76 protein-coding genes, 4 tRNA genes and 1 pseudogene are annotated in these 80,751 nt (G+C 65.8%); 74 read left to right on the forward strand and 7 right to left on the reverse strand.

Translation table 11 applies throughout. The features are described from left to right. Positions 1 to 84: 84 nt before the first annotated feature. From ACIRA7_RS00375 to ACIRA7_RS00385, 3 genes are all read right to left on the reverse strand, one after another. Positions 85 to 158 (reverse strand) — tRNA-Val (locus tag ACIRA7_RS00375). A 122-nt stretch (positions 159 to 280) separates the two neighbouring features. Further along, positions 281 to 354: transfer RNA gene (locus ACIRA7_RS00380), tRNA-Ile, on the reverse strand. 41 nt (positions 355 to 395) lie between these two features. After that, a complete protein-coding gene (locus tag ACIRA7_RS00385; RefSeq protein ID WP_396218807.1) occupies positions 396 to 1,391 on the reverse strand; it encodes a bifunctional heptose 7-phosphate kinase/heptose 1-phosphate adenyltransferase in 996 nt (331 codons plus the stop codon). 52 nt (positions 1,392 to 1,443) lie between these two features. Here ACIRA7_RS00385 and ACIRA7_RS00390 point away from each other — a divergent pair, with 52 nt between their 5' ends. From ACIRA7_RS00390 to rsmA, 24 genes are all read left to right on the forward strand, one after another. Continuing rightward, complete coding sequence (locus tag ACIRA7_RS00390; RefSeq protein WP_396218808.1) at positions 1,444 to 2,442, forward strand: DMT family transporter; 999 nt, start codon at positions 1,444 to 1,446, stop codon at positions 2,440 to 2,442. 59 nt (positions 2,443 to 2,501) lie between these two features. After that, positions 2,502 to 3,638, forward strand: coding sequence for an asparaginase (locus tag ACIRA7_RS00395; RefSeq protein WP_396218809.1), 1,137 nt, complete (start codon positions 2,502 to 2,504; stop codon positions 3,636 to 3,638). Continuing rightward, positions 3,638 to 4,345: a carboxymuconolactone decarboxylase family protein gene (locus ACIRA7_RS00400; protein ID WP_396218810.1), complete on the forward strand. Its 708-nt coding sequence runs from the start codon at positions 3,638 to 3,640 to the stop codon at positions 4,343 to 4,345. The genes ACIRA7_RS00395 and ACIRA7_RS00400 overlap by 1 nt, the downstream gene beginning before the upstream one ends. Positions 4,346 to 4,450: 105 nt before the next feature. Next, positions 4,451 to 5,473 carry a GTPase ObgE gene (gene obgE, locus ACIRA7_RS00405; protein WP_396218811.1) on the forward strand — a complete coding sequence of 341 codons (1,023 nt, stop codon included), beginning with the start codon at positions 4,451 to 4,453 and terminating at the stop codon, positions 5,471 to 5,473. 55 nt (positions 5,474 to 5,528) lie between these two features. After that, complete coding sequence (dprA, locus tag ACIRA7_RS00410; RefSeq protein WP_396218812.1) at positions 5,529 to 6,557, forward strand: DNA-processing protein DprA; 1,029 nt, start codon at positions 5,529 to 5,531, stop codon at positions 6,555 to 6,557. Next, positions 6,554 to 7,708: a radical SAM family heme chaperone HemW gene (gene hemW / locus ACIRA7_RS00415; RefSeq protein WP_396218813.1), complete on the forward strand. Its 1,155-nt coding sequence runs from the start codon at positions 6,554 to 6,556 to the stop codon at positions 7,706 to 7,708. The genes dprA and hemW overlap by 4 nt, the downstream gene beginning before the upstream one ends. A 10-nt stretch (positions 7,709 to 7,718) precedes the next feature. Next, positions 7,719 to 8,762 carry a heat-inducible transcriptional repressor HrcA gene (gene hrcA / locus ACIRA7_RS00420; protein ID WP_396218814.1) on the forward strand — a complete coding sequence of 348 codons (1,044 nt, stop codon included), beginning with the start codon at positions 7,719 to 7,721 and terminating at the stop codon, positions 8,760 to 8,762. Between the two features lie 150 nt (positions 8,763 to 8,912). Continuing rightward, the gene (dnaJ, locus tag ACIRA7_RS00425) at positions 8,913 to 10,043 is read left to right on the forward strand and encodes a molecular chaperone DnaJ (protein WP_396218815.1); all 1,131 of its coding nucleotides are present in this window, start codon (positions 8,913 to 8,915) and stop codon (positions 10,041 to 10,043) included. Continuing rightward, positions 10,036 to 10,881 carry a 50S ribosomal protein L11 methyltransferase gene (locus ACIRA7_RS00430; protein WP_396218816.1) on the forward strand — a complete coding sequence of 282 codons (846 nt, stop codon included), beginning with the start codon at positions 10,036 to 10,038 and terminating at the stop codon, positions 10,879 to 10,881. The genes dnaJ and ACIRA7_RS00430 overlap by 8 nt, the downstream gene beginning before the upstream one ends. After that, positions 10,854 to 11,636, forward strand: coding sequence for an RsmE family RNA methyltransferase (locus ACIRA7_RS00435; protein WP_396218817.1), 783 nt, complete (start codon positions 10,854 to 10,856; stop codon positions 11,634 to 11,636). Before ACIRA7_RS00430 ends, ACIRA7_RS00435 begins: the two co-directional genes overlap by 28 nt. Beyond that, positions 11,636 to 11,977: an HIT domain-containing protein gene (locus tag ACIRA7_RS00440; RefSeq protein ID WP_396218818.1), complete on the forward strand. Its 342-nt coding sequence runs from the start codon at positions 11,636 to 11,638 to the stop codon at positions 11,975 to 11,977. The genes ACIRA7_RS00435 and ACIRA7_RS00440 overlap by 1 nt, the downstream gene beginning before the upstream one ends. A 123-nt stretch (positions 11,978 to 12,100) precedes the next feature. Next, positions 12,101 to 12,289 (forward strand): 30S ribosomal protein S21, encoded by a 189-nt coding sequence (gene rpsU, locus ACIRA7_RS00445; protein WP_396218819.1) that lies wholly within the window; start codon positions 12,101 to 12,103, stop codon positions 12,287 to 12,289. Continuing rightward, positions 12,286 to 12,747, forward strand: a complete 462-nt coding sequence (locus ACIRA7_RS00450; RefSeq protein WP_396218820.1) for a GatB/YqeY domain-containing protein — start codon at positions 12,286 to 12,288, stop codon at positions 12,745 to 12,747. Before rpsU ends, ACIRA7_RS00450 begins: the two co-directional genes overlap by 4 nt. Positions 12,748 to 12,864: 117 nt before the next feature. Further along, complete coding sequence (locus tag ACIRA7_RS00455) at positions 12,865 to 15,324, forward strand: endonuclease MutS2 (RefSeq protein ID WP_396218821.1); 2,460 nt, start codon at positions 12,865 to 12,867, stop codon at positions 15,322 to 15,324. Then, a complete protein-coding gene (gene dnaG / locus ACIRA7_RS00460; protein WP_396218822.1) occupies positions 15,321 to 17,246 on the forward strand; it encodes a DNA primase in 1,926 nt (641 codons plus the stop codon). The genes ACIRA7_RS00455 and dnaG overlap by 4 nt, the downstream gene beginning before the upstream one ends. 38 nt (positions 17,247 to 17,284) lie before the next feature. Further along, positions 17,285 to 18,016: a zinc ribbon domain-containing protein gene (locus tag ACIRA7_RS00465; RefSeq protein ID WP_396218823.1), complete on the forward strand. Its 732-nt coding sequence runs from the start codon at positions 17,285 to 17,287 to the stop codon at positions 18,014 to 18,016. Between the two features lie 223 nt (positions 18,017 to 18,239). Then, entirely contained in the window at positions 18,240 to 19,889 is a 1,650-nt protein-coding gene (gene recJ, locus ACIRA7_RS00470; RefSeq protein ID WP_396218824.1) for a single-stranded-DNA-specific exonuclease RecJ, read from the forward strand. 3 nt (positions 19,890 to 19,892) lie between these two features. Beyond that, a complete protein-coding gene (rsmD, locus tag ACIRA7_RS00475) occupies positions 19,893 to 20,414 on the forward strand; it encodes a 16S rRNA (guanine(966)-N(2))-methyltransferase RsmD (RefSeq protein WP_396218825.1) in 522 nt (173 codons plus the stop codon). Beyond that, positions 20,411 to 20,923, forward strand: a complete 513-nt coding sequence (gene coaD, locus ACIRA7_RS00480) for a pantetheine-phosphate adenylyltransferase (protein ID WP_396218826.1) — start codon at positions 20,411 to 20,413, stop codon at positions 20,921 to 20,923. The genes rsmD and coaD overlap by 4 nt, the downstream gene beginning before the upstream one ends. After that, the gene (locus tag ACIRA7_RS00485; protein ID WP_396218827.1) at positions 20,920 to 21,957 is read left to right on the forward strand and encodes a phosphate acyltransferase; all 1,038 of its coding nucleotides are present in this window, start codon (positions 20,920 to 20,922) and stop codon (positions 21,955 to 21,957) included. Before coaD ends, ACIRA7_RS00485 begins: the two co-directional genes overlap by 4 nt. A 7-nt stretch (positions 21,958 to 21,964) precedes the next feature. Continuing rightward, a complete protein-coding gene (locus ACIRA7_RS00490; RefSeq protein WP_396218828.1) occupies positions 21,965 to 22,297 on the forward strand; it encodes an STAS domain-containing protein in 333 nt (110 codons plus the stop codon). A gap of 52 nt (positions 22,298 to 22,349) precedes the next feature. Further along, positions 22,350 to 22,814: an ATP-binding protein gene (locus tag ACIRA7_RS00495; protein WP_396218829.1), complete on the forward strand. Its 465-nt coding sequence runs from the start codon at positions 22,350 to 22,352 to the stop codon at positions 22,812 to 22,814. Next, positions 22,811 to 24,466 (forward strand): PP2C family protein-serine/threonine phosphatase, encoded by a 1,656-nt coding sequence (locus ACIRA7_RS00500; protein ID WP_396218830.1) that lies wholly within the window; start codon positions 22,811 to 22,813, stop codon positions 24,464 to 24,466. Before ACIRA7_RS00495 ends, ACIRA7_RS00500 begins: the two co-directional genes overlap by 4 nt. Next, entirely contained in the window at positions 24,463 to 25,332 is an 870-nt protein-coding gene (rsmA, locus tag ACIRA7_RS00505; protein ID WP_396218831.1) for a 16S rRNA (adenine(1518)-N(6)/adenine(1519)-N(6))-dimethyltransferase RsmA, read from the forward strand. Before ACIRA7_RS00500 ends, rsmA begins: the two co-directional genes overlap by 4 nt. Here rsmA and ACIRA7_RS00510 read toward each other — a convergent pair. Further along, the gene (locus ACIRA7_RS00510; protein WP_396218832.1) at positions 25,298 to 25,939 is read right to left on the reverse strand and encodes a redox-sensing transcriptional repressor Rex; all 642 of its coding nucleotides are present in this window, start codon (positions 25,937 to 25,939) and stop codon (positions 25,298 to 25,300) included. The genes rsmA and ACIRA7_RS00510 overlap by 35 nt on opposite strands. A gap of 94 nt (positions 25,940 to 26,033) precedes the next feature. On the opposite strand from ACIRA7_RS00510, the gene ACIRA7_RS00515 reads away from it, so the two are divergent. From ACIRA7_RS00515 to recN, 17 genes are all read left to right on the forward strand, one after another. Next, entirely contained in the window at positions 26,034 to 26,954 is a 921-nt protein-coding gene (locus ACIRA7_RS00515; RefSeq protein ID WP_396218833.1) for a PolC-type DNA polymerase III, read from the forward strand. After that, positions 26,951 to 27,826, forward strand: a complete 876-nt coding sequence (locus ACIRA7_RS00520; protein ID WP_396218834.1) for an MBL fold metallo-hydrolase — start codon at positions 26,951 to 26,953, stop codon at positions 27,824 to 27,826. The genes ACIRA7_RS00515 and ACIRA7_RS00520 overlap by 4 nt, the downstream gene beginning before the upstream one ends. A 327-nt stretch (positions 27,827 to 28,153) precedes the next feature. Next, positions 28,154 to 28,672: a translation initiation factor IF-3 gene (gene infC / locus ACIRA7_RS00525; protein ID WP_396218876.1), complete on the forward strand. Its 519-nt coding sequence runs from the start codon at positions 28,154 to 28,156 to the stop codon at positions 28,670 to 28,672. Between the two features lie 66 nt (positions 28,673 to 28,738). Further along, positions 28,739 to 28,936: a 50S ribosomal protein L35 gene (gene rpmI, locus ACIRA7_RS00530; RefSeq protein ID WP_396218835.1), complete on the forward strand. Its 198-nt coding sequence runs from the start codon at positions 28,739 to 28,741 to the stop codon at positions 28,934 to 28,936. A gap of 9 nt (positions 28,937 to 28,945) precedes the next feature. Continuing rightward, positions 28,946 to 29,320: a 50S ribosomal protein L20 gene (rplT, locus tag ACIRA7_RS00535; RefSeq protein WP_396218836.1), complete on the forward strand. Its 375-nt coding sequence runs from the start codon at positions 28,946 to 28,948 to the stop codon at positions 29,318 to 29,320. Positions 29,321 to 29,464: 144 nt separating this feature from the next. After that, positions 29,465 to 30,475, forward strand: coding sequence for a phenylalanine--tRNA ligase subunit alpha (pheS, locus tag ACIRA7_RS00540; RefSeq protein ID WP_396218837.1), 1,011 nt, complete (start codon positions 29,465 to 29,467; stop codon positions 30,473 to 30,475). After that, positions 30,472 to 32,913: a phenylalanine--tRNA ligase subunit beta gene (gene pheT / locus ACIRA7_RS00545; protein WP_396218838.1), complete on the forward strand. Its 2,442-nt coding sequence runs from the start codon at positions 30,472 to 30,474 to the stop codon at positions 32,911 to 32,913. The genes pheS and pheT overlap by 4 nt, the downstream gene beginning before the upstream one ends. Continuing rightward, positions 32,903 to 33,343 carry a hypothetical protein gene (locus ACIRA7_RS00550; protein ID WP_396218839.1) on the forward strand — a complete coding sequence of 147 codons (441 nt, stop codon included), beginning with the start codon at positions 32,903 to 32,905 and terminating at the stop codon, positions 33,341 to 33,343. Before pheT ends, ACIRA7_RS00550 begins: the two co-directional genes overlap by 11 nt. Beyond that, entirely contained in the window at positions 33,340 to 33,651 is a 312-nt protein-coding gene (locus tag ACIRA7_RS00555) for a cell division protein ZapA (RefSeq protein ID WP_396218840.1), read from the forward strand. The genes ACIRA7_RS00550 and ACIRA7_RS00555 overlap by 4 nt, the downstream gene beginning before the upstream one ends. A 248-nt stretch (positions 33,652 to 33,899) precedes the next feature. Then, positions 33,900 to 35,486 carry a ribonuclease Y gene (rny, locus tag ACIRA7_RS00560; RefSeq protein ID WP_396218841.1) on the forward strand — a complete coding sequence of 529 codons (1,587 nt, stop codon included), beginning with the start codon at positions 33,900 to 33,902 and terminating at the stop codon, positions 35,484 to 35,486. Next, complete coding sequence (locus ACIRA7_RS00565) at positions 35,476 to 36,360, forward strand: bifunctional 5,10-methylenetetrahydrofolate dehydrogenase/5,10-methenyltetrahydrofolate cyclohydrolase (protein WP_396218842.1); 885 nt, start codon at positions 35,476 to 35,478, stop codon at positions 36,358 to 36,360. The genes rny and ACIRA7_RS00565 overlap by 11 nt, the downstream gene beginning before the upstream one ends. Before the next feature lie 5 nt (positions 36,361 to 36,365). Next, positions 36,366 to 37,607, forward strand: coding sequence for an exodeoxyribonuclease VII large subunit (xseA, locus tag ACIRA7_RS00570; protein ID WP_396218843.1), 1,242 nt, complete (start codon positions 36,366 to 36,368; stop codon positions 37,605 to 37,607). Next, positions 37,604 to 37,816 (forward strand): exodeoxyribonuclease VII small subunit, encoded by a 213-nt coding sequence (gene xseB / locus ACIRA7_RS00575; RefSeq protein ID WP_396218844.1) that lies wholly within the window; start codon positions 37,604 to 37,606, stop codon positions 37,814 to 37,816. The genes xseA and xseB overlap by 4 nt, the downstream gene beginning before the upstream one ends. Further along, on the forward strand, positions 37,782 to 38,735 hold the full coding sequence (locus tag ACIRA7_RS00580) for a polyprenyl synthetase family protein (RefSeq protein WP_396218845.1): 954 nt from the start codon (positions 37,782 to 37,784) through the stop codon (positions 38,733 to 38,735). Before xseB ends, ACIRA7_RS00580 begins: the two co-directional genes overlap by 35 nt. Before the next feature lie 112 nt (positions 38,736 to 38,847). Next, on the forward strand, positions 38,848 to 40,740 hold the full coding sequence (dxs, locus tag ACIRA7_RS00585; RefSeq protein ID WP_396218846.1) for a 1-deoxy-D-xylulose-5-phosphate synthase: 1,893 nt from the start codon (positions 38,848 to 38,850) through the stop codon (positions 40,738 to 40,740). An 11-nt stretch (positions 40,741 to 40,751) separates the two neighbouring features. Continuing rightward, entirely contained in the window at positions 40,752 to 41,609 is an 858-nt protein-coding gene (locus tag ACIRA7_RS00590) for an NAD(+)/NADH kinase (protein WP_396218847.1), read from the forward strand. An 11-nt stretch (positions 41,610 to 41,620) separates the two neighbouring features. Beyond that, positions 41,621 to 43,345 carry a DNA repair protein RecN gene (gene recN, locus ACIRA7_RS00595; protein ID WP_396218848.1) on the forward strand — a complete coding sequence of 575 codons (1,725 nt, stop codon included), beginning with the start codon at positions 41,621 to 41,623 and terminating at the stop codon, positions 43,343 to 43,345. Here recN and ACIRA7_RS00600 read toward each other — a convergent pair. After that, positions 43,321 to 45,039 carry a hypothetical protein gene (locus tag ACIRA7_RS00600; RefSeq protein WP_396218849.1) on the reverse strand — a complete coding sequence of 573 codons (1,719 nt, stop codon included), beginning with the start codon at positions 45,037 to 45,039 and terminating at the stop codon, positions 43,321 to 43,323. The two genes, recN and ACIRA7_RS00600, sit on opposite strands and share 25 nt — an antisense overlap. A gap of 345 nt (positions 45,040 to 45,384) precedes the next feature. On the opposite strand from ACIRA7_RS00600, the gene ACIRA7_RS00605 reads away from it, so the two are divergent. From ACIRA7_RS00605 to ACIRA7_RS00660, 12 genes are all read left to right on the forward strand, one after another. Next, entirely contained in the window at positions 45,385 to 46,986 is a 1,602-nt protein-coding gene (locus ACIRA7_RS00605) for a hypothetical protein (RefSeq protein WP_396218850.1), read from the forward strand. 52 nt (positions 46,987 to 47,038) lie between these two features. Beyond that, positions 47,039 to 47,111 (forward strand) — tRNA-Gly (locus ACIRA7_RS00610). 137 nt (positions 47,112 to 47,248) lie between these two features. After that, positions 47,249 to 47,332 (forward strand) — tRNA-Leu (locus tag ACIRA7_RS00615). An 89-nt stretch (positions 47,333 to 47,421) separates the two neighbouring features. Continuing rightward, entirely contained in the window at positions 47,422 to 47,643 is a 222-nt protein-coding gene (locus ACIRA7_RS00620) for a hypothetical protein (protein WP_396218851.1), read from the forward strand. A gap of 32 nt (positions 47,644 to 47,675) precedes the next feature. Beyond that, entirely contained in the window at positions 47,676 to 48,668 is a 993-nt protein-coding gene (locus ACIRA7_RS00625) for a M20/M25/M40 family metallo-hydrolase (protein WP_396218852.1), read from the forward strand. Further along, entirely contained in the window at positions 48,665 to 49,741 is a 1,077-nt protein-coding gene (gene asd, locus ACIRA7_RS00630; protein ID WP_396218853.1) for an aspartate-semialdehyde dehydrogenase, read from the forward strand. Before ACIRA7_RS00625 ends, asd begins: the two co-directional genes overlap by 4 nt. After that, on the forward strand, positions 49,738 to 51,093 hold the full coding sequence (gene lysC, locus ACIRA7_RS00635) for a lysine-sensitive aspartokinase 3 (RefSeq protein WP_396218854.1): 1,356 nt from the start codon (positions 49,738 to 49,740) through the stop codon (positions 51,091 to 51,093). The genes asd and lysC overlap by 4 nt, the downstream gene beginning before the upstream one ends. Further along, the gene (locus ACIRA7_RS00640; protein ID WP_396218855.1) at positions 51,090 to 51,821 is read left to right on the forward strand and encodes a 4-hydroxy-tetrahydrodipicolinate reductase; all 732 of its coding nucleotides are present in this window, start codon (positions 51,090 to 51,092) and stop codon (positions 51,819 to 51,821) included. The genes lysC and ACIRA7_RS00640 overlap by 4 nt, the downstream gene beginning before the upstream one ends. 17 nt (positions 51,822 to 51,838) lie before the next feature. Beyond that, entirely contained in the window at positions 51,839 to 52,732 is an 894-nt protein-coding gene (gene dapA, locus ACIRA7_RS00645; RefSeq protein ID WP_396218856.1) for a 4-hydroxy-tetrahydrodipicolinate synthase, read from the forward strand. A gap of 42 nt (positions 52,733 to 52,774) precedes the next feature. After that, positions 52,775 to 53,626, forward strand: coding sequence for a 2,3,4,5-tetrahydropyridine-2,6-dicarboxylate N-succinyltransferase (locus tag ACIRA7_RS00650; protein ID WP_396218857.1), 852 nt, complete (start codon positions 52,775 to 52,777; stop codon positions 53,624 to 53,626). Then, entirely contained in the window at positions 53,623 to 55,632 is a 2,010-nt protein-coding gene (gene aroA / locus ACIRA7_RS00655) for a 3-phosphoshikimate 1-carboxyvinyltransferase (protein WP_396218858.1), read from the forward strand. The genes ACIRA7_RS00650 and aroA overlap by 4 nt, the downstream gene beginning before the upstream one ends. A gap of 146 nt (positions 55,633 to 55,778) precedes the next feature. Beyond that, entirely contained in the window at positions 55,779 to 57,599 is a 1,821-nt protein-coding gene (locus ACIRA7_RS00660) for a 30S ribosomal protein S1 (RefSeq protein WP_396218859.1), read from the forward strand. A gap of 108 nt (positions 57,600 to 57,707) precedes the next feature. Here the strand turns inward: ACIRA7_RS00660 and ACIRA7_RS00665 are convergent, their stop codons facing one another. Continuing rightward, positions 57,708 to 58,235: a hypothetical protein gene (locus ACIRA7_RS00665; RefSeq protein ID WP_396218860.1), complete on the reverse strand. Its 528-nt coding sequence runs from the start codon at positions 58,233 to 58,235 to the stop codon at positions 57,708 to 57,710. Positions 58,236 to 58,563: 328 nt separating this feature from the next. Here ACIRA7_RS00665 and ACIRA7_RS00670 point away from each other — a divergent pair, with 328 nt between their 5' ends. From ACIRA7_RS00670 to ACIRA7_RS00685, 4 genes are read left to right on the forward strand one after another with little or no spacing between them, the layout of a single operon-like run. After that, positions 58,564 to 60,102, forward strand: coding sequence for an acyl-CoA carboxylase subunit beta (locus ACIRA7_RS00670; protein ID WP_396218877.1), 1,539 nt, complete (start codon positions 58,564 to 58,566; stop codon positions 60,100 to 60,102). 8 nt (positions 60,103 to 60,110) lie between these two features. Further along, positions 60,111 to 61,661 (forward strand): acetyl-CoA carboxylase biotin carboxylase subunit, encoded by a 1,551-nt coding sequence (accC, locus tag ACIRA7_RS00675; protein ID WP_396218861.1) that lies wholly within the window; start codon positions 60,111 to 60,113, stop codon positions 61,659 to 61,661. Positions 61,662 to 61,687: 26 nt separating this feature from the next. Further along, positions 61,688 to 63,109, forward strand: a complete 1,422-nt coding sequence (locus ACIRA7_RS00680) for a class I SAM-dependent RNA methyltransferase (RefSeq protein WP_396218862.1) — start codon at positions 61,688 to 61,690, stop codon at positions 63,107 to 63,109. Further along, positions 63,106 to 63,621: a biotin/lipoyl-containing protein gene (locus ACIRA7_RS00685; protein WP_396218863.1), complete on the forward strand. Its 516-nt coding sequence runs from the start codon at positions 63,106 to 63,108 to the stop codon at positions 63,619 to 63,621. Before ACIRA7_RS00680 ends, ACIRA7_RS00685 begins: the two co-directional genes overlap by 4 nt. A gap of 34 nt (positions 63,622 to 63,655) precedes the next feature. Here the strand turns inward: ACIRA7_RS00685 and mscL are convergent. Next, positions 63,656 to 63,997, reverse strand: a pseudogene (mscL, locus tag ACIRA7_RS00690) (large conductance mechanosensitive channel protein MscL); the annotation flags it as partial. 294 nt (positions 63,998 to 64,291) lie between these two features. On the opposite strand from mscL, the gene rplM reads away from it, so the two are divergent. From rplM to mreD, 17 genes are all read left to right on the forward strand, one after another. Then, positions 64,292 to 64,741 (forward strand): 50S ribosomal protein L13, encoded by a 450-nt coding sequence (rplM, locus tag ACIRA7_RS00695; protein ID WP_396218864.1) that lies wholly within the window; start codon positions 64,292 to 64,294, stop codon positions 64,739 to 64,741. Next, entirely contained in the window at positions 64,741 to 65,130 is a 390-nt protein-coding gene (gene rpsI / locus ACIRA7_RS00700; protein ID WP_309673199.1) for a 30S ribosomal protein S9, read from the forward strand. The genes rplM and rpsI overlap by 1 nt, the downstream gene beginning before the upstream one ends. A 138-nt stretch (positions 65,131 to 65,268) precedes the next feature. Further along, positions 65,269 to 66,276 (forward strand): 30S ribosomal protein S2, encoded by a 1,008-nt coding sequence (gene rpsB, locus ACIRA7_RS00705; protein WP_396218865.1) that lies wholly within the window; start codon positions 65,269 to 65,271, stop codon positions 66,274 to 66,276. A 156-nt stretch (positions 66,277 to 66,432) separates the two neighbouring features. After that, the gene (tsf, locus tag ACIRA7_RS00710; RefSeq protein ID WP_396218866.1) at positions 66,433 to 67,320 is read left to right on the forward strand and encodes a translation elongation factor Ts; all 888 of its coding nucleotides are present in this window, start codon (positions 66,433 to 66,435) and stop codon (positions 67,318 to 67,320) included. A 5-nt stretch (positions 67,321 to 67,325) separates the two neighbouring features. Next, positions 67,326 to 68,045 carry a UMP kinase gene (gene pyrH / locus ACIRA7_RS00715; RefSeq protein ID WP_396218867.1) on the forward strand — a complete coding sequence of 240 codons (720 nt, stop codon included), beginning with the start codon at positions 67,326 to 67,328 and terminating at the stop codon, positions 68,043 to 68,045. Further along, positions 68,042 to 68,596, forward strand: a complete 555-nt coding sequence (gene frr / locus ACIRA7_RS00720) for a ribosome recycling factor (protein WP_396218868.1) — start codon at positions 68,042 to 68,044, stop codon at positions 68,594 to 68,596. The genes pyrH and frr overlap by 4 nt, the downstream gene beginning before the upstream one ends. A gap of 48 nt (positions 68,597 to 68,644) precedes the next feature. Then, complete coding sequence (locus ACIRA7_RS00725; RefSeq protein WP_396218869.1) at positions 68,645 to 69,394, forward strand: isoprenyl transferase; 750 nt, start codon at positions 68,645 to 68,647, stop codon at positions 69,392 to 69,394. A gap of 46 nt (positions 69,395 to 69,440) precedes the next feature. Continuing rightward, on the forward strand, positions 69,441 to 70,322 hold the full coding sequence (locus ACIRA7_RS00730) for a phosphatidate cytidylyltransferase (RefSeq protein WP_396218870.1): 882 nt from the start codon (positions 69,441 to 69,443) through the stop codon (positions 70,320 to 70,322). A gap of 23 nt (positions 70,323 to 70,345) precedes the next feature. Next, the gene (gene dxr / locus ACIRA7_RS00735) at positions 70,346 to 71,491 is read left to right on the forward strand and encodes a 1-deoxy-D-xylulose-5-phosphate reductoisomerase (RefSeq protein WP_396218871.1); all 1,146 of its coding nucleotides are present in this window, start codon (positions 70,346 to 70,348) and stop codon (positions 71,489 to 71,491) included. Then, the gene (gene rseP / locus ACIRA7_RS00740; RefSeq protein ID WP_396218872.1) at positions 71,491 to 72,675 is read left to right on the forward strand and encodes an RIP metalloprotease RseP; all 1,185 of its coding nucleotides are present in this window, start codon (positions 71,491 to 71,493) and stop codon (positions 72,673 to 72,675) included. The genes dxr and rseP overlap by 1 nt, the downstream gene beginning before the upstream one ends. A 249-nt stretch (positions 72,676 to 72,924) precedes the next feature. Beyond that, complete coding sequence (gene rpsO / locus ACIRA7_RS00745) at positions 72,925 to 73,185, forward strand: 30S ribosomal protein S15 (protein ID WP_171224380.1); 261 nt, start codon at positions 72,925 to 72,927, stop codon at positions 73,183 to 73,185. A gap of 81 nt (positions 73,186 to 73,266) precedes the next feature. Then, positions 73,267 to 75,456 carry a polyribonucleotide nucleotidyltransferase gene (locus ACIRA7_RS00750; RefSeq protein WP_396218878.1) on the forward strand — a complete coding sequence of 730 codons (2,190 nt, stop codon included), beginning with the start codon at positions 73,267 to 73,269 and terminating at the stop codon, positions 75,454 to 75,456. Further along, positions 75,395 to 76,720 (forward strand): M16 family metallopeptidase, encoded by a 1,326-nt coding sequence (locus tag ACIRA7_RS00755; RefSeq protein ID WP_396218879.1) that lies wholly within the window; start codon positions 75,395 to 75,397, stop codon positions 76,718 to 76,720. The genes ACIRA7_RS00750 and ACIRA7_RS00755 overlap by 62 nt, the downstream gene beginning before the upstream one ends. A gap of 28 nt (positions 76,721 to 76,748) precedes the next feature. Next, on the forward strand, positions 76,749 to 77,864 hold the full coding sequence (gene ald, locus ACIRA7_RS00760; protein WP_396218873.1) for an alanine dehydrogenase: 1,116 nt from the start codon (positions 76,749 to 76,751) through the stop codon (positions 77,862 to 77,864). A 198-nt stretch (positions 77,865 to 78,062) separates the two neighbouring features. Next, on the forward strand, positions 78,063 to 79,100 hold the full coding sequence (locus tag ACIRA7_RS00765; RefSeq protein WP_396218880.1) for a rod shape-determining protein: 1,038 nt from the start codon (positions 78,063 to 78,065) through the stop codon (positions 79,098 to 79,100). Between the two features lie 139 nt (positions 79,101 to 79,239). Continuing rightward, positions 79,240 to 80,247 (forward strand): rod shape-determining protein MreC, encoded by a 1,008-nt coding sequence (gene mreC / locus ACIRA7_RS00770; protein WP_396218874.1) that lies wholly within the window; start codon positions 79,240 to 79,242, stop codon positions 80,245 to 80,247. Between the two features lie 25 nt (positions 80,248 to 80,272). Further along, a partial coding sequence (gene mreD / locus ACIRA7_RS00775; protein ID WP_396218875.1) for a rod shape-determining protein MreD occupies positions 80,273 to 80,751 on the forward strand: 479 nt, incomplete at its 3' end.

The following is an 80,751-nucleotide window of genomic DNA, read 5'->3' on the forward strand; positions in this document are numbered from 1 at the left end:
CGCATTCTGATCACCCTCGGCGGGCACTGCAAACAAGAACGGCCGGTCATCAGCGATGATGACCGGCCGCTTGTGCTATGACAGTGGGCGTGCAGGGACTCGAACCCCGGACCTCTGCTGTGTGAAAGCAGCGCTCTAACCAGCTGAGCTACACGCCCAAAAACAACGCGTACCGAACGCTCGGTAGCGCGGATTCAGAACGTAACGGACGGCAGCCACGGTGGGAAGCCCCTCGACTCCTGCGAAAGACGTACGCCTCGGTGCATGGCACCGAGGCGTATGGTCCGGGTGGGACTTGAACCCACGATCCTTCGATTATGAGTCGAGCGCTTTAACCGACTAAGCTACCGGACCGAACGAGGCACATTCACGCCGCCGCCCGATGAAAATGTAAGTTAACCGTCGGCAACGTGCGCGTCGAACGCGTCGAGGACTTCCTCCGGGGTGACCGTGGCGGCGCCCAGCTTGCTCACCTCGACCCCGGCCGCGTAGTTCGCCACGATGGCGGCTTCGAGTGCGGTCGCCCCCGCCGCCAGCATCGTCGCCAGGTAGGCGGTGACGGTGTCGCCGGCGCCAACCACGTCGTACACCTCCCGGGCGGTGGTCGGGACACGATGGACCACGCCATCGGTCGAAACCAGCGCCATGCCGCGTTCCCCGAGCGTGAGCAGGAGGTGCTCGACGCCGAGCCGCGCGAAGGTTTCCGGCAACGCCGCCGGATGATCGAGGTCGACCGCTGCGCCAAGCGCGCTTTCGAGTTCGCGACGGTTCGGCTTGAACACGGTGGCACCGCGGTAGGCAAAGAAGTTGCGGAACTTCGGATCGACGACAATCGGCAGTCGTCGCGCCCTTGCGAGCGCAATGGCGCCCTCGATCACGGCCGGGACGAGCACGCCTTTGTTGTAGTCCTCGAACACGAGTGCCGTGGCGTGGGGCATCGCCGCTTCGATCGCCTCAAGGACGCGGGCCACCTCCGCGGTATCGAGGTCCGCGTCGTCTTCCTCGTCAAAGCGCACCAGTTGCTGGGAGCGCGCCATCACGCGGGTTTTGGTCGTGGTGGGCCGAGCAACCGTGACTAACGATCGCGACTCCATCTGGCCCGCCTCGAGTCTCTCGCAGAGGGTGCGGCCCGCCGCGTCCGCACCGACGACGGCCACGAGATCGCATCCCGCGCCAACGGCCGCGACGTTTTGTGCCACATTGGCCGCGCCCCCCAGCGCGAGCTTCCGGTCGCGTACGCGCACCACGGGAACGGGCGCCTCCGGAGAGATGCGATCGACGTCGCCGCGGAGGTACACATCCAGCATGGCATCGCCGACGATGACCACGTGCTGCGCTGCGGCGTCGGCCAGCAACGCCTGGAGCCGGGCGCGGGAGATGGTGGGCGTCATGGCGGGGAAGCTAGTCGCGCTGATTAACTTCGTCACCAGTCGAGCCGTCTCCATGCCCTCTCCCGCCGCGATGCCCGCCCCGTCATCCCCACGCCCGTCCGCCGTCTCACGCCGCTCGCCGGTGCTGGTCCTGGTCGCGTCGCTGATCGGCATCTCGTTCGCGGCGCCGCTGATCAGGCTCTCCACAAGTTCGGCCATCGTGATCGCGACCTGGCGTCTGGGCCTGTCAATGCTGTTGGTGATCGCGGCGTTGCTCGTTACCGGGTCATGGCGCGAGTGGCGCGACCTGTCGCGCCGGGAGTTGCTGTTGGCGGCTAGCGCCGGAATGCTGTTGGCGCTCCACTTCTGGAGCTGGAACGCCTCGCTTCGCTTTACCAGCGTGGCGGCATCGGTGGCGCTGGTGAATCTGCAGCCGGTGCTCATCGCCAGCGTGTCGGCGCTCTGGCTGCACGAGTCACCCTCCGGTCGCCAGTGGGTCGGCGTGGTGCTCGCGGTGGTCGGTGCGTTGGTGGTCGGATTGGCTGACGTGCCCGGCGGGCTTCGGGGGATCGTGTCCGCGATCGCCGGCGATTCTGGGACAGCCGGCGGTGGCCGGGCACTGTTTGGCGATCTGTTGGCGCTGGTCGGCGCGATGACGGCTGCTCTGTACTACCTGATCGGGCGTCGGTTGCGCCAGCGCATCGGCGTGTGGCCATACGTTGCGCTCGTCTATGGCGCCGCGTTCGTCACGTGTCTGGCGATCGCGCTGACTACCGGCGAGGCCCTCGTGCCGCAGCCACGCCGAGAGCTGGCCATTTTCGCGGGACTGGCGATTGGCCCCATGTTGCTCGGCCATACCGGCATGAATTGGGCGCTGGGCCATCTTCCGGCCTTCGTGGTCAATCTCACCACGCTCGGAGAGCCGATTGGCGCCACCATTTTGGCGGCGCTTCTCCCGGGCATCGCCGAGATCCCCGGTGTCGGGACGCTCGTGGGCGGGGCCATCGTCCTGGCTGGCGTCCTGCTGGCCTCGCGCCGACCTTCAGAAGCCGTCAACCCGTCGGAGCCGTGACCTCGGCAGAAAGCTGGTCCTGACCGACTCGCCTCCCTCGTGTCGGTTATCTTTCGGCTGTGAGCGAGACTCGATCGATTTTTTTTGGCGCCGGGGCGCCCCAGACCGACCACAATCGGGCGTCAGCGCTAGGGCCGTACGCATCGACGGCGCCGGTGGTGTTCGCGCCGCCACTTCGTGAACGCCGGTTTGATGTGGTGGTGACGCGCGGTAGCACGGTGGAATCCCGGCACCGTGTCCACGCCGCCGTGGTAGACGCCGAGGCGACGCTACTTGAGGCGGCGCGCGATCCACACACGGAGACGTGGTGGCGTTCATGTGCCAAGCCGTTTCAGGTCATGCCGTTGGTGCGCACGGGGGGATTGGAGCGTCTTGGCTGGGGGCCCAGCCAGCTCGCACTAGCCTGTGCATCTCACGGCGGAGAGCCGGAGCACGTCGCGCTCGCCGAATCCATGCTCGCGGGCATTGGTCTCGAAGCAGGCGATCTGGCCTGCGGGGCCCACGAGCCGCTGTCGTCGCGCGGTGCGCGGCTCCTGCGTGATTCCGGTGAACGGCCAACGCGACTTCACAACAACTGCTCAGGGAAGCACGCCGCGATGTTAGCTCGCGCCGTGTTGCTCGGGGAACCGCCCAGCGGCTACGAACAGCCCTCGCATGCGGTGCAGCGGGCGGCCCACGAGGCCGTCGCAATCTGGTCGGGAACCTCGCCGGACCGGATCGGCCTGGCGGTGGACGGCTGCGGCGTTCCGGTCTTTTCGTTGCCCTTGTCAAACATGGCGCTCTCGTATGCGCGTCTGGCGCATGCCAGCACGCACGGCGACGAGCCGAGTCGGCGCATCCTGCAGGCGATGACGTCGCATCCGGTTCTTGTAGGCGGGAGTGACCGATTCGATACGCGGATCATGGAAGCCGTTGGCGGTAACGTGGTGTGCAAAGTTGGCGCCGAGGGAGTGCATACCTTTGCGATCATCGATCGGGGTATCGGTTTTGCGCTCAAGGTGGAGGATGGCTCGCAGCGTGCGCAGTTCGTCGCGGTTCTGGCGATGCTGGCCGAGTACGACGCCTTGCCCTCACCGTTGCCGGAGCGCTTGCGTGAGGCGGCGGTGCGGGTGGTCCGGAATACGCGGGGCGAGCAGGTCGGCGAAGTGTTCGTGAGTGCGGCGCCGCTCGGCGCGTCCGCCCGCGCGGACGCCTGATGACTCCTGAGGCGCCGGTGACGGCAGCGCAGGGGCGTGTCGGCGAGACAGCCGGCGGCGTTTCGATGACAGCGCGCGGTCACCTCCCCGTTAGACTCGAAACACTCGATGCCGAGACGACGTTGCTCGTGGACCTGGCGGCGGTGCTGGCGGGTCGGGGCGAGGAGGAGGTTCGCGCGGCGCTTTCTGCGGTGAACGGGGTCGTCAATCCGGTGTGGGTCGAAGAGGTCATTCTGCAGACCTACCTGTTCGCCGGTTTCCCGCGGGCGCTCAATGCGGCGCGGGAGTGGCGTCGGATCTCGGGCCGGCGGGCACCAACACCGGCGGAGGACGATGACACTTTGGTGTCGGATTTTGCTCAACGTGGCGAGTCGACGTGTGCCACGGTGTATGGTGAGTTCTACGATCGGTTGCGCGTGAACATTCGTGGACTCCATCCGGCGCTTGATCGGTGGATGATCACGGAGGGGTACGGAAAGGTGCTCGGACGGCCGTTGCTGGATTTGGCGCGCCGCGAGCTCTGCGTGATCGCCGCGTGCGCCATCGCCGGTCAGGATCGGCAGCTGCATTCGCACCTCCATGGGGCGTTGAACGCAGGAGCGTCGGCCGCCGTGATCACGGCGGTGTTGCAGGTCCTGTCTCGGCTGATCGGCGACGACGACATGCGTCGTTATCGCGGTCTCTGGGCTCGCGTGCAGGGGAAGTAGGTCGGCCGGTCCGCGGTCCGTTGGGACTTTCGGGGAACAGTGCATTCGGAGTTTTTTTGGCGGCGCCGCGGTGGCTGGTCGCCTCTCTCGTTTCGGAAGTGATTCATGTTCGTAGATCGCGTACTCGTGAAGGTCGAAGCAGGAACCGGTGGATCGGGACAGACGTCATTCCGTCGCGAGAAGTTCGCGCCGATGGGTGGCCCTGATGGTGGCGACGGCGGACGCGGCGGGGACGTGATCGTTCGCGGGGACCGCAATCTGACCACGCTCCTCGACTACACATACCGAGACGCGTGGAAGGCCGAACGCGGACAGCATGGCGAAGGCTCGAATCGCACCGGCCGCTCCGGTGAGGACATCGTGCTGCCGGTGCCGCCCGGCACAGTCGTGCGCGACGCCGACAGTCAGGAGTTCCTCGGTGAGGTCATGGATGATGGACACACCATCCTCGTGGCGAAGGGCGGCCGTGGTGGAAAGGGGAATTCTTTTTTCGTGACGCCCACGCACCAGTCGCCGCGTGAGTGGCAGCCGGGCGAAGAGGGGCAGGCCCGGACGCTCGAGCTCGAGCTCAAGTTGATCGCCGACATCGGGCTCGTGGGACAGCCGAACGCGGGAAAGAGCACGCTGCTGTCGGTCATTTCCGCAGCGCGTCCGAAGATCGCCGATTACCCCTTCACAACGTTGTCGCCGAACCTCGGTGTGGTCCCGCTCAGTGACCACCGTTCATTCGTCGTAGCGGATATTCCTGGCATCATCGAAGGGGCGTCGGAGGGCAAGGGACTCGGACTTCGCTTCCTCCGCCACATCGAACGCACGCGCATGCTTGCGTTCATGATCCCCATCGATGCGGAAGACTGGCAGGCGGAGTTGGATCAGCTGCGCCACGAGGTCTCGTCGTATTCTGCCGAACTGGCCGCCAAGCCGTACTGCGTTGTGTTCACCAAGCTTGATCTGCTCGGGGAGCATTACGTCCCGGAGATCGAGGCTCCGGGTGCCTCCGGCCGGTATGCCATCAGCGCGGCCGGACGGATGGGGCTCGATGTGGTGCTCGACGCCTGGTGGCGTGAGCTGCTCGCCATGCGCGTGGAAGCCGAGAAGCCGGCACGCGATGCGCAGTTTCTTCCCTGAATCCTTGGCGGCCCCGTTGACCTCGACGTCGACACAGGCTGCGCCGCATTCCCCGGTGCCGCGTGATGTGATTGCGCTGCGTCAGGTCGCTGGACTCGGTGACGTGGGTGTGGCGCGCCTGCTGTCGCTGCACGGCGACGCTACGCGAGCGCTGGCGTCTCTGGCGGTCGAGCGACGTGAGGACGCGCTGCTCGAAGCCGACCGTATTGTGGCGGATCTGCAGCGCCTCGGCGGTGTCGCACTCGTGGCCGGCTCCGACCGATACCCGGTGCGCGTGCTCGAACTGTCTGATGCGCCGCCGGTCTTGTATGCACAGGGAGTATTGGCCAGTGCTCATCCTCCCGCCGTCGCGATCGTGGGTACACGTGCGGCATCCGCCTACGGCCTGCGCGTGGCGCGCGCCATTGCGACCGCCTGCGCACGCGCCGGCGTTACGATTGTGAGCGGCCTGGCGCGCGGCATTGATGGCGCGGCGCACGAGGCGGCGCTGGCGGCTGGAGGGCGAACCGTTGCCGTGCTTGGGACGGGCCTCGATGTGCACTACCCCCGTTCGCATCGAACGCTGCAGGAGCGCATCGCGCGCGACGGCTTGCTGCTCACCGAACAGAAGCCTGGTGACACGGGCCATGGCGGTACGTTTCCGCGTCGGAACCGTATCATCGCCGCGCTAGCCGATATCACCGTCGTCGTCGAAGCCGGGAAAGGCAGCGGTGCCCTGATCACCGCCGACCACGCGCTCGAATTGAACCGCACGGTGGCGTGTGTGCCGAACGCCATAGATCAGGTATCGTCGCTGGGCAGCAACGCGCTGCTCAAGATGCACGCCGAGCCGATTCTTGCCGTCGACGACGTGCTGGCGCTGCTGCGAATCGATCGGTCCGTCTCCACGCATGTGTCTCTCGATGGCGATGCCGCGCGGTGCTGGGATGCTCTACAACAGGGGGCCCGTGACATCGATCAGGTGGCCGCCGCCGCGCGCTTGCGGCCGCGGGAAGCGGCGGCCGTCTTGAGCGCGCTCGAAATCGACGGGCTCGTGTACTTCGGCCCATCGGGGCAGGTGCATCCGTCGGTCAGCGTGTCGTGAGCGCTCTGGCGGCGACACCCGTGGGCTATCGGCACTTGTATCTGCACGTGCCGTTCTGTGCGCGTCGCTGCAGCTATTGTGATTTTGCGATCGCCGTCCGCAAGCAGGTGCCGTGGCGTGCGTTTGCCCAATCGGTGGACACCGAGCTTCGCAAGCGCGATGCGGCGCAATCCTGTGGCGTACTGACCAGCTTGTATCTCGGTGGCGGTACGCCGTCGCGGTTGGGTGGTGAGGGGATCGAGCGACTGTTTGAGACGTTGCATCAACACATTCGGCTGGAGTCACGGGCCGAGGTGACGCTCGAGGTGAACCCGGAAGATGTCTCCCCCGAGGCGGTCGCGGCGTGGCACCGCTCGGGCGTGAATCGGGTCAGTCTTGGCGTGCAGAGCTTCAACGACCGCGTGCTGTCGTGGATGCATCGTGTACACGACGCCGATGCCGCCGTGCGAGCGGTCGATATGCTGCGGGCGGGCGGCATCGATGCGATGTCGCTCGACCTCATCTTCGCCGCGCCGGACCACTTGGAGCGCGATTGGAGCGACGACGTTACGCGCCTGCTCGCGCTCGATCCCGACCACATCTCGCTGTACGGACTCACCATCGAGCCACACACGCCGCTGGGGCGGTGGCAGGCGCGCGGCGAGGTCGAGGAGGCGTCGGAAGACGTCTATGAGCGCCAGTTCCTCGAGTCGCACGAACGGTTGCGGGCGGCCGGTTTCGAGCACTACGAGGTCTCGAATTTCGCTCGGTCCGGCCGGCGCGCGCGGCACAATAGCGCGTACTGGCAGAGCGTGCCGTACTTGGGAATCGGCCCGTCGGCACACGGTTTCGACGGAGCGGAGCGGCGCTGGAACCACGCCGCGCTCGCGGCGTGGGAATTCGCGTTGTCCGCCGGACTTGACCCGTTGGAAGGTGCGGAAACGCTGACCGAGCAGAACCGCGAGGCTGAGATGGTGTACCTTGGGTTGCGCACGATCGACGGGTTGGAGCTTCGGGAAGGTGAAGAAGCCCACGTCGCCACGTGGCGTCGGCAGGGGTGGATTGAGTCTGTTCACGAGACCGCCGGGGTACGCATTCGGTGCACCGCCTCCGGGTGGCTTCGGCTCGATGCCTTGGCCGCTGACTTGACAGCACTCCGAAGTCGTTCATAGCGTTACACTTATGGGAATTGGCGGAGATCTCTCCGAGCGGGAGCGACAGGTACTGGAAGCGGTGATCCACAGCTACGTGGCAACGGCCGAGCCTGCGGGCTCGCGTACGTTGGCGCGCCGCTTTGGCTTGGGGATCTCCCCGGCGACGATACGGAACACGATGAGCGACTTGGAAGAGAAGGGTTTTCTCTTTCATCCGCACACGTCGGCCGGTCGCGTGCCGACCGACAAGGCCTATCGCGTGTACGTCGACTCGCTCATGCGGGTGGAGACGATCACCGGTGATGCGCAGCGGCGGTTGCAAGCCGATATCTCGGCTGGCGGTTCGGCGATCGAGGCGATCCTTCGTCGCGCCGCGCAATCGCTGGGGGTGCTGACGCAGGAACTTGGTGTAGCCCTCGGCCCTCGGTTTGAACGGGCCACGCTGCGTCAGGTCGAGCTGGTGCGCATGTCGTCCGAGCGACTGCTGATGGTGCTGACTCTGCACGGTGGCGCTGTGCGCACGGTGTTCGTCGAAGTCCCGGGCGTGATCGCCGACGAGGCACTGATCGAGGTCACGATCGTGCTTAACGAGCGGTTGTCGGGGCTCACGCTCGAGCAGGTGCGGACGTCGCTCGGGTCGCGCTTACGTGACGTGCACTTGAAGCCTCAAACCGCTGAGCTGCTGCACATCTTCGTGCAGGAAGGGGAACAGGTGTTCGGGCGGGTGGCGGACCCGTTGGAGACGGTCGTACTGGGACAGCCGTCATTGCTGGCAGATCAGCCGGAGTTCGCCAGTGGCGAACGCCTGCGGCAGCTGATCGAGTTGACGGAAACGCGGCAGCAAGTCGCCTCGCTGCTCGAAGCGAAGCCCGGGGCGAACGGCATCTCGATCACGATTGGGAATGAGCACGGCGACCCGCGGCTTGAGCCCTTTACCGTCGTCACCGCCGAGTATCAGGCGGGATCGCTGAGTGGCGTCATCGGCGTGATCGGTCCGACCCGGATGCCCTACGACAAAGTCATCGCACTGGTCGGTCACACCTCCCGACTCGTGTCCGATTTGCTCTGCTGACGGTCCTCCCCTCGCTTCGGGCGGGCGGGCCAGTCGATATTTCCCGAGGGATTTTCCGCACCACTTCGCGTTCACCGACGGGCGTCCGGCTTCCGGCACCCGCCGCTCGACAGCGCCGCCAACCGGCGGCGCGTTTCTCCGGGTTTCGACATGGCTGATTTTTACGCGGTACTGGGTGTGCCGCGCGATGCATCCGACGACGACATCAAGAAGGCGTATCGGCGCCTCGCAATGCAGTGGCACCCCGACCGCAATGCAGGCGCGAAGGAGGCCGAGGAGAAGTTCAAGACGATCACTGAAGCCTACGACGTGCTTCGCGACCCGCAGAAGCGCGCCGCGTTCGATCGGTATGGCGAGGCCGGGCTTCGTGGTGGCCAACAGCAGCAGTACGAACACGTTGACCTGTCGGAAGCGCTGAACATTTTCATGCGCGACTTCGGTGGCTTCGGCGATTTGTTTGGTGGTCAGGGCGGCGGGCGCCGTAACGGGCCGCGCACCGGGGCAGATGTGAAGGTGCCGCTGCCACTTACGCTCACGGAAGTGGCGACGGGCGTCGAGAAGAGCGTCGTGCTCAAGGTGCTCGAGGCCTGCGACAAGTGTGAGGGCTCCGGGGCCGAGCCCGGCACGAAGCCGCAATCGTGCAACACCTGCGGCGGTGCCGGCGAGGTGCGACGCGCGCAGCGCTCGTTCTTTGGTCAGTTCGTGTCGGTCGCGCCCTGTCCGACCTGCGCCGGGGAGGGCGTGGTGATCGCGTCGCCGTGCAAAAAGTGCCGTGGCGAGGGTCGTGCGCGGGCGGAGCGTACCCTCAAGATTCAGGTGCCGGCCGGCGTCGCAACGGGGCAGTATATGACGCTGCGTGGCGCGGGTAACGTGGGACCGCGAGGCGGCACGAAGGGCGATGTGCTGGTGGTTTTCGACGTGGTGGACGACGAGCGCTTCGATCGCGACGGCGAGGATCTGTTCTGTGAAGCGTTGGTGACCTACTCACAGCTCGTCTTCGGGGCTGACATCCGGGTTCCCGGCCTTACCGGTGATCTGTCGCTGCGCGTACCGACGGGCACGCAGAGCGGTACGGTATTCCATCTTCGGGGGCGCGGACTGCCGCGTGTGAACGCATCCGGCACTGGCGATCTGCACGTGAAGGTGCAGTTGTGGACGCCGCAAGATGTCGAGGGCGAGGAAAAGGCCGTGATCGAGCGGCTGGGGACGCTGCAAGGGCGTGCGCCGTCGCAACGCGAGAAGGGGTTCTGGTCGAAGATGAAGGAGGCGCTCGGTGCATGACGCCGCATCGCGCTGGGTCAGCGTCCGGGTGAGTCCCGGCGCTGACGTCGGCTGTCGAGATGCCTGCATGGCGGCGCTGTTCGCGGTCGGGGCGCAAGGGGTGCATGAAGCCGACGAGTGGCTCGTCACGCATTTCCCGCCGTCGACCGATCTCGCGGCGGTCCACCTCGCGCTGACCGAAGCCGACGAGAGCGTGACCATCGAAACGGCACCGGTGCCGGACATTGACTGGAGCGAAGCGTGGAAGTCGCGCATTCATGCGCACGACCTGGGCTCCCTCACCGTGACCCCGCCGTGGCTGGCCGAGGGGAGCGATCCCGCGCGCACCATCGTGATCGAGCCGGGGATGGCGTTCGGAACCGGCGAGCACGCTACGACGCGTGGGGTGGTGCGCCTACTGCCCACGGTCATGCGTTCCGGTGATGTCGTCGCCGACCTCGGTGCCGGCAGCGCCGTGTTGGCCATCGCGGCGGCCAAGCTGGGGGCGTCGCGCGTGTACGCCGTCGAGCTCGACGGCGAGGCCATTCCCGACGCCGAGCAGAACGTGTTGCGGAACGGCGTGGCGGATCGCGTGCATGTATTCGAGGCGGACGCCGGTGCGTTGCTGCCCCTCCTCGCACCGGTCCGCGTCGTGTTGGCGAACATCATCTCGTCCGTGCTGGTCGAGTTGCTGCCGATCATTGCGGCGTCGCTCACGGCCGATGGGGGGGCCATCCTGAGCGGGATCCTGCAGGACGAACGCGACGAGATGCTCACCGTGCTCGCGGCGACGGGGTGGCGTGTGCTCGACGAGGATGCGGAGGACATTTGGTGGTCGGTCTCGATCGCGCGGGTGTAGCCGCCGGTCGGCCCAATTTCGTCACGACCGAGCCGTTCGCGGTCGGGGCGACGTGTGTGCTTGACGAGCAGGCGGCGCGGCATATGCGCGTCCTGCGGCTCGATACGGGTGCCGTCGTGGGTGTCCGCGACGGTCAGGGCCTCGTGGGCGCGGGGCAGCTGGTGCGGCTCACGAAAACACAGGCCCATCTCGAGATCAGCGAAGTCGAGGTCATCGCCCCGCTGCCCGAGGTGCACCTGCTCGTGCCGGTGGCCGACCGCGACCGGATGCTGTGGCTGGCGGAGAAAGCCTGCGAGCTGGGCTGTACGAGCTGGCGACCGGTCCTGTGGCGTCGGTCGCGAAGCGTCTCACCGCGCGGCGAAGGCGTGGCGTTCCAGCAGAAGGTGATGGCTCGTATGACAAGCGCGTTGGCGCAGTCGGAAGGTGCGTGGCTGCCGCAGCCTTTCCCCGAGGCGATTCTGGAGCGAGCGCTGCTGGCGGCGCCGCCGGGGGTCCGGCTCGTGCTCGACCCAGCAGGAACGCCAATGGTGGGGTCGTCCGCGGTGCCCCTCCAGCAACCGGTCGTGCTCGCGATCGGCCCCGAAGGCGGGATCGAGGCGGATGAACTCGAGGCGCTTGCGGGGGCTGGCTTCCATCCGGTTCGGCTGGGGCCGACCATTCTCCGCTTCGAGACCGCCGCCGTGGCCGCGTTGGCGATCGCCCGGACGTCGCTCAGTGCGGCGTCCACTCGACGTTCCCCCCTTCAGGAGCCCTGATGTCCGACGGCTGCGTCTTCTGTCGCATCATCGCCGGAGGCATTCCGGCCACCCTGGTGGCGAGTAACGCGCATGGCGTCGCGTTTCGCGACCTGCACCCGCAGGCGCCCTCGCACGTGCTTGTAATTCCGAGACGCCACGTGGCGTCCTTGGCCGAGGCGACAGATGCCGCTGAGCTCGGCGCCTTGTTGCTGCTGGCCGGCGAGGTGGCTCGAACGGAGGGGCTGGTGGAAACTGGGTATCGGGTAGTCGCCAACACGGGCCATGACGGGGGACAAACCGTCCATCATCTGCACTTGCATGTTTTGGGGGGGCGGGCCATGCACTGGCCGCCAGGATGATCAACGGCCTTCCTCGGGAATTCTCGCAAGATGCGACTTGACCTCCCCCCTTGGTATGGGTAGGATTTAAGGCTGTCGTTCGATCGCAACGTGTCTGTCACGCCATCATTTACGAGGTTTCGTTTGTCCGAAGTCATCATCCACGAGGACGAGAATTTCGAGCGTGCGCTCAAGCGCTTCAAGAAGAAGTGCGAGAAGGCCGGTATTCTGTCCGACCTGCGCAAGCATCGTCATTATGAGAAGCCCTCGGAGCGCCGCAAGCGCAAGATGAACGCGGCTGTCCGCAAGAATCGGCGTACCCGTAGCGGGTGAGCGGTTCCGTGGAGGCCGGCGGTTCGCTGTTGGCGCGTTTGCAGCGTGAGCAGGCCGATGCGCGGCGGGAGCAACTGAAGGAGCGCGTGCTCCTCCTTGGAATGATCATTTCCGAGGTGAAGAACCGCGAGATTGAACTCCGTCGTGATGCCACCGATGACGACGTCGTCGACGTCATCCGCAAGGGTATCAAGAAGCGTCGCGAGTCCGTCGAGCTGTACGGGAAAGCTGGGCGAGTCGATCTGCTCGAGAACGAACAGCGCGAAGTCACGGCGCTCGAAGTGTATTTGCCCGCCGACGTCGATCCTGAGGAACTGCGCGCGGCTGTGCGCACGGCGATGCAGGGCGGTGCGGCAACCATCGGCGCGGTCATGGCTCAGGTGATGCCGCAGTTCAAGGGGCGGGTGGAAGGCGGTACGATCAACGCGATTGTGCGCGAGGAACTCGCGCGCGGGTGATACAGACAACGCACGACACGTCGTGGCGAGCCGAATGACAGCACCCAGCAGGCTTCGAACCCGGACTAGCGCCCTCGGCGGTCCGGGTTCGTGCCGTTTGAGCCGCACCGCTACCGCGTGCTCGCGCGCGCAATGATGAACGCGCACGCCCTCGGCATTCTCGAGTTCCCGCGTATGCTCGCGCACGTCGCGGGGCGCGCCAACTCCGGACCCGGCGCAGCCGCCGTTCGCACCCTGACCCCCCGACGAGATCGCGATTGGATCGAGGCTGAGCATGCGCGGGTGGGCGCGATGCGCTCCCTCGTGACCTCGGACCTCACCTGGCCGACCGAGCCTATTCCCGACCTTGGCGAGCCGCTACGGCGATTGCGCATCGAAGGGCTCACGTGGACCGCGCTCGAACTTCTCCAGGGCGCGATCCTGATTCGTTCGTCCCGGCGCGTACGTGATGCGCTGCGCGATCCGCGGCGTCCGCGCATCGTGGTCGCCTATCTGCAGATGTATCTCGAGCAGCTCATCGATCTCCGCCCGCTCGAGGAGGCGATCGCGCGCGCGATCTCTGACGATGGCACCGTGCGCGACGATGCCTCGCCGGCCCTCCGGCGTGTACGCAGGGAACTGCGACAGGCCGAGGGAGAACTGGTCCGGCTGCTCGAGCGCGAAATGGCGAAGCTCGAATCGCATCACCAGGTCAGTGACCTGTCCGTCACGATGCGAAACGGTCGCTGGGTCATGCCGATGCGGCGTGAAGCGCGTGGCTACGTGGGAGGGATCGTTCACGACAGTTCGGGAACGGGCGCCACGATCTTCGTGGAGCCGCCCGCTGCCGTGGAGTTCGGCAATCGCGTTCGCGAACTCGAGCTCGAGGAGCTGCGTGAAGTCGAGCGTGTCTTGCGCGACCTCACGGAACAACTGCACCCGTATCACGACCAGTTGATGACCGCGTTCCATGCGCTCGTCGCACTCGATGCGTTGTACGCCCGCGCGCGGTACGCCATCGAGGCGAGCTGTGCGCCGGTCGCGTTCTGCACGCCGGCCGAAGGGCTGGCGATCGTCGATGGCCGCCATCCGCTCCTGCTGTCGCGCGGCACACCGGTCGTTCCGTTCGATCTCACGCTCTTCGAGGCGGAGCGCACGTTGCTGGTCTCCGGTCCGAACACCGGCGGCAAGACGGTCCTTTTGAAGGCCATTGGCCTGCTCAGCGCGCTGGCGCAGGCTGGTGTGCCCGTACCCGTTGGGGCCACCAGTCGTCTGCCCGTATTTGATGACGTCTTCGCTGACGTCGGTGATGAGCAGAGCATTGAGGCCAGTCTGTCGACGTTCAGCGCCCATCTCAAGAACCTCGGCGAGATCCTGCACTCGGCAACCCCCGATTCGCTGGTACTGATCGACGAACTCGGCTCGGGCACCGATCCCTCCGAAGGCGCCGCGCTTGGCGGTTCGATTCTCGAAACGTTGACGCGCCGATCGGCCACGACGATCGCCACGACGCACCTCGGACAGCTCAAGCTGCTGGCCACGGAAGTGGACGGCGTCGTGAACGCGTCGCTGCAGTTCGATGCGGTGAAACTGGCGCCGACCTACCGCCTGCTGAAAGGCATTCCGGGGCGCAGTTACGGCTTGAGTATCGCGCGCCGCCTGCAATTGCCCGAGGACGTGATCGCCCGCGCGGAAGAGCGGCTGCCCCACGGCGAGCGTGATCTGGCGGTGCTGCTGTCTGACGTGGAAGCGCGGGAAGCGGTGCTCGGTGTCCGAGAACAGGGGATGGAGCGAGAGCAGGAGAAGCTGCGCGCGCGCCTGGCCACCGTCACCGATCGCGAAATCAAGCTGCGCGAGCGTGAGCGCGAGGCGGAGAAGTCGGCCCGCCAGGAAGCGCGCAAGTATCTGTTGGAGGCGCGCGGACAGGTCGAGCGGGCGATCGCCGAGATCCGCGCGACGGCTGGTGCGCAGGCCGATGCGCTCGAGGCGTCGGCGCGAGCGGCACGCCGTGCGGTCGAAGAGGCAGCGGCTGCGCAGGGACTCGCCGCTGAGGCCGTGCAGCAACGCGCGGCGCGTGAGAAGGTGCGGAACCAACTGCGTGCCGCCGTGGATGTGGCGCTGCCGAAATCCAACACGTCCAAGGAGGCGCACGCGCCGTTGGCCGAGGGAGATCGGGTGCTGGTCGGTACGCTGGACAACAAGAGCGGGCTGGTTGTCGCCGTACGTGGAAAAGAAGCTCGCGTGGTGGTCGGATCGTTGACGGTAACGGTGCCCGTATCGACGCTCACGCGATCGTCGGCACCGCCGCCACCGGCGGTGAAAGTCACGTACGCCGGCAGCATGCCAGAGGCCGATCCGCTGCGCGAGGTCGATGTACGCGGACTGCGCGTGGATGAAGTGGACGACCAGGTGTTGCAGGCGCTCGATGCCGCCGTGCGATCGGACATGCGCGAGTTGCGCATCATTCACGGCAAGGGCACCGGGGCGCTGCGATCTCGGGTCGGTGAAATGCTGAAGAAGGACACGCGCGTGGTCGGCTTCCGGCTTGGTGCGTGGAACGAGGGCGGGGCCGGCGTCACTGTGGCCGAGCTGTCGTGATTTCCGACGAGATCATCGAGCGTGTGCGCACCGCTGCGGATATCGTGCAGATTCTCAGCGAGTTCGTGCCGCTCAAACGCGCTGGCGGCGACTATCGCGGGCCATGTCCGTTCCATGGTGGCACCAATCCAAACTTCTCGGTCTCGCCAAAGCGTGGGAGCTACCACTGCTTCGTCTGCCACGAAAGCGGGGATGTCTTCTCGTTCGTCCGGAAGCGTCTTGGGCTCGACTGGCCATCCGCCGTCAAGATGATCGGCGAGCGCGTCGGTATCGAGGTGGTCGATGTGCCGATGCGTGCGCAGGCGCCCGATCCGAATGCCCCGAACTTCGAGATGCTGGCTGCCGCCGCCGAGTGGTTCCAGCGGCAGCTCACCGAGGACGCAGGTGGACGCGAGGCGCGGGCCTACCTCCAGCAGCGTCAGCTCGACGAGTCCGCGTGGGAGCGTTTCGGTCTGGGTTTCGCTCCACGAGACCTGCTTGCCCTTCGTCGGTACTTGCATTCCCTGGGCGCGGACGACGCGCGTCTGATCGAAGCCGGACTGTTTGTCGTGCGTGAGGGTGAGAACGAGCCACGACCGCGTTTTCGCGGGCGGCTGATGTTTCCCATTCTCGACGAACTCGGTCGCCACGTCGGTTTCGGCGGACGCGCGCTCGGGGACGATACACCGAAGTATCTCAACAGTCCGGAGTCGGCGGTCTTTCAGAAGCGAAAGACCTTGTACAACATGCACACCGCGAAGCAGGCGATGCGGCGTGCCGGTCGGGCGATCGTCGTGGAAGGCTATCTCGACGCCATTCGCTTGGTGCTGGCCGGTATTGAAGAAGTGGTCGCTCCCCTGGGTACCGCGTTGACCGACGAGCAGGCGCAACTCCTCGTGCGTTATGCGCCTGAGGTGTTCCTGCTGTACGACAGCGACGACGCCGGGCAGAAGGCGACCTTCCGCTCGGGCTTGGAGTTGCTCGGGCACAAGGCCACGGTGCGGGTGGTCACGCTGCCGGAGAACGAAGATCCGGATACGTTCGTTCGCGACCACGGTCGGTCTGCGATGGACGCGCACCTTGGGCTGGCGATCGATCTCTTCGATCGGCAGGTGCAGATGCTCGAGCGGCTTGGATGGTTTTCCGATCTGCGTCGTCGCCGCCTCGCGATCGACAAGTTGCTGCCGACGATCCGGGCGGCCCGTGATCCGCTCACGCGCGACCTGTATCTCGCGCGCTTAGCCGACGTCTCGCACCTCGATAAGATCACGTTGGCGACCGAGGCGGATGCGGTGACAGAGCAGGGACGTCGTCGCGCGCCCGGCGGCCCGCCAGAGCGCCGATCTGACGAACCGATGCCGGAGTACGATGGGCCGGCGGTCGAGTCCGAGCCGTCCCCGCTGCCGCCGCCAATGGGAGACAAACCCGTTTGGAAGGGGCGGAAGAACAGCAAGTACGGTGGTGGGCCGGAGTGGAAAACCACCAACGTTCCCCCTCGGCCCCGCCGCGATGAACCGGTCGAGCGTTCCCTCGTTCGCGCCATGCTGGCCGATCGCGGGATCGCCGAGCGGGTCGCTGAGCGGCATCCACCCAGTTCGTTTAAACACGCGCAGTATGGTGCGTTGTTCGCCGCCTTTCTTGACACGCCCATGAGTGAGGATCTCGATCAGATCGCCGAGCGGCTCGCTCCGGACGTGCTCGCCGTCCTGCGGGAGCTCACCGACGGGGCGGTGGCGATCAACGCGGAAGCGTCGGACATCGGGTTGAGCCTGGCCAAGCTCGATGCCCGGACGTTGGAGTACCGGGTCGATGAGATCCGTGAGGCGATGCGAACGGCAACGCGCGAAGCGCAGGACGCGTTGATGAAGGAGCGCCTTGAACTCGAGGCCGAAATCCGTCGGCTCTTGCCTATCCGCAGTCCGCGGGCTAAACCGAAGGGGTGACGGTTGACTACCGACCTGATCTCCCTCCTGGAGGTGTAGTGAATACCGAGCTACAAGCACTGTTGATCGTCCAGCAGGACGATGAAGTGATACGCGCCATCGAAGCGCGGCGTGATGCGCTGGCGCCTCGTCTCGCCACGCTCGACAAGGCGCGAAAGCGCGCAGCCGACGAGGTGTCCCGCACCGAAGGAGCCCTCGAACGCGAGCTCGAAAAGCACCGGGCGATCGAAGCGCGCCTCGTCGAACACAAGATCCGGCACGATAAGAACGTCGAGGTTCTGAATTCTGCCCAGAAGCTCAAGGAAGTCACAGCGGCAGCGGCCCAAGTCGAAGCGGCGCGCAAGGTGTTGGCAGAGGAGGAGAGCGAGTCGCTGGCGATTTCGCGTCGCCTGGTCGACCTGCGGAACGCGCTCGCCGTGCACCGTGAGGTGCTCGACCGCACGTCAGCCGATCAGGAAGCCGCCCGCTCGACGCTGGCCGCGGAACTTGCGGTGATCGACAAGGAGCTTGGTGGAGCGAGGGCCAAGCGGAACATGTCTTCGGAAGGCGTTGGGAAGTCGCTGCTCAGCAAGTACGATCGCGTGCAGGCCCGCCGCCGGACGACGGTGGTGTTCCAGCTGCACGACGATTTTTCGTGCGGGAGCTGTGACACCTCGATCCCGCTGCAGCGTCGCCTGCCGATGTCGACCGGCGCCATTATCGAACCCTGTGAAGGTTGTGGCTGCCTGCTGTACTACATCCCGGCGCCTCCAGCGGCGGTACAGGGCTGATTCCGGCGTGATCCGCGGCGGCGGGGGACGGGTTGCACTGTTTCGGGTGCACCCCCCGCCGCTTCGCCGGTACATTGCGGATGTGACTACGTCCACCCGATCTACATTGGACCGCCGCCTTGAAGGCGGGCCCATCTCCACCGCTTCCCAGCCGGCGCGACTTCGGCCGGAAGCGCGTTGGGTCGCCACCGTTCCCGCGGCCGGTGCGGGGGTGCGAGGTCTCATGCAGACGCTCCTGCTCCCCGAGTCGGTGTGCCGCCTGCTGGTGGCGCGCGGCTACGGAGACGCGGAGGCGGCCAAGCGTTTCCTGCGGCCACGCCTCGAGCATCTCGCGTCGCCCGGCACACTGCATGACCTGCCGCGCGCCGTCGAGCGCATCGCCGATGCGGTGCGGGCGCAGGAAACGATTTTTGTGCACGGCGACTACGACGTCGACGGGATGAGTTCCACGGCACTCATGGTACGGGTCCTTCGAGGGCTCGGGGCCGAACGCGTGATCCCGTTCGTGCCGAATCGACTCACCGACGGCTATGATCTCGGGAGTGCGGGCGTGGACGCCGCCCAGCGCGCCGGGGCCACGCTGGTCGTGACGTGCGATTGCGGTACGAGCGCCCGGGAGGCGGTGGCCGAGCTCAACGCCTCCGGAATCGACGTGATCATTACCGATCATCATCTGCCGAGCCATGCGTTGCCGGCGTCGTACGCGATCTGCAATCCGCGACATCCCGCATGCACGTCCGTCGACAAGGATCTGGCGGCGGTGGGGGTCGCGTACAAGATCGCGCTCGCACTGTGCGAGGCGTTCAATGTGTCGTCGGCGCTCGCGCACCGTCAGCTCGATCTGGTCGCATTGGCCACGATCGCCGACGTCGCGCCGTTGCGCGGCGAGAATCGCGTCCTTGTGCGGTACGGGCTCAAGCTGCTGGCCGAGACGACGCATCCCGGCCTCCGCGCACTCATTCGTTCTTCCGGCCTCGAGGGGAAGCCGCTCACCGCCGGGCGCGTCGGTTTCGTACTCGCACCGCGCCTCAACGCGGCGGGGCGTATTGCCGATGCGAAGCTCGGTCTCCGGCTGCTGCTCGCCGAGCGCGACGACGAGGCGAACGTGATCGCCCGCGAGCTCGAGGAGCTCAATCGCGCCCGTCAGGAGCTCGATCGGGCGGTGCTCGATGACGCGATGCGACAGGTGGAGGCGCCGGGGATGGGTGATCGCTACGCCTACGTGCTGTCGCGCGAGGGGTGGCACGCGGGTGTGATCGGCATCGTTGCATCGCGCATCGTCGAGCAGACGGCACGCCCGGCGGTCCTGGTGGCGGTGCAGGACGGTGTCGGGAAGGGATCGGGTCGCTCGATCAGTGCGTTCGACCTGCATGGTGCGCTGGGGGAGTGTGCGGTGCATTTTCAGCGCTTCGGTGGGCACCGTGCGGCGGCCGGCCTCACCATGGACCCGGCGCACCTGCCGGCGTTCGCAGAACGGTTTGACGAGGTCGCGCGGGCACGGCTCACCCCCGACGATCTCGTGCCCGAGTTGCGCGTGGATCTCGACGTGCCGATCGAGAGCGTCGGCGAATCACTCGAAGCGCTCGTGCGGCACTTCGAGCCCTTCGGCATCGGCAACCCCTCACCGCTGTTTCGCACGAGGGGCGTTCAGCTCGCGGCCGCACCGCGGAAGGTCGGCGGTGACGGTCTCAAGCTGGCCATCGACGGGTCGCAGGGTACCCTCGATGCGATCGGCTGGGGAATGGCGGCGCTTGCGCCGACGCTCGACGTGTCGCGCCCCATCGACCTCGCCTATCGGCTCGACCGCGACGAGTTTCGCGGCGTGTCGCGCCTTCAACTGCGGGTCGCTGGCGTGCGGCCCAGTGTGGAGTAGCCCGTGCGGATCATCTCAGGAAAGTGGCGAGGCCGGCGCATCACTGCGCCAGCGGGGGGCGCGGTGCGCCCTACCGGCGATCGCGTGCGCGAATCGTGGATGAGCATCGTGCACCAGAGTCTTCCCGACGCGCGGGTGCTCGATCTGTGCGCGGGAAGCGGTGCCCTTGGGCTGGAGGCGCTCTCCCGGGGGGCGGCCGGCTGTGACTTTGTCGAGCAGTCGCCCGAGGTGCTCGCCGGTATCCGCACCAACCTCGAGCAGCTCGGAGGACATCCGGGGGCGCATCTGTATCGCGAAGACGCTGTCCGGTTCGTGACGGGACTCTCTGCCGGCGCCTACGACGTAGCTTTCGCGGATCCGCCGTATTCCACGGATACCGTACGGCAGCTCGTCGAGTGCTGGATGGCGGTCCCGTTCGCCAACGTGTTTGGCATCGAACACGCGTCGTCGGTACTCCTCCCCGCCGTGGGCGAGACCCGCCGGTACGGTACCGCGTCTCTGACCTTCTTCCGCGCCCCTTCGTGACGCCGTCCCCAGTCGCCTCCACCGAGCGTGTCGCCCTGTACGCCGGTTCCTTCGATCCCGTCACGCATGGTCATGAGGATCTGATCCGGCGTACCCTGACGTTCGCCGATCGCGTCATCGTCGCCGTGGCGAACAACGTGAGCAAGCAGCCGCTCTTCTCAGTCGACGAACGTCTGCGCCTGATCTCGGAGATCATGGGACATGACCGCCGGATCGAAGTGCGCGCCTTCCGCGGACTGCTGGTCGATTTCGCGCGGGAGGTAGGGGCCCACGTCAACGTGCGTGGGCTCCGCGCCGTCAGCGACTTCGAGTACGAGTTCCAGATGGCACTCATGAACCGGCACTTATTGCCAGAGATGGAAACGGTCTTCATGACGCCATCGCTCGATACGACGTATATCAGCTCGAGCATGGTGCGCGAGGTCGCGCGCTTCGGCGGGGATGTGAGCGGACTGGTGCACCCGCTGGTGGCCACGGCACTGGTGGCCCGATTTGCCGAGCTGCCATGAGTACCGAGCCGATAATCGACGAGACCGCCGGGACGTTTCTTCGATCCGTGCATGCGCGCGCGGCGGCCGCACCCCGCACGATCCTCTTCCCCGAAGCGACCGACACTCGCACGGTGGACGCCGTGATCGCACTCGCCAAGCTTGGCTCGGTCATACCCGTGTTGGTGCGTCGCCACGATGCATCCACGGGCGTCGTCCCGTCCGGGGGCGTGGCGATGATCGACACGCTCGGCGATCCACGCACGGCCCGCGTCGTCGAGCACTTGCTCGCCCGTCGTGGAGCGAAGGGACTGAGCCGGGAGGATGCCGAACGGCTGGCGCGCGATCCGCTGTACTTCGCCGACTCGCTGGTCGCGTTGGGCGAAGCAGATGGATGCGTAGCCGGAGCGACGCACACGACCGCCGATGTGCTGCGGGCGGCCATCTGGACCATTGGGCCTGCCGCCGGGGTGCGGACCGTTTCGTCCTCGTTCTACCTGATCGTGCCGCCATTCCGTGGCACCGCGGCCGAGGTGCTGACATTCACCGACTGCGCCGTGATCCCGGATCCCACCGCGCGACAGTTGGCGGATATTGCGCTCGCGGCCGCCGCCGATCGCCGCCGGATCGTCGGCGACGAGCCGCGAGTGGCGTTCCTCTCGTACAGCAGCAGCGGCAGTGCCGACGGGCCGAGCGTCAGCAAGGTGCGCGAAGCCGTCGCGATCGTTCGGGCCGAGGCGCCCGACGTGCGCGTGTCGGGGGAACTGCAGGCTGATGCCGCCCTTATGCCGGACATCGCCCGGCGAAAATCACCCTGCGAAGCAGCGGCGGGGACCGCCAATGTCCTCGTGTTCCCGTCGCTCGATGCGGGGAACATCGCGTACAAGCTGGTGCAGCGCTTGGCCCATGCCACCGCGATCGGACCAATCCTGCAGGGGCTGGCGCGCCCCTGTAGCGACTTGTCGCGGGGGGCTACGTCGCACGACATTGTGCATGTCGCAGCGATCACTGCCCTGCAGTCAGGCACCCACGTCCGTTCCTCCCCCATTTCCTGAGCGACTTATGAGCTTCGTACTGGACCGCCGCGACGACGTGCTGATGGTCGATGTCGAGGGGCAACTCGTCGTGACGAATCGCCAGGATTTCAAGCAGGCGATCCTCGATGAGGTCGAACTGGGCGCGAGGACGGTCGTTATCGATTTCACCCAGTCGGGCTACATCGATAGCTCCGGGTTGGGAGCGCTGGTGTCGTTAAGCAAACGCGTGCGCGATGCCGGGGGCGACGTGCGTCTTACCGGGCTCAACGAGGATCTCCGGCGGCTTTTCGAACTCACGCGGCTTGATCAGCTCTTCCCGCTCTATGCGACCAGGGCCGACGCCCTCTCGGCCCGCTGACCGCGTGGCTACTCGCTTCAAGCCGAGTCCCGTCAGGAGCGTGGCGGATCCCATGATCGCCCCGTCGGCCCCGCGCCCTGTCGCGGATAACCTCACGACGGTGACTCGTCGGTGGATCGTCGCGACCGATCTGACGCTGATCGAGCCGGTTGTCGAGACGATTGTCGCGCTCTGCGTGACAGCGGGTTTTTCGGCGCGCCACTGCAAGTTCAATGTGCCCCTTGCGGTGACCGAGGCGATGGCGAACGCGATGTTGCGAGGCAACGCCAGTGAGCGCTCGCGCACGGTGCAGGTGCGCGTCGAGCTTGATGCACAGCGTCTGTGCATCGAAGTGACCGACGAGGGAGATGGGTTTGACCTGGCGTCATTGCAGCAGAGCCCCGACGAGGCGGACTGGTTCGAGCGGGAGGACGGGCGAGGAGTGTTCCTCATGCGAACATTGATGGACCGTGTTGAAAGTGAGGGTCCGGATGCCGAATCGGGACACCGCATCCGTTTGATCCTCCACCGCACATGATCGAGGTCGCGGCGCTCCTCGCTGCGTTTCGCGAAGCCACCGGCCGGGCGGCGGCTCTCTGGGAACGACGCGATGGAGCGTCGCCGCTCCTGCTTGGGACGACGTCGGCGGCGTTTGCGGCTCGCACCGAGGCTGGTGTCGAGGCGGGCGATGCCATGCTCTGGGCTCACGCGCAGGGTCTGTCGGCGCAGCTGATCGCCGCCGGGGAACCTGCTGGCTGGCTCTTCGTGGAGCCGGGCGCGTCTTCCGATGCCGATCGGCTCTTGGCGCACCTCGTGCCGCAGGTTCGTCGACTCACGCGCGAGCGCGACGGCGCCACGGGCGAGCTCGTCGAGCGCTACGAAGAGATCAGCCTGCTCTACGCGATCGGTGAGCTGCTCGGTGGAACGACCTCGGTGGAGAGTGTAGCCGATACCTTGCTGCGGGAACTGGCCGTCACGGTCGGTGCTCCGCGCGCGGTCTTCCTGCAGGTCGATCGCGGTGCTGGACTGCTGCGCCCCATCGCCACCCTCGGACTCGGTGACGTGGAGTATCCGCCGGTCTCTCTCGACGACGTTGGTCACATCGCGGTGGCCGCTTATCGCAGCGCCGGCGCGATTGCCGAGGCCGGCGTGGCTGCGAACGCCGCTGATCCCGTGCTCGGGACACAGCGGAGCGCGTTGATGGCGGTCGCCATTACGCGGCCGAGCACCGGCGTTGGCGTCACCGGCACGCATCCGATCCCGATGCAGCGTGGAAACGCGGTGGAGCCACCCGCGCCAGTTCCGCTTGGTGTGCTCGTGCTTGGCGGACGTATCAACGGGCCGCCGTTTACGGCGGGCGATCGTAAGCTGGCCGTCGCGGTTGGCACCCAGATTGGCACGGCGATGCACAACGCCTCGCTCGTGCGCTCGGCCGTCGAGCGGCAGCAGCTCGTGCGGGAATTGCGGCTGGCGCACGACCTGCAGCTCAAGCTGCTGCCCAACCCTTCGGTCGTCGGGCCCGAGGCGCGCGCCGCGGCCCGATTGGTGCCTGCCGAAAGCGTCGGCGGCGATTTCTTCCTGCTGGCTCGCCTCGACCGTGACCGCACAGGTGTACTCATCGGCGACGTCTCGGGACACGGCTATCAGTCCGCCTTGGTGATGGCGCTGGCGCTGAGTGCGGCCGCGATTCACGTGCAGGCCGCGTTCGATCCCTCGATCGCGCTCGACGCCGTCCGCCGGTCGTTGGTCGACGAGCTCTCGTCGACGGAGATGTCGATCACGATGTGCTACGCGGTGATCGATACACGGGCCGGCGAGGTGCGGTTCGCCAATGCGGGACATCCGCACGCGTTTCGGGTGGGCGCTGACGGTGCCTGTGTGCGGCTCGCGGCCGTCGTTCCACCCATCGGGTTCAGCGACGCGCCCATCGAGGAGTGCGTCATGTCGTGGCGTCGTGGCGACCGGCTCGTGCTCTTCACCGACGGCGTCACCGACGCGCGGGACGCCCGCGATCAGCGGCTCGGCGAGCGTGCGGTACTCGACATGCTTGCCACGATGACGCACGGCGAAACGCCTGACGCTCTGCTCGACGCGATGTTTGCGCAGGTCGCGTCGCATACGCGCCAGACGGCATTGCGCGACGATCTCGCCGTTGTCGTCGTGGATCGTCCATTTCAGGAACGTACGTGAGCCAGAAACATGGATTTGGGACGCGGGGCGCTCGGCCGCCGCGCCCGGAGGGCGCACTGCCCGCCGCGCGCAAACGTTTCGGTCAGCACTTTCTCAAGGACGCTCGCGTGCTCGACGGCATCGTCGAGGCGCTCGGCCCGATAGACGGTCGCACGGTCGTGGAAATCGGACCGGGCCGGGGCGCGTTAACCGATCGCCTCGTGGAGCGGGCGGGGCGGGTGGTCGCGATCGAACTCGATCGCGATCTCGTACAGCACTTGCGCGCTCGATACGCCGATCGCCCGCATGTGGAGATCGTCGAGGCCGATGTACTGACCGTCTCGCTGCCGACGCTTGCCGGCGGCCCGTATGTGCTGGTGGGTAATGTGCCGTACTACATCACGACGCCAATCATCTTTCATGCCCTCGAACTGCCGCGCCCCGATGTGGCGGTCTACCTGGTGCAGAAGGAAGTGGCCGAACGGATGGCGGCCCCACCGGGCGACAAGACGTACGGCGCGCTCAGCGTCAATCTGCAGGCGGTCGTCGACGTCGCGCTGGTGCGACGGGTGCCGCCGTCCGCATTCAATCCACCCCCGACGGTCGATTCGGCCGTGGTGCGCGTGACGCCGCGTGCCGTCCCGTCGGTGGAGCCCGCCATCGAAGAAGCGTTTCGCAGCTTCGTGCTGTCGGCGTTCGGTTTACGACGCAAGCAACTCATTCGCGTCGTACGCACCGTGGCGTCACTCGATGCCGAGCGGGCCGCAGCCGTGCTTCAGCAAGCAGGCCTGCCCAACGAGGTGCGTCCCGAAACGCTCACCCCCGCAGAGTTCGCACGGCTTGTGCGGGTGCTTACGGCGCGCCCGAGCCCGATAGCGAGTTCGTAAGGGCGAAGGACAAGCCCTCGAGTTCCATCGCCATGTTCACGGACTTGAGCGATACATGCGGCGGCACGGTGATCTGGGCTGGCGCAAAATTCAGGATTGCCCGAATGCCGGCGCCAACGAGGCGATCCACGACATCCTGCGCGTCCTCCGACGGAATGGCGAGTACCGCGATCGGCGCTTCTTCCCGTCGGATGTCCTGAACAAGGTCGGCCATGTCATGCACGATGGCCTCGCCCCACGGCTGGCCGATCTTTTTCGGATCGTTGTCATATACGCCGGCGATCCGGAAGCCTCGCTGCCGGAAACCGCGGTAATTGGCGAGTGCGGCGCCGATCTTGCCGGCGCCGATGATGACGACTTTCCACTCCCGCTCGAGGCCGAGAATCTCCCGCAGGTGCGCCGTGAGTTCATGGACAGGGTATCCCAGCCCACGCTTACCGAAGGATCCGAAGAACGAGAGATCCTTGCGGACCTGCGCCGGCGTCGTCCCGCAGAGGTGCGCGAGCTCGTCACTGGAGGCCGTTTCCTGGCCCTGAGTGTCGAGATCCTCGAGGTATCGCAGATACATCGAGAGGCGGCGAACGGTCGAATCGGCGATGCGTTTCACGGCGGAGTCGGTGGCTTGTGAAATACTTCACAAAGTTACGCGGCCTGCGCCCGATTTGCCAGCGGACGCGCCGCCGATCGCTATCTTCCATTGTATGTCCCGCCCTACGACGCTCTCGGCGCGCGCAGCTCAGCGACTGGCGTCCGGTCCATTGGACCCCGTCACCCTTATGCGTGACGTCTGCAAGGTGGACCGGCTGCAGGCTGACGCGGCCGAACGCATGGCGCTGGCGCTGCTCTCGAGTCATCCCGAGTTCGTTAGGCTCCCCAGCGGGCATTGGGCGCTGGCGGCTGGACTCGCGCCGCCGTCAGGTGCCTCGGCCAGCGGGGGACCGGGGGGCGCTAGAGCGGCGGGATCCGAGTCCAGCTCGCTGTTCGACGTGAACTTTGCGGTGGTCGACGTCGAAACGACCGGTACGAGTCCCGCGTCGGGCGACCGGATCACCGAGATCGCGATTGCACACGTGCGCGGCGGCGAGCTGGTCGACGTGTATGCCCAGCTGGTCAACCCGCAGCGTCCCATTCCGCCATACATCACCCAACTCACCCAGATTTCCTGGGAGATGGTCCGCGATCAGCCGGTGTTCAGTGACATCGCCTCCACGGTCGTGGATCGACTTGCGGGGCAGGTGTTCACGGCCCACAACGCAGCCTTCGACTGGCGTTTCGTTGCCGATGCCGTCGATCGCGGGATAGGGCACGAGCTGTCTGGCCCAAAGCTGTGCACGGTTCGGTTGGCGCGTTTGCTACTCCCGGCCTTGCCGCGTAAGTCGCTCGACCATGTGACGCGATACTTCGGTATCGACATCGCGGCACGCCACCGTGCCGAGGGTGACGCCGTCGCCACTGCGCAGGCGCTTGTCCGCATGCTGCGGATTGCGGAAGAGCAGGGTGTGTGCTCTTGGCCGGTGCTCGAGCGGCGACTTGCCGCGCCAACGACGAACCGTCGGTCAACGGCGAGCGACCGCCGCCGCCGCGCGTTCCCGCTTCCTGCTTCTGAGGACTTTATCGCATGAGTGTTCCACAGCCGTTGCTCGAGACCCGCACTCTTGGTCGCTGGCGCATCCATGCGATTCAGGCCGGTGGCCAGCAGCTGGATGGGGGCGCCATGTTCGGTGTCGTCCCCAAGACCCTGTGGGAACGTCGCCTCGCCGCGGATGCGAAGAACCGCATTCCGCTCGGGATGCGCTGCCTGCTCGTCGAGCACGATGACGGCTTGGTGCTCATCGACACGGGCCTCGGCAACAAGGAGAACCCCAAGTTTCACGAGATCTACGGTGTGGAGAACAACGGTACCGAAGGGCGAACGGCCCTCGAGGACGGCATCCGTGAGGCCGGTTTCACGCCGGAGGACGTACGGCTCGTCATCAACACGCATCTCCATTTTGATCACGCGGGCGGCAACACCTGGCGGAATCCCGCGGGGGAAGTGCAGGCGACGTTCCCGCGGGCGCGGTACGTGGTGCAGGCCGGCGAGCGCGCGTACGCCGAGCATCCGAATGAGCGGACCTCCGCCAGCTATTTTCCGGCGAACTGGGCGCCGATCTTGGCGGAGGACCGATTTGATCTGATCATGGGCGACCGCGAGATCGTGCCCGGCATCTCCGTTCGGCTGACGCCGGGACACACGCCGTATCACCAAAGCGTCCTCCTGCAGTCGGGTGGGGAGACGGCGTGTTTCCTGGGGGATGTCGTTCCCACGTCACACCACCTGCCGTTACCGTGGATCATGGGGTACGATGTCGAGCCGCTGGTCACCCTCGAATCGAAGCGGGCCTTGCTGGCCGACGCCCTGCGCCACGACTGGCTGCTGATCTTCGAGCATGACGCCACGGTGGGGTTTGGTCGGGCGATGCACGATGGAAAGAGCTACCGGTTGGCGGAGTGAATCTCTCGCGGAAACGCTGGTGCCCCTTGACGTTGCGCTCACGGCGCCTAGGTTTCACCTGTTAGTACTGCTGTGGCACTGATGCGGCAGGATCGCGGGAGGTCGTATTTCCTCCTCAACAATTGAGAAGCGGGTCGGCAGCGACGCCGGTCCCACCCTTCGGCCCTCTCGCCAGATGCAGTCCGGCGGAGGTGTGCTGCTGGAGTCGATCGACACCGTGTCTCTCGCTCGCGCCCATGGTGGGTGTCGGTCGTCGGGAGCGTCGGTTTGCGACGCGGACTCCTTCAGGGGTTCGCGTTTTCTGTTTCTTCTACTGGAGCACGGCCTATTCAGGATTCGACGAAGCGTCCGCCACGGGTGAACCGGCAGATCCGGATCAGCCCCGTTCGCGTGATCGGCGCCGACGGAAGTCAGCTCGGTATCATGGAAGTCGACGTGGCGCTCGCCCAAGCAGTCGAGCAGGGGCTGGATCTCGTCGAAGTGGCGGCTGCCGCAAGGCCGCCCGTGGTCCGCATCATGGACTTCGGGAAGTTCAAGTTCGAACAGGCCAAGCAGGCACGAATCGCGAAGAAGAAGCAGCATGTGATTCATCTGAAAGAGGTCAAGTACCGACCGGGCATCGATGATCACGACTTCGAGACGAAAACCCGCCACGCGCGGCGCTTCCTCGAGGAGGGCAACAAGGTGAAGGTGACGTTGATGTTTCGGGGTCGACAGATCGCCCATCCTGAGCTTGGACGGCAAGTGGTCGATCGGGTGGCTCAGGAACTCACCGATCTGTCCAAGATCGAGAGCGCACCGTCCATGGAAGGAAAATCGATGACGATGATTCTCGCGCCGAAGTAAGCAGCGCGTGATCGCATGCAGGGCCGCTTCCGCATTGGAGCGGTTGACCGTAGCCGTGAGCAGAATATGCCGAAGATGAAAACCCACAGCGGCGCCAAGAAGCGCTTCACCGTAACGGGATCGGGGAAGGTGCGGCGTCTGAAGGCCTACAAGAGCCACATCCTGACCAAGAAGACGTCGAAGCGTAAGCGCAACCTCCGCCGTCCGACCACCGTCGCGACCAACGGCGAAGTGAAGCGTATCAAGCGTCTTATCCTGGCCTGAGGACTTACCATGCCCCGCGTAAAATCCAACGTCGTCCGCCTCAAGCGGAAGAAGCAGATCCTCAAGCACGCCAAGGGTGCCTTTGGTGGCCGGTCCAAGCTCTGGAAGGCTGCCAAGGAAACCGTCGAGCGTGGCTGGCGCTATGCGTACCGCGATCGCAAGAACAAGAAGCGCGACTTCCGTCGCCTCTGGATCGTGCGCATCAACGCCGCGGCCCGCCTGCACGATATGTCGTACAGCGTGTTCATCAACGGCCTCCATGCCGCTGGCATCGAGATCGACCGTAAGGTCCTCGCCGACCTCGCGGTGCGCGAGCCGGAAGCGTTCGCGGTGATCGCCGATCAGGTTCGTAAGGCCATCGAAGCCAAGTCGGCCGCCGCGTAATGAGGACGTGCCGCCGAGCGTGAGCGGCGGCACCGTTCAGGGTTACGTTGTAGGGCCGGCATCGACGAGATGCCGGCCCTTCGTGCATCCGCGGCGGGCAAGCTCCGCCATCCGTCGTGCTCCCCCGATTTCCGATTTCGTCTCGTGCAACTTTCCGAGTATCTCGCCCAGGCGAACACCCTCGCGCAGGACGCGCGCTCGTTGCTCGACGGGCTCGACCCCGCCACGCGCCTCGACGTCGCCAAGGGCCTGCTGAATGCCCTCAAGGACGATCAGCTCGCCGCCCTGCAGGGTGCGCTCCGGGCGTTGCCCGCCGACGATCGCCGCGCCGCCGGTGCGGCATTCAACACGCTGAAAGAGGGCATCCAGCAGACGCTGGATCGCTTCGCCGCGCGGCAGGCCTCGGCCGCGGGTCTCTCAACGTTCGATGCCACGATGCCGGCGCGGAGCACGTGGCGCGGGTCGTTGCACCCGGTCACGCTCGTGATCGATGAGATCTGCGAGATCTTCCGCGAACTCGGCTTCACCATCGCGCTTGGCCCGGAGGCGGAGACGGAGTGGTACAACTTCGGCGCGCTCAACTTCCCGCCCGATCATCCGGCGATGGAGCTGCACGACACGCTGTATCTGGGTCAGGACACCTTGCTGCGCACACACACCTCACCCGTGCAGGTGCGCACGCTTCAACAGTACAAGCCGCCGGTGCGGGTGCTCGCGCCGGGCCAGGTGTATCGTCGCGACTTCTTCGATGCCACGCACGCACCCGCCTTCATGCAGCTGGAGGGACTGGCGGTGGACGAGGGGATTTCCTTCGTCGATCTGAAGGCGACGCTGGCCGAGTTCGCCCGTCGCTTCTACGGTGCCTCGCGTCGCGTGCGCTTCGGTCCGTCGTATTTCCCGTTCGTCGAGCCCGGTGCCCAAATGGATGTCGAAGTCGACCTGAATGACGGCAAGGGGCTGCGTTGGGTCGAGATTCTCGGCTGCGGTATGGTCCATCCGCATGTGCTTGATGATGCGGGGCTCGATAGCGAGAAGTTCACGGGCTGGGCATTCGGCATGGGGCCGGCGCGTATTGCGATGTCGCGCTATGACATCAGTGACATCCGCGTGTTGTACGATTCCGACGTCCGTTTCCTGGAGCAGTTCGCGCGATGATCGTCTCTCATGAATGGCTCAAGCAGTTCGTGCCGCACGCACGGTCGGCGCAGGACATCGGCGATGCGCTGAGTCGCCACTGCGTGACACTCGACAACATCGAGCGGCTCGGTGCCGAGCTCGCGTCGTTCGTCGTGGCCCTGGTTGTGGACGCCGCGCGGCATCCGAATTCCGATCATCTCTGGGTCACCAAGGTCGACGACGGAAGCGGCACGTTGCTCGAGGTCGTCTGTGGCGCGCCGAATGTCGTGGCGGGTACCAAATACCCCTTTGCGCGCACAGGGACCGTCATGCCCGGCGGGCTCAAGATCGAAAAGCGCAAGATTCGTGGCGAGACGAGCAATGGCATGCTCTGTTCCTCGCGTGAGCTTGGCCTCGGGCAGGAACACGACGGCATCCTCGCGCTCGACACCGACGCGGCACCTGGTACGCCGCTCCTGGACGTGCTTCCAATCGCCGACGCGCGGTTGGATCTCGACGTGCTGCCGAATCGTCCGGATCTTCTCTCGCACGTGGGCGTTGCACGCGAGATTGCGGCGATCCTCGGCCTGCCGATGTCCACGCGTCCGTCGGAGATCGCGCCGCCAGCCGTCGGCGTGCCAGTGCATAGCGCGCCTGTGAGCGCCTCCGGCACACAGGCAACGGTACGCATCGATGATGCCGACAGTTGCACGCGCTATGTCGCTGCCGTGATTTCCGGGGTGCAGGTGGGCCCAAGTCCCGACTGGTTGCGTCAACGGCTCGAAAGCATCGGGCAGCGCACGATCAGCAATGTGGTCGACGCCACGAACTACGTGCTGCACGGCCTTGGACAGCCCGTGCATGCATTTGACCTCGCCAAGCTGTCAGGGCAGCGCATCGTCGTGCGGCCTACCGTCGAGGGAGAAGCGCTCGTGACGCTCGATGGGACGTCGCGCCCACTGGCCGCCGGCACGACCGTGATCTGTGATGGCGAGCGTCCCGTTGCTCTCGCCGGCGTGATGGGGGGACTCGACAGCGAAGTCACCGAGTCGACCACTGACGTGCTGTTGGAGGTCGCGGTGTTCGCGCCACGCTTCGTCCGCCGCGTGCGTCGCGCGGTGAACCTGTCCACGGATGCTTCCTATCGCTTCGAGCGCGGGGTCGACGCCGGCTCTACGCTCGAGGTGGCGCGTACGGCGGCATCACTCATCGCGCAGGTCGCGGGTGGGCAGGTCGTTGAGTTGATTGACGTAGGCGGGCCGACGCCGGCTCCTCGCGCCGTGACCGTCCGACCGTCGCGAGTCGCGCGCGTCCTCGGCATTGCCGTCGCCCCGTCTGTGATTCGCCATCACCTCGAGGCGCTTGGCTGCACGATTGTCGACGACGCGCACGGATTGGTCGTGACGCCGCCAACGTGGCGACATGACCTGCTCATCGAAGTCGACCTCATCGAAGAAGTCGCGCGCTTGGTGGGATTCGACACGCTTCCCGACGAGCTGCGTCCGTTCCGGCCCGGCAACGCGCCGGATCATCCGCTGCACCTCGCGGGTCGTCGGGTGCGCGACCTGTTGGTCGGGCTGGGTCTCGCAGAAACGCGGCCGATGCCGTTCACCAGTACGGGTGACGAGTTCACACCACGCGTGCGCAATCCCCTGGCGGATGACGAACCCTTTTTGCGTGCATCAATCCTCGACACCCTCGCCCGTCGCGCCGAGTACAATCTCACGCGGATGCAGGGGAACCTTCGGCTGTTCGAAGTGGGCAACGTCTTTCTTTCCAGCGCGGACCGGCTGCCGCGTGAAGAGGTCCGGGTCGGTGCGCTGATCATGGGCGGTCGTCGTCCGGCGCATTTCACGGAGCCACAGCCGCCGGCGTTCGACCGATGGGACGCGAAGACCATCGCCGAGCGTATCCTGGCGGCGGCGTTCCCCGGACTGGGCGCCACGTTGGCGGCGGGCGCAATGCCGTCCATTTGGACGTTGGTGGTGGACGGTATCGGCGAGGTCGGACGGGTCGAGGCGGTCGCGCTCGATCGTCCGGTGTGGGCCAGCGAGGCGTTCGGCATTGAAGTCACGTTGGGCGTCATGCCTTCGGCCGACGTGGCGGCGCCTCGCGCCCATGACCACGGCGGTGCTCCTGTTGGGCAGGCCGTGTCGGCGTCGTCCGCGTTCCGATTCAAGGTACTCCCAACCACCCCATCGGCTGAGATCGATCTGTCCCTGTTGGTGCCGGAGAGCGTTGCGGCCGCGACCGTCGAGCAGGCGCTTCGCGCGGCCGGGGGGGAGCTGCTGGAACAGGTGAGTCTGTTCGACGAGTTCCGCGGTGCCGGCGTACCGGAGGGCCATCGTAGTCTCGGTTGGCGGTTGACGTTCCGGCATCCGGAGCGCACCCTGCGGGACAAGGAGATTGAGGGGCGTCGTGCCCGCCTGTTGGATCTTCTCGACCGGGAACTCGGTATCCGTCCACGTGCGTCCTGAAACCGTCGCGTTTCGCGAACTCGATACCCTTGTTCGCAACCTCACCGACCAGCTCGCGGGCTACCGCCGGCGGGCGCTGTCGGCGGAGTCGCGTATCCGCGAGCTCGAGCAGCTCGTGGCGGAGCGCGACGGCACGCTGATCGAGGTGCGGGCCGACGGGCTGCGTTCGGCGCAGGCGCGGGCGCTGCTCGAGGCCAAGGTGCGGGAGCTGGAGGCCAAGGCCGAGATGGCGAAGGCCGAGGTCGTGCGCGTCCAGGCGGCGTTTGCCGCCGCGGCGGAGGCGGCGACCCCGCAGGCGGTCGATAGTGAGCTGTCCCGAGAGAACGAGCGGCTGCGGGCCCGTCTGGCGGAGGCCCGGGACAAAACCGCACAGCTCGGGGAGCGCATGCGCTTTCTCCGCCAGCAGACTGGGCAGGGGGCCGAGCGGTGATCGACAACAAGTTGGTCGTCAAGGTCCGGATCGTCGGTGAGGAGTACACCCTCCGCACGGAAGCCTCGCCGGAGCATACCAAGGCGGTGGCCGATCATGTCGACCGCACGATCCGCGCCATTATGGGCGGCGGCTCCACGGTGGAGACGCAGCGGGCAGCGATCCTCGCCGCGCTGCAGATCACCGACGACCTGTTCCGGGAACGCGCCGCCGTGGAGACGATCACGAACGACATCCGGCACCTTGCCTCCGACATTCGTCCGTTGCTTCCTCCGGCCAAGCGTGGCGAGGATGGCTATCCGGTCTGAGCGATGGGGTGTCCACGGAAACGCCCGGATGGGATGGCAGCGACCTGTGGATCCCCGTTGCGGGCCTCCTGATACGTCCGTACGTTCTGAAAGTTGACGGTGTGCGCGCGCCCCTGTGCCGCGGCAGCGGAGGTCGCTCCCTCTTCGCCAGCCGCGGCGCATCGTGACAGTCGCCCGTGCCGTGCGCACGATAGATCCGTTGGAAAACGATCAAGAACCCGCGCTTGGCCGCGGTGGAGCATAGATCCATGGGCGAGATTCCCGCAGCGGCGCTGGTTGGCGCCCTTGGGCTCATCGCGGCTGTCGTCGCGTACGTGGTGGGTCGACAGTCGTGGCGTAAGGTGGAGACCGGCGAACAGCAACGGGCCCTCGTCGTCGCCGAGGAAGGCGCAGTGCGCATCGTCGATGAGGCGAAGCGTGAGGCAGAGACGCTGCGACGCGCTGCGATCGTTGCGGGCAAGGAGGAAGTCCTCCAGCTCCGGGAGTCGCACGAACAGGAGGTGCGTCAGCGTCGGGTCGAGCTCGAACGCGAGGAGAAGCGCGTGCTCGAGCGGGAGTCGCAGCTTGATCGCGCCCGCGAGTCGTTGGAAAGCCGGGAGCAGGAGGTCCAACGACGAGGATCCGAGCTCGGCCGGCGCGAGTCGGTGGCGACGGCGAAGGAGCAGGAGCTCGAGAAGCTCATCACCGATGAACGCCGCAAACTCGAGCAGCTGGCTGGACTCAGCGCGGATCAGGCGAAGGCTGAGCTGATTCGCCGTCTGGAAGACGAGGCGCTGGCCGACGCCGCGAGTCGCCTTCGGGAGATTCGCGAGTCGGCAAAGCGTAACGCCGATCGAGAAGCGAAGAAGATCGTGGCGCTCGCGGTCCAGCGCGTGGCTGCCGAAACAACGGCGGAGACCACCGTCTCGGCTGTGTCGCTGCCGAATGACGAGATGAAGGGACGCATCATTGGCCGCGAGGGGCGGAACATCCGGGCTTTCGAATTGGCAACCGGTGTGGATGTGATCATCGATGACACGCCGGATACGGTGGTCGTCTCGTGTTTCGATCCGGTCCGCCGGGAAACGGCGCGACTCGCACTGGAGAAGCTCGTCACCGACGGCCGCATCCATCCCGGGCGCATCGAGGAAGTGGTCGCCAAGGCCCGGAAGGAAGTCGAGGTCGCGATCATCGAAACCGGTGAGCAGGCGGCCTACGATGTCGGCGTGGCCGGGCTTCACCCTGAGCTCATCAAGCTGATTGGCCGGATGAAGTGGCGGACGAGTTACGGCCAGAACATTCTCGCGCATTCCAAGGAAGTCGCATGGTTGGCCGGGATGATGGCGGCCGAGCTGGGGCTGGATGTGGCGCTCGCCAAACGCGGCGCGTTGTTGCATGACATCGGCAAGGTGCTCACGCACGAGCACGAAGGCACGCACGTGCAGCTCGGCGTCGAAGTGGCCACCAAGTACGGCGAGAATCCGCTGGTGGTGAACTGTATTGCGGCCCACCATGACGACGTGCCGCACGAGAGCGAAGTGTCGGTGCTCGTGCAGGCCGGCGACAGCATCTCGGGGTCGCGTCCCGGGGCCCGTCGCGAGGCGTTCGAGACGTATGTGAAGCGGCTCGAGGGACTCGAGAAGATCGCGTCCAGCTATCGGGGTGTGGAGCGCGTGTTCGCTATCCAAGCGGGTCGGGAGATCCGCGTCGTGGTCACGCCGGAACAGGTAGATGACATGCGCATGACGGCGTTGTCGGAAGAGATCGCACGTCGCATCGAGTCCGAGTTGCAGTATCCGGGGCAGATCAAGGTGGTCGTCATTCGCGAGAGCCGGGCGGTGGACTTTGCGCGCTGAACTGATCGACGGGAAGGCGATCGCGGCCGACGTGCGCGCGGAGGTCGCGCGCGACGTGGCGGTGCTGCGAGCGCATGGCGTCGTGCCGGGGCTCACCGTGGTACTCGTTGGCGACGACGTCGCCAGCGCGACTTATGTCGGAGCCAAGGAGAAGGCATCCCGCGAGGCGGGTATGGCCGGCGGAACGATTCGTTTACCAGCCGACACGACGCAGGCGTCGTTGCTAGCGCTGGTCGAGCAACTGAACGGCGATCCGGCGGTGCACGGGATCCTCGTCCAGATGCCGCTGCCCGCGCACATTGATCCCGACACCGTCATAAGGCACATCCGCCCCGACAAGGACGTCGACGGCTTTCATCCGGAGAACGTCGGTAAGCTCCTGATCGGGCATACCGATGGGTTTGTCTCGTGCACGCCGGCCGGCGTGATCGAATTGCTCTTACGCAGCGGTGTGGAGACACGGGGCGCGGAGGTCGTGGTCGTGGGGCGCAGCAACATTGTCGGCAAGCCGATGGCGGCACTGCTCGTCCAGGGGAGGTCCGGCGGCGACGCCACGGTGACGATCTGCCACAGCCGTACCAGAGATCTGGCCTCGCACACGCGTCGGGCCGACATCCTGATCGTCGCCGCAGGCCGGGCGGAGATGATCACGGGCGACATGATCAAGCCCGGGGCGGTGGTGATCGACGTCGGCATGAACAGTGTGCCCGATGCCACACGCGCCAGTGGTCGCCGCCTGTGCGGCGATGTCCATTTTGCGAGCGCGGTGGACGTCGCGTCGCGGATCACGCCAGTTCCCGGCGGGGTCGGACCGATGACCATTGCGATGCTGCTGCGCAATACGGTGCGTGCGGCTCAGCGCACGGTGAGCTGACTCACGTGGCCGGACGCCGCGAGGGTGGAGCTGCCAGTTACGGACCGCCGGCTTCCGCCGATGAGGCGCCGGGAAGCGCGCCCGAATCGGCGATTGCGGTTCACACACTGACGAGTGCGGCCAAGGATCTGATCGAAGGCGCGTTTCCGCCGCTGTGGGTGCGTGGGGAAGTCAGCGATTTCAAGGCGCACCGGAACGGTCACTGGTATTTCGCCCTTCGGGATGCCCAGGCGCAGGTGAAGTGCGTGATCTGGAGTTCGGCGGCCAAGCGCATTCCCGCCCCGCCAGACGACGGCATGCAGGTGCTGGCGTATGGCCAGATGACTGTCTGGCCGGTACGTGGCGACCTCCAGTTCTCCGTGCGCGCGCTGGAGGCGGAGGGGGATGGCCTATGGCGGAAGGCGCTCGAACGCACGCGCCTCAGTCTGGAAAAGGATGGTTTGCTTGAGCCGGCGCGCAAGCGCGCGCTGCCAGCCTTTCCGCGCCGGATCGCCGTCATCACGAGTCTCGACGGCGCGGCCATGCACGACATTATCACCGTGGCGCGCGCCCGTAGTGCCGACGTGGAGATCGTCATGGTCGCGGCAAAGGTGCAGGGGGACGGTGCGCCGGAGTCGCTCGTCGCGGCGATTGAGCAGGTGAGTCGCTGGCGGGATGCCGATGCGCTCATTATCGGCCGCGGCGGCGGTGCGCGCGAAGATCTCTGGGCCTTCAACGACGAGCGTGTCGCCCGCGCCCTCGCTGCCTGCCCGATCCCCACGATTTCGGCCGTCGGGCACGAGGTGGATGTCACCATCTGCGATCTCGTCGCCGACGTACGCGCGGCGACGCCCTCGGCGGCGGCCGAATTGGCGGTTCCGTCCCGTCGTGACGTCATCGCCCGGGTGGAGTCGCTTGGCAGCCGCCTGGTTACGGCGGCGCGGCGACGTGAGGAGCGTGCCCTTGCCTCACTGTCTCAGGTGCAAAAGCGCCTAGGCTTGGCGGCCACTCGCATCGTGGAGCGTCGCCGCTCCCGGGTGGAGTCTCTGGCCGGGCAGCTTCACGCGCTCTCGCCGCTGCGCACGCTGGCGCGTGGCTTTGCGGTGGCGCGAACGCCCGATGGCGCTACTTTGAGCGGGCGGGATCGGTTCGCACCCGGGGCTCCGTTCGATCTCTGGCTCCGGGACGGCATCGTGTCCGCGACCGCTGGTGCGGGGCGTCCACTCCCCGACTCGATTCCCATTTTTCAACCCGAGGAGGGTGTATGAGCTTCGAACAGTCACTGACCCGCCTGGAGGAGATCGTGCGCGAGCTCGAGCGCAACGACGTTGATCTCGAACAGGCCCTCCGCCTGTTTGAGGATGGGATCACTCATCTGCGCTCGGCTGGTGCGGCGTTGAAGACGATCGATGCGCGTGTGCAGCAGCTGGTCGAGGCGGCCGATGGGTCGTTCTCCGTCGTTGAGCTGGGTGGCTGAGTCGATGACACCGCTCGGCGAGAGCACGGCATCGTCCGCCCCATCGTTCGTGGCCGAACGGTCTGCGGTGCATCAGGCCCTCGACGCGTTCTGCGCCCGCTGGCTCAGCGACATCGCGCCGTTGACGGCCGAAGCGATCCGTTATTCGCTGCTTGGGGAAGGGAAGCGCCTGCGGGCGATTCTGCTCATGGAAGCGTATCGGGCCTGTGGCGGCACCGGCGACGCTCGCGACCTCGCCGCCTCGGTCGAGGTCGTACACGCGTATTCACTGGTGCACGACGACCTGCCGTGCATGGATGATGATGATGTGCGTCGCGGTCGGCCCACCGTGCATCGTGTCTACGGGGTGCCGGTCGCCACCGCCGCGGGGCTGGCAATGGTACCGATGGCGGCGCGCAGCGCGTGGCACGCCGCCAAGGCGATGGGGCTTTCCGACTCGGTTGCCGGGGACATCGTACGTGATTTGATGGACGCGTCAGGTGCCGGCGGGATGATCGGTGGGCAACTTCTCGACCTCGAGGCGGAAGGGGTGCACCTCACCCTCGAGGCGCTGGAGCGGGTGCATCGCCTGAAAACGGGGGCGCTGATCATGGCCTCGGTAACGCTGGGGGCTCGTGCCGCGCTGGCACCGGAATCCCGGCGGCTTGCTCTCGCCCGGTATGGCGCCTCCATCGGACTCGCCTTCCAGATCGCCGACGATGTGCTGGACATTACGGCGACGACGGATCAATTGGGAAAGACGGCCGGTCGTGACATCGCGCTGCATAAGAGCACCTATCCTGCCCTGCTGGGTATCGATGGAGCGATTGAGCGCGCGGTGGCGTTAGTCGACGACGGATGCCGCGCCCTCGCCGATGAGGGGCTACTGACGCCCACACTCGACCAGCTTGCTCGGTTTATCGTTGAACGGCGTTCCTAGGCGGGCGCTCATGCCCCCGAAGTCCGTCGTGCTGCAGTTCATTTCTCGTGCCAACTGATCGTCGTACCTGACCGTTGCGGAGGTCTCCCGCAGCGCACCTTCCGACTCCGTCATGTCTCTTCTCGAAGGCATCAATTCCCCCGCGGATCTCCGTGGTCTGTCGCGCGATCAGCTCCGCACGCTGGCTCAGGACATGCGCGAACGCTTGATCGACGTTTGCTCGCGCACGGGCGGCCACATCGGCGCCGGGCTCGGTGTCGTCGAGTTGACGATCGCATTGCACACGGTCTTCGAAACCCCCAAGGATCAGTTGGTGTGGGACGTTGGCCATCAGGCCTACCCGCACAAGTTGCTCACGGGACGGAACTCGGAGATGGAGTCATTGCGGCAGGAGGCCGGACTGTCCGGCTTTCTCAAGCGAACCGAAAGCGAGTACGACACGTTCGGCGCCGGTCATGCCGCGACGGCGATCTCCGCGGCGCTCGGCATGGCCGCCGGGCGGGATGTGCTCGGTGAGCAGTTCAAAGTGGCCGCGATCATCGGCGATGGGTCGATGGGCTCGGGGCTGGCGTACGAGGGGCTCAACAACGCCGGGCATTCGGATCGTGACATCATCGTAGTCCTCAACGACAACGAAATGTCCATCGCGCCGAACGTCGGCGCGATGCACAAGTACCTCACGAGCATTCAGCGCAATCCCCTGTACAACCGGTTGCGCTCGCGCATTGGCGATCTGGTGGACAACGCCCCGGCTCCCTTCACCGGCGTGAGCACGCTTGTGCGAAAGTGGGAAGAGAGTGTGAAGTCGCTGCTCACGCCCGGCGTGCTGTTCGAAGAGCTCGGCTTCCGCTACTTCGGCCCAATCGACGGACACGATCTCGATGCCTTGCTTGAGACGTTCACGGCGGTGCGCGCGATGAACACGCCGCGACTGGTCCACGTGATCACCAAGAAGGGCAAGGGATTTCCCGCGGGCGATCATGGCGAGAAATGGCACGCGCTGCCGCCCGGCCACGATCCGGCCACCGGCAAGCAGCTGGCGGTCTCCACGGCGAATCCGGCGTATACCGCCGTATATGGCAAGGGACTGGCCGAACTCGGGGGTGAGCGAAAGGACCTCGCGGTGATCACGGCTGCCATGCCGTCTGGCACCGGTACCGCACTGTTTGCCAAGGCCTTCCCCGATCGGTTCTTCGATGTCGGCATTGCCGAGGGCCACGGTGTGACATTCGCCGCAGGTCTGGCCACGCGCGGCGTGCGCCCGATCGTGACGATTTACTCCACGTTCCTGCAGCGCGGCTACGACAACATCATTCACGATGCGGCGCTGCAGAAGCTCCCCGTCGTGTTTGCGATGGACCGCGCTGGATTGGTTGGCGAAGACGGCGAAACGCACATGGGATTGTACGATATCGCGTATATGCTCAGCGTACCGGGCATGACCGTCGCCGCGCCGAAGAACGGCGCGGAGATGCTCGGCCTGCTGCGCGCCGCCGTCGAACACACCGATGGGCCGTTCAGCTTCCGCTATCCTCGCGATGCATCGCCGGACATTCCCGAGGCGATGTCGCAGATTGCCGCCACCCCGTACGCCACGTGGGAGGTCCTGCGGCAAGGCCGGGACGTCGCGATTCTCGCCGTCGGTACCATGGTAAATCAATCGCTGGCCGCCGCTGAGCTGCTGGCCGCCGACGGCCTGGACGTCAGCGTCGTGAATTGCCGCTATCTGAAGCCGTACGATGAAGTCACGCTGAACGCGATCCTGGCGAGCCACACGCACGTGCTCACGGTCGAGGAAGGGACGGTCGTGAACGGGTTCGGCGCGTTCATCAGTTCGATCGTGCATCAGCTGGCGCCCACGGTGCGCACGGCCGTTCACGGTGTGCCCGACCGTATCATCTACTCGGCACCACGCAAGAAGCAGCTCGCGTCACTCGGACTCGATCCGGCGGGGATTGCGGAGCGCGTACGCGCATTCCACGAGTCCGAGGCGCTCGCCGGTTGATGCGCGTTGGCGTGATCGGCCACAAAGGCTATCCGGGGCTTCCGGCGATCCTTGGCACACTGCTGAGTATCGCTCCCGAAGTGGGGCTCACTCTGCTGTTCGAGCCGGACCTCTGGGAGATCGCCGGGAAGGGCGACCGACTGGAGTCGCCCGACCAGGTCGATGCGCTGTTCACCCTTGGCGGCGACGGCACCTTGCTTCGCGGGGCTCGGTTTCTGGATGGGCGCACGGTGCCGATTCTCGGCATCAATCTCGGACGTCTGGGATTTCTTACGGCCTGCGGCGGTGAGGAGTTCGAGGACGGGGTGCGGCGCTTTGCTGCCGGTGATTTCGTCTCGGAGTCGCGCATGGCGCTCGAGTCCTGTGCGCTCGATCGCGAGGGCGTTGAACGGTGCCGCTGGCTGTCGCTGAACGACGTCGTGCTTCACAAGGGTGGGTTCGCGCGCGTCGTCAAGTTCACGGTCTTCGTCGATGACGAAGCGATCGGGACGTACTCGGCCGACGGGTTGGTGGTCTCGACGCCAACCGGTTCCACGGGCTATTCGTTGTCGGCCGGAGGGCCGATCGTCGTGCCGACAGTGGAGAGCATCGTGCTGACCCCAGTGTCTCCCCACACGCTCGCCATGCGGCCGCTGGTGCTGCCGCCGCACGTGGAGGTCAAGGTGCGTGCGGATGATGGACCCGAAGAGCTTTTGGTAACGATTGATGGGCAGGTCGGGACTACCTTCACCGGCGGCGAAACGTTGGTGGTCCGCCGCGCGCCCCACGCGGTCCAGATCGTTCGTTTTCCGGGGACGACGTTCTTTACGCGATTGCGCCGAAAGCTCGGATGGGGTGGCCTCTCCGAGCGCGACGGCGAGACGATTTGAGGAGATAGCGCATGCTCGTCGAGCTCCGCATTCGCAATGTGGCTGTCATTGATACGGTCGCGTTGCCCCTCGCGGCGGGGCTCAACGTGCTGACCGGCGAAACCGGCGCCGGCAAATCGCTGATCGTCGGTGCGCTGGGCATGCTGCTCGGGGAGCGCGCCGCGGCCGATCGCGTGCGCAGTGGGGCTGAGAAGGCCACGGTTGAAGGCGTGTTTGAACCCGGCGCCATGCCGGGGCTGCGGGCGATGCTCGATGAGCGTGGAATCGACGCCGATGACGAAACGCTGGTGCTCAAGCGCGAAATCGGCAGCAACGGCCGCTCGCGGGCGTGGATCAATGGTGCTCCGGTCACGGCGGCCGTGCTGGCCGAGGTCGGATCGCGGTTGGTGAGCGTGCTCGGGCAGCACGATTCGCGACAGCTGGTCGACGGTGAACATCAGCGCGATGTCCTCGACGCGTTCACTGGGGCGATGGAGCTCCGTGCCCGCGTAGCCGACGCGTTCGCGCAATTGAGCGCCCTTCGCGCGCGTGAGCGCGAACTCGAGGCGCGCCGCCAGGATGCGGCGAAACGTGCGGACTACCTGCGCTTCGTCGCGAGCGAGATCGCCGACGCGAATCCGGTTGCTGGGGAAGACGAAGCGCTCGATGGCGAGATCCGCCGTCTGTCGCATGCTGAGGAGTTGCAGACGCTCGCGGCGCAGGCGGCGACGGCGATCTCGGGTGATGAGCGCGCCGCACTGACGCGACTCGCGGGTGTGCGTCGTGCGCTCGTCTCACTCGAGCGGATCGATCCTGACACCGGTCGTTGGCAGGTCGGCTTCGATGCGGCGGTATACGCCCTCGATGAGCTCGTCCGTGAGCTAGAGAGCTACGCGGAAGCGATCGAGGCGGATCCGTCGCGGCTGCGCACGCTGGAGCGGCGTCGTGATCAGCTGCTGTCGCTCATGCGAAAGCATGGGCCCACCCTCCAGGACGTCATCGACACCGGCTCGCAGGCCCAGGCGGAACTCGAGCTCGTTGATGGCGGCGCGCTCGATCTGGCTGCCATTGCTGACGCGCGCGCGGTCGCCGATGGTGCCCTCGCCGAAGCGGCGGCCGAGCTTTCGCGCCGCCGGCAATCGGGCGCTCAACAGCTTGCCCGCGCGGTCACGCAGCTCCTGCCCGAGCTGGGGATGCCGGAGGGGCGTCTTCACGTCGTGCTCACGCCGCTCGACCACGTCAGTGCGTTCGGGGCGGAGCAGGTCAGCTTTGTGGCGGCGCTGAACGCCGGCAGCGAGCCACGTCCGCTCGGGCGTCTGGCATCGGGGGGAGAACTGGCGCGCGTGATGCTGGCGCTGAGCACGGTGCTGGCGCGACTGCAGCAAGTACCAACACTCGTGTTCGACGAAGTCGATGCCGGCATCGGTGGAGCCGTGGCATGGCAAGTTGGTGCACTGATGCGCCGGGTGGCCACGCACCATCAGGTCCTCGCCATCTCACATCTCGCGCAGATCGCCGCCCGCGCCCATCATCACGTGGTCGTGCGGAAGAGCGCGATCGGTACCGTCACGACAGCGGATACGACCATCGTGCACGATGAGGTGCGAGTGATCGAGATTGCGCGCATGCTCGGTGGCGACGCCGACCGCGAAGTCAGCCGGGCACACGCGCGGGAACTGCTGGAACGTGGAGACAGCGAGGATCGCGAACCACTGGGTGCGGCCCCAGTGCGTCAGCGCCGCGGAAAACCGGTATAAACGCGCAGTTCGAGCCGGTCGCTGGTTGCCGACGGAACGGTCGCGCCGGATCCGGTCACCGGCATGGTGTGCGAGTAGATGACTTCAGCCGGGAAGCGGGATCGACCGCGCACATAGCTCGCGAGCGTTGAGAAGCTCGCACCGAACGCCGCCGCGTGCATGGTACGCGACGCAGTACCGCCATCCGTTTGCTGCCCCGCACTCGCGGCAGCATCGACGACCGCGTATCGATCAGCTCCCCAATGGCGAACGAGATACGCGGCGGAGACACCGAAGAACTGTCCGAACGACAGGCGTGGTGCGAGCTCGAGTTCGACCCGATTGCCGAGCGATCGCACCGCCTTACCCGCGGTCACAGCCTCAAACGCGTTCACCGCGTTCCGGTACGGCAGCGCGACGACGACCTCATCGGAGATCGGCTTCACCGCACGAATCGTGGCGCTCATCCACACCGATCGGGTCAACACGAGGTCGGTCGTGCTGCGCACCAGCAGGGCATTGGCGCCGTCGCCGATTGGCACATCGAACGGGTCATCGGCGCGATCGGCTCCGGCCGTACCGAAGCGCCAGCCGGCGGTCAGCATGCTGCGCACACCGCGCGCCGGCGTGAGCAGTCGTCGCACTTGGTCGGCCTGAAAGCTGTCGAAAAGCAGATAGGACGCGGTCAGATCGATATCGCCGATGCCCGCCCGCCGCGTGTTGCCGAGGCGATCGTAGCCGAGCTTCCAGGCCGTGTCGCTGACGATTCGCGACATGCCACCGGGACCATACACGGTGGTCGCCCCCGCTGGTGCGGCGCCTTGCGCGATCGCAGTGACCCCGAAGGCCGCGAAGTCGGAGCGAAGGGTCGCAATGGTCGCACGCACCGCCGTCTGAGCGCTCCCGTTCTCGATCGGGACGACCGGCGCGCCGCCGTTCGTCGCCGTGCCGTAAACCGCGGCAATGGCGGTGCGGGTGGTCGCGGCGCGCAGTACGAGGGCTTGGGCGCCGGCGGGATTACCACGGATCGCTTCGCAGCCGATGGCGGTCGCCGAGGCACACCTCGTGATCTCGGCGGCCAACTGCGTACGCGCGAGGTCGAGCTGCGCGAGGATTATTCCGTTCGTGGATCGTGCCGCGACGCCGGTACCGGCGACGTATGCCGGATTCATACCGACATTGGCCGTCGAGCCGACTCGATTCAGCAGCAATTGCGTCACATCACGGGACTCGACGTACGGCACCAGCAGCCGAAGCGAGAGGCGGCGCGTCAGGCCCAAGCTCACACCGAGCGGGGCGATACTCTGGCGCACCTCGCCCGCCGCGTCGAGCGCGCCCAGCGACAGTGAAAAGGTGGACCGACCCGTCAGCGTCCGGACGCCGGCCTCGGCAGACTCAAGTTGTGGAAAAATCGCGACCCCGGCTTGCGACGTGGCCAGCGCGGCAAGGAGCGGCCGGCGATTCGAACCACCGTTCGCGGAAGGGGTGTACACGGCATCCCAGTCGTTCCACAACCCGGCGATCAGGAACCTCTTGGCACCTTTGGGCAGGGGAATGGCGTCGTCACCCAAGCCCGCCACGGTCTGCGCCTGTGCCGCGTCCGGCGGAGCGGCCACCCCCGCCAGCAGCGCACAGCCGAAGGCGAACACGGTACGGAGCGAACCGGTACGACGCTGCACGGACGGCAATCGTTGAAAGGCCAAGGCGGTTGTCATGTGCAAGGTGAAGCAGGCCGTTCCTGACCGATACCGGCGTCAGGCTTCGGAGGAGAGCGTCGTGCGCCGAACCGGCTAGATTAGCCCCCATCAGAGAGGGCGTCAACGAATCCCCCTCGTCCCGTCACTCAAGAGCGTGCTGTGCATCTTCCGTCCACCCCGTGGCAACTCACCGGCAACCACTGGCTGACCCTGCCGTGCATCAACCCGACGGACGGTGCGATTCACGCGCTCGGGGTACTGCATCGAGGGGCCCGCGCCGCGATCGAGTTCGCCGGTTCGCCGGACTTCATGTCGGGGCAGGGTACCCCCCTGATGGGACCGGTGTTTCGTGTGGATGGAAACGTGCGCGTCCTGGCGGCCGAGGGCATCGCGTGGGAGCGGGCCGTGGGGTGGTTGCCCACTTTCACCTGCACGATCGGTTCACTGGTGGTGCGCGGCACCATTTTCGCGCCCTACGGGCGTGATGCCGATATGGCGGGCGCGGTCTATACCTTTGCGGTCGAGAATCGCGGGGCGACCGATATCAGTCTAGAGATTGCTCTCGAGGGCGCGCTGGGGCATCGCCAGCAGCGCGTGCGGACTCCGCGCCCTTTCGACGACGACCACTTGGTGAGCGTCGGTCCCGATGACGTGCTGCTACTTGAAGGCACTGCCATTCCGGGGCTCGCGGCGGTCGCAATCGGGAGCGACGGCCCGGCCACGCTGGAAGTTCCCGACGGGGGGGCGCGCGACGCGAGGTCCTTCGCCATCCGTCGCGCGGTCGTCGTCCCGGCGAATGGCGCCGTCCAGATCGCATTCTATCTCGCGGTCGGACCGGAACGCGATGGCGCGCAAGCGACGGTCGCTGTATTGCGCCGCCGCGGCTGGCGCGCGCTGCTGACGGCAACCCGCGAGGCCCTGTCGGCGCTCGAGCAGACTACCGGAAGCGACGTAATGGATCGCATCGTGAACCGGAATCTGTTGTTCGCCTATTTTTACGGCGTGGGACGTGCACTGGACGATGCCCACTATTACCTCGTGCGGTCACGAGCCCCCTGGCATTCGATGGGGTGCACGGTGCGCGATTGGGAAGCGTTGATGTGGACACTGCCCGCGGTACAGTTGGCGGACACCAGCCTCGCGCGCGAACTTCTCGTACGTGCGTGCGAGCTGCACGGCTACGCGCCCGGACAGGGGGTGCACTACATCGATGGCACGCTGTTCCAGCCCGGCTTCACCATCGAGGGGCCGGCGGCGTTTGCCATCGCGACCGACCGCTACATCCGCGATTCGGAGGACGATCAGATCGTCGAGGATCCCGTCGTCGCGGACACGTTGTATCTCGCGTCGGAAGATATTGCGGCCCGTCGGGATGAGCGGGTTCCATTGTATTCGACCGAGGTGATGCCGTCGGGTGCGCCGGCCCAGTACCCCTTCACGCTGCACGGCAACGCCGTCGTCGCGCTCGCCCTCGATGTGTTCCGTCGCACGCTTGATGAAGAGGCAGCGGGCAGCGTTGAAGATCCGGCCGCTGTTCGAGCGGCGATCCGCCGCCATTTCGCGGTCGATCGCGGGGAGAAGGCGCGGTTGGCGGTCGCAGTCGACCTGGCCGGCAATGCGTCGCTGGACGACGATGCCGTCGGGTCGCTCCTGTGGCTGCCGCTGTACGAGGCGCTCGACCGGGATGATTCGCTGTACCGGCGCTCAGTGCGCGCGCTGCGTGCCGAGGGGGCTGCGCCGGACGCGTCCATGTCGGCGCTGATGCCGCAGATCGCCCGCCTGCTGGGCCCGGAGGCGCAGGACGTGCTCGCCTGGCTTCGGCGTGCTCCTCTGGATAACGGGATCGCGGCTGAGTTTGTGGATGCCGAGGGTAGGGCGACCGGCAACGGCGGTGACGCCGCATTGGCTGGGTTGCTCGCTCACACGGTCTGGTACGCCGCACACGCTCTCGGACTTCGCGCGTGATTCTCTCGGGCGGCTTGTCCGGCTCACCCGATCCTGCTAAAGTCCGCTGTGCGCGGGAATAGCTCAGTTGGTAGAGCACAACCTTGCCAAGGTTGGGGTCGCGGGTTCGAGTCCCGTTTCCCGCTCTAATGCCGAGAAGAGGCGGTGCGGTGGTTTCGCAAACGGGAGCGCGTCGGCGCTCCCGTTTTGCGTTGGAGGCCGGGGCGCGCTAAGCTCTGCTGCGTACGGGCGCACTGCGATACTGAGCCGACGACGACGCGATACCCGGATGGCGAAACCGGTAGACGCGTGAGACTTAAAATCTCCTGCTCGCAAGGGCGTGCGGGTTCGAGTCCCGCTCCGGGTATGTTGTCGTCGTCATTCACTCGCAGGGCGCGTTGCTGCTCGCGCGCGCACCGCGCGAACACCGAGTCCTCCCAGTGGCCTGGAGCCCAGATGCGAACAGTGCGCGACCCGCGCGGTACTACATGGATCTGCCTGGAGTTGCCGGAAGTACCGGCCGAACAACGTGGCGCGGCCGCGGCGCTTCCGGCCGATTCCGTGGCGATCGAGTGCAACTCGGGTGCGGAACGCGTGATCGCGCTGGTCGCTCCGGGCTGGGACGACGTCATGGATGACGCAACGCTCTCGAACACGATCGCGGCGTTTATGCAGTAGGAGGCTGGGGGCGGCGCTTGTATGTTTCACCCATGTCCGACGTCGTCGCGCTCGCAACCGAACTCCTCTCTGTCGAATCCACTACCGGCCGCGAACGGGACGCGGTCGACTTCGCCGCGCGCTGGCTTGTCGAGCGCGGCTGGAACGTGTCGCTTCAGGAGGTCGAGCCAGGTCGGTCGAACGTGTGGGCGACCCGCCGGGGAGGCGGGGTGACACTGTCCACACACCTCGATACGGTCCCGCCCTACGTGCCGCCGCGTCTCGAAGGGAATCGGCTGTACGGGCGCGGGTCGTCCGACGCGAAGGGGATCGCCGCGGCGATGATGATTGCCGCGCAACGATTAGCCGACGTCGGCGAGGAGCGCGTCGATCTGCTCTTCGTGGTGGGCGAGGAGAAGGGCTCGCCGGGTGCGCGCGCGGCCAACCGCCTGCCGGCAACCAGCAGGTTCCTGGTGAACGGAGAGCCGACCGAGAGCAAGCTGGCATCCGGTTGCAAGGGCGCGCAGCGCGTGATTGTGCGGGTGCGCGGTCGCGAGGCGCATTCGGCGTATGCACATCTCGGCAGCAGCGCGCTCGATCCGCTGCTGGAGCTGCTTCCGCAACTGCGCGATCTCGTACTCCCAGCCGATCCCGTTCTTGGCGAGACCACGTACAACATCGGCGTGCTTCGGGCCGGTACCGAGGCGAATATCGTCCCGGGACTCGCGGAGGCCGAGATCATGATTCGACTCGTCGGCGATGTCGCGCCGGTGAAGCAGGCCTTCAGCGAGTGGGCGGGCTCGCGCGCCGAGTTGATCTGGGGCTCGCACATCCCCGCCCAGTATTTCCACGTGCTCAACGGCTTCGAGGTGGTCCCCGTTGCGTACACCAGCGACATCCCGCTGCTCGATCGCTGGGGGACGCCGCTGCTCTTCGGCCCTGGCTCGATTCACGTCGCTCATACACCCATCGAATACGTCGATGTGGTGGAACTCGAGGCGTCGGTCGGCGCCTACGAACGCATCGTTCGCACCCTGCTCGCATGACCAGACCCGTGACACGCTGGCCGGTCGCCGTCCTCGGCGCGACCGGTGCCGTTGGCCAGGCCTTCATCCGCCTGCTCGAAGGCCATCCGTGGTTCGACCTCGTCGAAGTGGCCGCCTCTGAGCGCAGCGCGGGCAAACGGTACGCGTCCGCGACGCGGTGGCTCGAAGGGACGCTGCCGTCGGCGGTGGCCGAACTCGAGGTGTTGGCGTGCACGCCGGACAAGGTGAAGGCCCCGATCGTTTTTTCCGCGCTTGACTCGTCGGTGGCTGGGGAGGTCGAGGCCGCTTTCGCGGGCGCTGGACGGCTGGTGCTCAGCAACGCGAAGAACTACCGGATGGAATCCGATGTGCCGCTCGTGATTCCCGAGGTGAACGGGGATCACCTCGCCTTGCTCACACAACAGCGGGCGAACCGAGGATGGCCTGGGGGTATCGTCACGAACGCGAACTGCGCCGTGACCGTCGCTGCGATGGCACTCGCCCCGCTTCACCACGCCTTCGGTGTCCGCAAGGTATTCATCACGACGCTGCAGGCAGTATCAGGGGCCGGTTATCCCGGTGTCCCGTCGCTTGACATCCTCGGCAACGTGATCCCGTACATCGGTGACGAAGAGCCCAAGATCGAGACCGAACTCGCGAAGTTGCTGGGCACCTACGATGGCGAGATGATCGTTCCCGCGCCGATCGTGACGAGCGCACACGCCAATCGCGTCGCGGTCGAACACGGCCACACCGTCTGCCTGTCGGTGGCGTTCGAGCGCGCACCGACGCCGGAGGAGGCGCTCGCGACGCTGCAGACGTGGACGGGATTCGCTGCCGTGCAAGGGTTGCCGTCGGCGCCGGTGCCGCCCCTGATCGTGCGTGACGAGCAGGATCGGCCGCAAGCGCGTCGCGATGTGAACGCCGGGAACGGCATGGCGGTAACCATCGGTCGCGTTCGCGCGGATAATCTCTTCGATCTGCGTCTGGTTGCCCTGTCGCACAACGTCGTGCGTGGGGCCGCCGGTGGTTCTATCCTTAACGCCGAACTGCTGGTGGCCACTGGTCAGCTCGACGGGTTGACTGCGTCGTGATCGTTGCCAAGTTCGGCGGTACCTCGGTAGCCGACGCCGCCGCGATCAGTCGTCTGGTCGACGTCATCATCAGCAAGCAGGCCAGCGATCCGGTGGTGGTCGTCTCGGCACTCGGCGGCGCGACGAACGTGTTGCTCGACCTCGCGCAAAAGGCGGCGGGCGGCGAGCTGCTCGCGGCGCTGCAGTTGGTCGAGCAACTGCGCGATCGGCACCTACGGGAAGTGAAGGCCCTCCTCGACGGGTCGTCGGAAGCTGAGGAACTCGCGCTGGAGATCAGTGCGAGCTTTGACGAGTTGGCCCATCTCGCCGAAGCGTTCCGGACGCTCGGGTACCTTACGCCGCGCTCACTCGACACCGTCGCTGCGCTGGGCGAGCTTCTCTCCTCGCAGATCGTTGCCGCGGCGTTCCGGCATCGTGGCTATCCCGCCGTTTGGGTGGATGCGCGCGATGTCATGAAGACGAACGATTTCTTCACGCGCGCCGAACCCGACGTCGAAGCGATTGCGCTCGCCTCGCAAGAGCACCTCTTGCCCCTGCTGCAACAGGGAAAGATTCCCGTGATGGGGGGCTTTGTCGGCTCGGCGCCCGGGCGGGTGACGACCACGCTTGGCCGGGGCGGATCGGATTACACGGCTTCACTCATCGGAGCGGCCATCGAGGCCTCCGCCATTGAAATCTGGACGGACGTCGACGGCATGCTCACCGCCGATCCGCGCGTGATACCGGGTGCGCTGCTGATCGAGCGGATCAGCTTCGACGAAGCGGCGGAACTGGCGGCATTTGGCGCGAAGGTCCTGCATCCAGCCACGATCGCACCGGCGGTGCAGCGGGGCATCCCGGTTTTCATTTTCAATTCGCGCAAGCCGGACGGAAAGGGGACGATGATCGCGTTCGATGCGCCGCGTCTCCCCGTGCGCGCGATCGCCGGTAAGCGCCACACCACGCTCGTGAAGCTGCGCTCGTCGCGCATGCTCCTCGCGCCGGGTTTTTTGCGGCGCGTGTTCGAGGTCTTCGAGACGCATCGTACCTCGGTCGACGTCGTCACGACGTCCGAGGTCTCGGTGTCGGTCACGCTTGACGACGCCACCAACCTCGCGGCGATCCTGCAGGACCTGGCCGCATTCGGTGACGTCGCTGTCGAGCGGCGAAGCGGTGTCGTGGCCATTGTGGGCGCGGGCATCGCCGACGGCAGTCGGGCCATCGCCGAGGCGCTGATCGCCCTTGGTCCCATTCCCGTGTACATGGCTTCACTCAGCGCGACCGGCATCAACTTCACGCTGGTCATCGACGACGAGCAGGTTGTGCCAGCCATGCAGCGGCTGCATGCCGCCTTCTTCGAGCACGCCTCATGACCCACGCGGCCGCTGGCGATAGACCCGTTCGGGTAGCGTTGATCGGCATGGGGCGTATGGGGCGGACTATCGATGCGCTGGCGCCGGAGCGTGGATGCGAGGTGGTCGCACGGCTCGACGCCGCCGAGATGGTGGGCGGCCTCACGGCGGCCGCGCTTCACGGTGCGCAGGTGGCCATTGAGTTCACCACGCCCGAATCATCGGTAGCCAACGCGATCGCCTTGTTGCAGGTCGGCTGTCCGGTGGTGATTGGGACGACTGGCTGGGCGGCGCAGCTTTCGTCCGTCGAGGCGGCCGCGCGGACGGCGCAATGCGCCGCGCTCTGGTCACCCAACTTCAGTCTCGGCGTGCAGCTCTTTCTCGCGATGGCCGAGGATGCCGCTCGCCGCGCGCGGGCAGTGTCCGGCTTCGATGCGCACGTGGTCGAGACGCATCATATCGCGAAGCTCGATGCGCCTTCCGGCACCGGCATTGCGATCGCCGATCGATTGCGGGAGGGGCTCGGACGCGAGGTGCCGATCACGAGCGTGCGAACAGGGTCGGTGCCGGGCACCCATGAGATCATCTTCGACGCGCCCTTCGAGCAAATCCGGTTCGTGCACGAGGCGCGGGATCGACGGGTGTTCGCCGATGGCGCGCTCACCGCAGCCCGTTGGCTGGCGGGCGGGCGCGCGCCGGGTGTGTACACGATGCGTGATGTCCTGGCATCGAGCCAGGCGAGTTCCTGACCTTTCAGCGCGGAACCATGATGGCGCAGCGACTCTTCGGGTGCGGCACCGCACTCTGCACGCCGTTCACGGCCGACGGTTCCGTCGACGAGGTCGCCCTCCGTGCGCTCGTCGAATGGCAGGTCGGCGCGGGGGTGCACATGGTTGTGCCCTGCGGCTCAACGGGCGAAGCGGTCACGCTGACCCCGGTGGAGCATCGCCGGGTCGTCGAGATCACCGTCGAGCAGGTCAATGGGCGTGTGCCGGTCATTGCCGGTGCCGGTTCGAACGATACGCAGCGCGCGATCGCCACCTCGATCGAGATGAAGGCCATCGGCGCGACGCACCTGCTTCATGTGACGCCGATGTACAACAAGCCCCCGCAACGCGCGATGCTCGCGCACTTTCGCGCCATCGCCGACGGGTGCGACCTGCCGATCGTGATTTACAACGTGCCCGGGCGTACGGCGATCAATCTCGAGGCGCGCAGTTGCCTCGAGCTGGCCGTCGACCCGCGCTTCGTGGCGGTGAAGGAAGCGTCGGGGAACCTTGCGCAGATCACGGAAATCATTCGCGAGCGTCCCGACCACTTCGCGGTACTCTCGGGCGACGATAGCCTCACGCTCAGTGTCATGGCCCATGGTGGGGACGGCGTCATCTCGGTGGTCTCCAACGCGGTGCCGGCCCTGATGACGGCACTCTGCGACGCGATGGGGCGCGGCGATCTCCTTGAGGCGCGGCGTCTCGACGCGCGTCTCGCGCCGGTCATCCATGCCGCCTTCGTCGAGTCGAATCCCATCCCCATCAAGGCGATGCTCGCCATGATGGGGCACCTGCGCGATCAACTCCGGCTCCCGCTGGTATCGCTGCTCGAGACGCACCATCCGCTGGTGCGCGCCGCACTCGTGCAGGCCGGCGCGCTCGCGTCGTAGCGTCCCGTTGGCCCATCACCACTTTCACACGATGTTGCTCTCATGGCCTTTTCGCTGACCGACCTCGAAGCGCGCTTCAACGATCCGCTCCTGCTCGACGGCGGCGCGGCACTGCCGTCCGATGCGCAGCATCTGTTTGAGCACGCCTTGGCCCTGCTGGAGCGCGGCGATGTGCGCGCCGCTCGTCGCGACGCCGACGGTTCGTGGCATGCGGTCCCGTGGGTGAAGCGCGCGATCCTGCTGGGGTTCCGCATCGGTCGTGTCGTGGAGATGCCAGGGCAGGCGCCGTTTCACTTCCTCGACAAGCACACGTATCCCACACGCGAGTTCCGCGTGGAAAATCAGGTGCGGATCGTGCCCGGCGGGTCGACCGTCCGGCGCGGTGCGTACCTCGCTCCGAACGTCGTCTGCATGCCGCCGATGTATATCAACGTCGGGGCCTACGTCGGTCGGGGGACCATGGTCGACTCGCACGCCCTCGTCGGCTCGTGCGCGCAGATCGGGGAACGGGTGCATCTGAGCGCGGCCGCGCAGATCGGTGGCGTCCTGGAACCCATCAACGCGTCACCGGTCATCATCGAGGATGACGTGATCGTGGGTGGAAACTGCGGCGTGTACGAGGGCACGGTCGTGCGCGCCAAGGCGGTACTGGGCGCTGGGGTCATTCTCACGCGCGGTACGCCCGTGTACGACCTCGTGAAGGAGACGGTGATTCGCGCCACGCCGGATACGCCGCTGATCATTCCGGAAGGCGCGGTGGTCGTGCCGGGTGCCCGGCGGGTGTCTTCTGCCTTCGGCGAAGCACAGGGACTCTCGCTCCAGACGCCGGTCATCGTGAAGTACCGCGATGATCGGACCGACGCAGCCACGACCCTCGAGGCGTGGCTGCGGTGAGCGACGCCCGCTCGTCGTTGGTGGTGCGCGGGACCATCCGCGCTCCGGGTGACAAGTCGATCAGTCATCGAGCGCTGATCTTTGCGGCCATGGCGAGCGGACCCACACGCATTCGCGATATCCTGCCGTCTGCCGACGTGCACGCGACAGCGGGTGCGCTGCGGGCTATGGGCGCCGATATCCCTGCGTTGAGCGACGATTTTGTCGTGAACGGTGGTGGATTGGCATCGCTCCATTCGCCGGCGTTGGCGCTGGATTGCGGAAACAGTGGTACCACGACCCGCCTGCTCGCGGGGCTCGTGGCGGGCCTTGATGGGTGCGTCGCCCGATTCGAGGGCGACGCCAGCCTCAGTCGTCGGCCTATGCGCCGGATCGCTTCGCCGCTGTCCACCATGGGCGCCCGCGTCGATTTCGAAGGCGTGGCCGGACACGAGGGATTGCCGATGCGCGTGTACGGCAGGCCCCTGTCGCCGATCACCGTCGTCAACACGCACGCCAGCGCGCAGGTCAAGGGTGCGTTGCTCTTGGCCGGACTCGCTTCCGGCTCGGGGGTGACCGTGGACGAACCGCATCGGTCTCGTGACCACACCGAGCGCATGCTGCTCGCGCGGGGCGTCCGTCTGACGGTCACGGCGGAGGGCGTCGTGCTACCGCCGGCGCAAACGCTCCACGCGGTCGATGTCGTGGTGCCGTCCGATCCGTCGTCGGCTACCTTTTTTGCGGCGCTGGCGGCGCTCGCCGACGACGGCGAGTTGCGGCTCGACAACGTGTGTCTCAATCCCACGCGAACCGGGGCCTTCGACGTGCTACGCCGCATGGGTGTTCGCATCGAGGTGTCGGATGAGCGCACCGTCGGGGGGGAGATGATCGGCACGGTCATCGTCACGCCGGCGACGCTGCGAGCGACGTCGATCGGCGGGGCGGAGATCCCGCGCTGTATCGACGAGTTGCCCATGCTCGCCTGTGTCGCGGCGCGAGCCCTAGGAGAAACGCGCATCACCGAGGCCGGCGAACTGCGGGTGAAGGAGAGCGATCGCATCCGGGCCGTCGTCGAGAATCTGCGACGCATTGGGGTGGAGGCCGACGAGCTGCCGGATGGGCTGCGTATCGTGGGAAGGCAAACAGCGCTGTCGGGACAGGTCGTGACGCATGGCGACCATCGGTTGGCCATGGCCTTCGGGATCCTCGGCGCTGTCCCCGGGAACCGGATCACGATCGATGATCCGGGGTGCGTGGCGGTGTCCTACCCGACGTTCTGGCGCGATCTCGCGCAGGCCACGGGTGCGACCGCCGAACGTGTCGATGCGGTGTTGGCCGAGCCGAGCGGTCGGAGGCCGCTGGTCATCGCCATCGACGGACCGGCGGCCAGCGGGAAGAGCTCAACGGCGCAGTGGGTCGCCGAACTGCTGGGGGTCCACCACGTCGATTCCGGGGCGTTCTACCGCGCGATCACCCTCCTGGCCCTCGGCACGGGCCGCGCTCCCGAAGAATGGACGCCGGAGACGGTGCTGGCACAGGCGCATCGAATCGCGTGGCGCTTGACCGAACGGTCGGTGTTGCCACTCGTTGACGGCCACGTGCAGGATGAGGCGATGCGCGATGCACCGGTCACCCGTCAGGTGTCGCGGGTGGCCCAGATGGTGGCGGTACGACACTGGGTGAACGAGCAGGTGCGCGCGGCTGGGGCAGCCACTGATGTGGTCGTCGATGGCCGGGATATCGGAACCGCGGTGTTCCCCAACGCCGCGCTCAAGGTGTTCTTGGTGGCCGATCCCTGGGAGCGTGCGCGGCGCCGTCTGATCCAGCGACTCGGACGCCGACCGAACGACGCCGAGATCGCCGAGGAGACCGAGGCGCTGGTCGCCCGGGATGCCCTCGACGCGGCCCAGAGCGCTCCGGCGCGGGACGCGATTACCATCGACACCACCACGGTGACGCAGGAAGAGCAGGTGGAACGCATCGTCGCGTTGGCCAAGGCCACCAGGGAGCGGCTGGGCGGTTATTGACCACGGGTGAGCCAGCGGACTGGACGGGGGCGCCCATTGCCGCAGGGACTTGATCCCTCTACGTTTCTGGGTTCCGGCTATTTATCCGTCCCACCCTCCTCTCGGCGCGGCGAGTGCAGTTCCGCGATTCGGAGATACCCACAAGTATGAGCACTGAACTGAGCCCCGAGCTCGCCGCCGAGCTGAACGCTGCCCTCGACGCGGACATGGACGACCTCGACGCGGAGCCGGCGCACAATAAGCTCACGCCGCGCGAAAAGCGCGACCTGCAGAAGAGCCAGCTGCGCCCCCTCGCGAACCGTCGCCCGGAACTCTACGAAGAAGATGAGTTCTCGTCCGACGAGTACGAGCGCATGCTCGAGCTGTACAACGGCACGCTCGCCTCGATCGAAGAAGGTGAGATCGTCAAGGCGCACGTTCTTGAAATTCGCGAGAACCTGGTCGTTCTCGATATCGGCTTCAAGTCCGAAGGAACGATCCCGCTCGAAGAGTTCAAGGACATGCCCGACCTCAAGGTCGGTGATGAAGTCGAAGTGCTCCTCGAGCACCTCGAGGACCAGGAAGGCTCGGTCGTCCTGTCCAAGAAGAAGGCCGACTTCATGCGCGTGTGGGAGCGCATCCGCGTGGCCTACGAGAGCGACATGCCGGTCGAAGGCACGCTCGTCAAGAAGATCAAGGGTGGCGTGGTCGTCGACCTCATGGGCGTCGATGCGTTCCTGCCGGGTTCGCAGATTGCACTTCGTCGCGTGCCGAACATCGACGAGCTGCTCGGACACAAGTACGAATTCAAGATCATCAAGCTCAACAAGCGTCGCCGCAACATCGTGGTGTCGCGTCGAGTGATCCTCGAGCAGGAACGCGCCGGCAAGCGCGAGAAGCTCATGAAGGAGCTCTCGAAGGATCAGGTGCGGAAGGGCGTCGTCAAGAACATCACGGACTTCGGTGCATTCATCGATCTCGGTGGCGTGGACGGCCTGCTGCACATCACCGATATGTCGTGGGGCCGTATCTCGCATCCGAGCGAGATGGTCCAGATTGGGATGGAGCTCGAGATCAAGGTCCTGGATATCGATTGGGAGCGCGAGCGCATCTCGCTCGGCCTCAAGCAGCTCCAGAGCTATCCGTGGAAGGATGTGGCGGCCAAGTATCCGGTCGGCACCCGCGTGAACGGCAAGGTCGTGTCGATCACGAACTACGGCGCGTTCATCGAACTCGAGCCGGGCATCGAGGGCCTCGTCCACATCTCCGAAATGAGCTGGACGCGCAACGTTCGCCACCCGTCGAAGATCGTGTCGATCGGCGAAGCGATCGAGGCGGTGGTGCTCAAGGTCGACGAGACCGAGGAGAAGATCTCGCTCGGCATGAAGCAGACCGAGCAGGATCCGTGGGTGATTCTGCCGCTCAAGTACCCGGTCGGCACGCGTATCAACGGCAAGGTCCGCAACTTGACGTCATTCGGCGCCTTCGTCGAAATCGAGCCGGGCATCGACGGCCTGATTCACATCTCCGATATGTCCTGGACCAAGCGCGTCCAGCATCCGTCGGAAGTCGTGAAGAAGGGCGACGCGGTGGACGTGGTGATCCTCAACATCGATAGCGAAAACAAGCGCATCTCGCTCGGCCTCAAGCAGGCTGAGGAAGATCCGTGGCTTCGCATCGGTGAGACCTATCCGGTCGGCACCGAGCTGCCGGGCAAGGTCGTCCGCCTGATGGACAAGGGTGTGGTCGTCGATCTCGGCAACGACATCGAAGGCTTCGTCCCGGTAAGCCAGCTCAACCCCGAAGGGACGGTCACCAACCCGGCCGACTTTGCGTGGGAAACGATGAACCTGGTGATGCGCGTGTTGGAGGTGGATCCCATCCACCGCCGTATCGTGCTGGCCGTGACGTCGGTCCCGGAAGAGCAGCCGCCCAAGCCGGCGGAGCCGAGCAAGGTGCATAGCTCCGAAGACGAGATCGGGCTGTAAGCCGTACGCGGTGAGAGGAACGACGAAGGCCCCGGCAGTGATGCCGGGGCCTTCGTGTTATGTGGGCGCGGTGAGCAGCGACTGGCGGCCCGGGCCGCCCCTGAGCGATCAGCGCCCGACGATCAGGCCGAGGCCCTCTTCCGCCTTCGTCTCCCCCTTCTTGGCCTGCGCAGCATTGCCACGTCGCGGCGCTCTGAAGCAAGCCAGCGCCATCAGCGAGAACGCCAACGCGAAGAGCACCGTGACGAGTCCGACGCGGATCGCCGTGGTGTTGAACGTGTTCATCATGGCGGAGTTCACGATCTTCCTGAGCTGCAGGGCGTCGAGCACGAAAAGCGCCAGAGACCCAAGCAACCCGACGGTCAGCAAGGCCGAGATCGCACCAACAGTGCGAGCGAGCACGCGACTCTCGAGCGCCCGCGACATGAGCACTAGGACCAACAGTCCGAGGTACGGCAGCAGCAGCACGCTCGAAAGCGCGTTTGCAGCGCCGAAACGCCATTGGATGTTGCTCAGCTGGAGCGGCCAGAGCTGCGATCCCGCCTGGAGGAAGGGAACGGCAAGCAGCAGGATCGCGCCGACATAAAGAACGCGGCGGACGGTCGGATCGTCGTGGAGATCGAGGAATTCAGACATGGCAGGGGTCAGAGCGTCGGCAAGAGAAGGCTACACAGGCACGGCATCACAGCAATTCGCGTTCCAACGATGTACGCCGGCGCGTTCGGCACGTCGACGAGTCACATGAATACTGGTCATGGACGGCGGGAAGGTGAAGGCCGTCACACCCGACTCCGCCGGAAACATCGGGATGGGCGCGCCTGAGGCTCGAGAGACGCATCCGGATCATCTCCCATTCGAAACGCTTCGGCCCGGCCTACCAGCGCCCGGGTCCCGGAACGAACGTGGCGCCTCGTTTTTCGGCGCACACGCGCTAGCTTCCCGCCCTATGTCACAGTCCTCGACCATGCGCCAGAAGTTGGAACGGCTGACGATCGCCCGCGATGCCTCCGAACAGGGAGGAGGCGCTCATCGCCTCGCCGCTCAGCACGCGAAGGGCAAGCTCTCCGCCCGCGAGCGTCTTGATGTCCTCCTCGATGAAGGGAGTTTCGTCGAGATCGACCGATTTGTCACGTCCCGTTCGCTCGCCGATGGCGAAGCGCCGGTTTACGGCGACGGCGTCGTCGCGGGGCATGGACGGATCGACGGACGGCTCGTCTATGTCTTTTCGCAGGACTTCACCGTGTTCGGCGGGTCGCTCTCCGAGGCACACGCCGCCAAGATCTGCAAGATCATGGATCTCGCGGTCAGGAACGGGGCACCGGTCATCGGCCTGAACGACTCGGGTGGCGCTCGCATTCAGGAAGGCGTCGTCTCCCTCGGGGGATATGCCGACATCTTCCTGCGGAACACGATGGCATCTGGCGTGGTGCCGCAGATCTCGGCGATCCTTGGCCCATGTGCCGGTGGCGCCGTGTACTCGCCGGCGATCACCGACTTCATCTACATGGTGCGCGGCACGAGCTACATGTTCGTGACCGGTCCCAACGTCGTGAAGACCGTGACGCATGAAGACGTCACGATGGAGCAGCTTGGGGGGGCCGACACGCATGCCGGCACCAGCGGTGTCGCCCATTTTGCCTGCGACTCGGAGCTGGCCTGCCTGCAGCAGATCCGCGAACTGTTCCGTTTCGTACCGTCGAACAACGTGGAGGACCCGCCACGTGGATCGGGTCGTGATCCGCGCGATCGGCGAGACGAGTCGCTGCTCGATGTGATCCCCGATAATCCGAACAAGCCGTACGACATGCACGACGTCATCGGCCGCATCGTAGACGACGGCGAGTTCTATGAAGTGCAGCCGGACTACGCCGGCAACATCCTCGTCGGCTTCGCACATCTCGGTGGCTACAGTGTTGGTATTGTGGCCAATCAGCCGGCCGTGCTGGCTGGGGTGCTCGACATCAACGCGTCCCTGAAGGCGGCCCGTTTCGTGCGCTTTTGCGACTGCTTCAACATCCCGCTGGTCACCTTTGAAGACGTGCCCGGATTTCTGCCAGGTGTCACGCAGGAGCATGGCGGGATCATCAAGCACGGCGCGAAGCTGCTGTATGCGTATTGTGAAGCGACGGTGCCCAAGCTCACGGTCATCACGCGCAAGGCGTACGGCGGTGCGTACGACGTCATGAGCTCCAAGCACATCCGCGGTGACTACAACGTGGCGTGGCCCACGGCCGAGATTGCCGTGATGGGTCCCAAGGGCGCTGTCGAGATCCTGTACAAGAAGGAGATTGCCGAGGCGAGTGATCCTCAGGCCGCGATGGATGCCCGTGTCGCGGAGTACACCGAGAAGTTCGCGAATCCGTACAATGCCGCGGCTCGCGGGTACGTGGACGACGTGATCGACCCCCGTGACACGCGACCGCGCCTGATCGATGCGCTCGATGCGCTGCGCGGCAAGCGCGATCGCAATCCGCCGAAGAAGCACGGAAACCTCCCCCTGTGATGCCACCGATGTTCACCAAGATTCTGGTCGCCAATCGTGGCGAGATCGCGTTGCGCGTGATCCGGGCCTGCCAAGAACTTGGGGTGCACACCGTGGCCGTGTACTCCGAAGCGGATGCGCACGCACCGCACGTGCGCGAGGCTGATGAGGCCGTGCTTGTGGGTCCACCCCCATCGAGCCAGAGCTATCTCGTGGGAGATCGCCTCATCGAAGTGGCGCTTCGCACCGGTGCACAGGCGATCCATCCGGGCTACGGCTTCCTCTCCGAACGCGCCTGGTTTGCGCGCGCGGTGCGCGAGGCCGGTCTCGTGTTCATCGGGCCACCCGCCGAAGCGATCGAGGCGATGGGTTCGAAGACGGCTGCGCGGCAGCTGGCGATCGCGGCTGGCGTTCCGGTGGTGCCTGGTACCACGGAGAGTGTACGCGACGCGGACGAGGCCGTTGCCATTGCCGAGACGTTCGGCTTTCCGGTGCTGCTGAAGGCTGCCGCGGGCGGTGGTGGCAAAGGCATGCGCATCGTGCGGGCGGCTTCGGAGCTGGCGGATGCGCTGGCGTCGGCCAAGCGGGAGGCGCAAAACGCTTTCGGCGACGATGCCGTGTACATCGAGAAGTACATCGAGGGCCCGCGCCATGTGGAGATTCAGGTGCTGGCCGACACGCACGGGAACGTCATCCATCTCGGAGAGCGCGAGTGCTCGGTGCAGCGCCGCCACCAGAAGATGATCGAGGAGGCCCCGAGTGTGGCGGTGTCGCCGGAACTGCGCGCGCGCATGGGGGCGACGGCGGTGGCGGCAGCGCGTGCCGCCGGCTACGTGAATGCGGGCACTTGTGAGTTCCTGCTTGATCGGGATGGGCAGTACTACTTCCTCGAGATGAATACCCGCATCCAGGTGGAGCATCCGGTTACGGAGCTCGTGACGGGGCTCGATCTGGTGCAGTGGCAGATTCGCGTGGCCGCCGGCGAAGCGTTGCCGTTTGCTCAGAAGGACTTCGCGCCGCGCGGATGGGCGATGGAATGCCGGATCACGAGTGAGGATCCGTCGAATGGATTCCTGCCGAGTACCGGTCGCATCGAATACCTGCACGTGCCGACCGGGCCGGGGGTCCGGTGGGACGGCGGGATCGAGTCGGGCAGTGACATTGGCTTGCACTACGACCCGATGCTGGCCAAGCTGATTGTGCATGCGCCGACGCGCGAGCTCGCCATTTCACGGATGCGCCGGGCTTTGCGCGAGCTCACGATCGATGGCATCGAGACGTCACGCGGCTTCCATCTGCGCGTGTTGGATCACCCTGATTTTCAGCGTGGCGACATCAGTATTCAGTGGCTCGAGCAGAACTTGCCTGCCTTGACTGCGCCGGCCGCGGATCGCGCCTCGATTCGCCTCGCGGCGATCGCCGCCGCGCTGGTCGCGCACGAAGCCCGGCGCGCGAGCAGCGTCGCGGCGACGCCGTCGTCGCCCGCCACCGGCATGTCCGACGCGTCGATGGCCAACCGGAGCACGCACGGACCATCATGGCGCGATGTCGGACGGCGCGAGTCGCTACGGTCCTCGTGAAGAAGCACCGCCCGGCGCAACAGAGCGTGTCTCGTCGCGGTGCGCGACGTCTGTCGGAGAAGTCGGCCGTTGAGCAGATCGCCACGATGACAATCGACCGGATCGCCAAGGGTGGCGACGGGGTCGGACGGGCGAACGGATTGGCGTGCTTCGTGCCGCGTACGGCACCGGGTGATGTGGCGCAGGTCGCGTACGTGGCGCATGCGCGGCACGGCCGCGGCCGCGTACTGCAGGTCATGACCCCGTCGGCGCACCGCGTCGACGCGCGGTGCGTACACTACGAACGCGACCGATGTGGCGGCTGCCAGTTGCAGCATCTCGATGACGCGACGCAGCGCGACGCGCGTCGCCACATCGTGCGGGATACTCTCTCGCGCATCGGGAAGCGCACGATTGCGTTGCCGGAACTTGTGACCGGCGAATCATGGGGCTACCGCGGACGACTGACGCTCATGCTGTTGCCGCGCGGCCGTGGGTGGACGGGTGGTCTCCATCCGCACGATGATGCGACGCGCGTGTTCAATCTCGACGTGTGCCCGATTGCGAATCCGGTGCTTGTGCAATGCTGGCGTGACATGCGTGAGCGACTGCACGGGATGCCGATGGATCTTTCTCTCCGCGTTTCGTTTCGACTGTTGTCGGCCGATGCGGGTGCGGAAACCGTTGCCGTCGTCGTGCAGGGCGGCCAGACGTGGAGCGGGGGCGCCGAGTGGGCCTCGGCCCTGCTCCGCGCGTCGTCGCCGGTTCGTGCCGTGTGGTGGGTGCCGCGTGGTGGCGAGGCGATTGGGCTGGCGGGAGACGTGGCGACGGAGGCGGCAGCTGGGCACGCCGCCTTACAACGCGAGACGGCGCCGTCGGGTGGGAACGCGCTGGTGGACGAGGCATCCGAGGCGGGACGCTATGAACCGGACGCGCGCGAGGCGCTCGCCTTCGCCCAGGTGAATCCGACGGTGGCCATGGCCCTGCGCGACTTTGTGGACGCATCGGTTCGGTCGTTCTCGCCGCAGCGGGTCGTCGACGCGTACGCGGGTAGCGGTGAACTGACCGAGCGGTTCGCGCGCGAGGGCGCGCACGTGGTATCGATCGAAGCCGATCCCTCGGGCACGGCGGCTACGCGTCGTCGGGTCGTCGAGGCGGGGCTGGCTGAGCGCGTCGAGGTGATCACCGCGCTCGTGGAAACGGCGCTGTCGTCGGCGCTGCCGGCAGACGTCGTGGTGCTCAATCCACCGCGCGCGGGCGTGGCGGTGGGGGTAACGGCGCTGCTGGAGCAGGCGGCGGGTGATGGTGTACGCGGCATCGTGTACGTGAGCTGTGATCCGGCAACGCTGGCGCGGGATGTTGCGCGCGTGCCAGGGTGGCGCATCGACGCGGTGCGTTGTTTCGACATGTTCCCGCAAACCGCGCACGTGGAGACCGTGTGCGTGCTGCGCCCGGAGGCGACGACATGAAGTACATCGTGGATGTGAATGGCGAGCGTGTGATCGTGGAACTCGACGGCGCGCAGGCGGTGGTGGACGGCGAGACGGTGGCGGCGTCACTCACGTCCATCGAAGGGACGCCGGTGCGACTGCTGCGGGTTGGCGATCAGGTACACCGCCTCATGGCGCGGCGCGGCGTGGCGCGGGGGCGCTGGACGCTCGATGTGGACGGTCAGCGGATTGAGGCGGACGCGCTCGATGAACGGACGCGCGCGATCCGCGATCTGACGGCGGCCGCGGCCGAGACGAGTGGACCGCCCCCCCTGCTGGCGCCGATGCCTGGCCTCGTGGTGCGCGTCTCGGTCGTCGTCGGGGACACGGTAAGCGCGGGGCAGGGGCTCGTGGTGGTCGAAGCCATGAAAATGGAGAACGAGCTGCGGGCTTCGGTGGCCGGTGTGGTCACGGCGGTGCTGGCGATCCCTGGGCAGGCCGTCGACAAAGGGGCCCTGCTGCTGGAGCTTGGGCCGATCCCGTCGGAGTAAGGCGACAGGATCGGCTCCCGGTCGGCGATCAGGCCTTGACGGGCGCGCTCCGGCGCATCCGGTTGACACCCTTGATCACCATAAACAGGGTGAACGCGACAATCAGGAACGTCAGGACTTGATTGAGGAAGAGCCCGTAGTTCAGGGTCGCCACACCCGCCTTCTTGGCCTCGTCGAGGGTTGCGAACGGGCCACCCTGGAGCGCCAGAAACCGGTTGGAGAAATCGGCGCCGCCGGTCGCCAGTCCCACGATCGGCATGATGATGTCGGCCACCATGCTGTCGACGATTTTCTGGAAGGCGCCACCGATAACGACACCGATCGCGAGGTCCATCACGCTGCCCTTCATGGCGAATTCTTTGAACTCCGACATCATCGACATGCCAACTCCTTTGAGGGGTAATGCGGGCGCGATTGCCCGAACGGCACAGTCTGGCAGCGCCGCTCAGTGATCGGCAAGCGAGCTCGAGCATTGCATTATTGGGGGTCTTCCGCGGGAAAGTCCCTCAACCCTTGGATTGACAGAGACTTCAATGCTGAGTAACCTACGGGTCTGTCCCGTTTTCCGGGCGATTTCGTAGTCAGTAGTCCTGCTTTCTCGTCGTAGTTCCTTTATCTCTTTCTGAGCGCCTCTGGTGGCGTCTCCGAATCACGCACGGATCACGTTAGCATGAAGACCTACAGCGCGACCCCGAAGGATATCGACCGTCGGTGGTACATCGTCGACGCGGAAGGAATGGTCCTGGGCCGTCTCGCGTCGGAAGTCGCGAAGATCATCCGCGGCAAGCATAAGCCCATGTACACGCCACACATGGACACGGGTGACTTCGTCATCGTGATCAATGCGTCGAAGGTCCAGGTGACCGGTCGCAAGGCCGAGCAGAAGACCTACTTCAGCCACACCGGCTACATGGGCCACGAGAAGCACACGCCCTTTGCCTCGGTGTTGGCGAAGCATCCGGAGCGCGTGATCGAGAAGGCCGTGTACGGCATGCTCCCCAAGACGGCGTTGGGCCGTCAGGTGCTGCGCCGTAAGCTGCGCGTGTTCGCCGGTGCCGAGCATACGCACGTCGCGCAGGTGCCGACGACGCTTTCGTTCTCCTCCGCCGAGGCCAAGTAATGTCAGAGCAGATTCAGACCATCGGACGTCGGAAGCGTGCGGTGTGCCGCATGTACATGACGCCGGGTTCGGGCAAGTGGGACGTGAACGGCCGGACGCTCGGGGAGTACTTCCCGCGTCCGACGCTCGTCTCGGCGATTCAGCAGCCGTTCACGCTGACCGACACGCTCGGTAAGTACGACATCAAGGCCGTGCTCGACGGTGGTGGTGTGGCGGGTCAGGCGGGCGCGGTGCGCCTCGCGATCGCCCGTGCGCTCGTCAAGATCGACGAGAGCAACAAGAAGAAGCTTCGCGAGTACGGCCTCATGACGCGTGACGCGCGTGAAGTCGAGCGCAAGAAGCCGGGCCGTGCTGGCGCCCGTAAGCGGTTCCAGTTCTCCAAGCGCTAGTCGACGCGGTTCGCCGCGCCGTCCTGCGTATCTCTCACGCTGTCCGAGTTGGCTGCGGGTACCGGACTCCTTCGGGAGCCGGTCGCAGCCGGCCGTGACGACAGCGGACGATTACCAAAACCTCAAAGCACTCTACACATGACGACTCCGTCCCTCGAGCAGCTGCTCGCCGCGGGCGTTCACTTCGGGCACCAGACCCGTCGTTGGAACCCCAAGATGCGCCGGTTCATTTTCGCCGAGCGCAACGGCATTCATATCATCGACCTGCAGAAGACGCTCCGCCAGATCGAACTGGCGCAGAAGCTCGTCCGTGAGGTCGTGTTGCGTGGTGAGAACGTGCTGTTCGTCTGCACCAAGCGGCAGCTCGCCGCCATCGTGAAGGCCGAGGCCGAGCGCTGCGGCGGCATGTTTGTAACCGAGCGTTGGCTCGGCGGCATGCTGACGAACTTCCAGACGGTCAAGAAGCAGGTCAAGAAGCTCAAGGACCTCGAGGCTGGCACGGAAGACGGGACGCTCGCGAACTACACCAAGAAGGAACAGCTTCTCATGTCGCGTCAGCGCGAGAAGCTCGGCAAGTACCTCTCGGGTATCAAGACGATGAACCGCCTCCCGGGGCTGCTCTTCATCATCGACTCGAAGAAGGAGCGCATTGCGGTCTCCGAAGCCAACAAGCTTGGCGTGCCCATCGTCGCCATCGTGGACACCAACGCCGATCCCGATTTGATCACGGTGCCCATCGCCGGCAACGACGATGCCATCCGGTCGGTCGAGTTGATCGCCAAAGTGATTTCGGATACGATTGACGAGGCGCGCCGTGAGGCGCCTGCCCGTCCGAGCGACGAAGAGCAGGAGAGCTACACGTTCTCGAGCGACCGCGGCACGGAGCCGGCGGGTCGTGGTGAGCGTGGGGGTCGCGGTGGAGATCGGGGCGGCCAGGGTGGAGATCGCGGCGGACAGGGTGGCGGAGCAGGTGGTGGTGCCGGCAATCGGCCGCGTCGCCGCCGCGCCAAGCCGGAGGCCATCGCCGCCCGCCTGAAGCCGGGAAGCGAGGGTACGGCGGCGGAGGGCTCGGTCGCCGAGAGCGCCGCCCCGGAAGCCGCTGGCGACGCTGGCGAGGCAGGAGCCGAGTCGGCCGGACAGGAGTAACGTACGGTCGATGCCCTGACCGCTCGCTCAGGCTTCCACCGCAGCACCGCGACGCCGCCGGCTCAACACCGGCGGCGTTCGTACGCAGTAGCTCGGCACGGTTCGCAGTACCTCCCCATCGCAGATACGGACACTCAGCAAATACAGGGCTCGAAGATGACCACGGTGATCACCGCGAAGGCTGTTTCGGAACTCCGCCAGCGCACCGGCGCCGGCATGATGGATTGCAAGAAGGCACTCGAGGAGAACGGTGGCGATATGGACGCCTCCGTCGAGTACCTGCGCAAGAAGGGCATCGCGAAGGCCGAGAAGCGGGCCGATCGCTCCACGAGCGAAGGAATCATCGGCGGCGAGATCTTCAACGACGGGCGCGCCGGTGTGCTGGTCGAGGTGGCGTGCGAGACGGACTTCGTCGCGCGTAACGAGGATTTCGGCAAGGTCGTGGCCCAACTCGTCGCGCAGCGGGTGCACTCCATGGCCGCCGATGTTGACACGTTCCTCGCCGAACCGTTTGCGGCCGACCCGTCGCAAACGGTTGCCGAGTTCGTCAAGATCGCATCGTCCAAGACCGGCGAAGCTGTCAACGTGAAGCACGTCGCGCGCTTCGATGCCGGCCTGAACGGGGTGGTCGGCATGTATCGCCACCATAATGGCAAGCTCGCAACCCTGGTGCAGGTAACCGCGTCCACGCCGGAAGCCGCGGCGCACGAGTCGACCCTGCAGCTGGTCAAGTTCATCGCCGAGCACATCGCCGCGGCGGCGCCGCTTGCGGTCGATCGCAACGGTGTCCCTGCCGACAAGATCGAGAGCGAGAAGCGCATCGCCGAAGAGCAGGCGCGTGAAACGGGTAAGCCGGAGGCAATGATCGAGAAGATCGCGACCGGCAAGATCGAAGCGTTCCTCAAGGACGTCACGTTGCTTCCGCAGGCGTGGGTTCGCGATCCGGCCATCACGATCGCCGCGCTGGTCAAGGACCACGCCGACCGCGCTGGCGGGACGATCACCGTCGACCGTTTCGCCCGCTTGCAGCTCGGGGCCGAGTGAGCGCCGTGGGCGCCACGGACAAGCGCTACACGCGCATCCTCCTTAAACTCTCCGGCGAAGCACTCGCCGGAGAGCGCGGCGTCGGGTTTGATTTTGATCGGATTGGCACCTTCGCTGACCAAATCGTCGAGGTGGCGCGCATGGGCGTGCAGCTCGGGTTGGTCATCGGAGGGGGGAACATCGTGCGCGGCACGCAGCTTTCCCAAATGGGAATGGATCGTGTCGGCGCCGACTACATGGGCATGCTCGGCACGGTCATCAACGCGATGGCGATGCAGGATGTGCTTGAGAAGAAGGGGCTCGACACGCGGGTCATGACTGCGATTCGCATGGAAGAGTTAGCCGAGCCCTACATTCGCCGGCGCGCACTGCGCCATTTCGAGAAGGGGCGGACGGTTATCTTTGCTGCCGGGACGGGGAATCCGTATTTTTCGACGGACACGGCGGCGGTGCTGCGGGCGATTCAGATGAAGGCGGATGTCATCATCAAGGCCACCAGTGTCGACGGCGTGTATTCTGCCGACCCGAAGAAGGATCCGAACGCCACGATGTACGAGTCGATCAGCTATCGCGATGTGATGCTCGAAGAGCTCCGCGTCATGGACCAGACGGCCATCACGCTGTGCAAAGAGAATCAGTTGCCACTGATCGTGCTGAACCTTCACACGCCGGGCGCGATCGCACGCGCCATCAACGGCGAACGCGTGGGGACACTGGTTTCATGAGCACTATCGCCCAGATTCTGAAGGACACCAAGAGCGGCATGGAGAAGGCGCTCGAGGCCTCGAAGCGAGACTTCGCCGGCATTCGCACGGGCAAGGCCTCGCCCAGCATGCTGGACACGATCAAGGTAGAAGCGTACGGCTCGCTCGTACCGCTGAACCAGGTCGCCCAGGTCTCGGCCCCCGAACCACGGATCCTCCTGGTGACGCCGTTCGACAAGGGGCAGGCGAAAGTGATCGAGAAGGCGATCCGGGAATCGGAACTTGGCCTCGATCCGGCGCATCAGGGCGGCGTCATCCGCGTGCCGCTGCCTTCAATGAACGAGCAGCGTCGCAAGGAGCTCGTCAAGGTGTTGAGCAAACTGGCGGAGGATGGCCGCATCGCGATCCGTCATGCGCGCACGGATGCGCGTGACAAGGTCAAGAAGCTGGATGGCGTCTCCGAGGATGACAAGAAGCACGCGGAGAAGGACCTCCAGAAGGCGCACGACGACAGCATCGGGAAGCTCGAGGCCCTGCTGAAGACGAAGGAAGCCGAGATCATGGAGGTTTGAGTCGGCGCTGCGGACCGCTCGCTGGTATGCCTACCGTCCTCGCCCTCCATGGCTGACACCGAATCGGATCTGCTGGCGCGCATTCGCGTGCATGGTGCGGTACCGCGGCACATCGCGATCATCATGGACGGCAACGGCCGCTGGGCGCGTGAACGTCACATGCCCCGTCCGTTTGGCCATCGATCCGGCATGAAGGCCGTGCGAGCGGTGGTCGAGGGATGTCTCGAGTCAGGGGTTGAGTGGCTGTCGCTGTTCGCGTTCTCTCAGGAGAACTGGCAGCGGCCCGAAAGCGAAGTGTCGGCGCTCATGTCGCTGCTGGAGGAGTTCATCGCCGGAGAGGTGGACGACCTGCACAAGCAGGGCGTTCGGGTTCGCGTTCACGGTGACCTCGAGCGGTTGAGTGGCCCGGCCTCCGCCGCCGTGCAGCGCGTCATGCGCATGACCGAGACCGGAACGCGGCTTGGACTCAACCTGTTTATCTCGTATGGCGGCCGTGCCGAGTTGGTGCGGGCCGCCCGCCTCCTCGCTGTAGAGGTGCAGGCGGGACGGCTGGCGCCTGACGCGATCACCGAGGACGAGTTCCGGGCGCGGTTGTTCACGGCCGAGTGCCCCGACCCCGATTTGCTGATCCGAACGTCGGGCGAACAGCGGCTCTCGAACTTCCTGTTGTGGCAGGTCGCCTACGCCGAGTTGTTCATCTCGAGCGTCCTCTGGCCCGACTTCGGGCGGGCGGCCTTGTACGACGCTATCAACGATTTTCAGCATCGTGATCGGCGATTCGGGCGCGTCCGTACGTGATGATCCAGGGAGTGCGACACCGGAAGGACCGGCGAATGCGCTTGCCATGCCTCTCTTCCCAGCTCGCGTGAACGAACTCACCAGGCGTGCCGTAGTCGCCATCATTGGAGCGCCGATCGCGCTCGGGATCATCTGGCTAGGTGGCGCGCCACTCGCCACGTTCGCGGGGGCGCTGTCCGGCGTCGCCGCGTGGGAGTACTATCGGATGGCCCGTGAGGGTGGCACTACTCCGATGAGTACCGTCGGGGTCGTGCTGTCGGCGTTGATCCCGCTGGCCGTCCATGCGCAGCACCTCGGGGTGTTTGCGCTGCCGCTTGTTGTCTGGATCTTGGTGCCGCTGTTCGTGCTCGCGATCTCGATCTGGACGCGCGGAGTCGACGGCAAGCCCCTCGGCGCGGCGTCCACCACGATCTTCGGTGCGCTGTACACCGGCGGGACGCTCAGCTACGTCTACGCATTGCGATACTTCGGGTACGCCGTTGGCGACACGGCCGGGGCACTGGTGGTGATCATGCCCATCGTGCTCACCTGGGCCAGCGATACCGGCGCCTACTTCACGGGTCGGTTCGTCGGCGGACCTAAGCTGATGCCGTCCGTGAGTCCGGCCAAGACAATCGCGGGAGCGATCGGCGCTGTGGTCACGACCGTGGCGACCTGTGCGGCCTTCGTGCACTATCTGCTGAGGCCGTACGCGCAGTTGGCGTTCAGCCCGACCGGCCTCATCGTGTTCGCCGTGTGCGTCAGTGTGGTGGCGCAGATCGGGGATCTCACGGAATCGCTGCTCAAGCGCGAAGCGGGAATGAAAGACAGCGGTGCGCTGTTTCCCGGACATGGTGGCGTGCTCGATCGGCTCGACTCTTTGTTCTTTGTGCTTCCCGTGACGTACGCGCTGTACTATGCGTTGCTGCTACCGGCACCGGGGTCATGACGGACACGCACGGAGCAGGTGCAATGACAGTGAAGCCCGCCGGCGTGGCAATCCTCGGATCGACGGGATCGATCGGCACGAGCGCATTGCGCGTGCTGTCGCGGCAGCGTGAGCGATTCACGCCGGTGGCACTTACCGCCAATGGAAACGTGGCCGCGCTCACCGAGCAGGTGGCCGCATGGATGCCGGCGTTCGTGGGACTGGTTCAGCCGCACGCCGACGCGCCTCAGGGATGGGGGGGCGGGCCCGAATGCCTCGTGGCCGCTGCGACGCATCCCGATGCACCGATTGTGATCAATGCCGTGGTGGGGGCGGCCGGTTTGCCGGCCACCCTCGCGGCGCTCCGGATGGGAAAGCGCGTGGCCTTGGCGAACAAGGAGACGCTCGTGGTGGCGGGCGCGATCGTCACGGAAACAGCGCGGCGACACGGTGGCGAGTTGGTACCAGTGGATAGCGAGCATTCGGCCATTCTGCAGTGCCTGGCCGGTCGGCAGCCGCACGAAGTAAGGCGGCTGGTGCTCACGGCCTCCGGTGGGCCCTTCCGCACGTGGCCGGCCGACCGGATCGCCGCCGCAACCGTCGCGGATGCATTGAAGCATCCCACGTGGCAGATGGGCAGCAAGATCACCATCGACAGCGCCACCCTCGCGAACAAGGCGCTCGAGGTGATCGAGGCGCACCATCTGTTCGGGGTGCCGTATGACCGGATCGATGTCGTGGTGCACCCGCAGAGCATCATCCACTCGTTCGTGGAGTTCGTGGATGGCAGCGTCCTGGCACAAATGGGGGCGCCGTCCATGGAACTGCCAATTCTATACGCCCTGACGTATCCGGAACGCGTGCCCGACTCCGGCGTACCATCGTTTGACCCGGTCGCGCTTGGCGGTCTGAGCTTCGAAACCGTGCGCTACAGAGATTTCCCCATGCTGCAGCTCGGCATTGATGCGGGGCGCCGTGGAGGGGCAGCACCAGCCGTTTTCAACGCGGCTAACGAGGTCGCTGTCGCACATTTTCTGGCTGGCCGACTGAGCTTCTCGGGAATAGCCGAGCGCGTGTCGGCCGCGCTGCAGCAGTTTGCCGGCGCGCCCGGCACCGCCCTCGAAGATCTGCTTCGAGCGGATGCCGCGGCGCGCGACCACGTGAATGCCCAGGTGGGGTACCGATACTGATGTTCTCGATCACACCGTACATCGCGCCGTTGCTGGTCTTCGGACTCGTCGTGTTTGTGCACGAGCTCGGGCATTTTTTGGCCGCAAAACTGACGGGCGTGTACGCCCCCGTTTTTTCGTTAGGGTGGGGTAGTCGGCTCTTCGGCGTACGCCGCGGCGAGACGGATTACCGCGTCTCACTGATCCCGCTCGGCGGATTCGTCCGGATGGCCAGCCGAGACGACGAATCGATGGCTGGCATCGAAGGAGGCAGCGAGCGCGGTACACTCGGCGCTGCCGTCGAGCGTCCCGCCGATGTATCACCAGCCCTCTGGGATGATCAGTCGATGGCGCCGTTTGGCCCGAAGGCCGTACCGGCCGACCGCTGGGTCGAAAACAAGTCGACGTCGGCCCGCATCTTCATCTTGTCGGCCGGCGTGCTCATGAACATCGTGCTAACGCTGGTCGTCTCCACTGGCATCTACTATCGCGCCGGGAACACCTACATTCCGGCCGTCATCGATTCGGTCGTGCCCGGAGCTCCGGCCGCGGTGGCCGGCCTCACGGGCGGTGATCGCATCGTCGGGATAAATGGGCGTCCGATCCGCGCCTGGGACGAGTTGCTCGACGAAGTCGCCCCAGTGACGAGCGGCACGCTGCGCGTCGAGGTGCAGCGCGGCGACACCCGTTTTTCGAGGGATCTGACGCCACAGGTGGCGGAAATCGATGATCCCGTGACTGGAGCCAAGAAGACCGTCGGGCGGATCGGCATTCAAGTGCGCGCGTCCACCGTGAATGAGAAGTTGAACCTCGTTGGCGCGATGTCGGCGGGAGGGCTTGCGACCTGGCGGATGGCGAAGAGCGTCGCGTCGGTACTCGGCGGGTTGGCCTCGGGGCAGGTGTCGGCCAAGAACCTCGGCGGGCCGATTCAGATCGCGCGCACCTCAGTGCAGGCGGCCAAGCGCGGCTCGGAGACCCTTTGGTCGCTGATCGCCTTTCTCAGTCTCAACATCGCGATCCTGAATCTCGTGCCGATCCCGGTCCTCGACGGTGGGCAGATTCTCCTGGTGCTCGCGGAACGCGTAAAGGGCAGCGCGTTCAGCGCTGGAGTGCGCGAGGGATTCGCCCGGGTTGGCGTGCTGGCCGTACTCGCGTTGATCGTGCTCGTCACGTTCAACGACGTGCGCAACCTCTTCACGAAGTGATTGCGCGCGAGGCGTGGATTTCGAGGGTGACCGGGAGCTCAGCATCCGGGGCGAGCGCTTCGTAGACTCCAGTGGACGCCCCCGGACCGAGGCGCCTGGTGACCCGTTATTCCCCGATTGTTTGCCCGAAATGACGGTTTGGCGCCTCTGGGTCCTTTACAGACGGGGCACGACGGACTAAGCTTTTGTGCTTCCTACTATTGCGCGCACAAAAGGCTGCGCACGACACGCGCTGAGAATATCACGACGATGGCGTTCGATAAGGCACTCACGATCGACAAGTACCGGTCCCACGATGTGGACACCGGATCGACCCGGGTTCAGATTGCCATCCTCACGGATCGCATCAACTACCTCACGGGACACTTTCGTACGCACGCGAAGGACCATCATGGTCGTCGCGGGCTACTCAAGATGGTGGGCAAGCGTCGCCGCCTGCTCGACTATTTGAAGCGTACGGACGTGCAGCAGTATCGCACGCTCGTGCAGGACCTTGGTCTCCGATACTAAGTCGGACCACGCCATGTCGTCGCGCGGGGGCAGTCATGCCTCCCGCGCGATTTGCGTTCTCATGAGGCTATTCAGCAGATGATGCATCGAATCGAGCGGACGTTCGCCGGTCGCCCCCTGGTCATCGAGACCGGTCGTATGGCGAAGCAGGCGGCGGGTTCCGCGATCGTCCAATTCGGCGAGACCATGGTTCTCGCCGCCGTTACCGTGAGCGAGAACCAGAGTCCGCTCCCCTTCTTCCCCTTGACCGTCGAGTACAAGGAGAAGACGTACGCCGCTGGTAAGATTCCCGGCGGCTTCATCAAGCGTGAGGGGCGTCCCCACGATCACGAGATCCTGGCGTGCCGCATCATCGACCGCTCGATCCGTCCCCTGTTCCCGGAAGGCTTCAAGAACGAAGTGCAGGTCTTCGTCTACGTCATCTCGGCCGATCAGGAGAACGACGCCGACGTGCTGGCCCTGCTCGCGACGTCGTTTGCGCTGAACGCCTCGAAGATCCCGTTCATGGGGCCGATCGGTGGCGTGCGGGTGGGTCGCGTGCAGGGGCACTGGGTACTGAACCCGACGTTCCAGCAGCTGGCCTTCTCCGACATGGAGTTGATCGTCGCTGGTTCGCAGGACTCCATCGTGATGGTTGAAGGTGGTGCGCTCGAAGTGTCGGAATCCGACGTCCTCGAGTCACTACGCCTCTCGCACGATGGCATCCGTGAGCTCATTGCGATGCAGAACGAATTGCTGGCCAAGGTGCAGGTGTCCAAGATGTCGTGGACGAAGACGGAGTCGCCCGACGCCGTCATCACCCGCACGAAAGCGCACGCATCGGGTCGCATTCGCGAGGCGTTGAATCAGAAGGACAAGCACACGCGCATCGAAGCGATCGAAAAGGTCAAGAAGGAAGCGGCGGCCGAGCTGCTTGTCGAGTTCCCCGACAACGCGAAGGACATTCACAATGTCCTGGGTGATGTCGAGTACAACGAACTGCGCGCTCAGGTGCTGACTACGAATTTGCGCGTCGACGGCCGCAAGCCCGCCGAAGTGCGCGGTATCAGCATCGACAACGGCGTGCTGCCACGTGCCCATGGCTCGTCGCTCTTTACGCGCGGCCAGACGCAGGCGCTCGTCGCCGCGACGCTCGGCACCGCGAAAGACGCGCAGCGTCTCGACACGATCAACGAGCCCGGTGAGACCACGCGCTCGTTTATGCTGCACTACAATTTCCCGCCGTTCTCTACCGGCGAAGTGCGCCCGATGCGCGGCACCAGCCGTCGCGAGATCGGTCACGGTAATCTGGCCGAGCGTGCGTTGCAGGGCGTGCTCCCCGACTTCGCTGATTTCCCGTACACGATCCGAATTGTCTCGGAAGTCCTCGAGTCGAACGGTTCCTCGTCGATGGCGTCGGTGTGCGGCGGCTCGCTCGCCCTGTTCGATGCCGGCGTGCCCATGAAGGCGGCCGTCGCCGGCGTGGCGATGGGTCTGATCAAGGAAGGCAACCAGTACGCCATCCTGACCGACATCCTCGGCACCGAAGACCATCTCGGCGACATGGACTTCAAGGTCGCGGGAACGAAGGACGGCATCACGTCTATCCAGATGGACATCAAGATCGAGGGGCTTGACCTCAAGATCATGGAAGAGGCGCTGCTGCAGGCCAAGGAAGGCCGCCTGCACATCCTCGCCGAGATGGATAAGGCGCTCGCTGCGCCGCGTGGCGACCTCTCGAAGTACGCGCCGCGGATCGTGACGGTGCAGATCCCGGTCGACAAGATCGGCGAGCTCATCGGACCGAAGGGCAAGAACATTCGTGGCATTCAGGAAGAAACGGGTGCTGAGCTTACGGTCGACGACGATGGGACGGTGACGATCGCCGCCGTCGGTGCCGAATCGATGGAGCGCGCGCGCAAGATGGTGGAAGGCATGACCGCCGAGGCGGTGGTCGGCGAGACGTACGAGGGCACGGTCAAGACCGTGACGGCGTTCGGCGCGTTCATCGAGATCATGCCGGGCACCGAGGCGTTGCTGCACGTCTCCGAGATGAAGTGGGAACGCGTGGAAAAGCCGGAAGACGTGGTCAAGAAGGGCGATCGCGTCACCGTCAAGCTGGTCGATCGCGATGAGCGTGGACGACTCCGCCTGTCCATGAAGGCGCTGCTCCCGCGCCCCGAAGGCATGCCGGAGGAAACGCCGGGCGAGCGCCCGCCGCGTCGTGATGATGGTGGCGATCGTGGTGGCCGCGGTGGCCGGAGCGGTGGTGGCGGTCGCGATCGGCGCTAACTCGACGGGCGCTCCGGCGCCCACGTTGCGCCGTACAGATCTGCCCAATGGACTGACCGTGCTCTCGGAATCCGTTCCGGGAGCGCGGTCGGTTGCTTTCGGGGCGTGGGTCCGCGCGGCGACGCTACATGAGCGACCCGAACAGATGGGGGTGTCTCATCTGCTCGAGCATATGGTGTTCAAGGGGACGCGTACGCGCAGCGCCCAGCAGATCGCGCTTGCGCTGGAAACCCTCGGGGGGTCACTCGATGCCTACACCGAGCGGGAACACACGTCGTATCAGGCGCGAGTGCTCGATGAGCATCTTCCCGAGGCCGCATCGGTCATCGGGGAGTTGATCTTCGAGCCCTTGTTGCGTCAGGCCGATCTGGCCCTCGAGCGGAAGGTGATTCTCGAGGAGATCAGCATGGTCGACGATACTCCCGACGACATCATCTTCGACGTGCACAACCGGGCCGTCTGGGGTGAGCATCCGCATGGCTTCCCCATCCTTGGCACACGCGCCACGGTGAAGGCACTCTCGGTGGCCGATCTGCACGATCTGCACGAGCGTGCGTACCACCCGGGCCGTCTGGTGGTGGCGGCATCCGGTCGCGTGGAACACGACCAACTGCTCGACGTCCTGCAGAGCACCGGGTGGAGCACGCGTGCGCGCGGCGACATGACGCCGTTTGCGCTCGATCCGGTCGAGGCCGCCGGCCCGCACGCCGAGCATGTGTCACGGAAGGACATCGCTCAGACCCACGTCGTGCTGGGAGGGCAGGGGATCGCCTTCGGTGACACGCGGCGGTATGCCTTCGCGCTGCTCGACATGCTCATCGGCGGCGGCATGAGCTCGCGACTGTTTCAAAAAGTGCGCGAAGAGCTGGGACTCGCGTACAGCGTGCAGACGTTCAGCAGCTCCTACGCCGATACCGGAGCACACGGCGTGTACCTCGCCAGTGCGCCGGAGACGGCGCAGGAGGCCCTGGATGCCGTGCGTGACGTGCTGCGCGACGTGTCAATGAATGGCCTCTCTGAGGCCGACCTCGCTGCCGGCAAGCGGCAGTTGCGCGGACAGCTCGTGTTATCCATGGAAGGCGTGTCGTCGCGCATGTATCGGGCGGCGCTCACGGCGTTGTACGGAGAACCGTACCGCAGCATCGACGAGCTCAAAGGGCTCGTTGACGCTATCGACTTGGAGCAGGTGCGCGAAGTCGCGCGCGAGTTCTTCGATCCCGATCGACAGATTCTTGTCAGCCTCGGCCCCAAAGCCGTACGCTGACGTCTCACCTCAGCCGGAGATTGCGACCATGCGCATCGGTGTACCCAAAGAGATCAAAACCAACGAAAATCGAGTGGCGCTTGTCCCGGCTGGCGCGGAAGCGCTGACGGCATCTGGCCATCAGGTCTTCATCGAAACGGGTGCTGGTATCGGCAGCGGCTTCGATGACGACGCCTACCGCGCCGTCGGGGCCGAGATCGTGCCTGACGCCGCCACCGCGTGGGGCAAGGCGGAGCTGTTGTTGAAGGTGAAGGAGCCGATCCAGCAGGAGTGGGGCTTCCTGCGTCGCGATCTGACACTCTTTACCTATTTCCATTTCGCGGCCGATGAGACCCTCACCAAGGCGCATCTGGCCAGTGGCGCGACGTGCATCGCGTACGAAACGGTCGAGCTGCCGAACCGGGATCTCCCGCTGCTGATCCCGATGTCCGAGGTGGCAGGCCGCATGGCGGTCCAGGAAGGCGCCAAGTACCTCGAGAAGCTCTACGGCGGTCGTGGCGTGTTGCTTGGCGGCGTTCCCGGTGTGGCACCCGCCAAGGTCGTGATTCTTGGCGGCGGCATCGTGGGCGTGAACGCGGCCAAGATGGCGGCGGGTCTCGGCGCCAAGGTCGTGGTGCTCGACCTGTCGCTCGAGCGCTTGCGCTACCTCTCGGACGTGATGCCGGCCAATGTGCAGCTCGTGCACTCGAACCGTCACAACATCCTGGAGCAGATCAGCACCTGCGACTTGGTGATCGGCGGCGTGCTCATTCCCGGGGCCAAGGCACCGAAGCTGGTACGTCGCGAAGACCTCTCGCGTATGCGTCCCGGGGCAGTGATCGTCGACGTGGCGGTCGACCAAGGGGGCTGCGTCGAGACGATCCATCCGACGACGCACGAGAATCCGACGTACACCGTGGACGGCATCATCCACTACGGGGTCGCAAACATGCCGGGCGCGGTACCGCGCACCTCGACCCTGGCCCTGACGAACGCGACGCTACCGTACACGTTGCTGCTGGCCAACAAGGGGTGGAAGCGGGCACTCCGCGAGAACAGCGCGCTCCTCAAGGGGCTCAACATGACGGACGGCCAGCTCACCTACCAGGGCGTCTCCGATGCCTTCGGGATGGCCTGCGCCGACCCGGCGACGTTCATCGGCTGAGCTGACCCGCGGGACGTTCAGAGGCCATCGGAACCCGTGTCCGGTGGCCTCCGTCGTTTCCAGCCCAGATCGGGTCACGTGCGCTAGGTGACGCTGCGGCAACGGCTTGTAACTCATCTGGCGCACACGTACCTTACCGTTCACTGCTACTGCAGCAGGCCCTTTCCCGGCGCCATGCGCCGTCGAGCACATACCTGGATGTTCTGGCCCTTCAATAAGTCCAACTCGTTCTTTCCGGCGAATGCGATCGCTGTCGATCTCGGCACCGCCAACACCCTGATTTACGTGAAGGGTGAGGGGATCGTACTGAACGAGCCCTCGGTCGTCGCACTCGATCGCGAGACGAAGAAGCTGAAGGGTGTTGGTCTGGAAGCGAAGCGCATGCTCGGTCGGACCCCCGACGGCATCATGGCCGTCCGGCCCATGAAAGACGGCGTCATCGCCGACTTCGACGTGACGGAGAAGATGCTTCGCTATTTCCTCACGCTCGTGATCGATAAGCATGTATTCAAGGTGAAACCGCGCGTGATCGTCTGCGTGCCATCGGGAATTACCGAAGTGGAGAAGCGTGCGGTGCGCGACTCTGCGCTGGGAGCGGGCGCGAAGGAAGTCTTCATGGTGACGGAGCCCATGGCGGCCGCCATCGGCGTTGGACTTCCGGTTGAATCACCCACGGGCAACATGGTGATCGACATCGGCGGCGGGACGACGGAGATCGCCGTGATCGCGCTGTCCGGCATCGTGAGTGATACGTCGATCCGTACCGGTGGCGACGAACTCGACATCAGCATCGTACAGTTCATGCGCAAGAACTACAATCTGCTGATCGGTGAGCCAACAGCGGAGCAGATCAAGATTCAGATCGGTTCGGCGTTTGCCGTAGGTGACGAGCGCGAGATGGAAGTGAAGGGTCGCGATCTCGTGTCGGGCATTCCGAAGACGGTGCGTGTCCACTCGAGCGAGATCCGCGAAGCGATTCAGGAGCCCATTCAACAGATCGTCGATGCGGTGCGACGTGCGCTCGAGATCACGCCGCCGGAACTCGCATCGGACATCGTGGATCGCGGCATCGTGATGACCGGTGGTGGCGCCTTGATCCGTGGTCTCGATGTCTTGCTCAGCCAGGAGACCGGACTGCCGATCCACGTGGACGAGGATCCTTTGACGTGCGTCGTGCGCGGCACGGGCAAGATCCTCGATGACGAGGAGAAGTACTGGTCCGTCCTCACGACCTGATTGCGCCGTGGCCCGCAGCGTCCGGTCCGATCGGCGAGTCGACGCCGGCCTCGCGCTGGCGTGCGTCCTGTTGGCGGTACTAGCCCTGATCCTTCCGCGGCGCACGCGTGAGGGATTCGCGGCAACCTTGCGTACGACCGTGCTATCGCCGCTCGTTGCCCTCGAAGGGCGTGCGTCAGCCGTGCGCGCGGCGATCCTCGTTCGCAACGCGGTCCTGATTACGCGCGGTCAGGTTGCCACGCAGGCATTGCGGGTGCAGGCCGTTGCGGACGAGAATCGCACGCTGCGCAAGCTGCTCGGGCTGTCAGCACGCTTGCAGGATGGATTCGTGGCGGCCGAGCTGTTGCCACCTCGCGGTGCCGGCGACGAGTTCTTGCTCGCTCTGGCCGCCGGCTCCGATGCGGGCGTACAGCCGTTCCTTCCCGTGGTCACCGCCGATGGCCTCGTCGGGATGGTGCAGAGCGTGGACCGCGCCACGAGCTTCGCGATCACCTGGGCGCACCCGGATTTTCGAGTGAGCGCGATGAGCATCGATGAAGGGGCGTTCGGCATCATCCAACCGCACCTCGGAGCTGGAGCGGAACGCTGGTTGCTCGAGATGCGCGGGGTGCCCTTTCGCGCCAAGCTCGACCCCGGCACGCTCCTTGTGAGCTCGGGCCTTGGCTCGACCTATCCACGTGGAATTCCCGTGGGTACCGTGCTTGGTGAGCTTTCCACACCCGAGAAGTGGGCGCGCACGTACCTCGTCAAACCGTCCGTGCTGCCTGAGGCGATCGGCCCGGTCCTCGTGTTGCTATCTTCGCGGGCCCAGCGCGGTGTCAATGGGGTGTGGACGACCGTGAACGCGGCTGACAGCGCCGCTCGCGCCATGGCGGCGGCGGGTGATTCGCTGGCGAGGGCGGCAGCGTTCGATGAACTCAGTGCTAGGCGCGCCGCGCTGGAGGCCGCCGCGGACACGCTGGCGGATTCGACGCTGGCCTTCGCGCCCCGTCGCCGCGTGACCACCTCCGACAGCGTGCGGGGGGACAGCGCGCGCGCCCGCCCTGACAGTGCGGTGCGCACACGCGCGCGCCCCGATAGCGCGAAGCCGCGTGTCATCGTTCCGCCAGCGGCGCCGCGCACCGGCCCTCCTCCGGTACTCCGGTGATCGCGGGAACGAGGTGGAGCAGCGCGTGAATCGCCCGAAGCCACCGATGTCGGGAATCGGCAGCGCGCTGCGCGCATGGACGGGGTTCGCCCTTCTGCTGACGGCGCATTTTGCGGTGCGTCCGCTGTTCAGTGGCCGCGCCAACGTCGATTTCCTTCTCATAGCCGTTCTGTTCTCGGCCGTGCGCATGCGGCCCGGTTTCGCCGCCGTCACGGGCTTTCTGGCCGGGCTCGCGGTCGATGCCCTCGCACCCGGGTCGTTCGGCGCTTCGGCGCTCGTCCTCGCACTGGTGGCGTTTGGCGCCTCGTGGCTCAAGGCGGTCTTCTTCGCCGATCATATCGGACTGACTGGACTCTTCGTCTTCGCGGGCAAATGGCTCTTCGATATCGCCCTGACGCTGCTCACCGGAAGCGCGTCGGGGGCCTCGTTGGTCGTGACGTTGCTGCTGTGGTCGCCGCTGTCGGCGGCCCTGACAGCGCTGCTCGCCGTCCTACTGCTCACGGT

This window comes from Gemmatimonas sp. (assembly GCF_044376735.1).
In the GTDB taxonomy this organism is placed as follows: Bacteria; Gemmatimonadota; Gemmatimonadetes; order Gemmatimonadales; family Gemmatimonadaceae; genus Gemmatimonas.

Excerpts from the sequence above, each read along its gene's own strand:
- ACIRA7_RS00490 (WP_396218828.1), top strand. The coding sequence starts at position 21,965 with ATGAGCTTCGTACTGGACCGCCGCGACGACGTGCTGATGGTCGATGTC.
- ACIRA7_RS00385 (WP_396218807.1), bottom strand. The coding sequence starts at position 1,391 with ATGACGCCCACCATCTCCCGCGCCCGGCTCCAGGCGTTGCTGGCCGAC.
- asd (WP_396218853.1), top strand. The coding sequence starts at position 48,665 with ATGACCAGACCCGTGACACGCTGGCCGGTCGCCGTCCTCGGCGCGACC.
- rny (WP_396218841.1), top strand. The coding sequence starts at position 33,900 with ATGGGCGAGATTCCCGCAGCGGCGCTGGTTGGCGCCCTTGGGCTCATC.
- recJ (WP_396218824.1), top strand. The coding sequence starts at position 18,240 with ATGCAGACGCTCCTGCTCCCCGAGTCGGTGTGCCGCCTGCTGGTGGCG.
- ACIRA7_RS00485 (WP_396218827.1), top strand. The coding sequence starts at position 20,920 with ATGAGTACCGAGCCGATAATCGACGAGACCGCCGGGACGTTTCTTCGA.
- ACIRA7_RS00750 (WP_396218878.1), top strand. The coding sequence starts at position 73,267 with ATGCATCGAATCGAGCGGACGTTCGCCGGTCGCCCCCTGGTCATCGAG.
- pheT (WP_396218838.1), top strand. The coding sequence starts at position 30,472 with ATGATCGTCTCTCATGAATGGCTCAAGCAGTTCGTGCCGCACGCACGG.
- ACIRA7_RS00670 (WP_396218877.1), top strand. The coding sequence starts at position 58,564 with ATGCGCCAGAAGTTGGAACGGCTGACGATCGCCCGCGATGCCTCCGAA.
- dapA (WP_396218856.1), top strand. The coding sequence starts at position 51,839 with ATGATGGCGCAGCGACTCTTCGGGTGCGGCACCGCACTCTGCACGCCG.
- rplT (WP_396218836.1), top strand. The coding sequence starts at position 28,946 with ATGCCCCGCGTAAAATCCAACGTCGTCCGCCTCAAGCGGAAGAAGCAG.
- ACIRA7_RS00765 (WP_396218880.1), top strand. The coding sequence starts at position 78,063 with ATGTTCTGGCCCTTCAATAAGTCCAACTCGTTCTTTCCGGCGAATGCG.
- rpsI (WP_309673199.1), top strand. The coding sequence starts at position 64,741 with ATGTCAGAGCAGATTCAGACCATCGGACGTCGGAAGCGTGCGGTGTGC.
- ACIRA7_RS00665 (WP_396218860.1), bottom strand. The coding sequence starts at position 58,235 with ATGTCTGAATTCCTCGATCTCCACGACGATCCGACCGTCCGCCGCGTT.
- ACIRA7_RS00515 (WP_396218833.1), top strand. The coding sequence starts at position 26,034 with ATGTCCCGCCCTACGACGCTCTCGGCGCGCGCAGCTCAGCGACTGGCG.
- frr (WP_396218868.1), top strand. The coding sequence starts at position 68,042 with ATGAGCACTATCGCCCAGATTCTGAAGGACACCAAGAGCGGCATGGAG.
- ACIRA7_RS00685 (WP_396218863.1), top strand. The coding sequence starts at position 63,106 with ATGAAGTACATCGTGGATGTGAATGGCGAGCGTGTGATCGTGGAACTC.
- rplM (WP_396218864.1), top strand. The coding sequence starts at position 64,292 with ATGAAGACCTACAGCGCGACCCCGAAGGATATCGACCGTCGGTGGTAC.
- ACIRA7_RS00625 (WP_396218852.1), top strand. The coding sequence starts at position 47,676 with ATGTCCGACGTCGTCGCGCTCGCAACCGAACTCCTCTCTGTCGAATCC.
- ACIRA7_RS00755 (WP_396218879.1), top strand. The coding sequence starts at position 75,395 with ATGGTGGCGATCGTGGTGGCCGCGGTGGCCGGAGCGGTGGTGGCGGTC.
- ACIRA7_RS00620 (WP_396218851.1), top strand. The coding sequence starts at position 47,422 with ATGCGAACAGTGCGCGACCCGCGCGGTACTACATGGATCTGCCTGGAG.
- hrcA (WP_396218814.1), top strand. The coding sequence starts at position 7,719 with ATGGGAATTGGCGGAGATCTCTCCGAGCGGGAGCGACAGGTACTGGAA.
- rseP (WP_396218872.1), top strand. The coding sequence starts at position 71,491 with ATGTTCTCGATCACACCGTACATCGCGCCGTTGCTGGTCTTCGGACTC.
- ACIRA7_RS00580 (WP_396218845.1), top strand. The coding sequence starts at position 37,782 with ATGGGTCGTTCTCCGTCGTTGAGCTGGGTGGCTGAGTCGATGACACCG.
- recN (WP_396218848.1), top strand. The coding sequence starts at position 41,621 with ATGCTCGTCGAGCTCCGCATTCGCAATGTGGCTGTCATTGATACGGTC.
- rpmI (WP_396218835.1), top strand. The coding sequence starts at position 28,739 with ATGCCGAAGATGAAAACCCACAGCGGCGCCAAGAAGCGCTTCACCGTA.
- ACIRA7_RS00500 (WP_396218830.1), top strand. The coding sequence starts at position 22,811 with ATGATCGAGGTCGCGGCGCTCCTCGCTGCGTTTCGCGAAGCCACCGGC.
- dnaJ (WP_396218815.1), top strand. The coding sequence starts at position 8,913 with ATGGCTGATTTTTACGCGGTACTGGGTGTGCCGCGCGATGCATCCGAC.
- ACIRA7_RS00440 (WP_396218818.1), top strand. The coding sequence starts at position 11,636 with ATGTCCGACGGCTGCGTCTTCTGTCGCATCATCGCCGGAGGCATTCCG.
- obgE (WP_396218811.1), top strand. The coding sequence starts at position 4,451 with ATGTTCGTAGATCGCGTACTCGTGAAGGTCGAAGCAGGAACCGGTGGA.
- ACIRA7_RS00725 (WP_396218869.1), top strand. The coding sequence starts at position 68,645 with ATGGCTGACACCGAATCGGATCTGCTGGCGCGCATTCGCGTGCATGGT.
- dxr (WP_396218871.1), top strand. The coding sequence starts at position 70,346 with ATGACAGTGAAGCCCGCCGGCGTGGCAATCCTCGGATCGACGGGATCG.
- rpsB (WP_396218865.1), top strand. The coding sequence starts at position 65,269 with ATGACGACTCCGTCCCTCGAGCAGCTGCTCGCCGCGGGCGTTCACTTC.
- ACIRA7_RS00600 (WP_396218849.1), bottom strand. The coding sequence starts at position 45,039 with ATGACAACCGCCTTGGCCTTTCAACGATTGCCGTCCGTGCAGCGTCGT.
- rpsO (WP_171224380.1), top strand. The coding sequence starts at position 72,925 with ATGGCGTTCGATAAGGCACTCACGATCGACAAGTACCGGTCCCACGAT.
- ACIRA7_RS00495 (WP_396218829.1), top strand. The coding sequence starts at position 22,350 with ATGATCGCCCCGTCGGCCCCGCGCCCTGTCGCGGATAACCTCACGACG.
- ACIRA7_RS00390 (WP_396218808.1), top strand. The coding sequence starts at position 1,444 with ATGCCCTCTCCCGCCGCGATGCCCGCCCCGTCATCCCCACGCCCGTCC.
- ACIRA7_RS00400 (WP_396218810.1), top strand. The coding sequence starts at position 3,638 with ATGACTCCTGAGGCGCCGGTGACGGCAGCGCAGGGGCGTGTCGGCGAG.
- ald (WP_396218873.1), top strand. The coding sequence starts at position 76,749 with ATGCGCATCGGTGTACCCAAAGAGATCAAAACCAACGAAAATCGAGTG.
- ACIRA7_RS00730 (WP_396218870.1), top strand. The coding sequence starts at position 69,441 with ATGCCTCTCTTCCCAGCTCGCGTGAACGAACTCACCAGGCGTGCCGTA.
- ACIRA7_RS00650 (WP_396218857.1), top strand. The coding sequence starts at position 52,775 with ATGGCCTTTTCGCTGACCGACCTCGAAGCGCGCTTCAACGATCCGCTC.
- dxs (WP_396218846.1), top strand. The coding sequence starts at position 38,848 with ATGTCTCTTCTCGAAGGCATCAATTCCCCCGCGGATCTCCGTGGTCTG.
- ACIRA7_RS00640 (WP_396218855.1), top strand. The coding sequence starts at position 51,090 with ATGACCCACGCGGCCGCTGGCGATAGACCCGTTCGGGTAGCGTTGATC.
- tsf (WP_396218866.1), top strand. The coding sequence starts at position 66,433 with ATGACCACGGTGATCACCGCGAAGGCTGTTTCGGAACTCCGCCAGCGC.
- ACIRA7_RS00660 (WP_396218859.1), top strand. The coding sequence starts at position 55,779 with ATGAGCACTGAACTGAGCCCCGAGCTCGCCGCCGAGCTGAACGCTGCC.
- ACIRA7_RS00520 (WP_396218834.1), top strand. The coding sequence starts at position 26,951 with ATGAGTGTTCCACAGCCGTTGCTCGAGACCCGCACTCTTGGTCGCTGG.
- xseB (WP_396218844.1), top strand. The coding sequence starts at position 37,604 with ATGAGCTTCGAACAGTCACTGACCCGCCTGGAGGAGATCGTGCGCGAG.
- accC (WP_396218861.1), top strand. The coding sequence starts at position 60,111 with ATGTTCACCAAGATTCTGGTCGCCAATCGTGGCGAGATCGCGTTGCGC.